Origin of the sequence: [Acidovorax] ebreus TPSY (assembly GCF_000022305.1) — a bacterium.
GTDB lineage: Bacteria > Pseudomonadota > Gammaproteobacteria > Burkholderiales > Burkholderiaceae_C > Diaphorobacter > Diaphorobacter nitroreducens.
This window is the reverse complement of sequence record NC_011992.1, coordinates 1155001-1268158: the sequence shown is the minus strand read 5'-3', so window position 1 is coordinate 1268158 and position 113158 is coordinate 1155001. Positions and strand designations below refer to the sequence as shown.

The 113158-nt window shown below is 64.0% G+C and carries 98 protein-coding genes, 8 tRNA genes, 2 rRNA genes and 9 pseudogenes (2 of these 117 running past the window's edge); 54 read left to right on the top strand and 63 right to left on the bottom strand.

Features of this window, described 5'->3' with window-relative positions; all coding sequences use genetic code 11:
* The 3 genes and pseudogenes from DTPSY_RS06040 to DTPSY_RS06030 all read left to right on the top strand — a co-directional run.
* Positions 1-177, top strand: a pseudogene (locus DTPSY_RS06040) (HAD-IC family P-type ATPase); it begins 1144 nt to the left of the window's first position.
* Positions 178-232: 55 nt separating this feature from the next.
* Positions 233-1246, top strand: a complete 1014-nt coding sequence (locus DTPSY_RS06035) for a P1 family peptidase (RefSeq protein WP_015912849.1) — start codon at positions 233-235, stop codon at positions 1244-1246.
* Positions 1247-1248: 2 nt separating this feature from the next.
* Positions 1249-2586 carry a TAXI family TRAP transporter solute-binding subunit gene (locus tag DTPSY_RS06030; RefSeq protein WP_015912848.1) on the top strand — a complete coding sequence of 446 codons (1338 nt, stop codon included), beginning with the start codon at positions 1249-1251 and terminating at the stop codon, positions 2584-2586.
* Between the two features lie 29 nt (positions 2587-2615).
* Here DTPSY_RS06030 and DTPSY_RS06025 read toward each other — a convergent pair whose 3' ends face one another.
* Complete coding sequence (locus DTPSY_RS06025) at positions 2616-4844, bottom strand: DUF1631 family protein (protein WP_015912847.1); 2229 nt, start codon at positions 4842-4844, stop codon at positions 2616-2618.
* A gap of 57 nt (positions 4845-4901) precedes the next feature.
* Positions 4902-6563, bottom strand: coding sequence for an energy-dependent translational throttle protein EttA (gene ettA / locus DTPSY_RS06020; RefSeq protein ID WP_015912846.1), 1662 nt, complete (start codon positions 6561-6563; stop codon positions 4902-4904).
* Positions 6564-6819: 256 nt separating this feature from the next.
* On the opposite strand from ettA, the gene DTPSY_RS06015 reads away from it, so the two are divergent.
* The 3 genes from DTPSY_RS06015 to DTPSY_RS06005 all read left to right on the top strand — a co-directional run bounded on the left by DTPSY_RS06015 (position 6820) and on the right by DTPSY_RS06005 (position 10800).
* Complete coding sequence (locus DTPSY_RS06015; protein ID WP_015912845.1) at positions 6820-8556, top strand: DEAD/DEAH box helicase; 1737 nt, start codon at positions 6820-6822, stop codon at positions 8554-8556.
* 136 nt (positions 8557-8692) lie between these two features.
* On the top strand, positions 8693-10513 hold the full coding sequence (locus DTPSY_RS06010) for a M14 family metallopeptidase (protein WP_015912844.1): 1821 nt from the start codon (positions 8693-8695) through the stop codon (positions 10511-10513).
* 210 nt (positions 10514-10723) lie between these two features.
* Positions 10724-10800: transfer RNA gene (locus DTPSY_RS06005), tRNA-Arg, on the top strand.
* Positions 10801-11005: 205 nt separating this feature from the next.
* Here the strand turns inward: DTPSY_RS06005 and DTPSY_RS17940 are convergent.
* From DTPSY_RS17940 to hsdR, 5 genes and pseudogenes are all read right to left on the bottom strand, one after another.
* A complete protein-coding gene (locus tag DTPSY_RS17940) occupies positions 11006-11266 on the bottom strand; it encodes an integrase core domain-containing protein (protein ID WP_238526575.1) in 261 nt (86 codons plus the stop codon).
* A 128-nt stretch (positions 11267-11394) separates the two neighbouring features.
* A complete protein-coding gene (locus DTPSY_RS18370; protein WP_015912843.1) occupies positions 11395-11814 on the bottom strand; it encodes a hypothetical protein in 420 nt (139 codons plus the stop codon).
* Positions 11815-11910: 96 nt separating this feature from the next.
* Complete coding sequence (locus DTPSY_RS18525) at positions 11911-12063, bottom strand: restriction endonuclease subunit S domain-containing protein (protein WP_187148600.1); 153 nt, start codon at positions 12061-12063, stop codon at positions 11911-11913.
* 268 nt (positions 12064-12331) lie between these two features.
* Positions 12332-13072 (bottom strand): annotated as a pseudogene (locus tag DTPSY_RS05990) (type I restriction-modification system subunit M); the annotation flags it as partial.
* 99 nt (positions 13073-13171) lie between these two features.
* Entirely contained in the window at positions 13172-15655 is a 2484-nt protein-coding gene (hsdR, locus tag DTPSY_RS05985; protein WP_015912842.1) for an EcoAI/FtnUII family type I restriction enzme subunit R, read from the bottom strand.
* A gap of 373 nt (positions 15656-16028) precedes the next feature.
* Here hsdR and DTPSY_RS17930 point away from each other — a divergent pair, with 373 nt between their 5' ends.
* From DTPSY_RS17930 to DTPSY_RS18365, 5 genes and pseudogenes are all read left to right on the top strand, one after another.
* Positions 16029-16331 carry a hypothetical protein gene (locus DTPSY_RS17930; RefSeq protein WP_088887115.1) on the top strand — a complete coding sequence of 101 codons (303 nt, stop codon included), beginning with the start codon at positions 16029-16031 and terminating at the stop codon, positions 16329-16331.
* Positions 16332-16819: 488 nt separating this feature from the next.
* On the top strand, positions 16820-17158 hold the full coding sequence (tnpA, locus tag DTPSY_RS05980; protein ID WP_015912731.1) for an IS66-like element accessory protein TnpA: 339 nt from the start codon (positions 16820-16822) through the stop codon (positions 17156-17158).
* Positions 17155-17487: an IS66 family insertion sequence element accessory protein TnpB gene (gene tnpB / locus DTPSY_RS05975; protein WP_015912732.1), complete on the top strand. Its 333-nt coding sequence runs from the start codon at positions 17155-17157 to the stop codon at positions 17485-17487. Before tnpA ends, tnpB begins: the two co-directional genes overlap by 4 nt.
* An 80-nt stretch (positions 17488-17567) precedes the next feature.
* Positions 17568-18464, top strand: a pseudogene (gene tnpC, locus DTPSY_RS05970) (IS66 family transposase); the annotation flags it as partial.
* Between the two features lie 812 nt (positions 18465-19276).
* Positions 19277-19561, top strand: coding sequence for a hypothetical protein (locus DTPSY_RS18365; RefSeq protein WP_148215361.1), 285 nt, complete (start codon positions 19277-19279; stop codon positions 19559-19561).
* Positions 19562-19768: 207 nt separating this feature from the next.
* On the opposite strand, the gene DTPSY_RS05965 is transcribed toward DTPSY_RS18365, so the two are convergent.
* The 10 genes from DTPSY_RS05965 to DTPSY_RS18520 all read right to left on the bottom strand — a co-directional run bounded on the left by DTPSY_RS05965 (position 19769) and on the right by DTPSY_RS18520 (position 27172).
* Positions 19769-19844: transfer RNA gene (locus DTPSY_RS05965), tRNA-His, on the bottom strand.
* Positions 19845-19893: 49 nt separating this feature from the next.
* Positions 19894-21816: a SurA N-terminal domain-containing protein gene (locus tag DTPSY_RS05960; protein ID WP_015912839.1), complete on the bottom strand. Its 1923-nt coding sequence runs from the start codon at positions 21814-21816 to the stop codon at positions 19894-19896.
* 59 nt (positions 21817-21875) lie between these two features.
* A tRNA-Val gene (locus DTPSY_RS05955) sits at positions 21876-21951 on the bottom strand.
* Positions 21952-21965: 14 nt separating this feature from the next.
* A complete protein-coding gene (locus DTPSY_RS17920) occupies positions 21966-22238 on the bottom strand; it encodes an HU family DNA-binding protein (RefSeq protein WP_011805814.1) in 273 nt (90 codons plus the stop codon).
* Positions 22239-22643: 405 nt separating this feature from the next.
* Positions 22644-23210, bottom strand: coding sequence for a CDP-diacylglycerol--glycerol-3-phosphate 3-phosphatidyltransferase (gene pgsA, locus DTPSY_RS05945; protein WP_015912838.1), 567 nt, complete (start codon positions 23208-23210; stop codon positions 22644-22646).
* Positions 23211-23258: 48 nt separating this feature from the next.
* Positions 23259-25232 (bottom strand): excinuclease ABC subunit UvrC, encoded by a 1974-nt coding sequence (uvrC, locus tag DTPSY_RS05940; protein WP_015912837.1) that lies wholly within the window; start codon positions 25230-25232, stop codon positions 23259-23261.
* A gap of 100 nt (positions 25233-25332) precedes the next feature.
* The gene (locus DTPSY_RS05935; RefSeq protein ID WP_015912836.1) at positions 25333-25953 is read right to left on the bottom strand and encodes a DUF6806 family protein; all 621 of its coding nucleotides are present in this window, start codon (positions 25951-25953) and stop codon (positions 25333-25335) included.
* A 12-nt stretch (positions 25954-25965) separates the two neighbouring features.
* Positions 25966-26057, bottom strand: a tRNA-Leu gene (locus DTPSY_RS05930).
* A gap of 353 nt (positions 26058-26410) precedes the next feature.
* Positions 26411-26731 (bottom strand): IS66 family transposase, encoded by a 321-nt coding sequence (locus DTPSY_RS17915; protein WP_074167576.1) that lies wholly within the window; start codon positions 26729-26731, stop codon positions 26411-26413.
* A gap of 300 nt (positions 26732-27031) precedes the next feature.
* A complete protein-coding gene (locus DTPSY_RS18520; RefSeq protein WP_153573857.1) occupies positions 27032-27172 on the bottom strand; it encodes a hypothetical protein in 141 nt (46 codons plus the stop codon).
* A 27-nt stretch (positions 27173-27199) separates the two neighbouring features.
* Here DTPSY_RS18520 and DTPSY_RS05925 point away from each other — a divergent pair, with 27 nt between their 5' ends.
* From DTPSY_RS05925 to DTPSY_RS05885, 9 genes and pseudogenes are all read left to right on the top strand, one after another.
* Positions 27200-27946 carry a hypothetical protein gene (locus DTPSY_RS05925; protein WP_003821040.1) on the top strand — a complete coding sequence of 249 codons (747 nt, stop codon included), beginning with the start codon at positions 27200-27202 and terminating at the stop codon, positions 27944-27946.
* Positions 27947-28055: 109 nt separating this feature from the next.
* Positions 28056-28670 carry a hypothetical protein gene (locus DTPSY_RS05920; protein WP_015912835.1) on the top strand — a complete coding sequence of 205 codons (615 nt, stop codon included), beginning with the start codon at positions 28056-28058 and terminating at the stop codon, positions 28668-28670.
* A 158-nt stretch (positions 28671-28828) separates the two neighbouring features.
* Entirely contained in the window at positions 28829-29428 is a 600-nt protein-coding gene (pilL2, locus tag DTPSY_RS05915) for a PFGI-1 class ICE element type IV pilus protein PilL2 (protein ID WP_003821093.1), read from the top strand.
* Positions 29425-30066, top strand: coding sequence for a hypothetical protein (locus DTPSY_RS05910; protein WP_003821094.1), 642 nt, complete (start codon positions 29425-29427; stop codon positions 30064-30066). Before pilL2 ends, DTPSY_RS05910 begins: the two co-directional genes overlap by 4 nt.
* A gap of 14 nt (positions 30067-30080) precedes the next feature.
* Positions 30081-30806, top strand: a complete 726-nt coding sequence (locus tag DTPSY_RS05905) for a TIGR03759 family integrating conjugative element protein (RefSeq protein WP_003821095.1) — start codon at positions 30081-30083, stop codon at positions 30804-30806.
* Positions 30788-31378 (top strand): transglycosylase SLT domain-containing protein, encoded by a 591-nt coding sequence (locus DTPSY_RS05900; RefSeq protein ID WP_003821096.1) that lies wholly within the window; start codon positions 30788-30790, stop codon positions 31376-31378. The genes DTPSY_RS05905 and DTPSY_RS05900 overlap by 19 nt, the downstream gene beginning before the upstream one ends.
* Positions 31375-31914, top strand: coding sequence for an integrating conjugative element protein (locus tag DTPSY_RS05895; RefSeq protein WP_003821097.1), 540 nt, complete (start codon positions 31375-31377; stop codon positions 31912-31914). Before DTPSY_RS05900 ends, DTPSY_RS05895 begins: the two co-directional genes overlap by 4 nt.
* Before the next feature lie 163 nt (positions 31915-32077).
* A pseudogene (locus DTPSY_RS05890) lies at positions 32078-32791 on the top strand (TraM recognition domain-containing protein); the annotation flags it as partial.
* Positions 32788-33549 (top strand): TIGR03747 family integrating conjugative element membrane protein, encoded by a 762-nt coding sequence (locus tag DTPSY_RS05885; protein ID WP_003821103.1) that lies wholly within the window; start codon positions 32788-32790, stop codon positions 33547-33549. The pseudogene DTPSY_RS05890 and the gene DTPSY_RS05885, both read left to right, overlap by 4 nt.
* A 46-nt stretch (positions 33550-33595) precedes the next feature.
* On the opposite strand, the gene DTPSY_RS17910 is transcribed toward DTPSY_RS05885, so the two are convergent.
* Complete coding sequence (locus DTPSY_RS17910; RefSeq protein ID WP_003821104.1) at positions 33596-34525, bottom strand: hypothetical protein; 930 nt, start codon at positions 34523-34525, stop codon at positions 33596-33598.
* Between the two features lie 208 nt (positions 34526-34733).
* Between DTPSY_RS17910 and DTPSY_RS05880 the strand changes: the two genes are divergently transcribed.
* From DTPSY_RS05880 to DTPSY_RS05835, 10 genes and pseudogenes are all read left to right on the top strand, one after another.
* Positions 34734-35114, top strand: coding sequence for an integrative conjugative element protein, RAQPRD family (locus DTPSY_RS05880; RefSeq protein ID WP_003821105.1), 381 nt, complete (start codon positions 34734-34736; stop codon positions 35112-35114).
* Positions 35111-35344, top strand: coding sequence for a TIGR03758 family integrating conjugative element protein (locus DTPSY_RS05875; protein WP_003821106.1), 234 nt, complete (start codon positions 35111-35113; stop codon positions 35342-35344). The genes DTPSY_RS05880 and DTPSY_RS05875 overlap by 4 nt, the downstream gene beginning before the upstream one ends.
* Before the next feature lie 16 nt (positions 35345-35360).
* Complete coding sequence (locus DTPSY_RS05870; RefSeq protein ID WP_003821107.1) at positions 35361-35720, top strand: TIGR03745 family integrating conjugative element membrane protein; 360 nt, start codon at positions 35361-35363, stop codon at positions 35718-35720.
* A 12-nt stretch (positions 35721-35732) separates the two neighbouring features.
* Positions 35733-36143 carry a TIGR03750 family conjugal transfer protein gene (locus DTPSY_RS05865; protein ID WP_003821108.1) on the top strand — a complete coding sequence of 137 codons (411 nt, stop codon included), beginning with the start codon at positions 35733-35735 and terminating at the stop codon, positions 36141-36143.
* On the top strand, positions 36140-36832 hold the full coding sequence (locus DTPSY_RS05860; protein ID WP_003821110.1) for a PFL_4703 family integrating conjugative element protein: 693 nt from the start codon (positions 36140-36142) through the stop codon (positions 36830-36832). Before DTPSY_RS05865 ends, DTPSY_RS05860 begins: the two co-directional genes overlap by 4 nt.
* Entirely contained in the window at positions 36829-37746 is a 918-nt protein-coding gene (locus tag DTPSY_RS05855) for a TIGR03749 family integrating conjugative element protein (RefSeq protein WP_003821112.1), read from the top strand. Before DTPSY_RS05860 ends, DTPSY_RS05855 begins: the two co-directional genes overlap by 4 nt.
* On the top strand, positions 37736-39154 hold the full coding sequence (locus DTPSY_RS05850; protein ID WP_003821113.1) for a TIGR03752 family integrating conjugative element protein: 1419 nt from the start codon (positions 37736-37738) through the stop codon (positions 39152-39154). The genes DTPSY_RS05855 and DTPSY_RS05850 overlap by 11 nt, the downstream gene beginning before the upstream one ends.
* Positions 39135-39575, top strand: a complete 441-nt coding sequence (locus tag DTPSY_RS05845) for a TIGR03751 family conjugal transfer lipoprotein (protein WP_003821115.1) — start codon at positions 39135-39137, stop codon at positions 39573-39575. Before DTPSY_RS05850 ends, DTPSY_RS05845 begins: the two co-directional genes overlap by 20 nt.
* Positions 39575-41464, top strand: a pseudogene (locus DTPSY_RS05840) (conjugative transfer ATPase); the annotation flags it as partial. The gene DTPSY_RS05845 and the pseudogene DTPSY_RS05840, both read left to right, overlap by 1 nt.
* A 298-nt stretch (positions 41465-41762) precedes the next feature.
* A complete protein-coding gene (locus DTPSY_RS05835) occupies positions 41763-42173 on the top strand; it encodes a hypothetical protein (protein WP_012614065.1) in 411 nt (136 codons plus the stop codon).
* A gap of 155 nt (positions 42174-42328) precedes the next feature.
* Here DTPSY_RS05835 and DTPSY_RS05830 read toward each other — a convergent pair whose 3' ends face one another.
* On the bottom strand, positions 42329-43024 hold the full coding sequence (locus DTPSY_RS05830; RefSeq protein WP_003821135.1) for a FadR/GntR family transcriptional regulator: 696 nt from the start codon (positions 43022-43024) through the stop codon (positions 42329-42331).
* A gap of 199 nt (positions 43025-43223) precedes the next feature.
* Between DTPSY_RS05830 and DTPSY_RS05825 the strand changes: the two genes are divergently transcribed.
* Together DTPSY_RS05825 and DTPSY_RS05820 are read left to right on the top strand one after the other, a co-directional pair.
* Positions 43224-43766, top strand: coding sequence for a nuclear transport factor 2 family protein (locus DTPSY_RS05825; RefSeq protein ID WP_015912832.1), 543 nt, complete (start codon positions 43224-43226; stop codon positions 43764-43766).
* A 181-nt stretch (positions 43767-43947) separates the two neighbouring features.
* The gene (locus tag DTPSY_RS05820; RefSeq protein WP_003821138.1) at positions 43948-44451 is read left to right on the top strand and encodes a ClbS/DfsB family four-helix bundle protein; all 504 of its coding nucleotides are present in this window, start codon (positions 43948-43950) and stop codon (positions 44449-44451) included.
* Between the two features lie 46 nt (positions 44452-44497).
* On the opposite strand, the gene DTPSY_RS05815 is transcribed toward DTPSY_RS05820, so the two are convergent.
* Complete coding sequence (locus tag DTPSY_RS05815) at positions 44498-45343, bottom strand: MFS transporter (RefSeq protein ID WP_024082530.1); 846 nt, start codon at positions 45341-45343, stop codon at positions 44498-44500.
* Positions 45344-45720: 377 nt separating this feature from the next.
* Positions 45721-47175, bottom strand: coding sequence for a mercury(II) reductase (gene merA / locus DTPSY_RS17900; RefSeq protein ID WP_003821139.1), 1455 nt, complete (start codon positions 47173-47175; stop codon positions 45721-45723).
* Between the two features lie 122 nt (positions 47176-47297).
* On the opposite strand from merA, the gene DTPSY_RS17895 reads away from it, so the two are divergent.
* Positions 47298-47870 carry a TetR/AcrR family transcriptional regulator gene (locus tag DTPSY_RS17895; RefSeq protein ID WP_017638772.1) on the top strand — a complete coding sequence of 191 codons (573 nt, stop codon included), beginning with the start codon at positions 47298-47300 and terminating at the stop codon, positions 47868-47870.
* A 163-nt stretch (positions 47871-48033) separates the two neighbouring features.
* On the opposite strand, the gene DTPSY_RS05800 is transcribed toward DTPSY_RS17895, so the two are convergent.
* The 6 genes from DTPSY_RS05800 to DTPSY_RS05775 all read right to left on the bottom strand — a co-directional run bounded on the left by DTPSY_RS05800 (position 48034) and on the right by DTPSY_RS05775 (position 58038).
* Positions 48034-49215, bottom strand: coding sequence for an MFS transporter (locus DTPSY_RS05800; protein WP_012614063.1), 1182 nt, complete (start codon positions 49213-49215; stop codon positions 48034-48036).
* A 79-nt stretch (positions 49216-49294) separates the two neighbouring features.
* The gene (locus tag DTPSY_RS05795; RefSeq protein WP_015912830.1) at positions 49295-49681 is read right to left on the bottom strand and encodes a MerR family transcriptional regulator; all 387 of its coding nucleotides are present in this window, start codon (positions 49679-49681) and stop codon (positions 49295-49297) included.
* Positions 49682-49730: 49 nt separating this feature from the next.
* Positions 49731-51236, bottom strand: a complete 1506-nt coding sequence (locus DTPSY_RS05790; protein ID WP_003821143.1) for an efflux transporter outer membrane subunit — start codon at positions 51234-51236, stop codon at positions 49731-49733.
* A gap of 20 nt (positions 51237-51256) precedes the next feature.
* Positions 51257-54433, bottom strand: coding sequence for an efflux RND transporter permease subunit (locus tag DTPSY_RS05785; protein WP_012614062.1), 3177 nt, complete (start codon positions 54431-54433; stop codon positions 51257-51259).
* Positions 54430-55710 (bottom strand): efflux RND transporter periplasmic adaptor subunit, encoded by a 1281-nt coding sequence (locus DTPSY_RS05780; protein ID WP_234493403.1) that lies wholly within the window; start codon positions 55708-55710, stop codon positions 54430-54432. Before DTPSY_RS05780 ends, DTPSY_RS05785 begins: the two co-directional genes overlap by 4 nt.
* Positions 55711-55848: 138 nt before the next feature.
* On the bottom strand, positions 55849-58038 hold the full coding sequence (locus DTPSY_RS05775; protein WP_017513344.1) for a heavy metal translocating P-type ATPase: 2190 nt from the start codon (positions 58036-58038) through the stop codon (positions 55849-55851).
* 57 nt (positions 58039-58095) lie between these two features.
* Between DTPSY_RS05775 and DTPSY_RS18810 the strand changes: the two genes are divergently transcribed.
* Positions 58096-58437, top strand: a complete 342-nt coding sequence (locus tag DTPSY_RS18810) for a hypothetical protein (RefSeq protein ID WP_041838806.1) — start codon at positions 58096-58098, stop codon at positions 58435-58437.
* Here the strand turns inward: DTPSY_RS18810 and DTPSY_RS18805 are convergent.
* The 6 genes and pseudogenes from DTPSY_RS18805 to DTPSY_RS05745 form a co-directional block, all read right to left on the bottom strand.
* A pseudogene (locus tag DTPSY_RS18805) lies at positions 58384-58497 on the bottom strand (cation transporter); the annotation flags it as partial. The gene DTPSY_RS18810 and the pseudogene DTPSY_RS18805 overlap by 54 nt on opposite strands.
* Before the next feature lie 232 nt (positions 58498-58729).
* Positions 58730-59299, bottom strand: coding sequence for a DUF4148 domain-containing protein (locus DTPSY_RS05765; protein WP_003821150.1), 570 nt, complete (start codon positions 59297-59299; stop codon positions 58730-58732).
* 229 nt (positions 59300-59528) lie between these two features.
* Positions 59529-59906, bottom strand: a complete 378-nt coding sequence (locus tag DTPSY_RS05760) for an ArsR/SmtB family transcription factor (RefSeq protein WP_003821152.1) — start codon at positions 59904-59906, stop codon at positions 59529-59531.
* A gap of 43 nt (positions 59907-59949) precedes the next feature.
* Complete coding sequence (locus tag DTPSY_RS05755; protein ID WP_003821153.1) at positions 59950-60972, bottom strand: cation diffusion facilitator family transporter; 1023 nt, start codon at positions 60970-60972, stop codon at positions 59950-59952.
* A gap of 133 nt (positions 60973-61105) precedes the next feature.
* Positions 61106-62416 (bottom strand): MFS transporter, encoded by a 1311-nt coding sequence (locus DTPSY_RS05750; RefSeq protein ID WP_003821155.1) that lies wholly within the window; start codon positions 62414-62416, stop codon positions 61106-61108.
* A 9-nt stretch (positions 62417-62425) separates the two neighbouring features.
* Positions 62426-62683 carry a metal-sensing transcriptional repressor gene (locus DTPSY_RS05745; protein ID WP_003821156.1) on the bottom strand — a complete coding sequence of 86 codons (258 nt, stop codon included), beginning with the start codon at positions 62681-62683 and terminating at the stop codon, positions 62426-62428.
* Between the two features lie 399 nt (positions 62684-63082).
* Between DTPSY_RS05745 and DTPSY_RS05740 the strand changes: the two genes are divergently transcribed.
* From DTPSY_RS05740 to lpdA, 6 genes are all read left to right on the top strand, one after another.
* Complete coding sequence (locus DTPSY_RS05740; RefSeq protein WP_223656232.1) at positions 63083-64294, top strand: TolC family protein; 1212 nt, start codon at positions 63083-63085, stop codon at positions 64292-64294.
* Positions 64295-64328: 34 nt separating this feature from the next.
* Positions 64329-64880, top strand: coding sequence for a hypothetical protein (locus DTPSY_RS05735; protein WP_015912829.1), 552 nt, complete (start codon positions 64329-64331; stop codon positions 64878-64880).
* Positions 64877-65992 carry an efflux RND transporter periplasmic adaptor subunit gene (locus DTPSY_RS05730; RefSeq protein ID WP_003821159.1) on the top strand — a complete coding sequence of 372 codons (1116 nt, stop codon included), beginning with the start codon at positions 64877-64879 and terminating at the stop codon, positions 65990-65992. Before DTPSY_RS05735 ends, DTPSY_RS05730 begins: the two co-directional genes overlap by 4 nt.
* A 13-nt stretch (positions 65993-66005) precedes the next feature.
* A complete protein-coding gene (locus DTPSY_RS05725; protein ID WP_012614056.1) occupies positions 66006-69152 on the top strand; it encodes an efflux RND transporter permease subunit in 3147 nt (1048 codons plus the stop codon).
* A 53-nt stretch (positions 69153-69205) separates the two neighbouring features.
* Complete coding sequence (locus DTPSY_RS05720; protein WP_015912828.1) at positions 69206-69604, top strand: hypothetical protein; 399 nt, start codon at positions 69206-69208, stop codon at positions 69602-69604.
* A 105-nt stretch (positions 69605-69709) separates the two neighbouring features.
* Positions 69710-71137, top strand: coding sequence for a dihydrolipoyl dehydrogenase (gene lpdA / locus DTPSY_RS05715; protein ID WP_015912827.1), 1428 nt, complete (start codon positions 69710-69712; stop codon positions 71135-71137).
* A 109-nt stretch (positions 71138-71246) separates the two neighbouring features.
* Here the strand turns inward: lpdA and DTPSY_RS05710 are convergent, their stop codons facing one another.
* Positions 71247-71603, bottom strand: coding sequence for an ArsR/SmtB family transcription factor (locus DTPSY_RS05710; RefSeq protein ID WP_015912826.1), 357 nt, complete (start codon positions 71601-71603; stop codon positions 71247-71249).
* A gap of 241 nt (positions 71604-71844) precedes the next feature.
* Here DTPSY_RS05710 and DTPSY_RS05705 point away from each other — a divergent pair, with 241 nt between their 5' ends.
* The 5 genes from DTPSY_RS05705 (at position 71845) to DTPSY_RS18795 (ending at position 76143) form a co-directional block, all read left to right on the top strand.
* Positions 71845-74334 (top strand): heavy metal translocating P-type ATPase, encoded by a 2490-nt coding sequence (locus DTPSY_RS05705; RefSeq protein WP_202944282.1) that lies wholly within the window; start codon positions 71845-71847, stop codon positions 74332-74334.
* 15 nt (positions 74335-74349) lie between these two features.
* The gene (cueR, locus tag DTPSY_RS05700) at positions 74350-74829 is read left to right on the top strand and encodes a Cu(I)-responsive transcriptional regulator (protein ID WP_012614052.1); all 480 of its coding nucleotides are present in this window, start codon (positions 74350-74352) and stop codon (positions 74827-74829) included.
* A gap of 15 nt (positions 74830-74844) precedes the next feature.
* A complete protein-coding gene (gene fdx / locus DTPSY_RS05695; protein ID WP_012614051.1) occupies positions 74845-75183 on the top strand; it encodes an ISC system 2Fe-2S type ferredoxin in 339 nt (112 codons plus the stop codon).
* Between the two features lie 223 nt (positions 75184-75406).
* Positions 75407-75679: a glutaredoxin domain-containing protein gene (locus DTPSY_RS18800; RefSeq protein WP_012614050.1), complete on the top strand. Its 273-nt coding sequence runs from the start codon at positions 75407-75409 to the stop codon at positions 75677-75679.
* Positions 75680-75774: 95 nt separating this feature from the next.
* A complete protein-coding gene (locus DTPSY_RS18795) occupies positions 75775-76143 on the top strand; it encodes a MauE/DoxX family redox-associated membrane protein (RefSeq protein ID WP_223656233.1) in 369 nt (122 codons plus the stop codon).
* A gap of 74 nt (positions 76144-76217) precedes the next feature.
* On the opposite strand, the gene DTPSY_RS05685 is transcribed toward DTPSY_RS18795, so the two are convergent.
* Together DTPSY_RS05685 and DTPSY_RS05680 are read right to left on the bottom strand one after the other, a co-directional pair.
* A complete protein-coding gene (locus DTPSY_RS05685; protein ID WP_012614049.1) occupies positions 76218-76412 on the bottom strand; it encodes a heavy-metal-associated domain-containing protein in 195 nt (64 codons plus the stop codon).
* 100 nt (positions 76413-76512) lie between these two features.
* Positions 76513-76761 (bottom strand): annotated as a pseudogene (locus tag DTPSY_RS05680) (Lrp/AsnC ligand binding domain-containing protein); the annotation flags it as partial.
* Between DTPSY_RS05680 and DTPSY_RS17890 the strand changes: the two are divergent.
* Positions 76757-77119, top strand: a pseudogene (locus DTPSY_RS17890) (VOC family protein); the annotation flags it as partial. The pseudogenes DTPSY_RS05680 and DTPSY_RS17890 overlap by 5 nt on opposite strands.
* Here the strand turns inward: DTPSY_RS17890 and DTPSY_RS05675 are convergent.
* The 11 genes and pseudogenes from DTPSY_RS05675 to DTPSY_RS05625 all read right to left on the bottom strand — a co-directional run.
* Positions 77093-77725 (bottom strand): annotated as a pseudogene (locus DTPSY_RS05675) (tyrosine-type recombinase/integrase); the annotation flags it as partial. The pseudogenes DTPSY_RS17890 and DTPSY_RS05675 sit on opposite strands and share 27 nt — an antisense overlap.
* Positions 77726-77951: 226 nt before the next feature.
* Positions 77952-78027 (bottom strand) — tRNA-Gly (locus DTPSY_RS05670).
* A 114-nt stretch (positions 78028-78141) separates the two neighbouring features.
* Positions 78142-78215 (bottom strand) — tRNA-Cys (locus DTPSY_RS05665).
* Between the two features lie 53 nt (positions 78216-78268).
* A tRNA-Gly gene (locus DTPSY_RS05660) sits at positions 78269-78344 on the bottom strand.
* Positions 78345-78441: 97 nt separating this feature from the next.
* Positions 78442-80862 carry an endopeptidase La gene (gene lon / locus DTPSY_RS05655; protein ID WP_015912824.1) on the bottom strand — a complete coding sequence of 807 codons (2421 nt, stop codon included), beginning with the start codon at positions 80860-80862 and terminating at the stop codon, positions 78442-78444.
* Between the two features lie 139 nt (positions 80863-81001).
* Positions 81002-82267 carry an ATP-dependent Clp protease ATP-binding subunit ClpX gene (gene clpX / locus DTPSY_RS05650; protein ID WP_011804642.1) on the bottom strand — a complete coding sequence of 422 codons (1266 nt, stop codon included), beginning with the start codon at positions 82265-82267 and terminating at the stop codon, positions 81002-81004.
* A 97-nt stretch (positions 82268-82364) separates the two neighbouring features.
* Entirely contained in the window at positions 82365-82973 is a 609-nt protein-coding gene (gene clpP, locus DTPSY_RS05645; RefSeq protein ID WP_015912823.1) for an ATP-dependent Clp endopeptidase proteolytic subunit ClpP, read from the bottom strand.
* 122 nt (positions 82974-83095) lie between these two features.
* Positions 83096-84406, bottom strand: a complete 1311-nt coding sequence (gene tig, locus DTPSY_RS05640; RefSeq protein ID WP_011804640.1) for a trigger factor — start codon at positions 84404-84406, stop codon at positions 83096-83098.
* A gap of 78 nt (positions 84407-84484) precedes the next feature.
* Positions 84485-84571 (bottom strand) — tRNA-Leu (locus tag DTPSY_RS05635).
* 89 nt (positions 84572-84660) lie between these two features.
* Positions 84661-87810, bottom strand: a complete 3150-nt coding sequence (locus DTPSY_RS05630) for an efflux RND transporter permease subunit (RefSeq protein ID WP_015912822.1) — start codon at positions 87808-87810, stop codon at positions 84661-84663.
* 11 nt (positions 87811-87821) lie between these two features.
* Positions 87822-89075 (bottom strand): efflux RND transporter periplasmic adaptor subunit, encoded by a 1254-nt coding sequence (locus DTPSY_RS05625; RefSeq protein WP_015912821.1) that lies wholly within the window; start codon positions 89073-89075, stop codon positions 87822-87824.
* Between the two features lie 87 nt (positions 89076-89162).
* On the opposite strand from DTPSY_RS05625, the gene hpnC reads away from it, so the two are divergent.
* Positions 89163-90053, top strand: a complete 891-nt coding sequence (gene hpnC / locus DTPSY_RS05620; RefSeq protein WP_015912820.1) for a squalene synthase HpnC — start codon at positions 89163-89165, stop codon at positions 90051-90053.
* An 85-nt stretch (positions 90054-90138) separates the two neighbouring features.
* Here hpnC and DTPSY_RS05615 read toward each other — a convergent pair whose 3' ends face one another.
* A complete protein-coding gene (locus tag DTPSY_RS05615) occupies positions 90139-91305 on the bottom strand; it encodes a glycosyltransferase (protein ID WP_015912819.1) in 1167 nt (388 codons plus the stop codon).
* Between the two features lie 5 nt (positions 91306-91310).
* Positions 91311-92201: a UDP-2,3-diacylglucosamine diphosphatase gene (locus DTPSY_RS05610; protein ID WP_015912818.1), complete on the bottom strand. Its 891-nt coding sequence runs from the start codon at positions 92199-92201 to the stop codon at positions 91311-91313.
* Between the two features lie 147 nt (positions 92202-92348).
* Between DTPSY_RS05610 and hpnD the strand changes: the two genes are divergently transcribed.
* Positions 92349-93188, top strand: a complete 840-nt coding sequence (hpnD, locus tag DTPSY_RS05605) for a presqualene diphosphate synthase HpnD (RefSeq protein WP_015912817.1) — start codon at positions 92349-92351, stop codon at positions 93186-93188.
* Positions 93185-94489, top strand: a complete 1305-nt coding sequence (hpnE, locus tag DTPSY_RS05600) for a hydroxysqualene dehydroxylase HpnE (protein WP_041838804.1) — start codon at positions 93185-93187, stop codon at positions 94487-94489. Before hpnD ends, hpnE begins: the two co-directional genes overlap by 4 nt.
* 24 nt (positions 94490-94513) lie before the next feature.
* Here the strand turns inward: hpnE and DTPSY_RS05595 are convergent, their stop codons facing one another.
* Positions 94514-95803, bottom strand: a complete 1290-nt coding sequence (locus DTPSY_RS05595) for a YihY family inner membrane protein (RefSeq protein WP_015912815.1) — start codon at positions 95801-95803, stop codon at positions 94514-94516.
* Positions 95804-95824: 21 nt separating this feature from the next.
* Here DTPSY_RS05595 and DTPSY_RS05590 point away from each other — a divergent pair, with 21 nt between their 5' ends.
* The 5 genes from DTPSY_RS05590 to xth all read left to right on the top strand — a co-directional run bounded on the left by DTPSY_RS05590 (position 95825) and on the right by xth (position 99951).
* On the top strand, positions 95825-96241 hold the full coding sequence (locus tag DTPSY_RS05590) for a DUF2069 domain-containing protein (protein ID WP_011804631.1): 417 nt from the start codon (positions 95825-95827) through the stop codon (positions 96239-96241).
* A 41-nt stretch (positions 96242-96282) separates the two neighbouring features.
* Positions 96283-97707 carry an FAD-binding oxidoreductase gene (locus DTPSY_RS05585; RefSeq protein ID WP_041838803.1) on the top strand — a complete coding sequence of 475 codons (1425 nt, stop codon included), beginning with the start codon at positions 96283-96285 and terminating at the stop codon, positions 97705-97707.
* A 52-nt stretch (positions 97708-97759) separates the two neighbouring features.
* Positions 97760-98593 (top strand): thymidylate synthase, encoded by an 834-nt coding sequence (locus DTPSY_RS05580; RefSeq protein WP_015912813.1) that lies wholly within the window; start codon positions 97760-97762, stop codon positions 98591-98593.
* Positions 98594-98609: 16 nt separating this feature from the next.
* Positions 98610-99104 (top strand): dihydrofolate reductase, encoded by a 495-nt coding sequence (locus DTPSY_RS05575; RefSeq protein ID WP_015912812.1) that lies wholly within the window; start codon positions 98610-98612, stop codon positions 99102-99104.
* 70 nt (positions 99105-99174) lie between these two features.
* Positions 99175-99951: an exodeoxyribonuclease III gene (xth, locus tag DTPSY_RS05570; protein WP_015912811.1), complete on the top strand. Its 777-nt coding sequence runs from the start codon at positions 99175-99177 to the stop codon at positions 99949-99951.
* 40 nt (positions 99952-99991) lie between these two features.
* Here the strand turns inward: xth and DTPSY_RS05565 are convergent, their stop codons facing one another.
* From DTPSY_RS05565 to DTPSY_RS05505, 13 genes are all read right to left on the bottom strand, one after another.
* On the bottom strand, positions 99992-100945 hold the full coding sequence (locus DTPSY_RS05565) for a ferritin-like domain-containing protein (protein ID WP_015912810.1): 954 nt from the start codon (positions 100943-100945) through the stop codon (positions 99992-99994).
* A gap of 181 nt (positions 100946-101126) precedes the next feature.
* Positions 101127-102662: a nitrogen regulation protein NR(I) gene (gene ntrC, locus DTPSY_RS05560; protein WP_015912809.1), complete on the bottom strand. Its 1536-nt coding sequence runs from the start codon at positions 102660-102662 to the stop codon at positions 101127-101129.
* Between the two features lie 51 nt (positions 102663-102713).
* Positions 102714-103784: a nitrogen regulation protein NR(II) gene (glnL, locus tag DTPSY_RS05555; RefSeq protein WP_047351613.1), complete on the bottom strand. Its 1071-nt coding sequence runs from the start codon at positions 103782-103784 to the stop codon at positions 102714-102716.
* 34 nt (positions 103785-103818) lie between these two features.
* A complete protein-coding gene (locus DTPSY_RS05550) occupies positions 103819-104322 on the bottom strand; it encodes a hypothetical protein (protein ID WP_015912808.1) in 504 nt (167 codons plus the stop codon).
* A 207-nt stretch (positions 104323-104529) separates the two neighbouring features.
* The gene (gene glnA / locus DTPSY_RS05545) at positions 104530-105945 is read right to left on the bottom strand and encodes a type I glutamate--ammonia ligase (protein WP_015912807.1); all 1416 of its coding nucleotides are present in this window, start codon (positions 105943-105945) and stop codon (positions 104530-104532) included.
* A 156-nt stretch (positions 105946-106101) separates the two neighbouring features.
* A complete protein-coding gene (locus tag DTPSY_RS05540) occupies positions 106102-106923 on the bottom strand; it encodes a competence/damage-inducible protein A (RefSeq protein ID WP_015912806.1) in 822 nt (273 codons plus the stop codon).
* On the bottom strand, positions 106920-107810 hold the full coding sequence (locus DTPSY_RS05535) for an EI24 domain-containing protein (RefSeq protein ID WP_238526574.1): 891 nt from the start codon (positions 107808-107810) through the stop codon (positions 106920-106922). The genes DTPSY_RS05540 and DTPSY_RS05535 overlap by 4 nt, the downstream gene beginning before the upstream one ends.
* A 27-nt stretch (positions 107811-107837) precedes the next feature.
* On the bottom strand, positions 107838-108836 hold the full coding sequence (locus DTPSY_RS05530; protein WP_015912804.1) for a sterol desaturase family protein: 999 nt from the start codon (positions 108834-108836) through the stop codon (positions 107838-107840).
* Between the two features lie 50 nt (positions 108837-108886).
* Entirely contained in the window at positions 108887-109723 is an 837-nt protein-coding gene (locus tag DTPSY_RS05525) for a polysaccharide deacetylase family protein (RefSeq protein ID WP_015912803.1), read from the bottom strand.
* Entirely contained in the window at positions 109710-110681 is a 972-nt protein-coding gene (locus DTPSY_RS05520; RefSeq protein WP_041838971.1) for a YncE family protein, read from the bottom strand. Before DTPSY_RS05520 ends, DTPSY_RS05525 begins: the two co-directional genes overlap by 14 nt.
* A 162-nt stretch (positions 110682-110843) precedes the next feature.
* Positions 110844-111581, bottom strand: a complete 738-nt coding sequence (locus DTPSY_RS05515) for a 16S rRNA pseudouridine(516) synthase (RefSeq protein WP_015912801.1) — start codon at positions 111579-111581, stop codon at positions 110844-110846.
* Between the two features lie 74 nt (positions 111582-111655).
* A 5S ribosomal RNA gene (rrf, locus tag DTPSY_RS05510) occupies positions 111656-111768 on the bottom strand.
* 120 nt (positions 111769-111888) lie between these two features.
* A 23S ribosomal RNA gene (locus DTPSY_RS05505) occupies positions 111889-113158 on the bottom strand (it continues 1606 nt past the right edge of the window).

Here is a 113158-nt window from a genome sequence, read left to right as displayed (position 1 = left end):
GCGCCAAAACCTGGGCTTTGCCTTCGTCTACAACGCGCTGGGCGTGCCGCTGGCCGCCGGGCTGCTCTACCCGTTCACGGGCTGGCTGTGTCGCCGATGATCGCGGCGCTGGCCATGAGCCTGAGTTCGGCCTCGGTGATCACGAATGCCCTACGGCTGCGCCGCGCACGGCTTTGAGAGCACGCCGCAAGACGCGGGGACAGGTGCCGGTGCGGCACCATAATCGGCGCCCATGCAAGCTTGCTCCCTGCACAGCGCCTGCGGCGCCATCACCGACGTTGCCGGCATCGAGGTCGGCCACTTCACCGACCCACGCCGCCCCACCGGCTGCAGCGTGGTGATTGCGCGCGAGGGTGCCGTGGCAGGCGTGGATGTGCGCGGCGCCGCCCCCGGCACGCGCGAGACCGACCTGCTGGCCCCGGGCAACCTGGTGGAGCAGGTGCACGCCATCATGCTGGCGGGTGGCAGCGCCTGGGGGCTGGAGGCCGCCACGGGGGCCGTGCGCTGGCTGGAGGAGCACGGCGTAGGGCTGGACGTGGGCGTGGGCCGCCTGCCACTGGTGCCAGCGGCCGTGCTGTTCGACCTGCACGTGGGCGACATGAAGGTGCGTCCCGATGCGGCGGCCGGCTATGCGGCCTGCGCTGCCGCCACACGCGAGCCGCCAGCCGAGGGCAACGTAGGCGCCGGCGCTGGCGCCGTGGTGGGCAAGATGTTCGGCCTGCAGCACGCCATGAAGGGCGGCGTGGGCACAGCCTCGGTCACCGTCGCGGGCGTCACGGTGGGTGCGCTCATTGCCTGCAACGCCGTGGGCGACGTGGTCGACCCGGACACCGGGCGCCCACTGGCGGGCGCCCGCGCTGCCGACGGGCTGACGCTGCGCGATACACGGCACGCGCTGCTGCTCGGCGAGCCCCCTCATCCCCTGCTGGCCGGCAGCAACACCACGATCGGCGTGATCGCTACCGACGCGCGGCTGACCAAGGTTCAAGCTCAGCGACTGGCCGTTGCCGGCCATGACGGCCTGGCCCGCAGCATCAACCCCGTGCACACCATGAGCGACGGAGACACGCTGTTCACGCTGTCGACCGGCCACGTGCCGCACCACCCCGGCATGATGGTGTTGGCCACGATGGCGGGCGAGGCGGTGGCCCGCGCCACCGTGCGCGCCGTGCTCGCCGCGCGCACCCTGCGCACGGCCGAGGGCCTGGCACTTCCGTGCCATGCCGATCTGTCTGCCGGGAGCTAGCCATGGGACAGATGTCACGCCGCCTGCGCACGGCGCTGCTGTCGCTGCGCGACCTGTTGGTGTCTGCCGGGCCGCTGGCGCTACTGGGCGCGGGCCTGGTGCTACTGGCCTATTGGTGGCTCAACCCCACGCCGCCGCGCACGGTGACGCTGGCCACCGGCCCCGCGCAGAGCGCCTACGAGGCCTTCGGCCAGCGCTATCGTGACGCACTGGCGGCAAGCGGGATCAACGTGGTCTTGCTGCCCAGCGATGGTTCGTCATCCAACCTGCAGTTGCTGCGCGATGGCCACGCCGACCTCGCCTTCGTGCAAGGTGGCACGGGTGAGTTGCGTCCCGAGGACAGTGATGAGCTGGTCTCGCTGGGCAGCCTCTTTGTGGAGCCCATCTGGCTGTTCTACCGCGGCGATGTGGCGCGCCGCATCCACCGATCGGCCCGGCTGGAGGGGCTGCATCAGCTGCGCGGGCTGCGCGTGAACGTCGGCTCGCCCGGCAGCGGCGTACCAACGCTCATGGAGCGCCTGCTGGACGCCAACCACATTCCGCTGGATGCCCTGACGCTCACCCGTCTGGAGCAGACGCCCGCCACGGTGGCGTTCCTGGCGGGGCGGTTGGACGCCCTGGTGTTTGCCTCCGCCCCCGAGTCATTGATGGTGCAGATGCTGCTGCAAACGCCCGGCGTGCAGCTCATGCACTTCCCGCAGAACGAGGCCTACAGCCGCCGTTTTCCGTTCCTCACGCCGGTAGTGCTGCCACGCGGCGTGGTGGACCTGGCCGCCAACGTACCCCCGCGCGACGTACGGCTGGTGGCATCCACCACATCCCTGCTGGCGCGTGAAGGCACCCACCCCGCCCTGCTGCAATTATTTGCCCAGAGCGCGCAGGGCATCCATGGCAATGCGGGCTGGTTCAACCGTGCGCGCGAATTCCCCAGCACCCGGCACGCGGAACTGCCCATTGCCAAGGAGGGCGAGCGCGCCATCAACGAGCCGGCGCCGCTGATGCAGCGCTATCTGCCATTCTGGATCGCCAACCTCGTCGAGCGCATGTGGCTGGTACTGGGTATCTTGATTGCCATCATGCTGCCGCTGTGGCGCGTGGTGCCGCCGCTGTACCAGTTCCGCGTGCGCTCGCGCGTGTTCCGCTGGTATGGGCATCTGCGCGACATCGAAGACGACATGGAACGAGGAGAGGCCACCCCCGACGCGCTGCGCGAACGGCTGGACCGCATGGAGGCGCAGGTGGAAAAAGTGAGCGTGCCACTGTCCTATGCCGACGAGCTCTACGCCCTGCGCAACCACATCCAACTGGTGCGCCGGCGCCTGCCACGCGCGGCAGGCTGAACGGCAGTCCCCGCGACCGGCGGAGCGCCCTAGCGCAGCTTGGCCGGCTTGGTGCGCACGGCGCGCAAAGCGCGGTCCACCACCGGCTGGTCGGAAATCAGGCGGAATGCCCCGTCGGAGGACAGTTTGTCGATCATGCGCCGCGTCATGGACTGCGTGCTCGCGTCGGCTCCGGTGAACAAAAAAAGCGTGTTGTGCGGGCTGCACCAGGTGAGCTGGGTTCGTACCGCACCCTGGTTGGTGATGATTTCCACCCACTGGCCGATGCGCAATGCGGGCTGAGCCACTGCTCCGGCCATCGACGGGTCCGCCGCGGCGGCCGTATCGGAAGACAGCACATCGTCAGCGCGGGTTTCAGGGCTGACCTCTTCCGCCGGCGTGTCGCCGAAGACGCTCGCCGCTGCGTAGTTCAGCGCTTCACCCTGAAGCTGCGCTAAGCGCTGCGTCACTTCGGCAATACGCTCGATCGGGTGGTCAATGCTCTCCAGCCCACGCACCAACACCGGCACCATGTCGGCAATGGCCTGGCCCAGGCGCTCCGGGTCCGAGCGCAACTGCTCGGGCTGCGCGCAGCACAGCAGCAGCGGCACCAACGCCAGGTAGCCTCCGGGATCTCCGCCGGTTTCCTGGGGCTGGCTGCTTTGCGCCTGCGCCACCACATCCGCCCACGGGCCGGTCACGAAGGCCAGCAGGTCGGCCGGTACCTTGTCCGCATCGGGCAGGCGGCGGAAGTCGGCGGCAATCTTCTCGGCCAGCAATTCCCGCTGCTCCCGCTGGAGCAGTTCGCGCTGCTGCGCTTCATGGCGTTCAAGCTGGCGACGCTCCTGCGCGGTCCAGGCCTTTTCCAGCGCCTTGAGCACTTGGGCGAACGGTGCGGCATCCCGGATCTCGATGGAAGCCAGGTGGCCTACGGCTTCGTTCACCAGCCGCATGAAGCGGCTGAAGGCGGGCCCATCCTCGGCGTTGAATGCCAGGCTGCGCTGGGTCAACTCGTCCAGCAGGCGCCGGGCGGGGTGCTGCTCATCCGTGAAGAACCGCGTGTCGTGCTGCACCAACTCCTTCAGCGCGGGCTCCAGGCTTTGCACGGCACGCTGCATGGGGGGCAGCAGCCGCGAATCCTGCGCAATGTTGTCCATCATGCGGCTCACGACCTCATGCGCCGTCCGCGTGGGGGGTGCCGCCACCGGCGCATGTGCAGAGGTGCCGTTCCAGCCCGTCACCGGGACCGCAGCCCCTCCCGACAGACGACCCACGATGCGTTCCAGCTGCGCAATGTCTTCCATTGCTTCCACCGCGGCCGGCGTGACGTACGCGTTGGCCGGAGTAGCTGCCGTATAGCCGCCGCGTGCATCGTAGGCGAAAGGGTCACCACCACCGGCCAGCATCTGGCGCAGGATACCCACCGTCAGCAGCGCTTCTTCGGCCTGCGGCGCCAAGGCCACGTTGCCCGAGGCGCCTCCCCAGCCTGCCCCGTAACCTTGGCCATAGGCGCTCGCGGCACCATATTCGCTGGCCGGCGCACCATAGGCCGAGGGCGGCGCGTAGCCCACGCCCATCTGGGAACTGTGGGCATATCCACCACCATGCCCGCTGCGCACACCCGGGGCTCCCGCCACCGCGTAGCCCACGGGCTCGACGCCATGCTCGCGCAGGCTCTGGGCGGCGCGCTTATAGGCGCTTACCAGTTGCATGCCCAGCAGTTCGCGCATCTGGCTCATCCACAGCTGCCGCACTTCCCCACTTACACCGGTATCGCTCACCACTTGCTGCAGCGCGCGGATGTAGTTCTCAGGGCGAAAAGGGTTGCTCTCGGGTTGCACGCTGTGCAGGCCCTGCGCCGAACTGACGAGCGTGTTGAGTTCCGCCAGCGTTGCCTCTGTCGCCAGAGCGGCGATCTGCTGTGCCCGCGACAGCTCCACCTGGACCAGCACGTCGGCATCGTCCATGAGGGCGAGCTCGCCCAGGTCCATTCCGCCGGGCTGCCCGGCCCTCGTCTTCGCGGCCGAGGGGCCTTCGGCAAAAATCTCCAGCAAGGCCATGGGGTAGGCCTTGGGCAACGAAGCCTCGTGCTGCTTGAGCAGGCGCAAGGCATCGCTGATCTGGGTACGCTTGTGAAGGTCGCGGGTGGAGGACTCCTGCGCCGTGAGCGCTTCGCGCGTACCAGTCACCAGCGCCTCCATCAGTGCCTCGCTGTCCCTGACGGCGTTGACAACGCAGGCGCGAAAAACCGTACGGGCGCGGGACGCGGAAAGGGACATGGTGGGGACGGACGAAGAATGGGCGGCGGTCCGCCCGATGCTACTACCTGTAAGTGCTTATTTGAGGGCCTTGTAGCGCATACGCTTCGGTTTCGCACCCTCTTCACCCAATCGTTTTTTCTTATCAGCTTCGTATTCTTGGTAATTGCCGTCAAAGAATACCCATTGGCTGTCGCCCTCGGCTGCCAGGATGTGGGTCGCGATACGGTCGAGGAACCAACGATCGTGGCTGATGACCAGCACGGTGCCAGCGTACTCCAGCAACGCGTCTTCCAGCGCACGCAGGGTTTCCACGTCCAGGTCGTTGGACGGTTCGTCCAGCAGCAGCACATTGCCGCCCTGGATCAGCGTCTTGGCCAGGTGCAGGCGGCCGCGCTCGCCCCCGGACAGGTTGCCCACCTTCTTCTGCTGGTCCTGGCCGTTGAAGTTGAAGCGCCCGGCATAGGCGCGCGACGCCATTTGGAACTTGCCCACGTTGATGATGTCCAGCCCGCCGGAGATGTCCTCCCACACGGTCTTGTCATCGGCCAGTGCGTCGCGGTGCTGATCGACAAAGGCCATCTTCACGGTCTGACCGATTTCCACGGTACCGGAATCAGGTTGCTCCTTGCCCGCGATCAGCTTGAACAGGGTCGACTTGCCGGCACCGTTCGGGCCGATGATGCCGACGATGGCGCCGGCAGGGATGTTCATGCTCAGGTTGTCGATCAGCAGGCGGTCACCAAAGGCCTTGGAGACATTCTTGAATTCGATGACCTTAGAGCCCAGGCGATCCGCTACAGGAATGAAGATTTCCTGCGTTTCGTTGCGGCGCTGGTATTCGTAATCGCTCAGCTCTTCGAAGCGGGCAATACGCGCCTTGGACTTGGCCTGGCGGCCCTTGGCGTTCTGGCGCACCCACTCCAGTTCCTTCTTCAAAGCCTTGGCGCGAGCCTCCTCGCCTTTTTGCTCGGCTTCCAGACGGTTGCCCTTCTGGATCAGCCAGTCAGAATAATTGCCCTTGTAGGGGATGCCGTGGCCTCGGTCCAGTTCCAGAATCCACTCAGCGGCGTTGTCCAGGAAGTAGCGGTCGTGGGTGATCGCCACCACGGTACCGCTGAAGCGGTGCAGGAATTGCTCCAGCCAGTCCACGGATTCGGCGTCCAAGTGGTTGGTGGGTTCGTCCAGCAGCAGCATGTCGGGCTTGGACAGCAGCAGCTTGCACAGGGCCACGCGACGCTTTTCGCCACCCGATAGCTTGCCGATCACCGCATCCCACGCCGGCAGACGCAGCGCGTCGGCCGCAATTTCCAACTGGTGTTCGGAATCGGTACCGGCCGCGGCGATGATGGCCTCCAATTCACCCTGTTCTTTGGCCAGCGCGTCAAAGTCGGCATTCTCTTCCGCGTAAGCAGCGTATACCTCTTCCAGGCGAGCTTTGGCGTTGTTCACCTCGGCCATGGCTTCTTCCACGGCCTGGCGCACGGTGTGCTCGGGATTGAGTTGGGGTTCCTGGGGCAGGTAACCGATCGACAGCCCGGGCATGGGCAGTGCCTCGCCTTCGAATTCCTTGTCCACGCCCGCCATGATCTTGAGCAGAGAGGACTTGCCGGAGCCGTTCAGGCCCAGCACGCCGATCTTGGCGCCCGGAAAGAAGCTAAGGGAAATGTCCTTCAAGATCTGCCGCTTGGGCGGCACGGTCTTGGTGACGTGGTTCATCGAGAAAACGTATTGGGCCATGGATTTATTCAGGAAACGGGCAGAAGAAGGCGCCAAAATTTTTTGCGCACAAACGCGGATTATCGGCGCATGCGACAATAGACCCCGTCTTGGGCTCCAGTTGCCCACGGCATCAGCCTAGACAAGCTGGGGACGAAGGAAGAATTTTCCGGGCTCCCACCCTTGCAATCATCTGCCTAACAAACTGGCTCGGCGGCCCGTAAAGTCGCCTGCGACAGGCCGATACCCAGCGCCCCGGATGGGCGCATCCAATTACATGACATTTGAAGAACTGAAGCTGGCGCCGGCCATTTTGCGGGCCGTGCAAGAACAAGGCTACGACAACCCGACCCCTATCCAGGCCCAGGCCATCCCGGCCGTCCTCGCTGGACACGACCTCCTCGCCGGGGCACAGACCGGCACTGGCAAGACCGCCGCGTTCACGCTGCCCATGCTGCACCGCCTGGCCGAAGGCCAAGCCCCACGCAGCCAGTTTGGCGGCAAGGGTGTGCGCGCCCTGGTGCTCACGCCCACGCGGGAGCTGGCAGCGCAGGTCGAAGAATCCGTGCGCGGCTACGGCAAATACCTGGATCTGAACTCCACCGTGATCTTCGGCGGCGTCGGTATGAACCCCCAGATCGAACGCATCAAGCGCGGCGTGGACGTGCTGGTGGCCACCCCTGGCCGCCTGCTGGACCTGCAGCAGCAAGGCTTCATGGACCTGTCCACCGTCGAGATCCTGGTGCTGGACGAAGCCGACCGCATGCTCGACATGGGCTTCATCCACGACGTGAAGAAGGTGCTGGCGCTGCTGCCCCAGTCCAAGCAAAGCCTGCTGTTCTCGGCCACGTTCAGCGACGACATCCGTGAACTGGCCAACTCACTGCTCAAGAACCCGCAGAGCATCCAGGTCACCCCGCGCAACACCACGGTGCAACGCATCAGCCAGGTGATCCACCCCGTGGGGCGCGGCAAGAAAAAGCAGGTGCTGCTGCACATCATCCAGGAACACGACTGGAGCCAGGTGCTGGTGTTCACGCGCACCAAGTTCGGCGCCAACAACGTGGCCGAGTACCTGACCAAGAACGGCGTTTCGGCCATGGCGCTGCATGGCAACAAGAGCCAGAGCGCCCGCACCCAGGCGCTGGAGGGCTTCAAGACGGGCCAGATTCGCGCCCTGGTGGCTACCGACATCGCGGCACGCGGCATCGACATCGACGACCTGCCGCACGTCGTGAACTACGAAATCCCCAACGTGCCCGAGGACTACGTGCACCGCATCGGCCGCACGGGCCGCGCCGGCCGCGAGGGCCATGCCGTGAGCCTCGTCTGCATGGACGAGGAAGGTTTCATGATGGAGATTGAGCGCTTCACCAAGCAGGAAATCCCCGTGCAGGTGATCGACGGCTTTGGTCCGGACGAGGGAGAGAAGGCCGAACCCATCGCCATGGGCCGCCAGACCATCTGGGGCGGCGCGGGCAAGCCACCCAGCCGCGAAGTCATGCAGGCAGCGGCCAAGGCGGCACGCCAGGAGATGATGGAGCGCATCCGCACCAACAAGGCGGCCACTGGCGGCCAGCGCGGTTCGCGCCAAGGCGGCGGTGGCCAGGGCGAAGGCCAGCAGCGCGCCGGGGGCCAGAACGGCAGCGGGGGCCGCGGCGGCAACGCAGGCAATGCGGGCCGTCCTGCCGGCCCACGTGATCAGCAACGTCCGCAGAACACGGCCGGTGGCCGCCGCCGCGGCGGTCCGGCTGGTGCAGGCAATGGCGGGGGTAATGGCGGAAATCGCCGTTTCGACGACAGCCAGCCTCGCAGCGAGAACGCCCACCTGGGCACGCAGCTCGGCAACATTGGCATCGGCCCACGCCATGGCAGCGGCCGTGCCAGCCAGCCGGACCCCATGCGCACCAGCGTGGACAGCATGGCGGACCGCGGGCGTCGGGGCGGCTTCGGCCGTGGCAACGGCGGCGGCGGTGGTGGCCGCGGCCCACGCGGCGGCGGCTTCGGCCGCTGAGACCTTCACGACAACAGAAAGCCCGGCACAGCCGGGCTTTTTTCCATGGCCCCTGAGCCGACCACCCCGCCGCACGCGCAGGACATCAAAGCTGCCGGGTAACATCCGCCCCAGCACCACTTCCGCCACGCCCACCATGACGCCGAAGAATCTGCTCTCCCACACATACGCGCTGCCAATCGCCGCAATCGCAGCACGGCACCGCGCTACCGCGCTGCTGGGCGCATTCCTGCTGTCCGCCTGCTCCAGCACGCCCCTGCCTCCGTGGCCCGCGCAGTCCTCCCCCCCCACGCCCACTGGTCCGCAAACGTCCCGCGCCGTACCGCCGCCGCTGGGAACAGTGCAGCGTGGCGAAGTCGTGCCCAGCCCAGTCACGGTAACGCCCGTCGCCCCGGCCACCGAGCCGGCCTCCACCGCGCTCCCCTACAGCGCGGCTGTCGCGGCACGCTTTCCCGCGCCTTCCGTGCGGTACGAAACGCCGGGGCTCGCCGAGGGGCGCCAGGCTTTCACCACCAACGCTGAACTCACCCAATGGCTGCGTAATCTGGCCACGGCGCAGCGCGGCACGACCCGTGTGCAAATGCTGGACCTGGGGGTATCGCAGCGCGGCACACCCTTGCACGGCCTGGTGCTGACCCGCGCGGCTGGCACCAACGTGGCCGCGCTGGACGCCAGCCGCCGCCCCACGGTGCTGCTGCTTGGGCAGCAACATGGCGACGAACCCGCCGGCAGCGAGGCATTGCTCGTACTGGCGCGCGAACTGGCACAAGGGCTGCTGGAGCCCATGCTGGAGCGCATCAACGTGATCGTCGTTCCCCGCGCGAATCCCGACGGAGCCGAGGCCGGCACGCGGGCCACGTCCAACGGCATCGACATGAACCGGGACCACCTGCTTTTGCAGACTCCGGAGGCCCAGGCACTCGCCAAACTGGTGCGCAACTATCGCCCGATCGCCATTTTCGATGCGCATGAATACACCGTCACCGGACGGTTCCTCGAGAAATTCCATGCCATCCAACGCTACGACGTGCTGCTGCAGCACGCAACGACGGCTAACCTGCCGGAATTCATGACCAAGGCAGCTCTGGAATGGTTCCACCACCCCATGATCAGGGCCCTGGAAGCGGAAGGCCTGAGCCAGGAGTGGTACTACACCACCTCGACCCGCGCCGAAGACCTTCGCCTGTCCATGGGAGGGACGCAACCCGATACCGGCCGCAACGTGAATGGTCTGAAGAACGCCGTCAGCATGCTCGTGGAAACGCGCGGCGTGGGCATTGGCCGCGCCCACATCCAGCGGCGCGTGCACTCGCAGGTGACGGCCCTCACCAGTGCACTGCGCAGCACCGTGGACCGCGCCGCCGACTTGGAGCAGGTGCGCTCCTATGAAGCGCGGGATATTGCTTCCCGGGCATGCCGCGGCGAGATCGTGGTGGAAGCCACGCAAACCCCCGGCCAGCGCGACCTGGTCATGCTGGACCCACAGACCGGCGCAGACCGGACCCTGCGCGTGGATTGGAATTCCTCGCTGCAACTCAAGCCTGTCAAAAAACGCCACCGCCCCTGCGGCTATTGGTTGGCAAGCGGCGCAACGGATGCAGTGGAGCGCCTGAAGCTGCTGGGCATCCAGGTGATGCACGTCGCCGAAGCGGGCTCCGTACTGGCCGACATCTATGAGGAAACCAGCCGGGAGAGCTCCGAGCGAGAGGACGTGCGCGGAGCCATCCCTGGCGCCCGCCCGATCATCCGCGCCACCGTGACCCCCATGCGCAGCGCCATCGACGTGCCGGGAGGCAGCTATTACGTGTCTCTCAACCAGCCCTTGGCCAATCTGGCCGTGGCAGCGCTGGAGCCCGATACGCAGAACAGCTATTTCGCCAACCATGTCATCGGCCAGCTCGGCGATGTGGCACGGGTCATGGCACCTCCATCGCTGGTGTTTGAGGAGATGGACTGAAGAGCACGCCAGACTGCGGCCACTCTTTAAATGATAGCTGCTTGCGCTTGCTGGATAAGCGCTAAAGGCATATTTGGCATCATACACAGCACCCGCATGCCGTCTTCTATTTCATGGGCTGCGCAGGCTGGCGCGGAAGCGCTCCGGGCGCCTGTATGATCCTGCACTCCGAGCGCGCACATCACCGCGCGCACCGCATACCTGCATCATCTGCCCGTAGCTCAACCGGATAGAGCAATTGCCTTCTAAGCAATAGGTCGGGGGTTCGAGTCCCTCCGGGCAGGCCAAAACAGACCTCCACACAATCTCACGACCTTTTAGAGCCCGCATACTTCCTAGCGTTGCGGGTTTTTATTGTCTCAAGCCGTCTCACCGCGTACCGTGACATACCAACAAAAAGTTGGTACTTTTGCCGGCATCTCCACATACCGTATTGACCCAGCAGAAACTGCACAGGTCACAGGTCACAGGTCACAGGTCACAGGTCACAGGTCATGCCGCTAATGCGAATGCCTCAGCGGGGGTTCTCATGTTCAGCGCCTGGTGCGGGCGCCGGTGGTTGTAGAAATGGATCCAGTCCCCGATCAGGCGACTGGCATGCTGCAGCGAGTCGAAGCGATGCCGATGCACGCACTTGAGCGTGCGGATCACCCGCTCGACCAGACCGTTCTGCTCAGGGCTGTGCGGCGTGATGAATTCTTGACGCAGTCCGTAGCTTCCCAGGGCCGTGAAGCTGCGGCTGGTGAAGACCAACTCATTGTCCGAACGCAGCAGGAACGGCTCGGGTACTCGGCCCAGCGTGGCGAAGCGCGCGATCAGGGCCTGCTCCAGCGCTGACTCGGCCGTCTTCGATTTCCCGCTGCGCGACAGGTGCGCAAGCTCTACTGCCCAGCCTGATCGAGAGGCTCTGCCGCAGGCGTTGCGGCCTGGGACGCAGTGACGGTGTCTGGCCGCGCCAACAAACCCTGCCCACCATGCCACATAGCCTGACGCCACGGCGAATCGTGCTGGGGAGGTGGGTTCACCAGATCGGTGGGATACCAACTGCCCCGCGTGCGCTGCAGCAGTTCCGGCACCACCGCTTGGCCTTCTTGCAGGCGCACCAGGTCAGGCGCCCTCAACTCCTTGCCCACCACCAGCACACCCGCCTGCTGCGCCACATGCACCACGGCCGCCAGGTTTTCCACACAGGGGGCATGGCCCATGGTCCATCCATCGGCCAACAGCCAGTAACGCGACCGCTCCATGCCGTCCAGCCCTTCGATGGTTTCCTCATAGACCAGACACAGTGGACCATCCACACCCGGCCCTACGGGGGTCGCGCCTGCCCCGCCACCAGTCCCAGCCCTTGCTGAGCACACCCCACAGGCCCGTGGCTTCGCCTACCCAAGACATGGTCAGGCGACCTCTTGCACCAGCGCCTCGGCCAGACGGGCCTGCACGGACTGACGTTCGGCCAGGCGCTGGCGCAGGTTGGCGCACAGGCGGCGCAGGGCGGTGACGCGGGTGACGATGCGGGATTGTTCGGCGAGTGGGGGAAGCGCAAGCACGTACCGATCAAGCGCCTGTCCAACAAAGTGCTTGATCGTGGCCCCTGTGAAGTGTTTGTCTAGGTTCCCAGCTCTTGAATCTGACTCCAAAGCAATTGCGATTAATTCAACCGCAATGCCACCTCGTGGACGGACCCGGTGCAGCGCCTTTTGAAAGTACATCTCGCGATCGGGGTCACGCCATATTGCACAGCGCCCAGGATACCCGCCTTCACAAATAAGCAAATCTCCTGGCATCAATCGATACTCAGCAAGCTCGCTGGCCTCCAGGCTGATCAATGCCGTGCAGCAGCAGGTTGGTGACGCACAGCATGTGCGGGAGCTGCTTTTTCTCGACGCCGCGAATGCTGTTTTGCAGCACGGCTTCTTGGTCGGCGTTGTGCACCTGTTTGCGCAGGTGCTCGATGGCGCAGACGAGGAAGCCGCCGGTGCCGGTGGCGGGGTCCATCACGCTTTCGCCCAGCTGGGGGTTGGTCATGTCCACCATGAATTGGGTGACGGCGCGGGGGGTGTAGAACTCGCCCGCGTTGCCTGCGCTTTGCAGGTCGCGCAGGATCTTTTCGTACAGGTCGTTGAACTGGTGGCGTTCGGCCTGGCGGTTGAAGTCGATGGCGTTGAGCTTGTTGACCACCTGACGCAGTAGGTGGCCGCTTTTCATGTAGTTGTAGGCGTCTTCAAACACGCCGCGCACCACGTAGCCGCGCGGGTTGCGTTGTGGATCGGCGCTCAGGCCCTTGAGGGCGGGGAAGAGATCCTGGTCGATGAAGTCGAGCAACTCCTTGCCGGTGATCCCTTCCGCATTGGCCGCCCAGTTGCGCCAACGCAGAGGCTCGGCGATGGGGCTTTGGTAGTCGTCGCGGGTGAGTTCGAGTTCTTCTTCCAGCGCGTCAAACACCTTGAGGAACAGCAGCCAGGTGAGCTGGCTGATGCGCTGCGCGTCGCCATCCACGCCAGAGTCCTGGCGCATGATGTCTTGGATGGATTTGATGACGGGGGTGAGGTTGGACATGGAACGCGGGATTTACGCAAAAACAGGGTCTAGCGCTTATCTATCAAGCGCCAGCAGCTATCAAATCAGGAGTATTTGGCGGTACTCAGCGGCACACCGCTAGTGGGCCGGGTGCGTAGCGTACAGCGCTTGCTCCAGCGCCTGCAGTGCGCTGAGGTATTGGGGGCGGCCACCAAAGCTGCGCACCAGCTCGACAGGGCTGCCCAGATCGGTAAAGGGCTGGAGCTTGAAGACTTCGTTGCTCTCGATGGTGGCGATGCCTTCATCGGCGTATTTGTCGAGCAGGGCGTCGAGCACCTTGCGGGCCACGGGGCCGTATTGGGTGAAGACGTTGCGCTTTTGCACGCGGCGGGCGCGTTCGCGGCGGGTGAGCGGGGGCTGGTCATAGGCCACATGCAGCAGCAGATCAAATGGGTCGAGGTCTTTACCTACCTCGTCGGCCAAGGCCTCCAGCGGCACGCCCTGCCCTTCGAGCTCTTGCAGGAGCACGGCCTTGCGGTCGGCCTGCTGCCAGGCCTGCAGGAACTGGTCGAGCGAGTCGTATTGCTTGCGCAGGTTGATGCGGGTGTAGTCGCGCAGGCTTTCGGTGATGAGCTTGCCCTGGGCGTTGAGGTACTGCACGCGCTCGCGCGCCACGGACACGGTGACGTTGTTGCCGAGGACATATTTCTTGGGGCCGGCACCCGCACCACCGCCGCCCGCGAAGGGGCCAAGAGGGTTCAGGGGGTCAAGAGGGTCCAGAGGGTTTGCCGCACCGCCGGGCGTGCCTGCGTCGCCCGGAATGTCGCCTGGCATTGCCGGTTCGGGCGGCGCCACGGGCTGCCCGCTGCCCGGCTCGTAGATTTGCACGGGCTCGCCATCAAAGTCCTTGTCGGCAAACAGTTCAGTGGCGCGCTTGAAGTCGAGGATGGTGAACCAGGTCTTGCCCAGGTCTTCGCGCAGGCGGGTGCCACGGCCGATGATCTGCTTGAACAGCGTCATGGACTTGATGGTCTGGTCCAGCACGATGAGCTTGCAGGTCTGGGCATCCACCCCGGTGCTCATGAGCTTGGAGGTGGTGGCGATCACCGGGTAGGTTTTCTCGGGGTCGATGAAGTTGTCGAGTTCCAGCTTGCCTTCGATGTTGTCGCCGGTGATCTGCACCACATATTTGGGCTGGGTGGCGCACAGGTCGGCGTTGGCGTTGCTCAGCGCTTGGCGCATGCGCGCGGCGTGGTCGATGTCTTCGCAAAAGACGATGGTTTTGGCGTAGCGGTCGGTGGCCTTGAGGTATTCGGTGATCTTGGCGGCCACCACGGCGTCGCGCTGCTCCAGCACGAGCTTGCGGTTCATGTCGGCGCCGGTGTAGATGCGGTCTTCGATGGCGTGGCCGTGTTTGTCGGTCATGCCCGCCGTGGGGCGCCAGCCAAAGGTGTCTTTGTCCAGATCGACGCGGATGACCTTGTACGGCGCCAGGTAGCCGTCTTCGATGCCTTGCTTGAGGCTGTAGGTGTAGACGGGCTCGCCGAAGTAGTCGGTGTTGGAAACGTCCTTGGTTTCTTTGGGCGTGGCGGTGAGGCCGATCTGCGTGGCGCCGGCAAAGTAGGTGAGGATGTCGCGCCAAGCGGAGTCTTCGGCTGCACTGCCCCGGTGGCATTCGTCCACCACGATCAGGTCGAAAAAGTCGGGGCTGAACTGCTTGTAGATGTTGCGCTCTTCCTCGGTGCCGGTGACGGCCTGGTACAGCGACAAGTAAATCTCGTAGCTCTTGTCCACCAGCTTGGTAGTTTTGTTGACAGCCAAGTCCACGTCTTCGACCGACACCGCGCCCTGCGCATCGACACGCTCCACGCCCTTGGCGTTGGGGCTGAGCTTGGCCATGGCGCCCTTGAAGGGGCGAAAGTCGTTGACCATGGTCTGGTCGATGAGGATGTTGCGGTCGGCCAGGAACAAGATGCGCTTCTTGGCGCCGCTCTTCCACAGGCGCCAGATGATCTGGAAGGCGGTATAGGTCTTGCCGGTGCCGGTGGCCATGACCAGCAGCACGCGGTCTTGCCCTGCGGCGATGGCTTCGACAGCGCGGTTCACGGCGTTCAGCTGGTAGTAGCGCGGGGTCTTGTTGGGGGCGTAGTCAAAGCCGGCGATGCGGCTTTCTTCGGCGGACCAGCCCTTCCAGGCGCAGTAGCGACTCCACAGCTCGGCAGGTGACGGAAATTCCTCCAGAGTCAGGTTGCGCTCCAGCACACCATCGGCCAGCGTGGCATCACGGAACACGAAGCCATCGCCATTGCTGGCGAAACTGAACGGCACGCCCAGCAGCTCGGCATATTGGATGGCCTGCCCCATGCCTGCGCCCACGGCATGCTGGTTGTCCTTGGCCTCCACCACGGCCAGGGGGATGTTGGCCTTGAAGAACAGGGCGTAGTCGGCACGCAGCACGGTGCTTTTGTCGCGCTGGGCCTGCCTGCCGCGCACCACCACACGGCCCGCGCGCAACGGGTACTCCCGGTAGATCTGGTCCATGCCGTCCCAGCCCGCCTGCTCCATGGCCGGCCGGATGAACTTTTCGCAAATGTCGCTTTCGGAGAGTTTGGTTTTATCCATTCGGCAGTTCGCACCATCCCCAGTGCATGCAAAGGCGGCGTGTGGTTGTTACCGGATACTACCGCCCCTGCCCGAGACCACCGAAAGAATCACTACCATTAAAGCCGTCTCATAGCGTGTCCTAAGCGCCACAAAGGAGACGCACCGAAAAATGATGGTACTTTTCAAAATCGAAAGTACGAAACGTAGCGCCTGTGCGGCTTTCAAGGCGTTATGTGAACTCCTCCGGGCTTCGAGTGTGCCTCCGCATCCTGGAGAAGACGTCTCTCTGCGGCCGAAGTGCCACTGTCGGGCGGAAATGCGGGACGCCGTCCGACACTCTACAGCGCGTTGCGCGCTCTATGGTCTTGTTACCCCTTCACAGGAGAAGACCATGCTCAAGCGCCTCTTTGATCCCGCTGCCATGTATGCCCGCCGTCTCGAGACCAGCCTGAATGAAGCGCGAATGGCGGCATTCGAACACGAAAACGCTGCCGAACACCATGCTGCACTGGCACGGATGTACCGGCAGCGCATTGCACGGCTGGAAGCCGAGCTGGCTCCCGCAACTGCGGGTATACCTTCGCGGTTGATCCTCGACCCTGCGGGGCCCATTCCACGTGTGACACCGCTCAAGAAGCCTCGGGAGCCCCACCAACGCATGCCAGCTTATCTGCCTCAAGGGGCGGGAGGATAGTGTGCGGTGCGACTGTGCAGAGCAACCTTTGGTACCCCCGCCCCTTCCCAGGATTCACGCCATGACGCCCCACGACCCGACAGAACACCCGCTGCACACTGTGCCAGACGACTTACCGCGCCCGCCCGGTGATCTGCCACCGGCCCCACCACCGACCTCGCCACCGCGGCAGCCCAACGAGGAAATACCAGCCAACTTACCGGGTTAAACCACCTGCAGGCTCCACTAGCTTGGTTCTTGCATAGGGTCACCGGGCAGTTCGATGGGCGGCGTATTGTCGGGCGGATCAATGGGAATAGGTCGCGGCGGCACCTCGCCGGGATTTGGCGGGACGGGCGGGACCGGTTGAGGGGCGGGGGTTGCTGGCATGGGGCATCCTTTGTGCTAGTTGTAGTGCCTTTGCACTGTAAGCGCACGGTCATCCCACCCTTGAGGGCGGCGGCGTAAGCGGCAACGATGGTGTCCACCAAACCAGATAGGTGGACACCATGACCGAAGCCCAGAACAAGACCCGTCGGCGCCACAGCGCCGAGCTCAAGCAGCAGATCCTGGCCGAGTGCGCCCAGCCCGGTGCATCGGTGGCCAGCGTGGCGCTCTCGCACGGCATCAACGCCAACGTCGTGCACAAATGGCGCCGACTGGCCCATGCCCCCAGCACAGATATGCAAGTTCCCACCTTCGTGCCGGTGACGCTGCCTGCGCCCAGCTGTGCGCCGGCCCCAGACATCCGCATCGAGTTGCGCCGTGGCGCTACCAGCATCTCGCTGACCTGGCCGGTCTGCGCGGCCGAGCACTGCGCGGCCTGGATGCGGGACCTGCTCAAGTGATCCGCATCGACGCCCTGTGGCTGGCTACCGAGCCGCTGGACATGCGTGCCGGCACAGACACCGCGCTGGCCCGTGTGGTGGCCGTCTTCGGTGCTGCGCGTCCGCATCACGCCTACCTGTTTGCCAACCGGAGAGCCAGCCGCATGAAGGTGTTGGTGCACGACGGCATTGGGGTGTGGCTGGCGGCGCGGCGCCTGAACAGCGGCAAGTTCGTCTGGCCGCGTGACGGTGCGTTGACCACCACGCTCAGCCGCTCGCAGTTCGACGCTCTGGTGCTCGGGTTGCCTTGGCAGCGCCTGGGCGATGGTGGCCTCATCACCGTGCTCTGAATCTGATCGCTGACATGCGGCCTGCCAATCGGTGCATGTGCCAATGGCGTGGCGTTACCGGCGCTGGCACAGTCATGCCCATGGTCGTAGAGCCGCAATCCCTGGATAGTCTGAGTCCCGAGCAATTGCGCTCGGCGCTGCTGTCCATGCTGCAAGCCGCTGCTGCCAAGGACCAGGAGCTTGCCTTCAAGCAGACCCTCATCGACAAGCTCACGCACGAGAACGCGCTCTTGAAGCGCATGAAGTTCGCCGCCCAATCAGAGCGCTTCAGCCCTGAGCAGAAGAGCCTGCTCGACGACGAGATCGAAGCGGACCTGGCGGCCGTGGCCAGCGAGATCGACGCGCTGGCGCAGACGCAAGCACCGGCCACCCCCGAGAAGAGACAGGCCAAGCGGATGCCCTTGCCGGCGCACCTGCCACGCCGCGAGATCCGCCACGAACCCACGTCCACCACGTGCGCGTGTGGCTGCCAGATGAAACGCGTGGGCGAGGACGTGGCCGAGAAGCTGGACTATGTGCCCGGCGTCTTCAGTGTCGAGCGCCACATCCGCGGCAAGTGGGCCTGCGCCCGGTGCGAGACCATTCAACAAGCGCCGGTCGAGGCGCACGTCATCGACAAAGGTATCCCCACCACCGGCCTGCTGGCCCAGGTGCTGGTGGGCAAGTACGCCGATCACCTGCCGCTGTACCGGCAGGAGGCGATCTTCGGCCGCGCTGGCCTGGCCATCCCTCGCTCGACCCTGGCGCAGTGGGTGGGCACCTGCGGGGTGCGGCTGCAGCCGCTGGTCGATGCCCTGAAGACCGAGATCCTCAGCCACCGGGTGCTACACGCCGATGAGACGCCGGTGGCCATGCTCAAGCCCGGCGATGGCAAGACGCACCGCGCCTACCTCTGGGCCTATGCGCCGGGGGCCTTCGAGAGCATCAAGGCTGTGGTCTACGACTTCTGCGAATCCCGCTCGGGCGAACACCAGCGCGCCGAGGTGACGCGCATCCGTGGCGAGCATTCGCACCATGTCTGCCGTGCCGCAGTCACCGAGCATGTGGCATTGGTGGCACGCATCATCAAGGCAGTCGAGGAACTGCACGCCGCGAACTGTGCCGAGCGGCAATACCGCGAAGCCATCGAGCAAGCGGGCTACAGCAGCACGCACCTGCCTTCGCTGGCATTCCTGCCGCGTGGCGTGAACTACTTTGACACCAGCAGCCCGGACGGAGGATATGCGCCCGCGTGGCTGCGCGATGCCATTGAATACACGCGCACCAATCAAACGACAACCGACGCAGCCGAGCAGGCCGGCCACGTCGCCGCACGCCGCACGCGTGATGCTGCGGTGAAGGCTTTGGCGAAACCTGCTGACGTGGGCATCCTGGCCGATTGAGGCACGGGCGCGCATCCGTAAGGCGGCACTGCCCCTGCATGGTTCGCTGTGCAGGGGCGCTAGGGGGGTACGGCAAAAAGTCTAGAGCCCCTTCGACTGGATACCGCCGGTAATCGCACGCGCAGAAAAAAGCCCCCCTGTAGAAAGAATCAGCAAATGGCCGGAATCAAAGGACGTAGCGGAGGGCCGCGCCGCAATGCGGGAGGTGCCCGTCCTGGCGCTGGGAGGCCCCCAGGCAGCCGCAATCGTCCCCGGTTGATAGATAGCCTGCCCGAGACAAACGACCCGCTGCAATGGCTCAAAAACGCCATGAATCACCCCGCCTTACCGCTGCGCCTGCGCATGGCCTGCGCCGTGGCGCTGCTGCCCTACTGCCATGCAAAAGCGAAGTGAAAGACACCGCACCAATGAATCAGACTGCACTACTTGAAGCTGTGGCCGCTGCTGCGCTGGCGTGGAATCGCGCCCGGCTGACACGTATCGAGGTGGCCCGGCGTGTGCCTGATTGGCGACACCCACAGCATGCGATGGCATCGCGGACGCTGGACAATGCCCGCAAGGCCGAGGCCCAGGCAAAGGCCCGGCTGCGCAAAGCGTGCGCTGCTGCTGACCCGGCAAGCCTGACGCTTGATGTGGAGGTGTGCGAAGTTATCGAGGCGGTGACGCTGCCGCACTGGGAAGGGGCCGGTTGAAAGTCTGCATCCCCGAAAGTGGTGACCGACGGTACAGCGCGCCAGTGCTAACCGTCCAGAAAAAAGGCAATCGAAGCCCCCGCCGTGGGCCTTTTTGTTGCTGGGGCTGGGGATGGATTACCGAAATCGTCTTACATCCGCCCTTACATCGGTCGGAAAAGAAAAAACCCCGCTACCGTATTGATAGCAGGGTTTCCTTTGTTTACTTGGGGTGGCTGATGGGACTCGAACCCACGACGACAGGAATCACAATCCTGGACTCTACCAACTGAGCTACAGCCACCGTAGCCTTGAATTATAGCCTGATAAATCTACCCTCTGAGGTAACCGGCTTAGTTTTGTAGCTCTGCCTGGGCCACCGGTCGGGGGGCCTTGATCTGGACCTTGAAACGCTGCTTGAGCAAATCGTAATACGCTAGCGCCTCGGCCGACGCCCACGATTGCAAGTATTGCTCTCGCTCCATACGCGCACGAGCGTCGTCCACACCGTCCCGGGGAACGACGCGGTTGATTTTCACCACGGCATAGCCCTGCGCACCAAGGTCCACACCTGTCCAGGCCGGGAGTTGGTCCACATTGGCACGCAAGGCGGCATCCACCACGGAACGAGGCTGATCCTGCAGCCGGTCCCGCGACACCGTCAACGCAGCAGTCAACCCGGAGGCTGCATCCGGCGCGGCCTTCCAAGCGGTCAGTTTGGCTTGGCCTTCCTGCCGCGCAAGTTCAGCGGACTTCTCGGCGATATAGATCGCGCGCACCTGGTCGCGCGCCTTGTCCAGCGGCAGCGTCATGGCGGGCTGGTATGCCGTAACGCGGCCGGCTGCCAGCACACTTGTACCGATCTCGATGGCCTCGGTATTGCGCTTGTTCTGCAGCGAGTCCGACTGGAACAGCGCCTCCAGGAAGCGTGCGTTGGCAAGCGGCCCCGCGCCACCGGCAGCCGGAGTACGGGTAACCCCGTCGGCCGTCTGAATCTTGAGCTTAAGCTTGTCGGCGACGGGTTGCAGGCTGTCCGCCTGTTCATACACACCATTGGCAAACGCCTCGGCCACTTCTGCGAACTTGCGTTGGGCCTGCTGCTGCTTGAGTTCTGCCTCGAGCGAGGGGCGCAGCTCCTCGAAACTGGGCTGGCGCGGAGTCTTGATATCGGAAAGCAGGATGATGTGGAAGCCGAAATCGGTTTCCACTACGTCGCTGATCTCCCCCTTCTTCATGGAAAAAACGGCGTCTTCAAAGGGTTTGACCATGGCTCCCCGGCCAAAAAAACCGAGGTCACCGCCGGACGGTGCTGAGCCCGGGTCCTGCGACTCCTTTTTGGCAATCTCCGCGAAGCTGCCCGGCGCTTTGCGTACCTGCGCGAGCAGTTCCTCCGCCTTGGCCTTGGCCTGGGTGCGCGCATCCGCAGGGGCGTCCTTGCTGGCGTTGATCAGTATGTGACTTGCCCGGCGCTCCTCCTTGCCCGCGAGGCGATTCAGGTTTTCCTTGTAATAGGTGCGCAGGTCATCTTCGCTGAGCGTGATTCCCGCTTTCACGGCATCAAGGTCAAGCACCACATACTCCACTGACGCTTGTTCAGCCTGCTGGAATTTCGCAGGATGGGCGGTGTAATAGGCCTCCAGGTCGGCATCCGTCACCACGACCTTGGACACAAACGCCGAAGCATTGAAACGGGCGATCTGGATTTCACGGCGCTGGAACAGTGCATCCAGTGCCAAACGTGCTTCTGCCGGGCCGCTGAACGCCGACCCCATGACACCGCCCATGACCTGGTTGACCGACAGGTCCTGGCGGATGCGTGCTTCAAGCCCCTCAGGGGTGAGTCCCTGCGCACCAGCCAGAGCGCGATAGGCTTCGGCATCCAGCGTGCCGTCAGCTCGTTTCAACGCCGCTATCTGCGGAATGCTCTGCAGCTCGCGTGCCAACCGCGCATCGCTGGTCAGCATGTGCATGTCCTGCGCCGCGACTTGCAGCACGCGGTCACGCACCAGCCGCTCCAACGTGGCATAGCGTGCCTGCGGTGAATCCAGCAGCTTGGCGTCGATACCTGGCGACTGAGCGCGGATTCGATCACTCTCCATACGGTGAGCGTTGTCCCAGTCGGCTTGGGTGATGTCCTTGCCATCGACCCGCGCTACCACCGGGCTTCCTCCGCTGAAATAGTTGCTGTCGATACCCACGAGGATGAACGACGGGATGATCAGCAAGAACAACAAGAACATGACGATCTTGGAGTGCTTGCGGATGGATTCGAACATGGTCAATCTTTCAACAGCTGCAAAAGAAAAGGCGAACTTGCGTTCGCCTTTGAATGGGGTGGTGGGTGCTAACGGGGTCGAACCGCTGACCTACGCCTTGTAAGGGCGCCGCTCTACCAACTGAGCTAAGCACCCCCCATATTTCACAATCAGTTCAAAGCATCTTTCAGTGCTTTGCCTGGACGGAACTTTGGAACTTTAGCAGCCTTGATTTTAATGGTAGCGCCCGTGCGGGGATTACGACCAGTGCGCGCAGCGCGCTTGCCGACGGCGAATGTGCCGAAACCGACGAGCGACACCGTGCCGCCTTTCTTGAGAGTCTTCTTAACCGCTTCGATCGTGGACTCCAGTGCGCGCGCAGCTGCAGCCTTGGAGATATCAGCGTTGTTGGCGATGTGCTCAATCAATTCGGTTTTATTCACAAGAAGCCTCTCGGGAAAAGAGTGGATGAATGTCTTTATGCAAATCTGGCCTCCGCGCCCCCTGCAACGGAAGCGGTCCGAAAGGCAGAGGCGGAGGGAACTGAAGCAGCGTCAGAAATTGCTGTGTCAGATTAAAGCCATCGCACTGTAGGGTGTCAATAAGACGTACCGCGTGGGCGACAGCATGGGAGCGAATTCTAGTCGTATTTGATCCCCGTCCCGGATTCGAGCACCGCTTTTGTTTCGACCTTGCGCGCTAGGCGCATTCCTTATTGACAAGCACTTTCTCCCTGCGGTGCCGAGTTGCCGCCACCAGCCTTCTCCATGTGGGCACGGATTGCCTGCTATGTTATATATAGCAATGAACCCTTTTGACACAAGGCTCTCCCAGCAGTAGCAAGAAACTTAACGGACTCTCGCACGAATTTCTGGCAGTGCTTTTTGCAGGTAATAAACCATGGACCACACCGTCAGCACTGCGGCGACCCAGATCAGCCAGGTACCCCACACACCCGTGTCAATGACGCCAAACAACTGCCCGTCATACAACAGGAAAGGAATGGCAATCATCTGCACCGTGGTCTTGAGCTTGCCGATCATGTGCACGGCCACACTCTTGCTCGCCCCGATCTGCGCCATCCATTCCCGCAAGGCACTGATAGCGATTTCGCGGCCGATGATGATGAGTGCCACGAACACATCGGCACGTTGCATATGCACGAGTACCAATAGCGACGCACATACCAAGAACTTGTCAGCCACGGGATCCAGAAACGCCCCGAACGCGGAGGTCTGGTTGAGCTTGCGTGCAAGAAACCCATCGAGCCAATCGGTGGCCGCAAAAACGATGAACATCACCGTGGCGATGAGGTTGCGCATCGCAGGGTCCAGCGGCGCATAGAACACTCCCACGATCAAGGGTATCGCGACAATGCGCGTCCAAGTCATGATGGTGGGAATAGTGAAAAACATGGGTGCCAATTGTGGCACGCGCGGCAATGCCCTGGGCCGTCAACCGGGTCAGCGCAGCGCGCGATAGATCTCTTCAGCCAAGTCGTGAGATATGCCCTCGACCGTGGCGAGGTCGTCCACGCTGGCATCTGCCACGCCGCGCACGCCCCCAAAGCGCTGAAGCAGCCTTGCCCGTTTTTTAGGCCCCACACCGGGTATATCTTCCAATCGGCTGCCGCCTACGCGTACTTTTGCACGAGCGGCGCGCATTCCGGTGATGGCGAAGCGGTGGGCCTCGTCACGGATCTGCGCCACGAGCATCAGCGCAGCCGAGTCTCGCCCCAGATAGACTTTGTCGCGTCCATCCGCAAAGACCAGTTCTTCCAGCCCCACCTTGCGGCCCTCCCCCTTTTCGACACCAACGATGCGTGAGATATCCAGGCCCAGTTCCTGGAACACATCGCGCGCCATGCTTACTTGCCCCTTGCCACCGTCCACCAGCACCAGGTCCGGCAAGCGCGGGGCATTTGTCACCTCCGCTCCCCCTGCCTCACGCTGTGCTTCGGCAACCTTGCTGTAGCGACGCATGAGTACCTGACGCATAGCTGCATAGTCATCGCCCGGGGTAATGCCCTCGATTTTGAAACGGCGGTACTCGCCACTTTGCATTTTGTGGTGATGAAAAACCACGCAAGAAGCCTGGGTCGCCTCCCCTGCAGTGTGCGAAATGTCGAAACACTCGATGGTGAGGTCATCCAAGCTCTCTGCCTCCAGATCCAGCGCTTCCGCCAGGGCACGCGTGCGCGCCCGCTGGGAACCCTCCTCCGCCAGCAACCGTGCCAACTGGATCTGTGCGTTCTGCTCCGCCATTTCCAGCCAGATTCGCCGTTGTTCACGCGGCTGGTGGACGACTGTCGCTCGCACCCCCGTCTGCTGTGCCAGCACCCAAAGCAATGCGGGGTCGACTGGCTCGCTCGTAATCAGTGTCGGTGGCAACGGTACCCCCAGGTAGTGCTGCGCAATGAACGCAGCAAGGATCTGCGCCGGCACCGACTGCTCAAGTCCGCCAGCCTCCTCTACCATCAAGTTATCCGGGGCATCCTCGCGCGTTTCCAGTTGGAAGACACCTGTCGCTTCCTCTACGTGAACCGGAAAGTAAGGCCTGTCGCCAAGGTGCCGGCCACCGCGCACCATCGCCAGGTTGACGCAGGCACGGCCGCCAGCCACTTTAACGGCGAGTATGTCCACGTCCTTGTCCGATGCCGTCTCCACCGCTTGTTGGTGCAACACACGTGCGAGTGCCGTGATCTGGTTGCGGACCTCGGCCGCCTGTTCAAACTCCAGCTTCTCGGCATACGCGAGCATGCGTTCTTCCAGCGTTTGAAGCAGTTCCTGGGTTTCACCCAGCAGCATCGCCTCCGCACTGCGCACATCTGCGGCATAGGCCGTTGGGGAAATCAAACCCACACACGGAGCGGAGCAGCGTTTGATCTGGTACAGCAAGCAGGGACGCGTGCGATTCGCAAACACCGTGTCTTCACAAGTACGCAACCGAAAAACCTTCTGCAGTAGCTGAATGCTTTCTTTGACGGCCCATGCGCCAGGGTAAGGACCGAAGTATCGGTGACGTTTATCCACTGCCCCGCGGTAATACGCCATGCGCGGGTAGCACTGCCCCGGAGCATCCCCCGTACCGTCCTTTGCCGAGACACCGGTGATCTTGAGATAAGGGTAGCTCTTGTCGTCCCGAAAAAGAATGTTGTACTTCGGGCCCAGGGACTTGATGAGATTGTTTTCCAGCAGGAGCGCCTCGGCCTCGGAGCGCACCACCGTCGTTTCCAGCCGCGCAATTCTGCCCACCATATGGCCAATGCGCGTGCCTCCGTGCTGCTTGCTGAAGTAGCTGCTGACCCGCTTTTTCAGGTTGCGCGCCTTGCCGACATATAGCAAGACATTCTGTGCATCGAAGTAGCGGTACACCCCGGGCAAAGGTGGCAGCGCCGCCACCTGTGCCAGAAGCTCATCCGAATAGGTTGTGGTCATGACGCTATTGTGGGCACGCGTCGAAAGCCTCTTCTATACCGTGCGAGGGGAGCACTGCAACTCACGCCATGGTGTCCGACACAAAGATTTGTCGAGCACGTCAGTGAAGGTGACGCGGCCGGCGTCCGCCGCCATGCCCGCTGCCACCCGGACCTCGTGGCGGTTTACCAATTTCAAGCGAACTCACCAGCGCATCAAAACGTTGAGAGAAGAGCTTGTCAATCTCTGAGACAACGCCACCGAGCTCGGAGCCGTCGAAGTGCCGCTCCATCAGATTGACCACATCTTGCACAAGAAGGTCACGTTGTACTTGCATGATGGCGGCGGGAGTGGGCCCCACAAACAGCATCACGAAATCATCACGCGCCTCTTCGTCCTCGGGTGCCTCATCCTCATCGAACTCGGCATCGTAGAACGTCACCTCGATGGCTGCGCCCTGCTCAGCCAATTCATTGAGACTCATGCACATTTCATCCAGAGACTGGCGGAAGTCTTCGTCGCCACGCACCGTCCAGCACATCTGCAGGATGTGCTCCTTGGCATCGAACTGTATGCCCGGCTCCTCCTCATAGGCGCTCGAAGCTCCATCCGCGAGAGAACGCGCACCAGCGTACTTCCACAATGGCTTGAGTGCTTCCTGAAGCTGACTGAAGTCCACATCAGCACGCAATTGCACTTGACCATGGACGTGGATTTCAAAGGGAGCGTTGTAATGTGACATAGCGAATCCAGATGGTGCCCCGAGCCGGGGTCGAACCGGCACGCCCCTTCTCAGGAAGCGGCGGATTTTAAGTCCGCAGTGTCTACCAATTTCACCATCGGGGCGCCGGTCGGTATGCAAGCCATGAAGACAGAGTAGCGGTGCCGGCATTGTTGCGCAACACCACAGACGAACCGACTTCTTGCACCAGCACTTCGACCAATAAAAAAGGGAAGCCGTAGCTTCCCTTTCAAATTTTGGAGCGGGAAACGAGACGTTTACTAAGACCGTAAGCCGTTGTTTCCCAATCACTTTCTTCGCTGGCTTGACTAGCGAAGACCTTAATTGTAGCCTCATTTTTCACCCTCGGCAACAAGTTCGTCCAGAAACTTCCAGTAAGGTCCAAGGACACCTCCTCAGCGCATCGTCCCCACACCTCGTTCATCGCCGGCTACGGTGGTCTCGAACTCACCAATGATCACCTTTCCATATGCTTGGCTAGCTGCGTCGAAAGGCATTCGAGCACGTCACGCAAGTCCGCATAGAGGTCATGCCCGTTGGGCCGAGCCGAGCGCACCAGGCTCATCACCGAAACAGCGCGCTGACCGGCACGCAAGCTACCGACGAACAACTGGTTCGCCCTTTGAAGTGCCACTGGACGAATTTGCCTCTCGACGCGGTTGTTGTCTGGCGGCAGACGCCTGTCGTCGTTAGCGCCTCCCGGCGACCAAGGTTGGACTGCATGGCTCTCGCCGTGCCTGAGCTGTTCGGCACACCGGCTCGCTGCAGAAGCGACCACCCATACCCGTCTGCGCAAGTTGCGCGGGAAGAACCCATACGCTTGTCACTGGGACTGGATGCGCGATTCTTTATCGGTATATCAGGATACCTGGGAACGCATGACAGGCTCGGGATCAGTACGCCTGCCTTGGCATCTAGAAGCCACTGCGCGCCTATTGCGCCCTGTGAAACCGCAGGGGTATCACACCATGACAAATTGCTCTTGATGAGATTGCGGTAACGCATGACGCTGCCAGTGTGAGCGCCATTCTTCGTGTTGATCAGCGACAGGACCGATCAACCTACCACTCACGGATTCTTACACATTGAGCACATGGCGGCTACCACTGACTTGAGCTACTGAAAAGTGCTCAGGGCTCATGAAGAAGCGAGACTCGGGACTCGCTTCATCCACAGACAACTGCCCGGCCATGAGGTTGGCGCCAAAGGAGTCGGCCATGTAGTTCTCCTGGAAGGAGATGGGAGCATGAACCACAATGCACCAGCATCGAAGGTGTTCTATCGTCCGATCGAAGCCTCCCTCCGGTGGGCTGGGCTTCTGCGGTTTGAGCATGTCATCCTCACTTCGGTCTCGTCGTCAAGGAACCTGCCACAGTCGTTGGATTGCCCACGTTGGGGTGAGCTGAGGCTGTATACCGAACGCATCTACGATGGCATCCTCAATGCGGAACTTCCTTTCGGGAGGAACGGCATCACGACGCACGACACCGCGCTGATCGACTCCCCTGATCTCACTGTCCGTCACGTCGATCTGAAGCGTTGGATGCGCCAGCACTACCCCGAACAGCGCCCCGGCTTTCTCTTCTCGCGCAGCGAGCGCATCGCCCATCCCTCCATCTCTCTGGAAACCGGGCAGGCCATGCTGGTCGAGCGCTTGGCCCTCAAATCTGCCCTGGAGCAGTCCAAGCGCCAACTCCGCGAGCTGCAAGACAAGCACGACGCACTGCTCAAACAGTCCAAAATCATCCCGGCCTGCGCGCAGTACCCAATCAGTGATCGGGCCGAAGCCACCTACCTGAACATCATCGGCGGCATATTGGAGCTGATGCTCGGCCAATCGCCCTCGGGCACACCGTACTCCAGCTTCAAAACGCAAGAGGCTGTCGTAAGCGCATTGGTCGCCCATCACCACGGCGTCATGGGGATCGCCGAGCGGACGTTGAACGGCAAGTTCGCCACGGCCAGACGCCGGCTGCATAGCGCCACCCTCTGAGGATTGCCAGCTTGTATGTGCAGTCGCGGAGATTGCATTTGCAATGTCTTTCCGTAGCCATGTCTATTGAATAGAGGTCACGCCAACAAACGCCACTGAGCGTTCAGGAGTGACCATCGGGGACGGCAACCTCTGTGCAGAGGACATTCCCTTGCGCCTGGCGAGCTATGGCCTGATGGCCCCCGAGGATTTCATCGACGAAATGCGCGAGCGCATGGGCATGGAAGACGACGCCCCCACGGGCCGAGCCGTCATCCCCTCGACCGAACCTGCCGACGGCGGTGAGATCGAGATGCAAGTCGCGGTCGTCTGCATCGGTGCCTCCGGTAGCCCCAACGTGCCGGTCTTCAAGGTCAGGATCACCCAGGAGGAATACGACCTGGGTATCCACTACGACAAGGCCAGGGACCTGGCCGAAGAGGCCCGGTACGAAGGGCCGTTCATCTGCTTCGACGCCGCCGAATATGGCCCCATCCTGTCGGCCGCCCGCGAACTTGGCCTCGTTCCGCAGGTCGTCGTGGTCGATATGACCGACGGCCAGATCCACTCCATCCGCTGCGACAGCGGCGAGATCAAGGTCATCTGCTACGACACCAGCGACACTGACGAGTATTCGGCGGCGGTGGCGAACCGGCCGCTCGGCGAGAACGGGCAGTTCGTGCGCTGCTGGTCGCACACCCAACTGGCACGGGTCGATCCCGGCCTGAAGCTGGCTCGGGATTGATCGGGCGAAGCCCGATGCGTTTTCACAGGCCCCTTCGGGGGCCTTTTCCTTTGGAGGGAGGCTGCCGGGAAATCGGGCGCTGCCTGGTTCGCATTGTTTGCTGCCGCTCGTGGCCCGAGCGGCGATGGTGAGGGCTCGATGTTTCAGGACGACGCGCCATGTGCCCCTCTCCACCTTGGTTTCACCATCCCGAACGCCGTCTGCTGGCGGGTTTTCTCGGCCTGCTTTGGTCGGTGCTGGCTGGCGGCTGCGCGACGACGAGCGCGCCGGTCGCGCCCGACACCATCGAGGAAGTCTCGGCCGCACCCGTACCCGAGGCGCCCGAATACATCCCCGTTGTGCGCTACGGCCGCTACACCCTCGTGGAACTGGCACCGACAGCAGCGCAGCGCGACCTGCTGTTGCAGACCATCGACGTGTCGATGCCCGAGGATGCACGCGCTACGGTCGGCGACGGGCTACGGCATGTGCTCAAGCGCAGCGGTTACGGCTTGTGCCAGACGACGCACGCGGTGATCGAGCTGTACGCACTGCCGCTGCCGGCGGCCCACCTGCACCTCGGCCCCATGACCCTGCGGGATGCGCTGCTCACCCTGGCTGGTTCGGCCTGGGAACTGCACGCGGATGACCGCGCGCGGCAAATCTGCTTCGAGCGGCCCGGCGACAGCATGACCGCCGACAACGTACCCGCGCCGCCTGCCACCGAGGCGGTGCAGACGTTCCCGCTGGCGCCCGCGGCATCGGGAGGCCAGCCATGAACGCCCCGCAGCCCGCCCATCGTTCAACGGCCGCCGTGGTGGTGCAGAGCCTGATGTGGCTCTGGCTGATCGGCCTCAGTGTCCTCGTTGCCCTCGGCTACCAGACGATGAACGACCAGGCCGACCAGGAGCGCCTCGATTCCCGCCTGCAACGCCTCGAAGCGCAGGCAACAGGCCTGGCCGAGACCGTCGAGGCCATCCAGCAGCGTCCAGCCGTCGCCACGGCGGCAGACCTCAAAGACACCCGCCAAATCCTGGAAGCACGCGCGGCCCAGGTCGAGAAATCGCTGAGCGCCTATGCCTCCGCCGACGACCTTCAGGCACTGCGCGCCGAAGTCGAGCAAATCAAGGCGCGGCAGACCGCTGCGCGCGCCGCTGCACCCGCCCAGCCGCGCACCAGGAACAAGCCCACCGCCAAGCCCGAACCGACGCCGCTCCCGTTCCGCATCGTCGGTGCCGAACTGCGTGCCGGCGAGCGCAGCGTGTCCGTCGCGCCGAGCAATGGCGACTTCACGCCCGACCAGCTTCAGGTGCTGCTACCCGGCGATGCGGTCGGCCCGTGGCGCTTGCAGGCCGTCGAGGGCAGCACTGCGGTGTTCCAGGCCGGCGACCAGACCCGCCACGTGGCGATCCCCTGAACGGAGCACACCACATGAAGCCGTCGATCATCCTTTCCGCGCTTCTGCTGGCGTCCACCCAGTTGCCCGCGTGGGCGCAGCAATCCGCCACGGCTCCCGCCCGCAATGCGCAGAGTCAGGAACGCCCGCTGGTCGCCCGCATTCTGGACGACCGGGTGGCGAGCGACTGGGGCCTTCAACCTCAGGAGTGGGCGCGCTATCGCGAACTGATGGACGGTCCACTGGGCATCTATTCGCCCAACCTGGACCCGCTGTCGGCCCTGGGCATCGAGGCGCGTACCGAAGAGGAACGGCGACGCTACGCCGAGCTGCAGGTGCAGGTCGAAGCGCGCCGCGTGGAGAAACTGCTCGCTTATCAGCGGGCCTATGACGAGGCCTGGCAGCGCCTGAACCCCGGGATGCAGCGGGTGAACCTGCCGGACGACAAGCCGGTCGCCGGGGCCACGCGCGGCTCCGGCCGCACGGCAGTGTTCGTGAAAGATAACTGCGTGGCCTGCGGCCAGCTCGTGCAGCGCCTGCAATCCTCGGGCGCCGAATTCGACCTGTACATGGTCGGCAGCCGCCAGGACGACGCGCGCATCCGCGATTGGGCCAAGCGCGCGAACGTCGATCCGGCGCGCGTGCGCAGCGGCAGCATCACGCTCAACCACGACGGCGGCCGCTGGTTGACCTTGGGGGTACCCGGCGACCTGCCGGCGGTCGTGCGCGAGGTGAACGGCCAATGGCAGCGCCAGCCATAGCCGCCCCCCTGCGCACACTGGTGCTCGCCGCTGGCCTATGCGCCTGCGTCGCCCAAGCCCAGGAGGTTCCGCCACCGGCCTACCAGCTCGCCGCGCAGCGCGCAGGCATCCCCTCGACGGTGCTCTACGCCGTGGCCTTGCAGGAGAGTGGCATCCGCCGTAACGGACGCATCGTCCCGTGGCCGTGGTCCCTCAACGTCGCCGGCCAATCACGCCGCTATGCGACCCGCGCCGATGCCTGCGCGGGTTTGCAGCAGGCGATGCGCTCCACGCCGCACACGCGCATCGACGCGGGCCTGGGCCAGATCAACCTCGGCTACCACCAGCAGCGCTACGCCAGCGCCTGCGACCTGCTCGACCCGTACCGGAATCTCGCCATCGCTGCCGAGATCCTGCGCGAGCAACACGCCCCCGGCGAGGACTGGTTGCTGGCGATGGGCCGCTACCACCGCCCCGCGGGTGGCGAGCCCGCCGCCCGCTACCGGCGCAGCGTGTCGCGCCACCTCGCCCGGGTGCAGGGCGCACGCCCAACCGCCGCGGTTCTCGCCGCACGCAAGGAGACATCCCCATGACGACATCCCATCTGGCCTTGCGTGGCCTGCTCGTACTGCTGGCGGGTCTGCCGCTGGCCTCGCTTGCCGGCGAGCCGCTGATCGTGGTCGAAGACCGCGGCGGCGCGTCGGCGCTGCCGTACTACGAAGCCCTGAACCTCCAGCCGCGCACCAACGCACCGGCCCGGCCGCCGATCCCGACGCCCCAGGTTCCCGCCACGCCGGCGGACGAGGCCGCGATGCTGCCGGTGCGCAGCGCCAAGCTCACCCCCGGCACCGTCCCGCGGCGTGTCATCGAGGCTCCGGGTCTGCGGCCTTTCGTTGTCGTCGGCGACGACGAGGCATCTCGGGCCTGGCTGCGCAGCCAGGCAGCCGCGCTGCGCGAGCGCGGCGCGGTCGGTCTGGTGGTCAACGTCGAGACCGTGCAGGGCCTGGCGCGGCTGCGCACCCTGGTGCCCGGCGTACCCCTCGCGCCCATGTCCGGCGACGACCTGGCCGAGCGCCTGGGCCTGCGGCACTACCCGGTGCTGATCACAGCCACCGGCATCGAGCAATGAAGCCATGTCGGGGAAACAGCCGGTCGAGGTACTGCTTCGCCCAGCGGTGGAGCTATACACCGTTGCCGCATGCGCGGGCGCCGCGTTTCTGTCCCTGGTGGCCCCATGGTCGCTCGCGCTGAGCCCGTCCATGGGCGTCGGCAGCGCGCTGGCGTTCGGCGCCTACGGTGGCCTGCCGGGCGCATCGGCCGGTGCGCGCGTGCCGATCAACGTCCATGCCGACGAGTTCAACGAATTGATGGGCGACGAGTTCATCCCGCTGATCAACAAGGGCGGCGGTGCCGGCCTGCAAGTCACTGCGTACACGCAGACCCTGTCGGACATCGAGGCCCGCATCGGCAACCGCGCGAAGGCAGGCCAGGTGATCGGGAATTTCAACAACCTGTTCATGCTGCGCGTGCGCGAGACCGCGACCGCCGAACTGCTGACCCGGCAATTGCCGAAGGTCGAGGTCTATACGACCACCATCGTCAGCGGCGCGACCGACAGCTCGGACATTCGCGGGGCGACGGATTTCACGTCGAACACTCAGGACCGCATCAGCATGTCCAGCGTGCCGATGATCGAGCCGTCGCACGTCGTCGGCCTGCCGAAAGGCCAGTGCTTCGCGTTGCTGCAGGGCGGCCAGCTTTGGAAAGTGCGCATGCCGCTGCCGGCGCCGGACCCGGACGAAGTGATGCCGGCAGACTTGCAGCAACTGGCCGGGTACATGCGCCAGAGCTACAGCGAAGCGACGCAGTGGTGGGAGTTCACCAGTTCCCCCGCCTTGCAGGACACGGGCCTGCCCGACGACCTGCTGGATGACGCCGCTGCGGCCGAACCTCCCGCGGTGGCCATTGCCACCGACGAGGACACCGGCAACAAGGCCTCGCCATGAAGGACGCCGCCTCGACTGCACAACGGGAGCAGAACCAGCGCCAGGGCCTGATCGTCGGCACCATCACCTTGCCGTTCCGGCTGCTCGGGGTGCTGATCGGCTCGCTGCTGTTCTCGATCGTCGTGGAGTGCGTCGGCATGCACCTGTTCTGGAAGGACCAGGGCTGGCGGCACTCGCAGCAGATGTTGCAGTACGAACTGGGGCACCTGTCCAGCCACTTCACGCGCAGCGTCGTCGTGCAGGAGCCGGGGCGCACCGCGCACGAACTGGTGGATACCGGCTACGAATGGGTATTCGTTCGCTCCGGGCTGCTGGAGCGCATGAGCCAGACCGCCGAGCGCGCCCGCGCGCCGAGCCACGGGAGGATCCAGGACGGGGGGCGCAACTTTCGCTACTACATCAGCCAGGTCTATGTCTGGACCGAGAACTACCTGATTGCCGCGGCCTTCACCACCCTCACGTTTCTGGTGCGCCTGCTGGTTCTGGTGCTCACGTTGCCGCTGATCTGCACCGCGGCGTTCGTCGGCCTGATCGACGGTCTTGTGCGGCGGGACGTGCGCCGGTTCGGCGCAGGCCGGGAATCCGGCTTCATCTACCACCGCGCGAAGGCGAGCCTGATGCCGCTGGCCGTGCTGCCGTGGGTCACGTACCTGGCCTTGCCGATCTCTGTGCATCCACTGCTGATCCTGCTGCCCAGCGCAGCCTTGCTGGGACTGGCCGTGAGCCTGACTGCGGGCAGCTTCAAAAAATACTTGTGATGACAGAGAAACCAGATCATTAGGCAACTCATTCAGTATTTCTTATTTATTGAATTTGCTGACCAAGGATTTTCTCGCGATACATATTGGCCAAATGGCGCGCCCTCATGCTCCACTGCTCTGTAATCTTTGGGAAATCTGTTGCGCCGCGCCCATCCATTCCTTGCAATGTAACGTAGCCCTGCCCATCCTGTCCGCGTACAAAAGCTATGTAGTTATATATTGAATCTCGAAATTCAGTGAGAGCATAAAAGAAGGCATCGCCAGCCGGAAGCGCACGAGATAAGTCAATGCGACCTTGGGCATATAAAAAATCATTGACACCCTTCATTCCCCATCCTACCCGATCCAACTCAATGTAAAGATTGTCCACGGCGTCATAATGCACAGATGGAATGTAACCACATGAAAAGTCCCATGTTTCGAGCCAGTCGAGAAAGTCAGACCTGAAATATGAAGGAACAATATTTTGAAGTGTGGCTATGGAATCCGCCATCTGCTGAGGCGTTAATGCGCTCCTGGCAACTTGAAATGCTGATGGGAAAATTCTCTTACAGACATCTTGTGGGATAAAACTAATATCAGAAATTTCACCCCAATAGACCACGTGAACCGGAAAAATCGATCCATCCAGCCTTTTGTGTTGAGTGCCATGGAACTGATGATGATTTATGCTGGTATGGCGATTTGCCGTTGTGAAAATCACATAACAACCAATCGGCTCAGGGAAGGAATCGGTCTTACTCAACTCAGCCGTAACGTCTGTAGAGTTTAGTTGATTAACAAATTTTGCCTGCCCAAACACTGAGTAGCCGCCAACGGCAGGAAAAATGTCAATGCCATGCTGCCTTTGCCCATTTCCGCCGTATCTTCTGAATTGCACGTCATACCTCATATTCCGCGCGACCCAGTCCCTCATGAGGTAGCAGCAAATTTCCTCAAAATCTTGATCAGTTCTAAAGGTCAGTCCTTGCATTTTTATCCTGGATCTTTGTAAGAGCGTTGATATTTTGCCACGCGGCCGGTGGAAATTCCCTTCTTGAATTCTGGCCTGACGACCACTCCCTGAGCGAACTGGACGCACGCTGCCAATCAAACCGATCAGCGCAGTTTCCTATTGTTTGCTGCCTGCAGTCACCCTGAACTCCACCATCGCACTATTCTGATCACACAGGAATGGCGCGATGTTGGCTCCGATCTGGCAGCGCGCCGCGCATCGCGGCGTGCCCATTTTTCTCGTGACGGCCCTGCTGCTGGGTCAGTCCCCGATGGCGTTGGCCGAGTCCCCCGCACAGCGCCAGGAGCTGGTCGCCGCGCTGCGCCAACTCGACGCGCTGGAGCGCACCGTCGCCGACAGCGCCGCGCGTGCCCCCATCCAGCCGGGCGAGCGCTACCACTTCGATTACCCGCGGTTGCTGGCTGACTTGGCGCGCGTGCGCGCCGGCATCCAGGCCCATCTCACACCGTCGCGTGCCCAGCCGCGCGACCCCTCCGAACTGGCCAGCGACTACCGCACCGAGCGGTCCGCTTCGCCATCGCCGACGACTACGGAAGCCAAGCCATGAACGGCGCCCAGGTCTCGGCATTTCAAGCCAACAGCGGCATCGCGCCTTCGGCGATGGCGACCGTCCTGGTCGGCGCCGTGTTCGCGGTGCTCCTCGTCTGGGGCGTCTGGGCCATCCGAACGGCCTACGTGGGGTGGTCCGAGAGCCGCCTCAACCAGCGCCAGTTCCTCGGCGTCTGCATCCGCTTCGTCGCGATGTACCTCGTCCTGAGCTTCTTCCTCCTCTCCTGACCTGAAAGGCACGACCATGCAAAACCGCATCCTCCATTCCCGCCTTGCCCAGCGCGCCGCTGTGGCACTGGGCTCCGCCGCGCTGCCCGCGCTGTCGTTCGCGCAAGGCTTGCCGCAGTTGGAAAACCCGACCCGCGGCACCGGCAACGGCATCATGGAAACGATCAGGAACTACGGCTACGACATCATCATGCTCGTAGCCCTCCTGGTCGTGGCGTCGATGTTCATCGGCGTCTGCTACCACGCCTACGGCACCTACGCGGAAATCCACACCGGCCGCAAGACCTGGGGCCAGTTTGGCCTCACCGTCGCGATCGGTGCCGTGCTGCTCGTGATCGGCATCTGGCTGCTCACCGAAGCCACCGGCATCCTGTAAGGCGAGGCCGGTATGTCCGAGCAGCAGCACGTCCGTGCGGACGGGACGGTCACGTTCCTTCCGCATCGGCTCAACCGCCACCCTGTTGTCGTGCGCGGCCTCACCGCCGACGAACTGTGGATCTGCTGCGGCCTGTCCGGCGCCGCCGGCCTGCTGGTCGGCGCGCCGCTGTCCTGGGTGTTCCGCACGATCGCCATCGCGCCGACGTTCGTCGTCCTGGGCGTGGCCCTGGGCGTCTTCATCGGCGGCGGCATCCTGCGCCGGCTCAAGCGCGGGCGCCCCGACACCTGGCTGTACCGGCAACTGCAATGGCGCATCGCCACGCGCCATCCACTGATGGCGGGATGGGTAGGCGGCCACGTGCTGATCTCGCGCTCCGGCTTCTGGTCCACCCGAAGGTCCGTTGCAAGGGGGGCACGATGAGCCGCTTCAAGAACGAGATCACCCACCTGCAGGCGCACATCAAGACGCTTCGCCTGGGTGCTGGTGCGCTGGTCATCGTCGCCCTGGTCATGGGCGGTGGCTGGTGGAGCGCGCCGCGCGACCTGACCATCCACGTCCCGCCCGACCTGCGCTCGGGCAGTACCCGCAAGTGGTGGGAAGTGCCGCCCGAATCGGTCTATGCGTTCACGTTCTACGTGTTCCAGACCCTCAACCGCTGGCCGACGAACGGCGAAGAGGACTATCCGCGCAACCTCCACACGCTCTCGCCGTACCTTACCCCGTCCTGCCAGGCCTTCCTGCGCGCGGACTACGACTACCGCCGTTCCACGGGCGAGCTGCGCCAGCGCGTGCGCGGGATTTATGAGATCCCCGGCCGCGGCTACGGCGACGACCCCACGGCGCGCGTGCGCGTGGTCTCCGACCGCGACTGGGTGGTGACGCTCGACATCACCGCCGACGAGTACTACGGCGCCGAGCAGGTCAAGCGCGCGCTCGTGCGCTACCCGGTGAAGGTCACGCGGGTGGACGTCGATCCCGCCCGCAACCCCTTCGGCCTGGCGCTGGACTGCTACGACGGCGCGCCCCAGCGCATCAGCGCACCGGAGCCGACTCGCCCGGCACCTGGCGGCCTGTCTCCGCAAGCGCCCCAAGGAGGAAACACCCCATGAAGCATCCTGTACTCGTGCTGCTGGGGCTGCTGGCCGTGGCCGCGGCACCCGTCTCCCATGCTGTGGAGATTCTGCGGTGGGAACGCATGCCGCTGGCGGTGCCGCTGAAGGTCGGCCAGGAGCGCATCGTGTTCATCGACCGGAACGTCCGCGTGGGCGTGCCCGCAGGCGTGGGCGAACGCCTGCGCGTGCAGAGCGCAGGTGGCGCGGTGTACCTGCGCGCCAGCGAGCCGATCGAGCCCACGCGGCTGCAATTGCAGGACGCCGACACGGGCGCGCTGATCCTGCTCGACATTGCGGCCGAGCCGCCCAAAGACGGCGAAGCCGAGCTGGAGCCGGTGCGCATCGTCGAGGGCAGCAGCACCCCTGCGCGCTACGGCGATCAGCCAGGCGGTGCCGATGAGGCCCCGGCACGCGCCCAGGACCAAGCAGGTACGCGGGCGACCCGGCGCGAAACCCCGGTTCCGGTCGTCCTGACGCGCTTCGCCGCGCAGAACCTCTACGCGCCGCTGCGCACTGTGGAGTCGCTGCCTGGCGTCATGCGGGTGAACCTGCGCCGTGACCTCGACCTCGGCACGCTGATGCCGACGCTGCCGGTGCGCGCGGTCGCGCTCGCGTCGTGGCGTCTGGAAGACCAGTGGGTCACGGCCGTGCGCCTGACCAACAGCAGCAGCGGCTGGGTCACGCTCGACCCGCGCGTGCTGCAAGGCGATTTCCTCACCGCCACCTTCCAGCACGAAGCGCTCGGACCGCGCGGGACGCCCGAGGACACGACCGTCCTGTACCTGGTGACGCGCGGGCACGGCCTCGCGCAATCGCTGCTGCCGGCGATCCACCGCTTCGACCCGGCCGTGCATCTGCCGCAGCGGGAAGCTGAAGCCGACGATGGCAAGGAGGCCCGCCATGCGCAGTAACGGCTTGCTCAAGTGGCTGATGATCCCGGTCGCCTTGCTGGTGCTGTTCGTTGCCATCCGGCTGTTCTCCGGTGGAAGCACGTCGGCACCGCCCGCCGCGGATGCTGGCTCCAAGCTCACGCCCGAGGAAATGAAGGCGTTGGGCATCGAAGGCGATACCCCGCGCGATACCGTGGCAACGCTCGTCGCCCAGGTGAAACAGTTGCGCACCGAGCTTCAGACCGCGCTGACCGACAACAAGTCGCAGCGCGAGGAAAACCAGCGGCTGCGCCAGCGGGAGAACTCCATTGATCAGCGCATCAATTCGGCCCTCGAATCCGAGCGCTCCAACCTGCGCCGCGACCAGGAACAGGCGGCCAGCGCGCGCCAGCAGACCGAGGGGCTGCTCGCCGACCTGCAGCGGCGCCTGGACAGCATTGGCGGGCGCGGCGGCGGTCACGCTGATCTGCCGGTGGGCCTGGGGCTGCGCGGCGGCGACGAGGCCGGCATGGAAGGCGGCATGCGCTGGGTCGAACCGGACGACGCGAAGAAGGCCGAGGGCCGCAATGGCAGTCGTGGCGCAGGCAGCGGCATGAGCTTCCCGACGAGCTTCGGCCCGGCACAAAGCACACTGGAAACCACCGCGGAAACCGTGGCGAACGCCGGCGCAGGTGCGGCAGGCGTCAAGAGCGCCAAGCCGGTCTATACCGTGCCGACCAACTCGACACTGATGGGCTCCGTGGCGATGACGGCGCTGATTGGGCGCGTGCCGATCGACGGGACGGTGAACGATCCGTACCCCTTCAAGGTGCTGGTCGGGCCGGACAATCTGACTGCCAACGGCATCGACATTCCCGACGTGGCCGGCGCGGTGTTCTCCGGAACCGCATCGGGCGACTGGACGCTCTCGTGCGTGCGCGGCCAGGTTCGCAGCATCACCTTCGTCTTCAACGACGGCACGATCCGCACGATTCCCGAAGACCGCGAAGGCAACCAGCAGAACAACCAGCAGCGCGACGGCCTGGGCTGGATCAGCGACCCGCACGGCATCCCGTGCGTCAGCGGCGAACGGCGCAGCAACGCCCAGCAGTACCTCGGGTCGCAAGCTCTGATCACCGCGGCCGGAGCCGGCGTGGCCTCGCTCATCGAGAGCGACAGCGGCCGCATGTCCTACGTCGGCTCGGACGGCGCCATCGGCACCGTGGGCATCAGCGGCAAGGAAGCAGTCGGCCAGATCCTCGCGGGCGGCGTCCGGGACATGTCGACCTGGGTCAACAAGCTCTACGGACAGGCTTTCGCCGCCGTCTATGTGCAGCCAGGCGCCAAGGTCGCCGTCCACCTCGAAAAGCCGCTGGCCATCGATCACGACCCCGAAGGCCGGCGCGTCGATCACCGTGCAGGAGAAAGCCATGCGCTCGAACTCGATTAAGGGCCTCGCGCTGGCCGCGGCCGTCGCCGTGCTCAGCGGTTGCGCCACCAGCAAGGAAGAACTGCTGACCCATAGCGACCGCACCATGATGGACATCTGGCAGCAGGAAACGGGTGGCGGCGGCAGTGGCACCGGCCAGGTCGCGCGCCGGCAGTTGCTCGACGCGCGCCAGAGCCTGCGCCGGCCGCTGACCGACGCCGATGTGCAGGCTGCGCCCGTCGAGCAGATGCGCTACACGCGCACGGCGCGCAACGAGGTTTATCGCCAGTTCCAGCGCCTGCCCAACCCCGATCTCGTCATGTATGTGTACCCGCACCTGGCGGGCACGGACCCCGTGCCGGTTCCGGGCTACACGACGGTCTTCCCCCTGTACCAGCGCGTGCAGTACGCCATGCCCGGTGAACGGCTGGAGGACTATTGATGCGCTGGGAACTTCCCTGGCCGAAGCTGGCCGCATCCGGCACCGGCGACGAAGAGAAGCCGGACGGCTGGCAGCGCCACGTCGAGGCCTTGCGCCAGGCCGGCGTCCCTGAACCCGGCGCAGCGGTCCAGGGCCGCAGGCCGGCGACGGTAGCCGACGAGCAGGCGCTGTACGACGTCGCGCCGTCGTTCGCGGAACTGCTGCCTTGGGTGGAGTTCTTGCCGCAGTCGAAGTCCATGCTGCTGGAGGATGGGCAGTCGGTCGCTGCCTTCTACGAGCTGGTGCCGCTGGGCACCGAGGGGCGGGAGCCCGGCTGGCTCGCGCATGCCCGCGATGCCTTGGAGAACGCGCTCCAGGACTCGTTCGATGAGCTGGACGAAAACCCCTGGGTACTCCAGCTCTATGCCCAGGACGAGCCCAGCTTCGACCAGTACATGCAGACCCTGCGCGACTACGTGCAGCCGCGTGCCCGCGGCACCGCTTTCACCGAGTTCTACTTGCGCTTCTTCGGCCACCACCTGCGCGCGGTCGCCAAGCCGGGCGGCCTGTTCGAGGACACGGTGGTCACGCGGCTGCGCTGGCGCGGCCAGACGCGGCGGGTGCGCATGGTGATCTATCGCCGTGCAACTGGGCAGGCAAGCCGCCGCGGCCAGACGCCCGAGCAGATGCTGAACATCGTCTGCGACCGCCTGTGCGGCGGCCTGGCGAACGCCGGCATCCAGGCACGGCGCATGGTCGCAGCCGACGTCCACGACTGGCTGCTGCGGTGGTTCAATCCGCGCCCGGCGATGCTTGGACCGAGTGCAGAGGACCGGGAGCGCTTCTACGCGCTGGCGCGCTACCCCGACAGCACCGAAGAAAGCGAGGCCGGCGAAATCGAGCTGGCGAGCGGGCGGGATTTCAGCCAGCGGCTGTTCTTCGGCCAGCCACGCTCCGACGTGGAGCACGGCACCTGGTATTTCGACGGCATGCCGCACCGCGTGCTGATCACCGACCGGCTGCGCATGCCGCCCGGCACCGGACACCTGACCGGCGAGACCCGCAAAGGGGATGCCATCAACACGCTGTTCGACCAGATGCCGGAAGACACCTTGCTGTGTCTCACGATGGTCGCCACGCCGCAGGATGTCCTGGAAGCGGATCTCAACCACCTGGCGAAGAAGGCCGTGGGCGAGACGCTGGCGTCGGAGCAGACGTTGAAGGACGTGCAGGAAGCCCGCTCCCTCATCGGCAGCGCACACAAGCTCTACCGGGGGACGCTGGCATTCTACCTGCGCGGACGCGACGAAGCGGAACTGGACCGGCGCGGCCTGGACCTGGCGAACGTGATGCTCAATGCTGGCTTGCAGCCGGTGCGCGAGGACGACGAGGTGGCGCCGCTCAACAGCTACTTGCGGTGGCTGCCATGCTGCTACAACCCCGGCCAGGATCGGCGCAAGTGGTACACCCAACTGATGTTCGCTCAGCACGCGGCGAACCTGTCGCCGGTGTGGGGCCGCGCTCAAGGTACGGGGCACCCGGGCATCACGATGTTCAACCGCGGTGGCGGGCCGATCACCTTCGACCCGCTCAGCCGCCTGGATCGGCAGATGAACGCCCATCTGTTCCTGTTCGGCCCCACCGGCTCCGGCAAGAGCGCCACGCTCAACAACCTCTTGAATCAGGTCACGGCCATCTACCGACCGCGGCTGTTCATCGTGGAGGCTGGCAACAGCTTCGGCCTGTTCAGCGACTTCGCACGCATGCTCGGGCTGACGGTAAACCGGGTCAAGCTGGCCCCAGGTTCGGGCATCAGCCTCGCGCCATTCGCAGACGCGCGTCGGCTGATCGAGACGCCCAGCGACGTGCAGACGCTCGACGCCGACGCGCTGGATGAAGACCTCCGCCCGCACTGGCCTGCATCGCTTCACCCGACGGGACGACCACCTTCTTCTGGACGGCCATCAGGCCGGCGGCGACCACGACGGCGCCCGCAATGAACAAGAGGCTGAACTTGTTGACCTTCATGAAAAAACTCCTTGAATGAGGTTGATGGGTTCACTGTAGGGCCTCCCATTGTTGGAAGGTCAAGCCCTTATTTCGCCCGTCACTTGGCGCTGCACGGCGGTGTGCCCATGCCCATTTCAGTTGCAAGTAATTCTCAACAAAGGTAGGATGTTAGGACGTTAATAGCGAGAGTCCAGGATCATGTCCCAGCAACCGAAAGTTCACGACACCAGCGATTTCCCCATCGTCCGCTTCGACGGCGCAAGCATCTACAACGGATACAGCAGCGCCTGGTGCGCGGAAATGGATGAACTCGTCGCCTGCGGAAAGCCCTTCGTGCTTATCTACGTCGCGGGAGGGCCAGAAGAGACTCTCGACGATCGCGCTCAGCGCGGCGTCTGGCTGAAGACTCACAAGGAGACGCTTGGCGGCACATTGCTCGCGCTCATCCACGTCGAACCGGATTCGGATAAGCGAGCCCAGTTGGAGGCCATGCTGCCAAAGCTCGTCCAGGCTTTCGGTACACCGCAGTCCACCCGGGCCACCCACGCCGATGCCGAGGCGCTGGCCCGGTATGTCCTGGCGGGTGGTCGCGTCGAAGATTCGATATGAACAGCACCGTCCGGTCGCTGTAGCGCACCAAGGGCCTATCCATGAGGACCGGCTACCGCGTGCTCTCCGGGAAACAACCCGCGTTCCGATCAACGGGGCCGGCGACCGGCTGCTCGATGGAAAGCGGCATTGCCAGCGCGGGAGTCGCGCTCGGATCAACCCGATTTCTCAAGTGCCGCAATCAGCGGAGCGACCACGTTCCGCACAGCCGCCGCAGCTGCTTCTCCATCCTGGCGCTCGATAGCATCCACGATCGCCTCATGGGTCGCGAGACCCGGCTCGGGCAGTTCCTTGTCCTTCAGCGCAGTCAGCGTGTTCATGCGGACCGAGTTCGCGAAGTAGCGGTACAGCTCAGCCAGCGCGCCGTTGCCGCACATCCCGGCGATCGCGCAGTGGAAAGCCGTATCGGCCTCGGCAAAGGCCGCGCTCGATGCGTGTTGCTCCTGCTCGCCGCGGGCCTTCAACAGTCGGCGCAGCAGCCCAACGTCCGCCTTGGACCGATGCACCGCGGCCAACCTGGCCGCCTCGGTTTCCAGCATGCAGCGCAACGCGAAGTGCTCTCGCAAGCCGGAACGCCCGACACGGCGCATGACCTCGGCCGGATCGATATTGGTTCGCACGTAGGTGCCATCACCCTGGCGGACTTCCAGGACCTGGCCGTGCGAGAGCACGCGAATGGCTTCCCGCACCGTGTTGCGGCCAACCTCCAGCATCTCGGCCAGTTCCTGCTCCCTGGGGATGCGCTCGCCGACCTTCCAGGCGCCTCCCTCGATCTGGCCGCGGATCAGCTCAATCGTCGAATCGACGAGCGAACGCCGCGGCGCCTGTGGGAGTGTGAAGCGGTTATTCATCGCGGTTCTCAAATGACGTAGAGACGGGAGCCCATCGGACCTCGATTGTAGCAACTCAGGCCTTATACATAGGATGATTCTATGTATTTGACAAAAGAGCAATTGCCGACGGCCTGTGCTTCGTTGCGCGCGACATGCGATTTTCCACCACGCCCGTGCGAGCGGGATTTTTTTCAACACCTTTTGGAGTATTTCGACCATGAACAACATGCAGCACGCCCTGTCATTCAGGCCCCTTCGTTCTTCAGACGGCTTGCGCTGCCGTCCGGTGCAGGCTTTGGGAGCGATATTCCTCGGGCTGGCTTCACTCGCCTATAGCGTCACGTCGCAGGCGGCAGATGAGCCAGAGAACGTGAAGGTGGTCCGGCAATACCTTGACGCCTGGAATGGCGGGCGAACCGACGCGATGGAAAAAGTGCTCGATTCCAACGTCGTCTATTTCAATACCAGCAATGAAGCGTCCCGCACTGGGCCTCAAGCCATTACCGAAGTCTCGCAGTTTCTGATGAAAATCCTGCCCGACCGAAAAATGAAAATCCGTTCGCAGCCGGTTGCCTCCGGCGATGGTGTGGCGATCGAGTGGGAATTCACCGCCACCAAGAACAGCAATGGCGGGACGTCGCCCTCCAGTTCGACCATCAGTTATTTCGGCGCGAGCTTCTTCCGTGTTTCGAACGGAAAGATTGTCTATGCCAGCGACTACTACAACCACAACACCATGCAGAAGCAGCTTCAGCAGTAACGTAAATCCGCAAACAGGAAATCACCGACATGTCCCGCTTCATCATGCACAAGCCCTCGGCGCCGCCAGCGCAGCGGTGAGGCAAGCGCTTTTCCTCAATCCAAGGTAATTGCGCTGGTGACTTGATGAATATCTGACACGCCGGTTATCGAGCCTTGTCTCGATGAAATAGAAATCCCGAATGAAACTACCAACCACGAAGCAGGAACTCCTTGACAAGGTTCGCGCCAGCCACCGAAAGCTCGGGGTAGAAGCTGCCACCATTCCCGCCAGCCACTACCGGCACACGGCCATGATCTGGCAGGAGCCGCGCCTGCATACCAACGCTGCGATGGTCCTGGTGGACGTCATCGTCTGGAACACGATGATCCTGCAGTTCGCGCATGATCGGACGCCTGGACCTTCGGCGTCCTTTTACTCGCCGAGTGCGATGGCGCAGCGGGCCGAGCGTCTTTCTGCCGGCTTCCAGCGCCGTTTCGCGGGCAGAGACCTTCGCGAGCTGGAAGCCATGCTCACGGAGGGACAGGACCGGGTGCTCGACTGCGTGGCGCACCATTCGAACGCCTCGCTTTTCGATCCCGCGTTGAGCCCGATGAAGACCCTCGGGCGCAAGATCCAGTTCTTCACCTCCACCGCCTACGACGACGCGCTGTCGAGGCTGCGCCAGTGGAAGCAGGTGCTGTAGCGGCCGAGGCGACCCACTGCGCGGAGCGCCTCTTGCACCGCTCCGATCAGACCGGAGCTGGCAGCGCCGGCTTTCGCGCGGCCTGCCACAGCAGCGGCACCAGGATCAGCGCCAGGGCCGGGAAGATCATCCAGTTGACCGCCTGCCAGCCCGAGCTGTGCAGGATCGATCCCGCGAGGAACGACACGGCCGCCGTGGCGGCGAAGACGAAGAAATCGTTCATGCCCTGCGCCTTGCTGCGCTCGGCCGGGGTGTGGCAATCGGTGACCATCGCCGTCGCGCCGATGAAGCTGAAGTTCCAGCCGATGCCCAGCAGCGCCAGCGAGCCCCAGAAGTGGGACAGGCCGAGCCCGCCCAGGGCCACCACCCCGGAGGCGGCGAGCAGCACCATGCCGACGGCGGTCACGCGCTCCTTGCCGTAGCGCACCATCAGTCGTCCTGTGAAAAAGCTCGGCCCGAACATCGCCAGCAGGTGCCACTGTATTCCTAGGGCGGCGTTGTCCACCGAATGCCCGTGGTTGACCATCGCCACCGGCGCGGCCGTCATCACGAACGCCATCACCCCATAGGACACCACGCCCGCAGCCACGGCCAGCAGATAGCGCGGCATCGCCAAGAGCTGCAGCACCGTCCGACCGCTATCGGCGACTGCTTCGGCCTGGGTCTGGCTCGGCGTGCGCAGCATCAGCAGGATCGGCAAGGCGATCAGCGGCAGCAGCGCCTGGCTGAGGAAGCTGCCAACGTAGGGCGTGCCCGCTACCGCATCGCGCGTGAAGATCACCAACTGCGGCCCGATGATGGCGCCCGCGAGACCGCCCACCATGACCCAGGAAATGGCCTTGGCCTTAAGCGCGTCCTCGGCGGTGACGGCGGCTGCGAAGCAGTAGCCCACAGCAGGAAATCGAACTATGAAACGAATAACCCCTTTCCTTCTGGTCGCAGTACTCGGGGGCACTGAAGCAGGCCAGCGTGTCTACTCATCGCGCATGAATTGCCTGACAACCTTTCAAATTTAGAGAAGATAAATTGAAGTTCTGACGGGAATTTCTCAGTAAAAGAATCCTATCTTTCTCGTCAACAGACTGAACGGCACCCCCTGAGTTTTTATGCATATATTCAAGATCGGCAAATTCTTTAATGATTCACCACAAAAAAGGCGGGAAGCCCATTGAGCGATCCCGCCATAGCAAAAAACTCAAACATGCTCACATCAGGAAACTTTACCCTGAAACGATCCCTTGAAATTTAAGCGCATAGTAATAATAAGATTTAGCCATTAGCCGAATCTTCCAAAGTTGGCGCACTGCTTGCTACGTTTTTAAGCGACTCCGCCATAGTGAAGTACGGAGACCACTGTTTTGCAAGTTGGTCAACCGTAAGTCCTGCGGAGATAATATAGGTTGCAGCTGCAATAACCTCTCCAGCAGATTCGCCTACCATATGAATACCCAGAATCCTTCCTGTCTCACGCTCGGATATCATCTTGATTATCCCTTTGTCGTGACGACTTACAATAGCACGTAGAACAAAGGAAACCGGAATTTCACGAACATCATAGGCAATTTGGGCCGCCTCAGCCTGCATAGGAGTCATGCCGACAGCAGCCATCTCGGGCGACGTGAAAATGACGCGGGGCAAGGCGGTGTAGTCTAGGGACCGAGGCTCGTTGCCCAGAGCATTGCTCGCGGCCACGGTCCCCTGCGCACTAGCGACATACACTAATTGAGCCATACCAGTGACATCGCCCGCTGCCCAGATGCGAGGATTTGAGGTTCGCAGATGTTCGTCCACAATTATTTCGCCTCGATCGCCCCTGGACACATTGACAGCATCCAAGTTGAGTCCTTCAGTTGCCGGACGGCGCCCCGTCGCTATGAGAATCTTATGGGCGAAAATTTGCTGAGTACGTCCTTCGGCGACGACAGTTGCAAGCACCCCGCTCTCGTGTGGTACGACGTTTGTCAGATTGGCGCCAGTATGGAACATGATGCCCTCCGCTGACAGCGCCTGCTCCAGTGCCGCAGAAATCGCGGGATCCTCGAACGGTGCAATTCGAGGAGCTATCTCGACCACTTCAACCTTGCTGCCCAGTCGAGCGAACAATTGACCTTGCTCCAGACCGATCGCATTGCCGCCGACGACCAGCATGGACTCAGGCACCTGCTCAAGGGACATGGCCGAGCCGGAAGTGAGAAAGTCCACCTCACTGAGGCCAGGAATGGAAGGAATGAATGGCGCTGCCCCACTGGCGATCAGTACCTGCTTGGCGTACACCAGGTTTGTGTTTCCGTCTGAGTCCGCGACGACGAGCGCTACGATATCTGGCTCATCTGACGCTACAAAGGTCGCCTTGCCGCGAAATACCGCAATACCTGCATCCTTGGGTGCTTGTACATGGAAAGACTGCCGGAAGTGCCCGATCATTTGATCTTTATCTCTGACAAGCAAAGACAAGTCGACAGGCCCGGCCGAGGTCGCTATACCTGGGAACTTCCCATGCGCAGCAGACATGCGAGCAGAAGCCGCCGCAAGCAACGTCTTTGAAGGAACGCATCCTACATTGAGACAGGTCCCTCCTGCCAACCCCTGTTCGATCATGGCGACTGTTTTGTCGAGCCTACGTGCTTCGTTCGCTGCGGCTCTAGCCGCCGAACCGGAACCTATCGTGACTAGATCATAGATGACGGAGGGCTGTTGTGCGGAAGCCGCTGTTGTCGTGTTCATAAAAGAAGCCTCAAGGAAATTGCAAAGAAAGAGACAGATCGGTCTCCTTGAGGGATTGTAGACAACCCTGTCTCCTTGTGTCAACATGTCGCGTATGAATCCTCACAACGATGAATAACATCATGGACAAAAAAGAACAGTTAGTCGCAACTGCCTTTAACCTTTTTTATAAGTACGGCATTCATGCTGTTGGCATCAATCGGGTACTTGAAGAGTCCGGCATTGCCAAGAAAACGCTATATAACCATTTCTCCAGCAAGGAAGATCTAATTGCTGCGACCGTCGAATATTGTGATCAGCAGTATTTCTCTTGGCTCGATTTGCGTTTGCACGAAGCGACGCCAGGTAGGGACGCCTTGTATGCCATGCTTGATGCTTTTGACGATCTGTTTCAGGGTCTCGATCAATCCAAGCCACTTTTCTTGGGTTGTTATTTCATTAATGTCAGCGCCGAATTCAGCAATCCGGATCATGATATACATAAGCTTTGCGCCCGAAACAAAGAGGCTATGCTGCGATGGATCACACACCACACTTCACTTGTCATAACGTCCAGAGAATCGATAGTTCAAATCTCTGAAACAATTGCTATGTTGCTTGAAGGGGCGATTATTCAGGCTCACGTTCTTGGAGATCTGCACGCTGCTCGCAAAGCCAAAGCCGTGGTTAAACTGCTTCTTGATAAATCTAACTAACTAACTAACTAACTAAATTCATCTGTCCATACAACTCTTTGACCATCAATAAAGGTGGAACGGCAAAGTAGCTTTCCGAAGTTTCAGCAGTGGAGACAAGTCGTGTAGTGCCGGAACGGGCCACTTATCGGCTTCCAGTCCTCGATCAATGCCCCAAGTCAAGTCAGTTGCAACCGTACCGCCCCTGCCACAGCAGCGGCACCAAGATCAGCGCCAAGGCCGGGAAGATCATCCAGTTGACCGCTTGCCAGCCCGAGCTGTGCAGGATCGACCCCGCGAGGAACGACACGGCCGCCGTGGCGGCGAAGACGAAGAAGTCGTTCATGCCCTGCGCCTTGCCCCGCTCGGCCGGGGTGTGGCAGTCGGTGACCATCGCCGTGGCGCCGATGAAACTCAAATTCCAGCCGATGCCCAACAGCGCCAGCGAGCCCCAGAAGTGGGACAGGCCGAGCCCGCCCAGGGCCACCACCCCGGAGGCGGCGAGCAGCACCATGCCGACGGCGGTCACGCGCTCCTTGCCGTAGCGCACCATCAGTCGCCCGGTGAAGAAGCTCGGCCCGAACATCGCCAGCAGGTGCCACTGTATTCCTAGGGCGGCGTTGTCCACCGAATGCCCGTGGTTGACCATCGCCACCGGCGCGGCCGTCATCACGAACGCCATCACCCCATAGGACACCACGCCCGCAGCCACGGCCAGCAGATAGCGCGGCATCGCCAAGAGCTGCAGCACCGTCCGACCGCTATCGGCGACTGCTTCGGCCTGGGTCTGGCTCGGCGTGCGCAGCATCAGCAGGATCGGCAAGGCGATCAGCGGCAGCAGCGCCTGGCTGAGGAAGCTGCCAACGTAGGGCGTGCCCGCTACCGCATCGCGCGTGAAGATCACCAACTGCGGCCCGATGATGGCGCCCGCGAGACCGCCCACCATGACCCAGGAAATGGCCTTGGCCTTAAGCGCGTCCTCGGCGGTGTCGGCGGCTGCGAAGCGGTAGCTCTGCACATACGCGCCGTAGAAGCCCGCCAGGAAGGTGCCGGCGCAGAAGATCCAGAACGAGGCCAGCATGATGCCCAACGCGGCGATCAGGCCCGAGGCCACGCCGAAGCCGACCCCCACCACGTATCCGTTGCGGCGGCCATGGTGCCGCATGATGAAGGCGGCAGGCAAGGTGCCGATGGCAAGACCCAGGCCGAACAGACTCACGGGCAAGGTGATCCAGGCCGAATTCTTGGCAAGCTGCTGGCCGACCAGCCCACCCAGCGACATCACGATGGGCGCGCTGGCGCCGCCGAGCGCCTGCGCGGCGGTGAGAACGCCGATGTTTCGGCGCGTGATGCTCTGGTCGGTCATGGGCGTCTTTCTTATTCGTTTGTCTGGCCGGAAATATTACACGCATGAATATATATTCAGTTATATGGACATGCGATGCTCACGAACCATCGCGAGCCGGTCCATCCTCGGAAGCCCCGGCGGAAGCAGCACCGTGCAGGGCCAATGCGAGCAGGTGCTCTTTCACCTGGATCAGTTGCTCCATGCGTTCCTCAACACAGGCGAGATGGCCTTGGACAGCCTGCCTTAGCAGCTCAGGTTCCAGGAACCCCTCATGTGCCCAACCCAGTAGGCGGCGCACGTCATCCAGGCCGATTCCCGAGGCACGGTAGTTGCGAATCAGGTGAAGCCGTTCGACATGGGCCGGGCCATAGCGCCGATAGTTGTTGCGTGACCGCTCCGGGGCTTGCAACAGGCCCTCCCGCTCGTAGAACCGAATGTTCTCCGGGGGGGTGCCCGTCAAGCGCGCAAGTTCACCGATCCTCATCCGGTTCTCCGTGCGCAACGATGGGGAACGCCGCCGTTGCGCATAGCCCTTATCCCGGCGACCGGGCGGATGGTTGCCCGGTGGCGCCCGATTGCACCGTGTGCTCAGTCCAGCCGCCACCCAGCGCCTTGTAGAGGTGGATGAGGTTGTTCAGCCGCGTCAGGCGCGTGCGCACCAGGGTCTGCTGCGCACCGTACTGTGTGCGTTGCGCATCGAGCAAGGTGAGGTTGTCGTCCACGCCTTCCTGGAAGCGTTGCTCGGCTAGTTGGTAGGCTTTCTGGCTAGCCGCTACCAGGAGCTGCTCCGAGCGGATCTGCTCATCAAGCGTGCGCTTGCCCGCCAAGCCGTCAGCCACCTCAGCAAAGGCCGCCTGGATAGACTTCTCGTAGTTGGCGATTTCGATCCTCTTTTGTACCTGTGCCACGTCCAGATTGGCTCGCAACGCGCCGCCGCGGAAGATGGGCAGCGTGATCTGCGGCAGGAAGCTCCAGGCCCGCGAGCCCGAATCGAACAGGCCGTCCAGCGAAGCGCTGGCCGTGCCCGCCGAGCCCGTGAGGCTAATCGTCGGGAAGAACGCGGCCCGCGCCGCGCCGATGTTGGCGTTGGCGCCGATCAGCATCTGCTCGGCGGCGCGGATGTCCGGCCGACGCGCGAGCAGTTCGGACGGCAGGCCGCTCGGCAGGTCGGTCGGCACGATGTCGTCCGGCAGCGCCACGGCCTCGTCAAGCTGCCGGGACAGCTCCGGCGTCAGCGGCTGGCCCAGCAGCAGCACCAGCGCGTTGCGGTCCTTGGCCGCCTGCCGCGTGTAGGCGGCGCGGTTGGCCTCGGCGGTGCGCAGCGCGATCTCCGCGCGGCGCAGGTCGAGCTGCGTGGAATTTCCCGCTTCCACCAGTTGGGTGGTCAGGTCATAGGAGCGCTTCTGTGTGGCGAGGGTGTCGCTCGTCAGGCGCAGCAGTTCCTGGTCGGCGCGCAGCGTGAGGTAGGCGCTGGCCACCTCGGACACCAGGCTCATCTGCGTGGCGATGCGGGTCTCGTCGAGGGCCAGGTAGGACGCCAGCGCCCGGTCGTTGAGGCTGCGGATGCGGCCCCACAGGTCCAGCTCCCAGGCGGCCGTCACCCCGGCCACGTCGTAGCGCCGGAGCACGTCGCTTTGCCCCGTGGTACTGAGGTCGGCCGGTACGCGCTCTGACGCGCCGCGGGCGGAAACGCCCAGGTTCGGCAGCATCTCGGCACGCTGGATACGGTACAGCGCCTGAGCCGCCTCCACGTTGAGCGCGGCTTTGTGCATGTCGCGGTTGTTCTCCAGCGAAATGCCGATCAACTGCTGCAGCAGCGGGTCGCGGAAGAAGTCCCGCCAACCGATCTCGGCCGTGATCGCGTCGTCGGGCGTCGCGGCCGCCAGTTCCACATAGGCCGCGCCCGAGGGATAGGCCGTGTCGATCGGCGCTGCGGGCCGGTCATACTTCGGTGCCATGGAGCAGCCAGCCAGCGCCGCCGCGAGGGCGAGCGGCGCCAGCGTCCTGGCGGGTCGTGTGAATGCGAAAGATGTTTTCATGTCGTATGTCCTCCTGGCCGTCATGCGTGCTGGTCGGTCATGCCGCCACGGGCATGGCGCGCTTCGCGGCGCAGCGCCAGCTTGCGCACCACAACGTAGAACACCGGCGTCAGCACCAGGCCGAATACCGTCACGCCCAGCATGCCGGCGAACACCGCGATGCCCATGGCGTGGCGCATCTCGGCGCCCGCACCGCTGGCCAGCACCAGCGGCACCACGCCAGCGATGAAGGCGAACGACGTCATCAAGATCGGGCGCAGCCGCAAGCGCGCGGCTTCGAGCACGGCTGCCAGCGGATCGGCCCCTTCGCTTTCCTTCGCGCGGGCGAACTCCACGATCAGGATCGCGTTCTTGGCAGCCAGGCCGACCAGCACCACGAAACCGATCTGCGTGAAGATGTTGTTGTCGCCCCCAGAGAGCCAGACGCCGGCGATCGCCGAGAGCAGCGCCATGGGTGCAATCAGCAGCACAGCGAACGGCAGCGACCAACTGTTGTACTGGGCCGCCAGGAACAGGAAGGCGAGCAGCACCGCCAGCGCGAAGATGTAGATCGCCGTGTTGCCAACCCGTTTTTCCTGGAAAGTCAGGTCCGTCCATTCGTAGGTCATACCGTCCGGCAGCGATTCGCTCACGATCTTCTCAATCGCGGCGGTGGCCTGGCCGGACGAGTAGCCCGGCGCTGGCCCGCCGCTGATGTCGGCCGAGGGAAAGCCGTTGTAATGCATCACCCGGTCGGGGCCGGAACTGCGCTCGATGGTCGCGATCGCGCTCAGCGGGATCATGTCGCCCGCTGCATTGCGCACCTTGAGCATGCCTATGTCCTCAGCCTGCATGCGGAACTGCGCATCGGCCTGGGCCATGACCCGGTAGGTGCGACCGAAGCGGTTGAAGTCGTTGACGTAGAGCGAGCCAAGGTTGACCTGCAGGGTGTCGAACACCTCGGTCAGCGATACGCCCTGCGACTTGGCCTTCACCCGGTCGATGTCCACCTGCAACTGCGGCGCATTGGTCTGGAAGCTGGCGAGCATGTTCGCCAGCTCGGGCGCCTGCATGGCCTTGCCCATGATCTGGCCCTGTGCCTGCGCAAGCGCCTCGGGACCCAGGCCCGCCCGGTCCTCGATCTGCAGCTTGAAGCCGCCCATCGAACCCAGGCCCGGCACCGGCGGCGGCGGGAAGATGCCAACGAAGCCGTCCGGGATCTGGCTGAACTTGCCCATGAGCTTGCCCTGGATGGCGAAGGCCGACAGCGACGGGTCCTTGCGCTCATCGAAGGGCTTGAGCATGGCGAACATCAGCGCGGTGTTCGGCTGGTTCACCGGTCCATTGACCGACAGGCCCGGGAAGGCCACCACGCTCTCGACGCCCGGCTCAGCCAGTGCGATCTTGGTCATCTCCTTGACGACCGCCTCGGTGCGATCCAGCGAGGCGCCGGTCGGAAGCTGGGCGATGCCCACGAGATAGTACTTGTCCTGGGCCGGCACGAAGCCCGCAGGCACCTTGTGGAAGCCCAGCCAGGTCAGGCCCAGGAAGCCGACGTAGAGCAGCAGCACGATGGCGCTGCCGCGCACCGCGCGGCGCACGCCCCCGACGTAGGAATTCGAGGCGCGATCGAAGAAGCGGTTGAAGCGGCGGAAGAAGCCGCCGAACACGCCGTCGATGATGCGCGTGAGACGATCGGGCTTGGCCGCGCCGTGGTGCGGCTTGAGCAGGATGGCGGCCAGCGCTGGCGACAGCGTAAGCGAGTTGATCGCCGACAGGATGGTCGAGAACGCGATGGTCAGCGCGAACTGGCGATAGAACTCGCCCTGCAGCCCCGACAGGAACGCCGAGGGGATGAAGACCGCTGCCAGCACCGAGGTGATGGCCAGGATCGGGCCAGTCACTTCATCCATCGCCTTGCGCGCCGCATCCTTGGGCGATTCGCCCAGCGCCATGTGGCGCTCCACGTTCTCCACCACCACGATGGCGTCATCCACCACGATGCCGATGGAGAGCACGAGGCCAAACAGCGACAGCGTGTTCAGCGAGAAGCCGAACATGTGCATCACCGCGAACGTGCCGACCAGCGAGACCGGCACGGCGATCAGTGGAATGATCGACGCGCGCCAAGATTGCAGGAACAGCACCACCACGATCACCACCAGGAGGATGGCCTCCAGCAGCGTGACGGCGACGGACTGGAGCGAGGCGCGCACGAAGACTGTGGGGTCGTAGGCGATCTTGTACTCGATGCCTTCGGGGAACTTGGCCTGCAGCCGCTCCATCGTCGCGCGCACCGCGCTGGACGTGTCCAGGGCATTGGAGCCGGGCGTCATCAGGATTTGCAGGCCGACCGCGTTCTCGCCGTCGAGCTGGCCGCGCATGGTGTAGTTGTCCGAGCCCAGTTCCAGGCGTGCGACGTCGCGCAGGCGGGTCACCTGGCCGTTGGCGCCGGCCTTGATCACGATGTCGCCGAACTGCTCTTCGGTGGTCAGGCGCCCCAGCGCATTGACGCTGACCTGGAAGGCGGCCGACGCATTCGGCTGCTGGCCGATCGAGCCGGCTGCGACCTGCACGTTCTGCTCGCGGATGGCGGCGACCACATCGCTGGCGGTCATGCCCCGCGATGCGACCTTCTCGGGGTCGAGCCAGACGCGCATTGCGTACTCGCCTTCACCGCCGATGATCACGTTGGCGATGCCCGGCAGGCGCGCCAGTTCGTCGCGCACGTTGAGCATCGCGTAGTTGGACACGTACAGCGGGTCGTAGCGGTCCCCCGGCGAGAGCATATGCACCACCATGAGAATATCGGGCGCGGTCTTGTCGGTGACCACGCCGATGCGCTGGACCTCGGGCGGCAACCGGGGCAGCGCGCGTGAGACGCGGTTCTGCACCTGGATCTGCGCGACGTCGGGGTCGATGTGCTGCTCGAACGAGATGGTCAGCACCATCCGCCCGTCCGTGGACATCTGGGACTGCATGTACATCATGCCTTCCACGCCGTTGACCGCCTGCTCCAGCGGCGATGCCACGGTGTCGGCGATCACCTGCGGGTTGGCGCCGGGATAGCTGGCGGTGACCTGCACCGTCGGCGGCGTGACCTGGGGGTACTCGCTCAGGGGGAGCTGGAAATAGCTGATCGCGCCCGCGATCAGCATCAGCACCGACAGGACGATGGCGAAGATCGGCCGGTTGATGAAGAAGCGGGGGAAATTCATTTGCGGGCCTCCGCCGAGCCGGCCGCGCCGTCAGCCTTGGCGGGGTCCGCGCCACCGGCCTTGGCAGGCGCCGCAGCGGGAGCCGGAGCGTTTGCCGCAGCCTTGGTCGCGCCGGTCGCGCCGGCGGCCGGTGCCGCGGGCGCCTGCATGGGCACCATGCGCGGCGTGACCGCCATGCCGGGGCGCACGAGGCCCTTGATGATGATCTTCTCACCGGCCTGCAGGCCGCCGTTGATGACGCGCAGCCCGTCCACCACCGGCCCCAGTTCGATGGGCCGGTACTGGGCCTGGTTGTTCTCGCCCACGACCAGCACGTAGTTGCGCCCTTGGTCGGTGCCCACGGCCTGATCGTCGATCAGGACGGCCTCGCGCGCCGCGCCGGTGGACAGCTTGGCCCGGGCGAACATGCCGGGTGCCATGCGCCCATCCGGGTTGGGCACAACGGCGCGCGCGCGGATCGTGCCGGTGCTTCGGTCAATGGTGTTGCCCACGAAGTCGAGCGCGCCCCTGTGCGGGAAACCCTTGTCCGTGGTCAGCCCGACCTGCACGGGCAGCGAAGCCTTGCTACCGGCGCCCGCAGCGGGCCGCGAGCGGCTGACGACGTTGAGATAGGTGGCCTCATCAATGTCGAAGTACACGTGCAACGGGTCGATGGATACGATCGTGGTCAGCAGCGTGGCCGCGCCGGCGCCGCCACCGCTGACCAAGTTGCCCTCGGTCACGAGCACGCGGTCGACGCGCCCGGCGATGGGCGCAGTGACGCGGGCGTAGGACAGGTCCAGCTGAGCCGCAGCAACGGCGGCCTTAGCCGCCTGCACCTGAGCCTGGCGCGCGTTGCGTGCGGAGGCGGCATCGTCATAGGTCTTGCGCGCGACGGCGCCGGTCGCCACCAGGCGCTCGGCGCGGTCAAAGTCGGCCTGGGCCTGGCTGGCCAGCACCTCGGCCTGACGCAGTTGCGCCACGGCCGTGTCGAGCGCAACCTGGAACGGCCTCGGGTCGATCTGGAACAGCAGTTGGCCCTTGCGCACGAGGCTACCTTCGGGAACGCTCACCGCATCGACGGCGCCGCCGACCCGCGAGCGCAGCTCGACGGTCTTGGGCGCGGCCAGGAAGCCGGTGTACTCGGCCGATGGCGCGACCGTGCGGGTAATGACCTCGGCCACGGGCACCTGCGGCGCCATCGGCGCGCCCGCCGGGGGCGCCGCGGCCTTGCCCTCGTCCTTGGCGTCGCGGGCAGCGATCGCTATCCCCCCGACGGCTGCGATGACGCCTGCCACCACAATGATTCTGATTTTTTTACGCATGGAAGTGACCCTTTCTTGGATGCAGGACTCCGGCCCTTCCGAAGCGCTCTGCAGACATTTGTGTGGAGGCTAGGCGTTACAACGACGGCAAGGTCAAGCCCTCTTGTTGCCTCAGCGGGCAGACGGCACGGACAAGGTGGTGGGACGCCCGGCGTCGTCGCCGTGGTTGGCCTCCGGCGCGCCCTTGAAGCGCAGCAGGCGCAGTGCGTTCAGCGTGACCAGGGCCGTGGCGCCGGTGTCGGCCAGCACGGCAACCCACAAGCCGGTGATACCCAACACGGTGGTGACCAGGAACAAGCCCTTGAGGCCAATGGCGAATACGACGTTTTGGTGAATGTTGGCCATCGTCGCCCGCGACAGGGCCACCAGGTGGGCCACGTCCGTGACGCGGCTCTTGAGCAGCGCGGCATCGGCGGTTTCCAGCGCCACGTCCGTGCCGCCGCCCATGGCGATACCCACGTCGGCGGTCGCCAGGGCCGGCGCGTCGTTGATGCCGTCGCCGACCATCGCCACCTTGGCATCACGCTTCATCTCGTTGACCAAGCGCAGCTTGTCCTGCGGCAGCAGCTCGGCCTCCCACTCGATGCCCAGCTTGCCGGCGATCGCCTGCGCGGTGCGGCGGTTGTCGCCGGTCAGCATGACCGAGCGCACGCCCATGGCGTTGAGCTGGGCCACGCCTTCGCGCGCGTCGCGGCGGGGCTCGTCGCGCAGGGCCAGCAGGCCCAGAACGTTCTTGCTGGCTTCGTCGAACAGGACCACCACGGTCTTGCCGCCATCCTCCAGCTTGTCGATTTCCCTGCGGTGCGCGGCTGTCAGCGTGGCCGTCTGTTCCGCATGGGCGGGCGATCCGACAGCGAGCGCACTGCCGTTCACGGTGGCGCGCACCGCCTTGCCGGCAATGGCCGATGCGCCCGTGGCCTGGGGAATCGCCACGTCCAGGCTCTTGGCATGGGCGACAATGGCCTTCGCCAAGGGATGGTTTGAGCCGGACTCGACAGCGGCGGCAAGCGCAAGGACCTGTTGATGCTTGAACAGCCCGAAGGGCAGGACCTCGGTGATGCGCGGCTTGCCCTCGGTCAGCGTGCCAGTCTTGTCGAAGGCAATGGCGCGCACGCGGCCGATGGTTTCCAACGCGTTGCCACCCTTGATCAGCAGGCCCCGTCGCGTGGCCACCGCAAGGCCCGAGGCGATGGCCGCCGGTGTGGAGAGCACCAGCGCACATGGGCAGGCAATCAACAGCAGTGCGAGGCCGCGGTACAGCCAGGTACCCCAGTCGCCACCCATGGCAAGTGGCGGAACCACCACGATCAACGCCGCGATGGCCATGACGGCAGGGGTGTAGTAGCGGCTGAACTTTTCGATGAAGCGAGCCGTGGGCGCCTTGGAGGACTGCGCCTGCTCCACCAGTTGGATGATGCGAGAAATGGTGTTGTCCGATGCCGTCTTCTCGACTTGTACTTCGAGCACGCCATCGACGTTGATGGAGCCGGCGAACACGTCGGCACCGATAGCCTTTTGACGCGGTACGGACTCGCCGGTGATAGGCGACTCGTCCAGGCTGCTTTCACCGCGGAGGATCTTGCCGTCCGCAGGCACCCGGTCACCAGGGCGCACCAGCACGCGGTCGCTCACGCGCAGGGAAGCGGCGGGCACTTCGCGCTGCCCGCCCGCGGCATCGAGCAGTACCGCCGTCTTAGGCACCAGGGAGGCCAGCGCCTTGATGCCGGCGCGCGCGCGGCCGGCGGCCACGCTTTCCAGCAGCTCGCCGATCGCGAACAGGAACACCACGGCAGCAGCTTCCTCGGCCTCGCCTATCACGAGCGCGCCCAGCGAGGCGACGACCATCAGCGTTTCGATAGAGAACGGCGAGCCTGACACAGCCAGCGCGAAGGCTTTGCGAGCGAACGGCAGCACGCCCGCGATCACCGCAGCGGCGAAGATCCATTCAGCGTAGCCAGGAACGAACTGCGCGATCGCGTAGGCCGAGCCCATCAGGCCGCCCAGGCCCAGCACGTGCTTGCCTTTCTTCGTCTGCCACCAGCGCTGATGGCGCGCCGTCGATGCTGCTGCTGGGGCCGCGGGTGCTGAGCCATCATGGCGGCGCACGTCGGAGACGCCGAAGCCCAGGCTCTTGATGGTCTTCTCGATGTGGCCGAGCTGCGTGGGGCCGCCAGACGCGAGCGTCAATTCCAGCGTTTCTGCGGTGAAGTTTATGCGGGCATCGGACACGCCATCCATGCGAGCGAGCGCCGTTTCGATCTTGCCGACGCAACTGGCGCAGTCCATGCCCTCGACGCGCATGGACACGTTGGGGGGCGTGCTGGGTGCTCCACGGGAGGCAGAGGCCGGCGCATGGTCATGCCCGCTGCAGGCCCCGTGATCGTGACCGTGGTCATGGGCATGGGCATGGCCGTGAGCATGGCCATGCCCATGGTCATCACCGCACGCTTTGCCGTGCGAATGATCGTGCCCGTGGTCGTGGGCATGCCCATGGTCATGGTGGCCGCCGCAGCCGGCGTGGTCATGCGCGTGGGCCGCATGGCACGGTGCAGGTGCTGCGGACATTTCGGACGCGGGCAGTGCCTGCACGTCGAAGCCCAGGGACCGGATTTTCTTGGCAATGTCGCGTGCAGTATTTCGGCTACTTGTGCTGCGCGTCAACGTCAGCGTCTCATTTGTAAAATTAACCTGTACATTTGATACGCCATCAATTCGACCAAGCGCTGTTTCAATCTTGCCGACGCAACTGGCGCAATCCATACCTTCGACCCGAAAGCCCAGTTGTTCGTCCTGCGCTCCTGTGCCGTCCAATGTTTCCAAAGACATATCAATCTCCTGGTTCTCTGAGTAATCGCCGTGGCAGGACGCACAAATCAGCGATCGGAATGTTATGCAAACAAATGAACACTTGTTTGTATGTTTATTCAAAAAAAAGAAAGAATCTCTTTCTGGCTGAACCATCCGACCGCTGCTTTATGCAGCTGCCATTAAGTCATTTTTTGTTGCGCAGCATCTGGTAGGTTTCAAATGCGGTGCGGTAGGCATCACTATAGGTATCAGGCGTCTGCTCACCAGCCCAGAATCCAGCCATTCCCGCAACCTGCCAATCTGCCAAATCACTCTTTACTTGAGCACGAGTCAATGCCACCGGAGCCTTGTAAGCCGCACCCAGCTTGAGCTGGAGATAGCTCTCGTAGGCTTGTTGGTAGGCTTGGGTGTGCGAAGCGGTGGTGATTCCGCGCGAGGTGAACGCGTGCATGCCGGAGATTTTCCACAGTTCCAAATCAGCCATCACTTCAGCACGAGTCTTTCCTGCTGAGGGCGCCTGATACATATCACCTTGGGTCAATTGCAAGTAGCGCTGAAAGGCAGCCTGGTATTGAGGGCTGAACGTATCCGGGCCGCTTTCGCCGCGAGACAACGCTTCCAACCCAGATTGCCTCCAAGCAGCCAGATCCTCCTGGACCTGTTGCCGTGTCATATCTGCGGCGAACGGTTGAGCGTTTACTCCAGCAGCAAAAAGTGCGGAAAGCAGAACAGCAAAGCGAATTTTCTTGGACATGGTCAATACTCCTTGACGTTAAAAATAATGGCGTGGTCCTTACGCCTTTCGGATACCCCGTAGACAAATAATAACACACATGAAGATATGTTCAAGTGTTTATTTTTAGAGTGCTTTTTGCTTGGGGTCTTCTAGGCATTCAGCAAGGCGCGCCGGTGTCTCTCTAGATTAATAGCCAAAAAAAGCCTACCCCTTGAAGGCGTAGGCCGGCGCGCACTCACATGTTCAGTCAATCGTCGTGTCTGTCCTCCGAAATGTGAACCGCCATGTCCTGGAGTACCTGGCTGACGTGCTGGTCGGCAATGCCGTAGAAGATGTGCTTGGCTTGGCGCTCGCCGCGCACGAGGCGCGCGCCGCGCAACAGGCGCAGGTGATGGCTGACCAAGGACTGCGACAGGTCTAGCGAGCCAGCAATGTCGCCCACTGCGACCGATCCGCGCATGCACTGCAACAGGATTTTCAATCGCGATTGGTCGCCCAGCAGGCGGAAGGTCTCTGCCAGAACAGCGACGTCACTTTGCGATAGTGCGAGGACATCAGTGGTCGTGCCGTGGTTAGAGGTCGAACATTGCACAATAGCGGCGCTGGTGGTTTTGCGGGATGTCATGGATTCAAACCCTCAAGTGAACTGCGAACCGTCTAGCACGGCCTCAATGCTTGTGACCGGGAGCGGAGTGGTCATGGTCATGATTGTGCTCACTGTGGTCGTGGCCGCTGTGGTCCTGACGGCCTGTCGTGGGTTGCAGGCTGCAGATGTTCTCGTCAGCCTCCGAGTTCCAGTCGATTCCGACTGTGGCGTGTTCGATGCTGAACTGCTCTCGCAGCACCGCCTCGACGCGCTTGACCACAGCTCGCGCCTCCTCGTCCACGTTGGGTCGAACGTGTAGCGTGGCCATCGTGCGACCGGAAGTGAGTTGCCACACGTGAACATGGCTGACAGCCGCCAGGCCGGGCACAGTGCTCATCAGGCCTTGTTCCACCTTTTCCGGCGAAGCGTCCTCTGGCGCACCCTCCAACAGGATATGGATCGACTTGGCCAGGAGCTTCCAGGCGCTGCGCAGAATCAACGCCGCTACTAGAACCGACAGGATGGGGTCGATCGGAGTCCAGCCGGTGAAGTAGATGACGATCGCTGCAACGATGGCGCCGACAGAGCCGAGCAGGTCACCCATCACGTGGAGGATGGCACCTTTCACATTGACGTGATCGGTTTCGCCGCGGGTCATGATCCACAGCACGAGGACGTTGATCAGTAAGCCGAGCACGGCGACGATCATCATCGGGCCGGCGAGGATGACGGGCGGCGCCTGCAGCCGCTCCCACGCCTCGTAGGCGATCCATGCGACGATCGCGAACAGGGTCACGGCGTTCAGGAAGCCGGCGATGACCTCGAAGCGCAGGTAACCGAATGTGCGTTTGCTGTCGGCTGCGCGGCGACCGAATCGGAAGGCAGCGTAAGCCAGGGCAAGTGCCACGGCGTCGGTCAGCATGTGGCCAGCATCGGCAAGTAGGGCTAGCGAGCCCGACAGCACGCCGCCGACAGCTTCCACGAGCATGAAGCCGAAGATCAGGAAGAAGGAAACCAGAACCTTGCGCTCGTTGGCGCTCGTCACTGTGGGGGTGTGGTCGTGATCATGGTCGTGACCATGGTCATGTGCATTGGATTGGGACATGGGCGCCTCTGCTGGTTGAGTGTTTGACTATGGCGAAATATAACACATGAATATGTGTTCATGTGATATATTTTCGCTCACCCTTCTCAGCCTCCGAAGCCATGCGTTGTGATGCCGCAACGAGAAAATGTGCCTATCCTTTCGGCCAGATACGGTGCAGGTCATCCAGAATCAGCTGGTGATGGTGCCTGCCTTGGTCTGCGTGTGTGCGTAAATGAGGGTGATCCGGCGGCAAGCTGGGGTGGTCATGCGCCACGTCAGAAGGGTCGCTGGCCGGCCACAGCCAGAGCGTCAGCGCCACGCCGGCCAAGCCGACCAGGGACATGACAATGAAGGTCGATGGCAAGCCCATGACCGCGCCGAAGCGGCCGGCAAGTGGGTAGCAGATGAGCCAACAGGCGTGCGACAGCGCGAAGTGTGCCGCGAAGATCGCAGGACGGTCCTCGGCATGGGCCGAGCGGCGCAGAAGACGGCCGGATGGCGTTTGCGCCACGCTGTAGCCAAAGCCGATGATCAACCACAGCGGCAGCAACAATGCATAGCTCGGCAGCAGTGCGCCGATCCCCGTGCCCACGACCAGTACGGTAGCGCCGGTGAGCATCGCGGTTCGGTCGGCCACCTTTTCCAGTAAGGATGGCAGAACGAAGGCTGCCACCATCGAACCGCCTCCGAATGCCGCCAGTGCCGACGCCACTTCGACCTCGCCTAGGCCAAAGCGCGCCTTCACGAGAACCACCGTGTTCACGATCACCATGGCGCCCGCCGCCGAGACGGCCAAGCTGATCGCCAGCAGGCCCCGCAGGCGTGGCGTAGCGAGATAGATGCGTGTGCCGCGGGTCGTGCGATCCCAAATGCCGCGGCGCGGTCCGGGAATAGTTGTGGGCAACCGCACGCTGACCACGAGCGCGGCTGAAACGAGGAAACCGAGCACTGTTCCCGCGAACAGGTTGTGAAAGCTGATGACGGTCAGCAGCGCAGCAGCCAGCATCGGGGAAATCAGGCTTTCCAGGTCATAGGCCAGCCGGGACAGCGACAGCGCCTTCGTGTAGTCCTCTTCATCGGGAAGGATGTCCGGGATAGTGGCTTGGAAAGTCGGCGTGAAGCCGGCGGATGCCGCTTGCAGGACAAAGATCAGCAGATAGATCTGCCAGACCTCGGTGACAAAGGGCAAACAGATCGCGACAACCGCTCGTACCAGGTCCAGCGCTACGAGCAATGACCGTCGCGGGAACTGGTCGGCGAAGGCCTGTGCGACTGGAGCGACTCCCACATAGGCCAGCATCTTGATAGCCAGCGCCGACCCGAGCACCGCACCTGCATCGGCCCCGGCCAGCTCGTAGGCAAGTAGGCCGAGCGCTACCGTCATCAGGCCTGTGCCGACGAGTGCGATCACCTGCGCGGTGAACAGGTGGCGGTAGGTGCGGTTCTTTAGGACGGAGAGCATCGAGAGACCTCAGAGCAGTCTGGTTAGCGCCTTCATTTCGGCTAGAACGGAGTCCTCATCATGAGATAGGCAGTGGTCGATGTGGTCATGGATCAGGACGCGCTTGGCCGCTGTGACGGCGCTCTCCACCGCAGCGAGCTGGCGAGCGATGTCCAGGCAGGTTTCTTCTCCTTCGATCATCCCGATGACGTGTCGCAGATGACCCTCGGCGCGCTTGAGCCGTTTCACGAGATCTGGGTGGCTGGTGTGCTTGTGCATCTCTTTCATGCAGCAATCATATCCCCCCCCGGGGGATATGCTCAAGGAGTCTGCATAGCTGTTTGCGCAGTGGATTAGCCCCACCTCGCCTCTCGATGTCTTGCGCCCGACGCCCTCTCTAAGGCGATTGGTGCTCAAAGGATGTAAGGTTTTCTTTCCCATTCATATGAATAGATATACAATTGTTCATATCTAAGCCAGTGAACAGTGGCTTTTCAACGACAAGCACTTGCTCGGAAAGAGAACACCCAGCCGGGGGTAAGTACTGATGCAACACCGATGGAGAATTGAATGCTTCGCAAAGACATACGCAAGGGATGGATATGGGCGGTATCCACGCTTTGGGCCGGCACCGTGCTAGCCCAGCCAGTAGCCGCCCCTCACGTCCCATCCAGACCAGACAGCCACATGGTCGCCCAATTGTGGGAGTCAGCTTGGCAGCGGCAGCCAGAAGCCGCTGGAGAAGGCGCCTGGCAGCAGGCCGCCCAAGCACGCCAAGAGACGGCCGGCAGTTGGGTGGCAGGTCCGATGGCGCTGGAAGCCTCCACCAAAACTGATCGGTTCAACAACCGCAACGGACAGCGCGAATATGAAGTCGGGGTGGCTATTCCCCTTTGGATGCCTGGTGAGCGCGCCTCGTCGGCACGCTGGGCGGACGCGGAAAGCCTCGCGCTATCCAGCCGGATGCTGGCCGCCAAGCTACGCACGGCCGGACAGGTTCGCCAGGCATGGTGGGCATGGCAGCGTGCCCAGGCCGAATTGGTGGCGGCGCAGGATCGCACCCGCAGCGCGGACGAGTTGGCGCAAGATGTGGCTCGCCGGGTTCGCGCGGGCGACCTGGCGCAAGCCGACAGAAACCAGGCCGATGGCGCCTTGGCGTCGGCTCGTAGTGCCCTGGCCATTGCTCAGGCCGAAGAAATCACGCAGCGCGAGGCGTTGTTGGCACTGACCGGCATCGAGAGTATCCCGTCGCAGGCCGATTCCGCGCAGCCGGAGCAGTCAGGTGTCCGAGTTCAACCGGCATCGGCACAGCCGTCCGGCGCGTTGTTGGGTAACCACCCTGCGCTGCTGGAACTGCAGCACAAGGCGCTGGCGGCCCGCCGCTCTGCGGAACTGGTGTCCCATCAGAAGTACGCCAACCCCGAACTGACCCTGGCGACCACGCGGGATCGGGGCGGCTACGGCGAACGCTACAACCAGACGATCACGGTGGGTGTGCGCATTCCCTTCGGTACGGGTAGCCGTCATACCGAGCAATTGTCCAGCGCCAATGCGCAGGCACTGGAGGCTGAGTCGGCACTCGCGGCCCAGCGCACCCGGCTACTCTCGGAAATTCGAACTGCCCAATCGCGCGAACTGGCAACCAGCACCCAGATGCAGGCCGCTTCGGAGCGCCAGCGACTAGCCCAACAAACGCGCACCTTCTACCAAAAGTCGTTCGCGATGGGCGAGACGGACATGCCGACACGCCTTCGCATCGAGCAGGAGGCCACCGAGGCCGAGCGCGCGGCGCTGCTCGCCAAGGTGGAGCATGCCGCGGCCATCTCGTCCCTGTTGCAGGCACAAGGCACGCTGCCGCAGCCGACCGAGACTTTCACTGACATCTCCGGCACGCGCTGATCGGCGCGCGCTCAACCATCCTGGAACCTTAGAAATGTCGCAATCCTCTTTCTGGCGTGCAGCTGCCTTGTCCAGCCTCCTGCTTGGCAGTAGCGCAACGTGGGCCGGCGACGGCCATGACCATGGCGAAGCCGCTCCTGCCCCCGCAGCGGCCGCGCTTCCGCGCTTTGCCGCAGTTTCCGATGACTTCGAACTGGTGGGTGTGCTGAACGGCCAGCGTCTCACACTCTACCTCGACCATGCTGCCGACAACCGGCCGGTGACCGATGGCGAGCTGACCCTCGAGCTGGGTGGTCAACAGGTAAAGGTCAGCTCACACGGGGTTGGAGAGTTCGAGGCCGATCTGACTGAGCCGCTATCCGATGGCGAGACCTCAATCATGGCCACTATTACTGCGCAGGGCCAATCGGACCTGTTGACGGGCGTTCTCGATGTTCATAGCGAAGACGCCGAACACGAGCATGCCGTCGCATCCGGCCGTGTGGTCGTACTAGGTGGCGGTGCCGCAGTCCTCGGCGTCGGTGTCCTAGCGTGGGCGCTGCGCAGACGTACACGCACCAACGGTGCACTGCGAGGTGCAGCATGAAGCGCAACTTCCGTTTCCTAATGACGACGGCCATGGCGGCTGCATTGGCTCTGGCTGCTCCCGCGTTCGCTCACGACGGCCATGACCACGGCGACGAAGCGCCGGCTGCGTCTTCCAATGGCCCCCAGCGCCAGCCTGATGGCAGCGTGTTTCTTCCGAAACCGTCGCAACGTCAGATCGGTGTACGCACCCAGCTGATCAAGCAGGAGCCCTTGGCCCGCAGCCATGAACTGGCTGGCAAAGTAATCATGGACCCGACGACAGGCGGCAAGGTCCAGGCAATGGTAATGGGCCGGCTGGTGCCCGGGCCGGATGGTCTGCCGCAGATCGGCCAATCCGTGCGCAAGGGCCAGGTGCTGGCTTACATCGAACCGGCCAGCGGTGTGCTGGAGCGCTCAGGCCAGATGGCCCAGGTTGCCGAGCTGCGTGCGGGCCAAGCGCTCGCGCAGAAGCGCTTGGCCCGGCTGCGCGAGCTGTCGGAGACCGTGCCCCGCAAGGAGATCGAAGCAGCCGAAAGCGAAGTGAACAGCCTGACCGAACGCGCCCGCGCCTTGAGCGGGGGCCTCGCCGGCAGGGACGTACTGAAGGCCCCAGTCAGCGGCGTCATCGCATCCAGCCCCGCAGTTGCCGGGCAGGTCGTGGATGCGCGCGAACTGGTGTTTGAGGTGGTCGATCCGACCCAACTGCGCATCGAGGCGCTTGCCTACGATCCGGCAATGGCACAGAACCTGGCCGGTGCTGCACTCGCAGTAGGCGGTCAGAAGGTGCCGCTGAGCTTCGTCGGTGCCGCCAGCAGCCTGCGCGAGCAGGCCCTGCCCATGCTGTTCAAGGGCACCAGCGAAAGCCTCTCGCGCTTGGCGGTCGGTATGCCGGTGGTGGTCTTCGTGCAAGAGGCGACGACGGTACCTGGCTACCGCGTGCCTTCCGGTGCGCTGATGAAGAACCCTGCCAACCAGAACATCGTCTGGGTCAAAGACCAGGCCGAGCGCTTCGAGCCGCGTGTCGTGAACATCACTCCTTTGGATGGTGCATCCATCGCTGTCACTTCGGGCCTGGCGGACGGCGACCGCGTGGTTGTCGAGGGCGCGTCCCTGATCAATCAAGTTCGTTGAGGGGCACCATTCCATGTTCAAGTGGCTTCTCGAAAATAGCTTACGAAACCGGCTCCTGGTCATCATCGGGGCGCTGGTGCTGATGGCGTATGGCGCGTTCACCCTGACGCGCACGCCGGTAGATGTCTTTCCCGATCTCAACAAGCCGACCGTCACTCTCATGACGGAGGCTGGCGGCATGGCTGCCGAAGAAGTCGAGCAACTCATCACGTTCCCGCTCGAAACGGCCATGAACGGCCTGCCCAGCGTCGAAAGCGTGCGCTCGGTCTCCAGCGCCGGGCTTTCCTTCATCTACGTGACATTTGACTGGAAGACCGACATCTTCCGGGCGCGCCAGATGGTCTCCGAACGCCTGACGTCCATGGAGGAAGGGCTAGCCCCGGGCGTGACGCCCACTATGGGGCCAATCAGCTCAGTGATGGGCGAGATCATGCAGATTGCAATCCCCATCGGTGCCAAGCCCTCAGGGCAGAAGAACGCAGCCCCGCCGCTGTCGGCCATGGACACTCGCGAGTACGCGGACTGGGTGCTACGCCCCCGGCTGATGGCCATACCTGGTGTTGCCCAAGTCATCCCGATCGGAGGCGAGGTCCGTCAGTTCCAGGTCCAGCCCAACACCACGCGAATGTCAGAGCTGGGCGTGACTGCGTCCGATCTGGATGCGGCTCTCAAGGGCTTCTCCGCGAACACTTCCGGCGGCTTCCTGGAGATCAATGGCCGCGAGTACCTGATCCGCAACCTGGGCCGCACGTCCCGACTCGACGACCTGCGTAACCTGCCTCTCGCGGTGCGTGCGGGCCAACCCATCCTGCTCCACCAGGTCGCCGATGTTCAGTTTGCGCCAGCCATCAAGCGCGGCGATGCGGGCTTCGAGGGCCTGCCAGCCGTGATCCTGGGCATCCAAAAGCAGCCCACGGCCGATACGATTGCACTGACCCGCTCGATCGAGTCAGCGTTGGCGGACATGAAGGGCTCACTGCCGGCTGGCATGGCCGAGCCACAGGTGACCTTCCGACAAGCCAACTTCATCGAGGCGTCCATCAGCACGCTGCAAGGCAAGCTCATCGGCGCATCGGTCTTCGTGGCGGTGATCCTGTTCTTCTTCCTGGGCACTTTGCGCCCCCTGGTGATCGCGTTGACCGCGATTCCTGCCTCGATCTTCGTGACCGGGCTGGTGTTCCACTATTTCGGCCTATCAATCAACACCATGACGCTCGGTGGGCTGGCGATCGCCATCGGCGGTCTCGTGGACGATGCTGTGGTCGATGTGGAGAACATCATGCGGCGGCTCAAGGAGGACCGCACCCGCCACCCTGAGAACCGGCTGACGCCCCTGGTCATCGTTGCCAGGGCCTCGATGGAGGTTCGCTCGGCGATTCTCTACGCCACGATGATCATTGTGCTGGTGTTCCTGCCCCTGTTCGCGCTGCCGGGGATGGAGGGGCGCTTGTTCGTGCCGCTGGGCATCGCCTTCATCGTCTCCACGCTGGCCTCGCTGCTGGTCTCTGTGACGGTCACTCCGGTGCTTTCGTACTACCTGCTGCCCAAGATGAGGACGCTGGACCATGGCGACACTCGGCTTCTAGCCTGGTTGAAGACGCGCTATCAGGGCGGCCTGCAGCGGGTCTTGCAGCGGCCGCGTGCCGCCCTTGGCATGGCCGCTGTGGCTGTCACACTGGCTGTCGCCGCGGTGCCATTCTTCCCGACCACGTTCCTGCCCCCGTTCAATGAAGGAACGTTGCTGGTGGGCCTGCGCCTGAATCCCGGTGTGACGCTGGCCGAATCTTCGGCGCTTGCCCAGCAAGCCGAGCTGCTGGTCGCGCAGGTGCCAGAGGTGCAGCACGTGGGCCGGCGCAGCGGACGGGCCGAGCTGGACGAGCATGCCGAAGGCGTGCATGTCAGCGAGCTGGACGTGGGCCTGCTGCCCGCCTCGGAGCTAAAGCGCTCCATGGAGGAGATCACCGCCGACATCCGTTCGCGTCTGGCTCACTTGCCCGGCTCCATCGGCATTGGCCAGCCGATCTCGCACCGCATCGACCACATGTTGTCGGGGGTGCGCTCGCAGATCGCCATCAAGGTGTTCGGCGAGGACCTGGACGTCCTGCGCGGGCAGGCGGATCTGCTGCGCGCCAAGCTGGCCGGAATTCCGGGGCTTGCTGACCTGGAGATCGAAAAGCAGGTCCTAGCGCCGCAGATCAAAATCCGCGTGGATTATGCGGCGGCGGGACGCTACGGCGTGGCCGCACCGCAAATTCTGTCCACGCTGCAAAGCCTGGTCGAAGGCGAAAAGATCACCGAGGTCATCGAGGGCAACCGCCGCTTCGCGCTGGTGGTTCGCCTGCCCGAGCAGGCGCGGTCGATTGAGGGCTTGAGCCGCATCCTCATCGACACGCCCATGGGTCGGGTCCCGTTGTCGCGCCTTGCCACCATCGAAGACAGCGACGGCCCCAACCAGGTCAGCCGCGACGATGGCCGTCGACGCATAGTTTTGTCGGCCAACGCTCAGGGACGGCCGCTGTCCGAAGTAGTGGCCGACATACGCAGCGTCGTCCAAGAAGTGCGCTTGCCCGAAGGCTACTTCATCACGCTGGGCGGCCAGTTCCAGGCACAAGAGGAAGCCTCGCGACTGGTGGGCCTGCTGTCCATCGTCTCCCTGACGCTCATGTTCGTGGTGTTGTACACGCGCTACAAGTCGGTCGTCCTATCAGCGCTCATCATGGTGAACATTCCATTGGCCCTGGTCGGCGCCGTGTTGGGGCTGTGGCTGTCTGGCCAGCCGTTGTCCGTGGCCGCCCTGGTCGGCTTCATCACGCTCGCGGGTATTTCTGTGCGCAACGGCATCCTGAAGGTGAGCCACTACCTCAACCTCATGCGCATGGAGGGCGAGGACTTCGACCAGAAGATGATCGTGCGTGGCTCGCTCGAACGGCTTTCCCCGGTTCTGATGACCGCGCTGGTCACGGCCTTCGCGCTGGCCCCGCTGCTGTTCGAGGCGTCCCGACCCGGTACTGAGATCCTGCACCCCGTCGCGGTGGTGATCTTCTCGGGGCTGGTCAGCTCCACGCTGCTAGACACCTTCCTTACACCCGCCATGTTCTGGCTGTTCGGCCGCAAGCCTGCCGAACGCCTGCTGGACGACCGCGACGCGGAGGCATTCTGATGCAACGCCTTCTGTCACCCGATTTCAACCACCGTAACCCTATAGGAGCTTTCATGTCTGTTCGATTTCGTTCCCTCACGGCCGGCACCGCCCTCGCCCTGGCATCCGTCACCGCCTTCGCCGCAGGCGACCATGACCACGCGCATGACCACAAGCCGCTGCATGGTGGCGTCGTGACCGAAGTCCGGGACGTGGACTACGAGTTGGTCGTTCAGCCCGCAGCAGCGCAACTCTACCTGCGCGACCACGGCAAGCAGGTCAATGTAAGCAACACCAAAGCCAAGCTCACACTGTTGACCGGCTCACAAAAGCAGGAGGTGCAACTCACGCCTGCCGCGGACGGAAGCCGCCTCGAAGGCAGCGGGACCTTCGCCGCAGCCAAGGGCACGAAGGCCGTCGTCCAAGTCGAACGTGGGGGCAATACCGCGAGCGCCCGGTTCGTTCTGCCGTAGTGTTCAACGTGATCGTCAGGGAACGAGCTGTAATCTGGCGACCACCTGACAAAAGGCGCGACATAGGCGCTCACTATTTCCTCAAAAACTTTGGAGATGTAAATCATGGAAATGCATTTCGACGTCATTGTTATCGGTGCCGGCCCAGGCGGATACATCGCGGCCATTCGCGCTGCCCAATTAGGCATGAAGGTCGCTTGTGTAGATGCCTGGAAGAACAAGGACGGAAAGCCAGCACCTGGCGGCACCTGCAACAACATCGGTTGTATCCCTTCGAAAGCGCTACTGCAGTCGTCAGAGAACTTTGAACAAGCCAAGCACCACTTTGGCACGCACGGCATCTCCACGGGTGATCTGCGCATGGATGTGACCACGATGTTGGAACGTAAGAATCAGGTCGTGAAGTCCAGCAACGAAGGCATCCTTTATCTGTTCCGCAAAAACAAGGTCCAGTTTTTCAACGGCCTGGCGTCTTTCACCAGGACTGTCGATGGTGGCTTCGAGGTGAGCGTCGCCGCCGATGAGGCTGTTACCTTGGTGGGCAAGCAGATCATCGTTGCCACAGGCTCCAACGTGCGGCCACTCCCCAACCTACCGTTCGATGAGCGGGTCGTGCTCTCCAACGACGGCGCGCTGGACATCGCGGCCGTGCCCGATCGGTTGGCCGTCATCGGTGCCGGCGTGATCGGCCTGGAGCTGGGCTCCGTTTGGCGCCGCCTGGGGGCGGATGTCACGATCCTCGAAGGCTTGCCCAGCTTCCTGCCAATCGTCGACCAAGCCATCGCCAAGGAGGCGAAGAAGGCGTTCGACAAGCAAGGCCTGAAGATCGAACTAGGTGCGAAGGTTCGCGAAGTCAATGCAACCGAGGCTGGCGTGACTATTCACTACACCGACAGCCAGGGCCAGACGCAGTCCTTGCAGGCAGACAAAGTGATCGTGGCTATCGGCCGTGTGCCCAACACCGAAGGCCTGAATCCGGCCGCCGTGGGACTCCAACTGGATGAGCGCGGCGCCGTGCTGGTGGACGATGAATGCCGCACCAGTGTGCCCGGCATCTGGGCCATCGGTGACGTGGTGCGTGGCCCGATGTTGGCGCACAAGGCGGAAGAGGAAGGTGTCGCAGTGGCCGAGCGCATTGCCGGCCAGCACGGTCACGTCGATTTCAATACGATCCCCAACGTCATCTACACCAGCCCAGAGATTGCCTGGGTAGGCCGCACCGAGCAGCAGCTCAAAGAGCAGGGCACCGCCTATCGAATCGGTTCCTTCCCGTTCATGGCCAATGGCCGCGCGCGTGCGCTGGGCGACACGCCGGGCCTCGTCAAGGTGATCGCCGATCCTGCCACTGATGAGATACTCGGCGTGCATGTGGTCGGCCCGCAGGCCAGTGAACTGGTGGCCGAGGCCGTGATCGCCATGGCGTTCAAGGCCAGCAGCGAAGACATCGCCCGCATCTGCTTTGCCCATCCGACCCTCTCCGAGACGTTCAAAGAGGCCTCGCTGGCCGTGGACAAGCGCGCGCTCAACTTCTGATTGATCGGAAGCGGCATCCAAACCACCTCACCGAACGCAGCTGCGGGCGGTGGGGCGCATATCGCCATGGAACGTAGGCCACGCCGCAACGGCATGCTATGCCCAACAGTTACTCGTCGTTGTGGTCTTCCGCGATGTGGGTGGCCATATCCAGCAGCACCTGGTTCACGTGCTTGTCCGCCACCTCATAGAAGATCTGTTTGGCTTGGCGCACGCCCTTGACCAGGCGAGCACCGCGCAGCAGCCGCAGGTGGTGGCTCACCAGCGACTGCGAGAGTTCGAGGGTTTCAGCGATGTCCCCGACCGAGGAAGAGCCTTTCATGCAGCACAGCATGATTCTCAGCCGGGACGGGTCACCCAGGAGGCGGAATGTCTCAGCCAAGATGGTCACGTCATTCTGTGACAGCGATTCCAAATCGGCGCTGGGACCCTTCGGTGGGGTACTGAATGGCTTACTTGTATTCATTTTTAAAATATTTCCTAACCTCGAATGGCTGTTTTCGCCCTTCAGAATTAACAAGGCAGCGGCCGCTTAGGCGCGCGCAGCAAAGAACCAGTGCGAGCCTGGCAGGCAAGGCCTCCGTTCCCCGTGCACCGGGTCATTTCTGAAACCTGACAGCATCCGAAAAAGCGCTTGACCTTCCCACGATGGTAAACCCTAAGCTCCCTCCATGTCGAATTTCAACTATGGGAAGCACACCATGAGCATGGCAACAACGAGTAGTGCTGGCGCCCAAGCAGCGGCAATCAGCCTGCCCATCGAGGGCATGACCTGCGCAAGCTGTGTCGGCCGAGTCGAGGCCGCCCTTGCCAAGGTCGAGGGCGTGGCAAGCGTGTCTGTCAATCTCGCCACCGAGCGAGCGGACATTCGCCTGAACCGTCCTGTCGATCGCATGGCGCTGATCCAGGCGATCGAGAAGGTAGGGTACGACGTGCCTCAGGGCACCATCGAGCTGGCGATCGGAGGCATGACCTGCGCTTCGTGCGTGGGCCGCGTCGAGAAGGCGCTCAAGGCGGTGCCGGGCGTCACTGAGGCTGTGGTCAATCTGGCGACCGAGCGCGCTACCGTGCGTGGCGTAGCATCCGTGCAGGATCTGATTGCTGCTGTCGATAAGGTCGGCTACGAGGCCAGCCCGGTCGATACAGGCATGCAGGCCGACGAGGAAGCTGCCGAGAAAAAGGACGCCGAGCGCGCCGAACTCAAGCGCGACCTGACCCTGGCCGCCGTGCTGGCGCTGCCTGTGTTCGTGCTCGAAATGGGCTCGCACATGATTCCCGGCATGCACGAGTGGGTGGCTTCCACCATTGGCATCCAGCAGAGCTGGTATCTGCAGTTCGTGCTGACCCTGCTGGTGCTCGCCATTCCGGGCTGGCGCTTCTATGAGAAGGGCTTCCCGGCGCTGTTCCGCCTGGGTCCCGACATGAACTCGCTGGTCGCGGTCGGCACGGCCGCGGCCTTCGGTTATTCGATGGTCGCCACGTTCGCGCCCAGTCTGCTGCCGGCCGGCACGGTGAACGTGTACTACGAGGCGGCAGCCGTCATCGTGGCGCTGATCCTGCTGGGCCGCTTTCTTGAGGCACGGGCCAAGGGCCGCACCTCCGAGGCCATCAAGCGCCTGATCGGCCTGCAGGCCAAGGAGGCGCACGTGCTGCGCGACGGCCGCATCGTGGACATCCCGATCAACGACGTGGCGCAGGGCGACATCGTGGAAGTGCGCCCCGGCGAGCGCGTGCCGGTCGATGGTGAAGTGACCGAGGGCCGCAGCTTCGTGGACGAGTCGATGATCACCGGCGAGCCGATTCCCGTCGAAAAGGCGGAAGGCAGCACCGTGGTCGGCGGCACCGTCAACCAGAAGGGTGCGCTGACGCTGCGTGCCACCGCCGTGGGCGGTCAGACCATGCTGGCGCAGATCATCCGCATGGTCGAGCAGGCGCAAGGTTCCAAGCTGCCGATCCAGGCCGTGGTGGACAAGGTGACGCTGTGGTTCGTGCCCGCCGTCATGCTGGCCGCGGTGCTGACCTTCCTGGTCTGGCTGGTGTTCGGCCCGTCGCCCGCGCTGTCCTTCGCGCTGGTCAATGCCGTGGCGGTGCTGATCATTGCCTGCCCTTGCGCCATGGGTTTGGCGACGCCGACCTCCATCATGGTCGGCACGGGCCGGGGCGCCGAGATGGGCGTGCTGTTCCGCAAGGGTGAAGCCCTGCAACTGCTCAAGGACGCCAAGGTGGTGGCCGTGGACAAGACCGGCACGCTGACCGAGGGCCGCCCGGTCCTGACCGACCTGGAGATTGCCGACGGCTTTGACCGCAACCAGGTGCTGGCGAAGGTCGCCGCTGTCGAATCGCGCTCGGAGCATCCGATCGCACGCGCCATCGTCGAGTCGGCCGTGGAAGGTGGCATCGCGCTGCCGACGATGACAGACTTCGATTCGGTCACGGGCATGGGCGTGCGCGCCACCGTGGACGGCGCGCGTGTCGAGGTCGGTGCCGATCGCTTCATGCGTGAGCTGGGGTTGGACGTGGGCAGCTTCGCTCGCACGGCCGAGCGCCTGGGCAACGAGGGCAAGTCACCGCTGTACGCCGCGATCGACGGCCGGCTGGCCGCCATCATCGCGGTGGCCGATCCGATCAAGTCCAGCACGCCCGCGGCCATTGCCGCGTTGCACCAGCTCGGCCTGAAGGTGGCGATGATCACCGGCGACAACGCGCGTACCGCGCAGGCCATCGCCAAGCAACTGGGCATCGACGAGGTGGTGGCCGAAGTGCTGCCCGAGGGCAAGGTCGAAGCCGTGCGCCGGCTGAAAGCCAGCCACGGCCAGATCGCCTACGTGGGCGACGGCATCAACGACGCCCCGGCGCTGGCCGAGGCCGACGTGGGCCTGGCCATCGGCACCGGCACCGACGTGGCGGTGGAGTCGGCCGACGTAGTGCTGATGTCGGGCAACCTGCAGGGCGTGCCCAACGCCATCGCGCTGTCCAAGGCGACCATCGGCAACATCCGCCAGAACCTGTTCTGGGCGTTTGGCTACAACACGGCCCTGATCCCGGTGGCCGCTGGCGTCCTGTACCCCGCATACGGTGTGCTGTTGTCGCCGATCTTCGCGGCTGGCGCGATGGCGCTGTCCAGCGTGTTCGTGCTCGGCAACGCGCTGCGCCTGCGCCGCTTCCAGCCGCCGCTGGCGGCGGATACCGCTCATTGAGAAAGGAGGAACACCATGAACATCGGTGAAGCATCCAAGGCCTCGAAGGTCTCGGCCAAAATGATCCGCTACTACGAGCAAATCGGTCTGATCCCTCCGGCTGACCGCACCGATTCGGGCTACCGCGCCTATACCCAGGACGACGTTCACCGGTTGCATTTCATCCGGCGTTCGCGCGACCTCGGCTTCTCGGTGGCCGAGATCACGGACTTGCTGGGACTGTGGAATGACAAGTCGCGCCAGAGTGCTGATGTAAAGCGTCTGGCCCAGCAACACATCGACGAGTTGGACCGGCGCATCGAGAGCATGCTGGAGATGGCCGCGACGCTCAAGGCGCTGATCCGGTGTTGCGCCGGCGACGAACGGCCCGACTGCCCGATCCTGCACACGCTGGAGCAGCCCGATATCAGTGACAACAAGCCCGAAGCGCGCACTGGCGCAGTGCCGCGCCGCGCGCGAGCCAACGCAGCAGGAAAAAAGCCGTGTGCGCACTGAGCAGCCAGGAGAGATATGCCCAAAATCACCGTCTTGCCCCATCCTGAACTGGCGCCTGAGGGAGCCGAACTGAACGTGCCAGCAGGCACTTCGATCTGCGAGGCCCTGCTGGACAACGGCATCGAGATCGAGCATGCCTGCGACATGAGCTGTGCCTGCACGACCTGTCACTGCATCGTGCGCAAGGGGTTCGATTCTCTAAACGAAGTCGAGGAATGCGAGGACGATCTGCTCGACCGGGCCTGGGGACTGGAGGCGCAGTCGCGGCTGAGCTGCCAGGCCATCGTTGCGACCGAAGACCTGACCGTCGAGATCCCCAAGTACACGATCAACCATGCCAAGGAGAACCACTAGGAGCCTGCGTGCTGCCTCAGGCGCACCGGCCTGCGGCAGGGTTGCTCTGGCAGATGGAGGACTGACGGCATTGCCGCCAGATAACCAACCCGTGGGCCAGACCAACCCGCGAGCCAGGTGTCTACACTCCCTTTGCACGGTCGTCGGTTAGGCTGGAAAGGTCATCAACGTCCTTAAATCCGTGACGGCCGGCCCATGGAAAGTCCCACAGGAGAAGTCCTGCATGTCTGCGCCCAAGCTAGCCACGCTCTACCGAATGGTCATGCCCGGCCATACCTGCCCCTACGGGCTGAAGTCGCTCGATCTGCTCAACCGCAAGGGCTACGAGGTCGAGGACAAACACTTGGCAAGCCGCGAGCAGACGGATGCGTTCAAGAAGGAGCATGGCATCGAGACCACGCCCCAGGTCTTCATAAACGGGCGGCGCGTGGGCGGCTACGACGACCTACGCAAATTCTTCGGCATGTCCGTGAAGGACAAGAACGCCGTGACCTAGACCCCTGTGATCGCGCTGTTCGCCACGGCGGCCGCAATGGCGCTGGCGGCGAGCTGGGCGGCCTTCGGCCAAGTCTAGAGCATTCAGGCGGCAGAGTGGTTCGTGGCCTTTGCCATGTGCCTCCTGGCGCTGCAGAAGCTCAAGGACGTGGACGGCTTCGCGACGACCTGCTGGCCAAGCGCTGGGTTCGGTATGCCTATTTCTACCCGTTCGCGGAGGCCATCGCAGGCGTCCAGATGGTCGCGGGCGTGGGGATGTGGGTGTCGATTCCGTTGGCGCTGTTCATCGGGACCGTCGGGGCCGTGTCGGTTTTCAAGGCGGTCTATGTCGATCGCCGGGAACTCAAGTGCGCCTGCGTGGGCGGGGACAGCAACGTGCCGCTGGGCTTCGTGTCCCTGACCGAGAACCTGATGATGGTGGCGATGGCCCTGTGGCCAAGGTCGGCCTACCTTGGGATGCACTGAGCGCCGCGCCAGGTACGGCGCAGCGCACGTGCTCGCATCGGCCGTCCTGTGTGCATGCCGGCCACGATGCGGTGTTACTGCGCGCGCGGCGGGAAGCCAGCTTCGCTCAGGGCCGCGGCGATCTGCTCTTGCGAGGCCGAGGTCTGGACCTCGACACGGCGGGTCGGCGGGTCCGTGACGATCTTGGCGTTGGGGTCGATCATTTGGATCGTTTTCGTCACAGTGCGGGCGCAGCCGCCGCAGGTCATGTCTTCGAGATGGAATTGCATGGAAAACTCCTTTCGGGTTGGGGTGTTTGAAGTGTGCTCCTTGCCACCGTTGGAAGGTCAATCGCTATTTGCATCCCCGCCACACCAACCGGCCGAATGCTCATAGGGGCAAGGCCGTGGTGCTCTTTACGCGATCCAGCACGAAGCTGGTCTTGCAGTCCTGCACGCTGGGGTGCTTGAGCAGCGTGTCGAGCACGAAGCGGGAGTAGTGAGCCATGTCCATGACGACCACCCGCAGCAGATAGTCCATGTCGCCGGTCAGCGCATGGCACTCCACAACCTCTGGCCAGTTCTGGACAGACGCGCGGAACACGTCCATGGGATTGCGCTTGTGCGAGTCGGAGTACTGGGCCGACTTCTACACGAAGTTCTTCAACTTCCAAGAGATCCGCTACTTCGACATCAACGGCGAGTACACCGGCCTAGCCTCCAAGGCGATGAGCGCGCCGGACGGCCTGATCCGCATCCCGCTGAACGAGGAAGCACGCCAGGGCGGCGGCCAGATTGAGGAATTCTTGATGCAGTTCAGCGGCGAGGGCATCCAGCACATCGCCCTGCTGTGCGACAACCTACTCGATGCGCTCGACCGCGTGCAGATGGCCGGTATCCCGCTGCTGACCGCCCCCAACGACATCTATTACGCAAACTTGGAAAAGCGCCTGCCCGGCCATGGCCAGCCCGTAGGGGTTGTGGGCCACCGGGGGCTTGGGCTCGGCCACCACGTCCAGGTCCGCGGCCGGATTGACTTCCAGCCCTTCGGCGATGACCAGGGCATAGCGGAACATCTGGTTGAACCAGGTGCGGACCTTCTCGGCGGTGGTGAACGCCTTGCGTTTCTCGATCGCCGCCACGACGCCCACGAGCTGGGGCCGTCGAATGTCGTAGATCGACATCTTCCCCAGGGTAGGCAGCACGTCCTTGTTGAAGATGCGCAGGATCTGCGAAAGCGTGCTCTGACGGCCTTCCTTGAGTTCCTTGCGGCGATGCTCGACCCAAGCATCGAAGACGTTCTTGAAGGTGTATTCGCCCGCCAGCTTGGCCGCGTGCCGGCGCTGGTCGCGTTCGATTTGGGGATCAATGCCCTTGGCGAGCAGAACCTGAGCCTTGTCCCGCTCGGCGCGGGCCTCGCGCAGACTGAGGGCGGGATAGCCACCCAGGGACATGCGCTTTTGCTTGCCCAGCCAGTAGTATCGGAAGATCCACGACTTGCCGCCTGCGGCAGAGACCATCAGGCCCAGGCAGTCGTTATCGGAGAGGGTGTAGCGCTTGCCGGTGGTTCTTGCCTGCCGGACTGTCAGATCAGAGAGTGCCATTTCGAGGCTCCTAAGTTATGACTTAGGCCTAATGCTCGTCATGGTTCCCGCTCAGCCCCAGCAACTATCCGGTAGCCGTCCCAACCGTATTCTTGTGCCTCAATTGGTCACTCAAAAACGGTAGCTGTGGGTGGATTTCCGTGGCGCTCGCTGGAATGAAAAAAGGGGCCAAAGCCCCTCTTTTCAACGACTTACAGACGTCAGTAGAAGTCTGTAGATCACTATCTGGAGCGGGAAATCGGTCTCGAACCGACGACCTCAACCTTGGCAAGGTTGCGCTCTACCAACTGAGCTATTCCCGCATTCTCCGCCACCAACTGGCACCGGAAAGATTTTGATTGTAGCATCAATTTTCCACCATTAGGCTTCCAATTGACCCTTTGAAGAAGCTTGCGCCTCCTCTACATACCACCATCTGGAGGCGCGGCCCGGAGTCGAACCGGGCTAAACGGATTTGCAATCCGGTGCATAACCGCTTTGCTACCGCGCCAGGTCTTGCGCCTTGATGAAAAGCGGAAGCATTGCCTCCTCTTTTCCTGGATATGGAGCGGGAAATCGGTCTCGAACCGACGACCTCAACCTTGGCAAGGTTGCGCTCTACCAACTGAGCTATTCCCGCATTTACCTAAGCCTCACACTGTAGCATGTTTAGCGTCGATAAGTGAAATTATAGAGTACTTTTCGCGTGCTCCAAGAATAGTGCAAAGATTTTTCCATCAATGTTTCACGGAGCCCCGCGACACATCGGCGGAGGCAGGCACCGCCACGGTTTGGGCACTGTCGTCCTCTGCCAATGCAACAGGCTTGCGCTCGAGTGCTATCTCCAGAACCTTGTCGATCCACTTCACAGCAATGATCTCCAGCCCCATCTTGACGTTCTCTGGAATTTCCTGGAGGTCTTTTACGTTTTCTTCAGGAATCAGCACCGTCTTGATCCCTCCACGCAATGCCGCTAAAAGTTTTTCCTTGAGCCCACCAATTGCTGTGACCTCTCCGCGCAGTGTGATCTCCCCCGTCATCGCAACATCTGCGCGGACCGGTATTCCGGTCAGCGCAGAAACGATCGCCGTCGTCATCGCAATGCCGGCGCTGGGACCGTCTTTAGGGGTCGCACCATCGGGCACGTGGATATGAAGATCTCGCTTCTCGAACGCCTCATCGCGAATACCAAGTAAGCGCGCACGGCTACGTACTACTGTGCGGGCCGCTTCGACCGACTCCTTCATGACATCGCCCAGCGATCCTGTGCGAAGGATGTTGCCTTTGCCGGGCATGGTCGCGACCTCGATCGTGAGCAGATCCCCGCCGACTTCGGTCCATGCCAGGCCAACCACTTGTCCCACTTGGTTCTGCTGTTCCGCGCGACCGTAGGTGTACTTGCGCACTCCCAAGTATTCAGGCAAGTCGTCCGCCGACACCTCCACGGGAGCCGTCAGCTTCTTGAGCTGGATTGCCTTGACCACTTTTCGGCAGATTTTGGAGAGTTCGCGCTCTAGCGAACGGACGCCCGCTTCACGCGTGTAGTAGCGCACGATGTCCCGTACGGCGGATTCCGTGACCTGCAACTCGGCGTCTTTCACGCCATTGTTTTGCATCTGCTTGGGCAGCAAATATTTGATGGCAATGTTGGTTTTTTCGTCCTCGGTATATCCGGAAAGACGTATCACCTCCATGCGATCAAGTAGCGCCGGCGGGATGTTCATCGAGTTGGAAGTCGCGACAAACATGACATCGGAAAGGTCGAAGTCGACCTCCACATAGTGGTCGCCGAACTTGTGGTTCTGCTCAGGATCGAGGACTTCCAATAACGCGCTCGAGGGGTCACCTCGAAAGTCCATGCCTAGTTTGTCAATTTCATCGAGCAGGAACAACGGATTGCGCGCCCCCACCTTGCCCAGGCTCTGCAACACCTTGCCTGGCATCGCCCCAATGTAGGTACGACGGTGACCCCGGATCTCTGCTTCGTCACGCATCCCCCCCAGCGCCATACGCACGTACTTGCGCCCCGTTGCCTTTGCAATGGACTGACCGAGCGAAGTCTTGCCCACACCCGGTGGGCCGACCAAGCACAGGATGGGCGCCTTCACCTTGTCCACCCGCTGCTGCACGGCGAGATATTCCAGGATCCGGTCTTTCACCTTTTCCAGGCCATAGTGGTCCTCGTTTAACACAGCCTCTGCATGGGCAAGGTCGTGCTTGACCTTGGACTTCTTGCTCCAGGGCAGTCCCGTGAGCACATCAATGTAGTTGCGAACCACAGTGGCTTCGGCAGACATAGGAGACATGAGCTTGAGCTTTTTCAGCTCGCCTTCCGCCTTCTTGCGCGCTTCGACCGGCATGCGCGCGGCCTTGATCTTTTTCTCGATCTCCTCAAGATCCGCGCCTTCTTCGCCTTCGCCCAGTTCCTTCTGGATCGCCTTGACCTGTTCGTTGAGATAGAAGTCCCGCTGGTTTTTCTCCATCTGGCGCTTCACGCGACCGCGAATGCGCTTATCCACATTGAGGATATCCACTTCGCGGTCCAACTGCTCGAACAGATTCTCCAGACGCTGCTTGACGCCTGCCAAGTCGAGAACAACCTGCTTGTTCTCCAGCTTGAGCGGCAAGTGCGCGGCAATGGTGTCAGCCAGCCGCCCCGGATCATCGATAGCCGAAATGGAAGTCAGAATCTCAGGAGGAATCTTTTTATTCAGTTTGACGTACTGATCAAACTGCTGCATTACCGCCCGGCGCAGCGCTTCAATTTCACTCGAAGCGGCGTCCTCGGCGGACGCCTGCATGGGCTCAACCGTCGCCGTGAAGTGAACGTCCGATTCATGCACCATGCGAACGTGGGCGCGCTGCTGCCCCTCCACCAGCACCTTCACCGTGCCATCGGGAAGCTTCAGCATCTGAAGGATGGTGGATATGCACCCGACTTCGAACATATCCGAAACCTGCGGTTCATCCTTGGCGGCTGCTTTTTGCGCAACCAGCATGATTCGTCGATCGGCATCCATGGCGGCTTCCAGCGCCTTGATGCTCTTGGGACGCCCCACAAACAGGGGAATCACCATATGAGGAAAAACCACCACATCGCGCAAAGGCAACAGTGGTAGATCCAGGGGCGTATCGGGCAGGGGTGTGTGTCCGGACATGGGGCAATCCTCTAGTAGTTCCATGGAATATGGTCCATGGACCACATTTTTCAACCCGGCAGCATCTGCACCCAGGTGTTAGCGACATGGCCCGCCGGGCGCATCAATCACGCGCTCTGCTCCCGGCGGCTCACGGCTTTCAGGCGGTCTTGGCGGCCTCGCGATAAACCAGCAAAGGGGCCTTGTTCTCTTCGATGGTGGCCTCGTCCACCACCACCTTTTCCACGTTGGAGACGTTGGGCAAGTCAAACATGGTGCCAATCAACGCTTGCTCAAGAATGGAGCGCAAGCCGCGGGCACCCGTCTTGCGTGCGATGGCTTTTCGCGCGATGGACTTCAACGCAGCGGGACGAATTTCCAGCTCAACGCCTTCCATCGCCAGCAACTTGCTGTACTGCTTGACCAAGGCGTTTTTGGGCTCGGTGAGAATTTGCACCAGCGCGTCCTCGCTCAGTTCGGCCAGCGCTGTGACCACGGGCATGCGACCCACCAACTCTGGAATCAGGCCGAATTTGATGAGATCCTCAGGCTCGATATCCTGAAACACCTCGGTCAAAGAACGCTGCTTTTTGCTACGCACTGCCGCGCCAAAGCCAATACCGGAAGCTTCAGTACGGTTCTCAATGACCTTTTCCAGCCCAGCAAACGCACCACCACAAATGAACAGAATGTTGGTGGTATCGATCTGCAGAAAATCCTGATTGGGATGCTTGCGTCCACCTTGTGGAGGCACGCTCGCCATGGTCCCCTCGATGAGCTTGAGCAGCGCTTGCTGCACACCTTCACCTGAGACATCCCGCGTAATACTGGGGTTGTCGGATTTGCGCGAAATTTTGTCGATTTCGTCGATGTAGACAATGCCCCGCTGGGCACGTTCCACATCGTAGTTGCAGCTTTGCAGGAGTTTCTGGACGATGTTCTCCACGTCCTCTCCAACATAGCCGGCTTCCGTCAGCGTGGTGGCGTCAGCCATCACGAAAGGCACATCGAGCTGCCGCGCCAAGGTCTGCGCAAGCAACGTCTTGCCCGACCCCGTAGGGCCGATCAACAGGATGTTGCTCTTGGACAGTTCCACCTCGTCCTTACCGGCCTTGTCCTTGTGGCGCAGACGCTTGTAATGGTTGTACACGGCGACGGCCAGCGTACGTTTGGCCTTTTCCTGGCCAATCACGTAATGATCAAGGTTGGTCTTGATTTCCGCAGGCGTAGGCAGATCTCCGCGGCCTTCGCGTCCGGCATCGCCGGTGGGCAGCTCATCACGGATGATCTCGTTGCACAGGTCAATGCACTCGTCGCAGATAAAGACCGACGGACCGGCGATCAGCTTCTTTACTTCGTGCTGGCTTTTACCGCAGAAAGAGCAGTAAAGGGTTTTTTCGCTGGAGGAGCCTTTTTTCTCGGCCATGGGGGCAATGCCTTATGACTGGGGATGTTGTCAAGATGATAACGAAATAAAAACGGCGTTTCCCACAGGGGGAAACGCCGCGCGCGCCGGCCCAAACTCAGGGGCGCTTGGCGATGACCTGGTCCACGATGCCGTAATCCTTGGCTTCGTCCGCGGTCATGAAATAGTCCCGCTCGGTATCCGCCTTCACCTTCTCAATGGGCTGTCCCGTGCGCTCCGCCAGGATGCGGTTCATCTGATCTTTGGTACGCAAAATGTCGCGGGCGTGGATCTCGATATCCGTCGCCTGTCCGCGGGCGCCGCCCAGCACCTGGTGGATCATGATCTTGGAGTTGGGCAGCGAATAGCGCTTGCCCTTGGCGCCTGCAGCCAGCAGGAAAGCCCCCATGCTCGCCGCAAAGCCGCAGCACAGCGTGGACACATCCGGCTTGATGAACTGCATGGTGTCATAGATGGCCATGCCCGCCGTCACGCTCCCCCCCGGGGAGTTGATGTAGAACGAAATATCCTTGTCCGGGTTCTCGCTCTCAAGGAACAGCAGCTGCGCAACCACCAGGTTGGCGGTCTGGTCATTGACCTCACCCACCAGGAAGATCACGCGCTCCTTCAACAGGCGCGAATAAATGTCGTAGGACCGCTCGCCGCGGCCGGACTGCTCAATGACCATGGGGATCATGCCCAGGGCTTGCGTTTCCAATGCGCTCATACGTTTCTCCAGTCAGGCGGATACTGTACCCAGAAATGAATTGGGGCTTGTGCCGCAAAGCACAAGCCCCGCCGGGTTTCGTCCTCACCCCTGGGTCAAAGCCCGGGGCAAGGGCCAGCTACTCAGGCCTGGCCCATCAGTTCATCGAAGGACACGGCCTTGTCGTTCACCTTGGCCTGGCCCAGCACGAAGTCGGTCACATTGTTCTCGATGACCACGGCTTCCACCTCAGCCAGGCGATTGCGGTCGCTGAAGTACCAGCGCACCACGTCCTCAGGCTTCTCGTAGCTGGCAGCCAGCTCGTCCACGTGGGCCTTCAGCTGCTCCGGCTTGGCCTGCAGGTTATTGGCACGCACGAGTTCGGCGACCACCAGGCCCAGGCGCACGCGGCGCTCGGCCTGAGGGCGGAACACGTCCTCGGGGATTTCGGCCTTGTCGGCGTCCTTGATGCCGCGCTGCTTGAGGTCGGCGCGTGCAGCTTCCAACAGGCGGGCAATTTCAGCTTGCACGCTGGCGTTAGGCAGATCCAGTTCCGCTTTGGACACCAGAGCGTCCATCACGGCTTGCTTGTTGCGGGCCAGCAGGCGGAATTTGACTTCGCGCTCCAGGTTCTTCTTGATGTCGGCGCGCAAGCCTTCCACCGTGCCGTCGGCAATGCCGAGCGACTTGGCCAGTTGCTCATTCACCTCGGGCAGGTGGGCCGCTTCGATCTTCTTGACGGTCACCATGAAGTCGGCCGTCTTGCCAGCCACGTCCTTGCCGTGGTAGTCCTCGGGGAAGGCCAGGGGGAAGGTCTTGCTCTCGCCCGACTTCATGCCGCGCACTGCGTCTTCGAATTCCTTGAGCATCTGGCCCTCGCCCACCAGGAACTGGAAGTCCTCGGCCTTGCCGCCCTGGAAGGGCTCGCCGTCGATCTTGCCCTCGAAATCCACCGTCACGCGATCGCCGTCTTCTGCAGCAGCGGCCAGGGCACGCTGCGCGAAGGTACGGCGCTGCTTGCGCAGGATGTCCACGGTCTTGTCGATGGCGCTGTCGGTCACTTCGGCGGAGAGCTTCTCGACTTCCGCGGTGGACAGATCGCCGATCTTGACCTCGGGGAACACCTCGAACACGGCGTCGAAAGTCACTTCGCCCTCAGGCGCGCCGTCCTTCTCCGTGATGCGCGGCTGGCCTGCCACGCGCAGGTTGGCTTCATTGGCGGCCTGTGCAAACGCCTCGCCCACCTTGTCGTTCAGCACTTCGTATTGCACCGAATAGCCGTAACGCTGAGCCACTACGCTCATGGGGACCTTGCCGGGACGGAAACCATCCATCTTCACCGTACGGGCCAGGCGCTTGAGGCGCGCGTCCACTTCGGTCTGGATCGTGGTCAGGGGCAAGCTCAGCGTGATCTTGCGCTCAAGCTTTTCAAGGGTTTCAACAGTTACGGCCATGGTTGTTCCTAGTGTCTGGATGTGGACCGTGCCGACTTGCAGTGCAAGCCTGCACCACGTTCCGCCAAAGTCTCACGTTGGTGCGCGGGGGGGGACTCGAACCCCCACACCATTGCTGGCGTCAGGACCTAAACCTGGTGCGTCTACCAATTTCGCCACCCGCGCAGTTCTGAAAGCCACCCGGATGGCAGGCACAGCAGGCCATCCCGGTGAAATAGGTCAAACAGCAGATTTTACCCTGTTGCGGCCCGCCTTTAAATGGAATCGTTTATCGGCGCTCCGGGATCGGGCCGCCGCACACGAAACCACGCGGCGTACATCGCGGGCAGTGCCAGCAGCGTGAGCACCGTGGCCACGACCAGTCCACCCATGATGGCCACGGCCATAGGCCCCCAGAACACGCTGCGCGACAGCGGGATCATGGCGAGCACCGCCGCCGCCGCCGTCAGCACGATGGGCCGCAGGCGCCACACCGCTGCCGCCACGATCGCGTCCCACGCGGGCACGCCGGCCGCACGGTTGAGCTCGATCTGGTCGATCAGGATCACCGAATTGCGCTGGATCATGCCCATGAGAGCGATGACCCCCAACAGCGCCACAAAGCCGAAGGGCCGGTTCAGCAGCAGCAGCGCCGCCGCCACCCCCGCAATCCCCAACGGGCCGGTGAGGAACACCAGCACGGAGCGGCTGAAGCTGTGCAGCTGCAGCATCAGCAGCGTGAACACGATGAACAGCATGACGGGCACGCCGGCCACGATGGAGGCCGAGCCCTTGCTGCTCTCCTCCACCGCACCCGCGACCTCGATGCGCACGCCGTTCTCACCGGCCGCCTGCCAGCGGGCCTCCAGCGCGCGCAGCTCGGGCAGCAGTTGCGCCGTGACGGTGGCGCCCTGCAGCCCCTCCACCAGGTCGCCCTGCACGGTGATGGCGTAGTTGCGGTTCCAGCGCCACATCACCCCCGGCTCCCAGGTGAACACGGGCCTGGCGATCTGCGTGAGCGGAATGGAGCGGCCCGAAGCCGTGGGCAGGTAGGCGTTGCCGATGTCGGAGATCGCCTCGCGCTCGTCCTGCGCCTGGCGCAGCACGATCTCAATGAGCTTGTCGCCCTCGCGGTACTGCCCCACCGTGGAGCCGCTGAACATGATGCGCGAAGCCTGGGCGATGGACTGGCTGGTCACTCCCAGCGCGCGCGCCTTGTCCTGGTCCACCTCCAGGCGAACCACCTTGACCGACTCGTTCCAGTTGTCGTTCACGCCGATCAGGTTGGCGTTGCCGCGCATCAGCGCCTTCACCTCGTCGGCGCGCTCGCGCAGCACGGCCGGGTCGCTGCCCACCACGCGGAACTGCACCGGGTAGGGCACGGGCGGGCCGTTGGGCAGCAGCTTCACGCGGCCGCGTGCCTCGGGGACCTCCTCGGCCAACAACCGGGGCAGGCGCAGGCGCAGCGACTCGCGCTCGGGCAGGCTCTTGGCCAGCACGATGAACTGCGATACGTTGGGCTGGGGGAACACCTGGTCCAGCGGCAGGTAAAACCGCGGGGTGCCCGAACCCACCCACGCGGCCACGCTGGCCACGCCTTCCTGCTCCATCAGCCGCTGCTCTACACGGCGCACCACGGCCTCGTTGGCTGCGAAGGAGGTGCCCTCGGGGAACCACAGGTCCACCATGATTTCCGGCCGGCTGGAGTCGGGAAAGAACTGCTGCTGCACGCGCCCCATGCCCACCAGCCCCAGCGCAAAGATGCCGATGGTGGCGGCGATGGTGATCCACCGGTGCGCCACGCACCAGTCCACCATGTGGCGGAAGCGGTGGTAGAAAGGCGTGTCGAACACCTCGGGCGGCGGCGCATCGGGCGCATGCGGCTTCACCTTCAGCAGCAGCGTGCCCAGGTAGGGCACGAAATAGACCGACACGATCCACGACAGCACCAGCGAAATCACCGTCACCGCGAAGATCGCGAAGGTGTATTCGCCCGTGACCGACTTGGCGATGCCGATGGGCAAGAAACCCGCGGCCGTGATGAGCGTGCCGGTGAGCATGGGCTTGGCCGTCACGTCATACGCAAACGTGGCCGCGCGCACCTTGTCGTAGCCCTCCTCCATCTTGCGCACCATCATCTCCACGGCAATGATGGCGTCGTCCACCAGCAGCCCCAGCGCGATGATGAGCGACCCCAGCGACACCTTGTGCAGCCCTATTCCCAAATAGTGCATGGCCAGGAAGGTCACGGCCAGCACCAGCGGGATGGTGATCGCCACCACCAGCCCCGGCCGGTAGTCCACGTGCCAGCCAAAACGCCCGCCCTTGTGCAGCCCCAGCGAGATGAAGCTCACCGCCAGCACGATCACCACGGCCTCGATCAGCACCTTGATGAACTCGCCCACCGAATCGGCCACGGCCGCCGGCTGATCCTGCACCTGGTGCAATTGCACGCCGGCCGGCAGCCGCGCCTGGATGTCGGCCGCTGCAGTGCGCAGCGCCTTGCCCAGCCGGATGATGTCGCCACCCTTGGCCATGGAGATGCCCAGGCCGATGACCTCGTGCCCCTGGAAGCGCACCTTCACCCCCGGCGGATCGACATAGCCCCTTCGCACCTCGGCGATGTCGCCCAGGCGCAGCTGGGCTCCAGAGCCGCCGCGGATCGGCATGTCACGCAGCTGCTCCACGCTGGTGAACTGCCCGCCCACGCGCACCTGCACCACGTCCTGTGGCGACTGGATCGCGCCCGCGCTCTCCACCGCATTCTGCGCACCCAGCTGCTGCAACACCGCGTTGAAGTCCAGCCCCAGCTGCGCCAGACGCTTTTGCGAGACCTCGACCCAGACGCGCTCGTCCTGCACGCCGAACTGCTCGACCTTGGCCACATCCTTCACGCGCAGCAGCTGCTGGCGCACGTCGTCGGCGAAGTCCTTCAGCTCGGCATAGCTGAAGCCCTCACCCTGCAGGGCGTAGATCACGCCGTACACGTCGCCGAACTCGTCGTTGAAGAACGGCCCCTGGATATTGCCCGGCAGCTGGTAGCGCATGTCACCCACCTTTTTGCGCACCTGGTACCAGATGTTGGCCACCTCCGCCGGCTTGGACGAGTCCTTGAGCTCGAAGATGATCTGCGACTCGCCCGGCTTGCTGTAGCTGCGGATCTTGTCGGCGTAGGGCACCTCCTGCAGGGTGCGCTCGATCTTGTCCGTCACCTGCTCGGCCACCTGCTGCGCCGTGGCGCCGGGCCAGTAGGTGCGCACCACCATGGCGCGGAAGGTGAAGGGCGGGTCTTCGTCCTGCCCCAGCTGAAAGTACGCGGCGATGCCCAGCACCATTAGCACCACCATCAGGTAGCGCGTGAGCGCGGCATGTTCCAGCGCCCAGCGCGACAGGTTAAAGCCCTGCTTGGGCTGCGTCTGCTGCATGGGGTGGCTCCTCAGCGAGCGGCAGCGGAGGCCGCTGGCGCTTCATTATTAATAGCTGGTAGCGCTTGTCCTTCGGGCGTTGGAGCCGTTTTTGGCTTGTAAACCGTCACCACCTGTCCCGGAGCCAGCACATGCACACCCGTGGCCACCACCTGCATGCCGGGGGTGAGGCCGGCGGCGATCACGGCCTCGTTGCCGTCGGCCGTGGCGATCTGCACCGGCTGCAGGCGCACGGTGCCGGTGGCACTGCCGTCCTTGGCCTCATAGACCCACACCACCGTCTGGCCGCCCTCCTGGCGCAGGGCGCTGGTGGGCAGCTTGATCGCCTGCACACCGCCCCGCGCCAGCACCTGCGGCGCCACATACACGGTGGCGCCCAGCGGCGGCACGTCCGCGCCCTCCACCGCCACTTTCACGAGGAAGGTGCGCGTCACCGGATCGGCGCTGGCCGCCACCTCGCGCACCCGGCCCTGCAGCAGCGCGTCGCCCGACCAGGCGCGCACCTGCACGGCCTGCCCTACGCGCAACTGGCCCACCTTGTCCTCCGGCACCGAGAACACCGCGTCGCGCGGGCCGTCGCGAGCAATGCGCACCACCGGCGTGCCCGCAGACACCACCTGGCCGGGCTCGGCGTCAACCGACGTCACCACCCCCGGCGCATCCGCCACCAGGCGTGTGTACTCGGTCTGGTTGCCCTGGGAAGCGAGCTGCGCGCGCGCCTGGTCCAGCGAAGCCTGCGCGGCCTTCAGCTGAGCCTGGCGGCGGTCCAGCTCCGCCCCGCTGATGAAGTTCTGCGCGCGCAGCTTGGAAAAGCGCTCGAAATCCGCCGCGGCCAAATCACGCTGCGTGGTGGCGGACGCCACCTGGGCGCGCGCGGCCTGCGCAGCCAGCTCATAGTCGCGCGGATCCAGCTGCGCCAACACCTGGCCGGCCTGCACGCGCTGGCCCAGCTCGGCCTGGCGCTGCACGATCTTGCCGGCCACGCGAAAACCCAGGCGCGACTCCACGCGCGCGCGCACCTCGCCCGCGTACTCCAGATGCATCTGCAGGGGCGCCACGCCCACGGTGAGCAGTTTCACCGCGCGCACCGGCTCTGGCGCCGGCTCGCGGCGCGAACATCCCGCCAGCGCCAAGGCAGCCACGGCCAGCACCAGTGCAGCACCCGCCACGCCGCCACGCGGCGGCCACAAAAAAACCCCGCGGCGGGGTTGCAATGAAGACGGGCCCGGCAGGCCCGCGGCGCGCTGTGCGACAGGGTGGGTCATGGAAACATCCGGTATGCCAAATTACTGACTGACTGGTTAGTAATCTATGAGAGGCCGGTCGCTCTTGTCAAGCACGACAATGGCCGCGTGAAGCATCCCGAGTCCCCCGCCCCCCTGCGCGATCCGCGCACCGCGCCCGCCGAGGCGCCGCCGGTCACGCACTACGAGAACTTTCCCGTGGCTTCGCTGCTGTGCCCGCCACGGCTGCGCCCGCCGATCGCCGCGATCTACGCGTTTGCGCGCACGGCCGACGACATTGCCGACGAGGGCACGGCCACCGCCGCCGAGCGCCTGGCCGACCTGCGTGCCTACCGCGCCGAGCTTCAATCCGTGGCGGCCGGGCACTCCCCCCAGACGCGCTGGGCCGCCGTGTTTGGGCCGCTGCAGGCGGTGTTGCGCAGCCACCAGCTGCCCGTGCCGCTGCTGGACGACCTGCTGGACGCCTTCATGCAGGACGTCACCCTGACCGAGGCCGGCGCCACCTACGCCGACCGCGCCGCGCTGCTGGACTACTGCCGCCGCTCGGCCAACCCCGTGGGGCGCCTGCTGCTGCACCTGTACGGCGTGCACGGGCAGGACGCACTGCGCGAGAGCGACGCCATCTGCACCGCGCTGCAACTCATCAACTTCTGGCAGGACCTGAGCGTGGACCTGCCCCGCGGGCGCCACTACCTCACCGATGCCGACTGCGCCGCCCATGGCGTGGCGCGCGCGGACCTCGCGGCGCAGCGCCGCTCCGCCGCCAGCGACCGGCTGGTGCTGGACTGCGCCGCCTGGGCCCGCGCTCTCATGCTCCAGGGCAGCCCCCTGGTACACCGGCTGCCCGGCCGTGTGGGGTGGGAGCTGCGCCTGGTCGTGCAGGGCGGTCTGCGCATTCTGGACAAGGTGCAGGCGCTGGATGGCGCCAGCCTGCTCACGCGGCCGCGGCTGGGCACGCTCGACTGGCCCCGCATGCTGGCGCGCGCCGCGCGCATGTAGGGGCCGCCCCACCCGCTGCAGCAGCGCGAGCGCGCGGGGGGTCAATGGCCCCCCATCACCGCATCGCGCGGCGCGCGTGCAACCCTCAGGCCACCCAGCGCCCGGCCCATTCGGCGCGGGCCTGCGCATGGCGCAGGATCTGCGCCAGCGCCTGCGGCACTTCGGCCGCCGCACGGTTGTGCATGCGCCGCGTCGCGGCCTGGTAGCGCGGCAGGTCGGCCAGCAGGGCCTGCACGCCCGATGCGATGGACCGGAAGCTCGGCAACACCAGTCCCAGGCCCTGCTCACCCACCCATTCCGTGCAGTAACGCTCCTGCGGCATGGTCCACGCATTGCGCGTGACGAGGGGCGGCAGCCCCATGTGCACCGCCTCGCTCAGGCTGCCGCTGCCCGGCTTGCCGATGAAGAAGTCCGCCAGCTGCATGACGCGCGCCATCTCGCGCGTGTATTCGAGCACCACGGTAGGCGCGTTGCGGCGCAGCGCGCGCAGATCCTGCGCCAGGGCCGCGTTGCGCCCGCAGGCCAGGATCAGCGGGGTGTCCGTCAAGCGGCGGGCTATCGTCACCATCTCTCTGGAACCCTCGGAGCCGAACAGCACCAGCCCCACGGGACGCTCGTCCAGCCCCAGCCGCGCCCGCTCGGCGGCACGATCCTGGTCCACCGGCGCATGGAACTGCGCACTCAGCACCATGCCCGAGGTCTCCCAGATGCGGTGGTGCGGAAAGTCCGCAGCGCGCGCCTGGTCCACGGCATAAGGCGAGCCACAGACCACGATCTGCTGGGTTTGCGGCTCCATCCAGAAGCTGGGCGGGCAATCGGCCAGATCGGTCATCACCGTGACGTAGGGCACGCCTGGCAGGGCCTGCTCCAGCGCGTCGGCCATGGCGCGGTTGAAGTTGGGCACCAGCGACACCACCATCGCCGGCCGGCGTGCCGCCCAGTGCCGGCGCAGCGACTGCATGATCCGCTGGTGGTTCCAGCGGATCATGCCCTGCAGCAGGCGCAATTCGTGCGTCAGCCCCAGCGTCCAGCCCCGGGCCAGGCGCTTGTTGTAGACGTCTTCCGGTTCCATGCCCGTCCACTGGCGAAAGCGCGCGTTCGGGTCCAGCACCTCGAAGAGATTGGTGCGGCACACCTGCCACGGCAGCCCGGCGCGGGCGATGGCCGCTTCCAGCGCCAGCGCGGAGGTGCGGTGTCCGCCCCCGGCATTGAAATAGATCAGCTCGACCAACGGGGCAGCTTCAGGCGCCATGGACTTCAATCGGTAGTGACAGGAATGGGTTGCGGTAGTTGTGCGCCGCTCTTGCGCTGCACGGGCATGTGCTGCGCCCAGTGCAAGATCTCCAGGCGACCATCGGCGTGCTCGGCCAGCGCGCTGAGGCTTTCCACCCAGTCGCCATCGTTGGCATACAGGATGCCGTCGATGTCGCGCAGCTCCGCATGGTGGATGTGCCCGCACACCACGCCGTGCAGGCCGCGCTTGCGCGCTTCGCGCGCCACCGCGTTCTCGAAGTCGCCCACGTAGCTCACGGCGCGCTTGACCTTGAGCTTGAGATATTTGGACAGCGACCAGTACGGCAGCCCCAGGCGCGCGCGCAGGGTGTTCAGGTGCCGGTTGAGCTTGAGCGTGAATTCGTAGAGCGAGTCGCCCACATGGGCCAGCCACTTGGCGCACTGGATCACGCCGTCGAACAGGTCGCCATGGATCACCCACAGCGCGCGGCCGTCAGCCGTCTCGTGCACCCAGTCCTCGGCGACGGCAACACCGCCGAAGTTGAGCTGCACATAACGGCGCGCAAACTCGTCATGGTTGCCGGGGATGAAGATCACGCGCGTGCCCTTGCGGGCCTTGCGCAACAGCTTCTGCACCACGTCGTTGTGCGCCTGCGGCCAGTACCACTGGCGGCGCAGTTGCCAACCGTCGATGATGTCGCCCACCAGAAACAGCGTCTCGCACTCGGTGTGCTTGAGAAAGTCCAGCAGCGCCTGCGCCTGGCAGCCGGGCGTGCCCAGGTGCAGATCGGAGATCCAGAGCGTGCGGTAGCGCAGCGGGGGGCGCGCCGGGTCGCATGCATCATCTGCCGGGTCGTCCGGCGGCCGGGCCGCGGAGGATTTCCAGGCGTTCAGGAAGGCATCGTCGCGCATCATGAACAGGCATGGTGGGCCGGCGCCACGACAGCGGCATGACATTTCCACGTCTGGCCAGTGACGTTGCGGCGGCGCAGCGCTCAGGCCCTGCGCCCCGCATGTTTCCCCCGCGAGCCCCGCCCAGGGCCATGGGAGAATCACGCCCCCATGAGTCCTGAACAGTACGTCCAGCAAAAGGCCGCCGCCTCCGGCAGCAGCTTCTACTACGCTTTCCTCTTCCTGCCGCGCGAGCGGCGTACGGCCATCACGGCCTTCTACGCCTTTTGCCGCGAGGTGGACGACGTGGTGGACGAAGTCTCCGAAGCCAGCGTGGCCCAGGCCAAACTGGCCTGGTGGCAGGGCGAGGTGGCCAAGGCCTTTGCCGGCCAGCCCAGCCACCCGGTGATGCAGGCGCTGATGCCGCATGCGGCCGCCTACGGCATCGAACAGCGCCACCTGCTGGCCGTGATCGAGGGCTGCCAGATGGACCTGGAGCAGACGCGCTACCTGGACTTCGCGGGCCTGGCGCGCTACTGCCACCTGGTGGCCGGCGTGGTGGGCGAGGTGGCGGCGCGCATCTTCGGCCAGCAAGATGAGCGCACCACGCAGTACGCGCACAAGCTGGGCCTGGCGTTCCAGCTCACCAACATCATCCGCGACGTGGGCGAGGACGCCATGCGCGGGCGCATCTACCTGCCCATTTCCGAGCTGCAGCAGTTCGATGTGAAGGCGCACGAGATCACCAAACGCGAGTATTCGGAGCGCTTCACCGCGCTGATGCGCTTTCAGGCCGAGCGCGCGCACCTCTTTTACGACCAGGCGCTGGCGCTGCTGCCCGACGTGGATCGGCGCGCGCAGAAGCCCGGCCTGATGATGGCCAGCATCTACCGCACGCTGCTGCGCGAGATCGAGGCCGACAACTTCCAGGTACTGCACCAGCGCACCAGCCTCACGCCGCTGCGCAAGTTCTGGCTGGCCTGGAAGGTGCAGGCGCTGGGGATGATGTGAAGGTTGCCATCGTCGGCGGCGGCTGGGCCGGTATGGCCGCGGCCGTGCATGCGGCCCAGGCGGGCCACGCGGTCAGCGTGTTCGAGGCCAGCCGCACCCTGGGCGGGCGCGCGCGCGCCGTGGCCGCCCAGCGCGCAGACGGCTCGCCCCTGGTGCTGGACAACGGCCAGCACATCCTCATCGGCGCCTATGCCGAATGCCTGCGCCTGATGCGCGCCGTGGGCGTCACGCCCGACTCCGCCCTGCTGCGCCTACCCCTGGCGCTGGTGTTCCCCGACGGCAGCGGCCTGGCCCTGCCCGATGCCCCGCCGCCCTGGGATGCGCTGGCCGGCATCGCCCGCGCACGCGGCTGGAGCCTGCGCGAGCGTGCGGCCCTGCTGGCGCGCGCCGCACGCTGGCGGCTGGCGGGGTTTCGGTGTGCACCGGGCACCAGCGTGGCGGACTTGTGCGCAGGCCTGCCGCAGCGGCTGGTGGACGAGTTCATCGCGCCGCTGTGCGTGTCGGCGTTGAACACGCCCGTGCAAGATTCCTGCGGCCAGGTGTTCCTGCGCGTGCTGCACGACAGCCTGTTCGCCGGCCGGGGCGGCTCCCACCTGCTGCTGCCGCGCACCGACCTGGGCGCGCTGTTCCCCGAGCCCGCCGCGCAGTGGCTGCAGCAGCGCGGCCACGCGGTGCACCGCGGCCAACGCGTGCAGGCACTCGCACGCGACGAGGCCGGCTGGCGCGTGGACGGCTGCGCGTTCGACGCCGTGCTGCTGGCCACCAGCAGCACCGAGTCCGCCCGCCTGGTGGCCGAAGCCGCCGTGCCCGCGCCCCAGCGTCCCGCCCTGCAGACCTGGGCCGCCGGTGCGCAGGCACTGCGCTTTGGCGCCATCGCCACCGTGTATGCCGAACTGCCGGGAGCGCGCACCCCGCTGCTGCCCCGCCCCATGCTGGCGCTGCGCGCGCGCGCGCAACGGCCCGCGCAGTTCGTCTTCGACCGCGCACTGCTGGGTGGCCCGGCCGGGCTGCTGGCGTTCGTGGTCAGCGCCTTCGAGGGCGAGCGCGCCGCGCTGGAGCGCGACGTGCTGGCCCAGGCGGCCGAGGACCTGGCCCTGCCCGGCCTGCGCGCGGTGCAGACGGTGGTGGAAAAGCGCGCCACCTTTGCCTGCACGCCCGCCCTGGCGCGCCCGCCGCGCGTGATTGCGCCCGGCCTGCAGGCCTGCGGCGACTACGTGGCAGGGCCCTACCCCGCCACGTTGGAGGGCGCGGTACTGCACGGCGCGGCGGCCGCGCAGGATTTAGGCCAAAGCAGCCTCTAGCGCTTACCTATCAAGCGCTAACAGCTATCGTTTAAGGAGCATCTCAGGCGGCCGCTGCGCGGATTCGCGCGGCAGCACGTCGGCCAGCGTGAGCACCTCCAGCCCCGTGTGCGCCCACAGGCGCTCCAGCGGCGGGGTGCGCGCCAGCAGCAGGCGCTGCACCAGGGGCTCCATGTGCGTGGTGGCCGGCTCGGCCAGCAGCACGTAGCGTGCGTCGGCTGCGTCGGACCCGTCGGCGGCCGTCTCGTCCACCCGCACCACCCAATCCAGCGCCGCCAGCACCGGCAGCACGGACCCCACCTGCAGCACATCCACGCGCAGCCGCTGGGCCAGCTCCAGCACGCTCAGCCCGTGGGGCGGTTGCTGGCGCGCGCGGTGCAGCTGCTGCAGCACCTCCACGGCCAGCAAGAAGGCCCAGCCCTCGCCCGTGGCGCAGCGCGCCACGCCGGCAAGCAGGCTCGGCAGATAGGCGGCCACCACCGCACCCAGCAGCACGATGACCCAGGCCACATACACCCACAGCAGCAAGATGGGCAGCGTGGCGAACGTGCCGTACAGCACCGAATAGGTGGGTACCGACGCCAGGTACAGCGACAGCACTTTCTTGGCCAGCTCGATGCCCACGGCGACGAACACTCCGCCCGCCCAGGCGTGGCGCCAGTGCACCTGGGTGTTGGGCACATAGCGGTACAGCGCCGCCATGCCGGCGGCCAGCACGAAGAACTCGATCGCATCGAACAGCAGGCGCGCTCCGCCCGGCAACGTGTCGCCGATACCGCGCGACGCGGCGCTGGCGACCGAGGTGGTCAGCGCCAGGCTGGCCGCCAGCACCAGCGGACCGAGCGTGAGCGCGGCCCAGTAGATCAGCACACGCTGGCCCAGCGGGCGCAGGCGCTGCACGCGCCAGATGTTGTTGAGCGTGCGGTCGATGGTGAGGATCAGCGCCAGCGCCGTCACCATGAGGATCGACAAGCCCGCCGCGCCCAGGCCATGCGCCTTGGCGGCGAACTGCGTGAGGTAGCCCAGCACGGGGCGCGAGATGCTGTCGGGCACCAGGCTGTCCACCAGCCAGCGCTGCAGCACGAGCTGCATCTCGGCAAACATGGGGAACACGGTGAACATGGCCAGCGCCACCGTCACGAACGGCACCAGCGCCAGCAGCGTGGTGAAAGTGAGGCTGCTGGCCGTCAGCCCCAGGCGGTCCTCGCGAAAGCGCTCGCGCAGCGTCTGCGCGGTGGTGCGCCAGGGGAAGTGGGAAAGCTCCACCAGCCACTCCTCGGCACGCACTGCAATGGACTGTAGGGACAACGACATGACCGATATGATGCCAGCCCCATGCATCGCGAAACCCTGCCCCCCGCCCCCGCCCTGCACATCGCCACCGACGTGGCGGCCACGCGCTGGCTGGCCGTGGGCAGCCTGGCGGCGCTGATCGTGCTGTGCCTGGCCTGGGAGCTGTGGCTGGCGCCGGTGCGCCCGGGCGGCTCTTGGCTGGCGCTCAAGGCCCTGCCGCTGGCGGTGCCGCTGGCCGGGCTGCTCAAGCGGCGCATGTACACCTACCGCTGGGTCAGCCTGCTGGTGTGGCTGTATTTCACCGAAGGGGTGGTGCGCGCCTGGAGCGACCCGGCGCCCGGCAACTGGCTGGCGGGCCTGGAGATCGTGCTGTGCCTGCTGCTGTTCACCGCCTGCGCGCTGCATGTGCGGCTGCGCCAGCGTGCCGCCAAGGCGGCCCGCGCCGCCGCGCCTGCATGAGCGTGCTGAGCCTTTGCCTGACATCGACTGGATTGACCGCCATGACCACTGCCCTGCTCGACACCCTGCGCCGGATCGTTGGCGCCGCCCATGTACTGACCGAGGGCGACCTTGCCGCCTATGAACAGGACTGGCGCAAGCGCTCCCATGGCAAGTCCCTGGCCGTGGTGCGCCCGGGCTCCACGGCCGAGGTGGCAGCAGTGGTGCGCGCCTGTGCCGATGCCGGCGTGGCGATCGTGCCGCAGGGCGGCAACACCGGCCTGTCGGTGGGCAGCACGCCCGACGGCAGCGGCACGCAGGTGGTGCTGAGCCTCACGCGCATGAATGCGGTGCGAGCCATCGACCGCGACAACCTCACCATGACGGTGGAGGCCGGCTGCATATTGCAGGCCCTGCAGGAGACGGCCGAGAAAGCCGATCTGCTGTTTCCGCTATCGCTTGCCGCAGAGGGCAGTTGCACCATCGGCGGCAACCTGTCCACCAATGCCGGCGGCACGCAGGTGGTGCGCTACGGCAACACGCGCGAGCTGTGCCTGGGCCTGGAGGTGGTCACGCCCCAGGGCGAGGTGTGGAACGGCCTCTCGGGCCTGCGCAAGGACAACACCGGCTACGACCTGCGCGACCTGTACATCGGCAGCGAAGGCACGCTCGGCATCATCACCGCGGCCACCATGAAGCTCTTCCCCCAGCCCGCCGCGCAGCTCACCGCCTGGGCCGCCGTGCCGTCGATGGCGGCGGCCGTGCGCCTGCTGGGCCTGTCGCACCAGCACCTGGGGGCCGGGCTCACGGGTTTCGAGGTGATGGGGCAGTTCGCGCTGTCGCTGGTCATCAAGCACATGCCGCAGCTGCGCGTGCCGTTCGCCGGGCTGGACGGCGCGCCACCCTACTACGTGCTGCTGGAAAACAGCGACAGCGAATCCGAAGAACACGCGCGCCAGCGCTTCGAGGCGCTGCTGGAGCTGGCCTTCGAGGACGGCTGCGTGCTGGACGCCGTGGTCGCCGAGAGCCTGTCGCAAGCGCATGAGCTGTGGCATATCCGCGAGAGCATTCCGCTGGCCCAGGCCGAAGAAGGCCTGAACATCAAGCACGACATCTCGATCGCCGCGTCGCGCATCCCCGCGTTCGTGGAGCACACCGATGCGCTGCTGCAGCGCGAGATTCCCGGCGTGCGCCTGGTCAACTTCGGCCACCTGGGCGACGGCAATCTGCACTACAACGTACAGGCGCCGGCGGGCGGCGATGCGCGGGAGTTCCTGCGTACGCAGGAGGACCGCGTCAACGCCCTGGTGTACGACGCGGTGGCGCAGTTCGACGGCTCGTTCTCGGCCGAGCACGGCGTGGGCGTGCTCAAGGCCGACAAGCTGGCGCAGTACAAGTCGCCCGTGGCCCTGGGGCTGATGCGCGCCATCAAGCAGGCCCTGGACCCGCAGGGCCTCATGAACCCGGGCTGCATTCTTCAAAAATGAGAGCTGTTGGCGCTTGTCTAGCAAGCGCTGGAGCCACTTTTCATTCAAGACCATGACCCCACGCCCCATCCGCCACCAATACGAAGACCTGATGCGCCATGTGTTCGAGCACGGCACGGCCAAGGGCGACCGCACGGGCACGGGCACCAGGAGCGTGTTCGGCCACCAGATGCGCTTTGACCTGGCCGAAGGCTTTCCCCTGGTGACCACCAAGAAGGTGCACCTCAAGTCCATCATCCTGGAGCTGCTGTGGTTCCTGCGCGGCGACAGCAACGTGCGCTGGCTGCAGGAGCGCGGCTGCACCATCTGGGACGAGTGGGCGCGCGACGACGGCAGCCTGGGCCCCGTGTACGGCGTGCAGTGGCGCAGCTGGCCCACGCCGGACGGCGGCCACATCGACCAGATCCAGCAGGTGATCGACACCCTCAAGACCCACCCCGACAGCCGCCGCATCATCGTGAGCGCCTGGAACGTGGCCGAGCTGGACCAGATGGCGCTCATGCCCTGCCACGCGTTCTTCCAGTTCTACGTGGCGCCATCCCAGGTGGCTGGTGAGCCGGGCAAACTAAGCTGCCAGCTCTACCAGCGCAGCGCAGACATCTTCCTGGGCGTGCCGTTCAACATCGCGTCATACGCGCTGCTCACGCACATGGTGGCGCAGCAGTGCGACCTGCAGGTGGGTGACTTCATCTGGACCGGCGGCGACTGCCATATCTACAGCAACCATTTCGAGCAGGTGCAGACCCAACTGGCGCGCCAGCCCTATGCCTACCCGACGCTGCAGATCATGCGCCGGCCCGCATCCATATTTGATTACGCCTACGAAGACTTCGAAGTGGTGGGCTACGAACACCACCCCGCCATCAAGGCGCCGGTGGCGGTCTGAGGCGGGACGGACAGCCATGCAAGTGAACCTGATCTACGCACGCGCCGCCAACGGCGTGATCGGCAAGAACGGCACCATGCCCTGGCATTTGCCCGAAGATCTGGCGCATTTCAAGGCGCTCACCCAGGGCCACCCGGTGATCATGGGCCGCAAGACCTGGGACTCGCTGCCCCCGCGCTTTCGGCCGCTGCCGGGGCGCGCCAACATCGTCGTGACGCGCCAGGCCGACTGGCAGGAAAGCGGCGCCCAGCGCGCATCCAGCCTGCCTGAGGCACTCGCCTTGGCCCAGCAGTCCGGCAGCACCACGGCATGGGTCATCGGCGGCGCGCAGATCTACGCCCAGGCCCTGCCCCTGGCCACGCGCGTCGAGGTGACCGAGATCGCGCAGGACTACGAGGGCGATGCCTACGCGCCGGCCCTGGGACCGGAATGGGTGGAAACGGCCCGCAGCAACCATGTGGGCGCGGGCGGCCTGCCCTACGCCTTCGTGACCTTCGAGCGCCGCGGCTGACGCCCCGCCTTTATCACTCTATTTTTGATAGCTGCTTGCGCTTGCTGCAAAAGCGCTGGAGGCCAAAAACATGCAAATCGCCACCTGGAACATCAATTCCCTCTCCGTGCGCCTGCCGCAGGTGTTGGCCTGGCTGGAGGCCAACCCCGTGGACGCCATTGGCCTGCAAGAGCTCAAGCTGGTGGACGAGAAATTCCCGCACGACGCCTTCGAAGCAGCGGGCTACCACGCGGTGTGCTTCGGCCAGAAGACCTATAACGGCGTGGCCATCCTCAGCCGCACGCCGCTGCGCGACGTGGTGCGCAATATCCCGGGCCATGGCGACGAGCAGGCCCGCGTCATCGCCGCTACGCTGGATACGCCTGAAGGCCCGCTGCGCCTGGTGAACTGCTACTTTGTGAATGGCCAGGCGCCAGGGACCGAGAAGTTCAGCTACAAGCTGCTGTGGCTGGAGGCGCTGCGCGACTGGCTGCGCACCGAGCTGGCCGCGCATCCGCGGCTGGTGCTGGTGGGCGACTTCAATGTGGCCCCCGAGGACCGCGACTCCTTCGATCCCGTGGGCTTGAAGGACACCATCCACCACACGGTAGAGGAGCGCCAGCACTTCCAGGACTTGCTGGGGCTCGGCCTGACCGACGCCTTCCGCCTGTTCGATCAGCCCGAGAAGAGCTACTCGTGGTGGGACTACCGCATGCTGGGGTTTCAGAAGAACCGCGGGCTGCGCATCGACCACATCCTGGTCAGCACTGCGCTGCGGCCCTCCGTGACGGCCTGCCGCATCGACCGCGCTCCGCGCAAAAATCCGCAGCCCAGCGACCACGCGCCGGTCGTGGTGTCGCTGGGCTGAGGTGGCCAACGCGGGCGACAGGCGCCCGCGCTGAAGGCCATCAGGACGCGGCCTGGTAACGGTTGCGCAGCGCGCGCACTTCGTTGTGGTTGCGCTTCACGCCCTGGGCCTGGCGCTCGACCAGGGTGCGCACGGCGGGTGGCAGTGCGTTCTCCAGCGCCTTGTTATAGCGGGCCACGGCCACGTCCTCGCCGCGCTCGCACTCTTCCAGCACGGCCTTGTCGTCATAGGTACTCAGCGCCGCCTTCACCGACACCCAACCGCGGTGCAGCGCGCCGGCCATGGTGCCGCCGCTGGAGGGCTCGCCGCCGTGGCTGCGGATCGCGCTCTCCAGCTCCGTGGCGGCGGTTGCGCATTCCTGGGCGCGGCGCTCCAGCAAGCTCTTGAGTTCGGGCGATTCCGCACGCTCGGCCGAGGTGCGAAACCCGTACTCGCCGTCGCGGCTGCATTCCAGCAAATCGTCCAGCACGTCCACTACGTCCTCGTTGTCCATCAGCGTGGCGCCTGCCGCGGTGCCCGACGCGGTCACCGTGGGGTTACGGCGCACGCGATCCCACGCGGCGCGCGCGGCGGGCTGGGCCTGCGCCCATTCCAGCGAGCTTTGGGCCCGGGCGCGGCCCCAGTCGCGCGACAGTTCGGGCTCCACCGTTTCAAAATCACCGGGGTAGCGGCTGGCGGCACTCCAGCCCATCTCATAGGCGGGGCGGTATTCTTCGTAGGCCCGGCCGGTCACGTAGTACGGTTCGCGCTGGTAGGTTTCACGCCAGTAGGCGTCCTCGGCCGTAGGGTTGACCGCCTCGGCCGCCGCCTTGCCGGCCAGACCGCCGACAACGGCTCCCGCCACACCGCCCACGGCAGCACCGATGGGGCCGCCGATAGCGCCCGTGGCGGCGCCCGCAACGGCTCCGCCCGCGGCGCCTACGCCCGTGCCGATGGGGTGGGCCCCCGGTTCGTTGGTCAGGGGGTCACGATTGGCATCCTTGAAATCCGACATGTATCGACTCCGGTTGGTTGAACAATGAATTCATTGTTGAAGCCCCCCGGGCACCATCGGGTCGGTGACGGCAGCCCCTGCCTGTAGGACTCACGCGCACGCTGTGCATGCGCGCCACAAGGTCTTATGCTATCGAATTAATAGCTACTAGCGCTTGTCCTTAAAGCGCCAGCGCCTTGTTTCACTCATCATCGTGCGCATCCAGGCCCAGTTCCTGGATCTTGCGCGTGATGGTGTTGCGGCCGATGCCCAGGCGCTGCGCCGCTTCCATGCGCCGCCCGTGCGTGGCCTGCAGCGCCGTGCGGATCAGGCGCGACTCGAAACGCCGCGTGAGCACGTCCCACACGTCGGCCTGGCCGCTGCGCAGCAGCTGCTGGGCCTCGCTCACCAGCGCGGGCTCCCAGCCCATGCCATCCAGGGCCGCAGCCTGGTCGGTGCGCGTGCCCGCCGGCGCAGGCGGCAGCGCGGGGGCCGGCACGCTCGTCGCGCCAGCGGCAACCTCGTCCGCCACGCCCTGCAACGGCGCGGCGGGATGCGGCGTGGCCTCCAGCACCTCGGGCGGCAGGTCCTGCGCCGAGATGACCTGCGCGGGCGCCATCACCGTCAGCCAGTGGCAGATGTTCTCCAGCTGGCGCACGTTGCCTGGGAAGGCAAAGCGTGTGAGCAGGGCCAGCGCCGCGTCGGAGATGCGCTTGGGCTCCACGCCCAGTTGCCGTGCGCTGCGCTGCAGGAAGTAGCGCGTCAGCATGGCCACGTCTTCGCTGCGCTCGCGCAGCGCCGGCAGGCGCAGGCGGATCACATTGAGGCGGTGGAACAGGTCCTCGCGGAAGGCCCCATCCTTCACGCGCTGCTCCAGGTTCTGGTGCGTAGCGGCGATCACGCGCACATTGGCCTTCACGGCGGCATGGCCGCCCACGCGGTAGAACTGCCCGTCCGACAGCACGCGCAGCAGGCGCGTCTGCAGGTCGAAGGGCATGTCGCCGATTTCATCGAGGAACAGCGTGCCGCCCTCGGCCTGCTCAAAGCGCCCGCGCCGCTGCGTCTGCGCGCCCGTGAAGGCGCCGCGCTCATGGCCGAAGAGCTCGCTCTCCAGCAGGTCCTTCGGGATGGCCGCAGTGTTGATGGCCACGAAGGGCCCACCCGCCACGGGCGAGTGCTTGTGCAGCGCGCGTGCCACGAGTTCCTTGCCCGAGCCGGATTCGCCCGTGATCAGCACCGTGACCACGCTCTGGCTCAGCCGGCCGATGGCGCGGAACACGTCCTGCATGGCGGGTGCCTGGCCCAGCATCTCGGGCATCGCGGTGAGCTGCTGCTCGGCAACCTCCTCGCGCTGGCTCTCCTCCACAGCGCGGCGGATCAGCTCCACCGCCTTGGGCAGGTCGAACGGCTTGGGCAGGTATTCAAAGGCGCCGCCTTGGAAGGCGGACACGGCGCTGTCCAGGTCGGAATACGCCGTCATCACGATGACCGGCAGACCGGGTTGCAGGCCGCGCACCTTCTCCAGCAGTTGCAGGCCGGAGCCGCCCGGCATGCGGATATCGCTCACCAGGACCTGCGGTCCCTGGTGGGTGGGGTCGCCCGCGGCTACGTCGGCCAGCGCGTCCAGTACATCGCGCGCCTGCGTGAAGCTGCGCGTGGGCAGGTTTTCGCGCGCCAGCGCCTTTTCGAGGACGAAGCGGATCGAGGGGTCGTCGTCTACTATCCAGATCGGCTTCATGTGTTCCAGCTCCCTTTACCTTTACCCGTTGGGGTCGTGCGTGTCAGGGACTCAAGGCAGTGGTATGAGGATGCGGAAGTCGGTGCGGCCCGGCTGGCTCTCGCACTCAATGAGCCCATGGTGTCGCTGCACAAAGGTTTGCGCCAGCGTCAAGCCCAGTCCCGATCCCCCGTCCCGCCCCGTCACCAGCGGATAGAAGATCCGCTCCTTGATGGCTTCGGGCACGCCCGGTCCGTTGTCGATGACATGCAATTCCAATGCCAGCCGGTAGCGTTGGCGCCCGAACGTGACCTGCCGCGCCACGCGCGTGCGCAGCGTGATGACCGCGTCGCCCGCGGCAATGCGCTCGTGCAACGCCTGCGCCGCGTTCTGCACGATGTTCAGCACGGCCTGGATGAGCTGCGCGCGGTCGCCGCGAAACTCAGGGATGGAGGTGTCATAGTCGCGCAGCACGGCCAGGCCCTGCGGATGCTCGACCAATACCAGGGAGCGCACGCGCTCGCAGACCTCGTGGATATTCACATCGCCGACGAGGTGCGGGTGACGGTGCGGCGCCAGCAGCCGGTCCACCAGGCTTTGCAGGCGGTCGGCCTCGTGGATGATGACCTGGGTGTACTCGGTCAGGTCGCGGCTTTCCAGCTCCATCTCCAGCAGTTGCGCCGCCCCTCGGATGCCGCCCAGCGGGTTCTTGATCTCGTGCGCCAAATTGCGGATCAGCTCCTTGTTGGCCTGCGCCTGCTCGCGCAGCCGCTCCTCGCGGTCCTGGCGCGCCTGCGCCTCCAGGGGCCACAGCTCCACGATCACGTCGCCGCTGTGCTCCACCACCGCCACGCTGGCGTGCACTGGCAAAGGCTCCTGCGGCGAGCGGCGCAGCACGGCTTCGAAGCGCAGCGCCGCGAAGTCGCGCCCGCGCGCTCCGGCCAGCGCCGTCTGCAGGATGGTCGGATCGGTGAACAGGCCGGCGAAGTCCACGCCTTCCAGCGTGCGGCGCGACAGGCCCAGGGCGTTTTCCAGCGCTGCGTTGACGAAGAGGGCCGCCCCGCCGGGGTGCAGCACGGCGATCAGCGTGGAGACGAGGTCCAGCGCCTGGTAGCGGTCCGTTGGGGTGGGCTCTTGGATGATCGCGCCTTTGTGCCGCACGCAGGGACCGCGGCGCTTACTTGTTCAGGCGCGAGAGTTCGCGCTTGATGCCGGCCACATCGGCCTCGGCCCGGGCCACGCTGGCCTTGAGCTCGGCCGTGCGCTCGATGTAGCCCTGCGGGTTGCGCAACTCCAGCGCCGTGCGCTGGGGCGAGCCGTCGTTGTACTCCTTGCGCAACTCGGCCAGGCGGGTTTCCGCCTTGCTCAGTTCAGACTCCAGGATGGCGCGCGCATCGGCGTCGCGCGCACGCTGGTCGGCCGCGCCCACGCGCGGTGCGTTCGCGGGCGAGCTGCTGGCGCTGGCACCGGAGGCGCCTGCGCTGCCGCCCGAGGAGGCCGCCGCCGGGCGCGAACCCTGCAGCACCGTCACATTGCCACCTTCCACGAGCTTGCAGCCGCGCTCCTTGGCCTGCGTGGCGTTGTTGGTGTATTCGTTGCCGCAGCGGTAAATGCGGTCCTGCGCCCAGGCGGGCTGCAGCACGGCGGCGATAACGGTCAGGGCGAACAAAGTGCTTTTCATCGAATTCCTCACATGGCATGCGTCGGGCATGCGCGGTGCCGGTGAGTATCCCCCAATCATTCCAACCCGCCAATTGCGGCGGCCCAACGCTGCGGTTTTGGTGCGACGGGATGCCGTGCCCCGTTAGCCAACGCGCGCAGCCCATCCATAGAAAAAGGCGGCCGGAGCCGCCCTGTTGACAACAGCCGGGGGCCTAAGCCCCTGCCATCACAGCGAGTAGTACATGTCGTACTCGACGGGATGCACGGCCATGCGGAAGCGCGTGACTTCCTGCATCTTCAGCTCGATGTAGGCGTCGAGCATGGAGTCGGTGAACACGCCGCCCTTGGTCAGGAACGCGCGGTCCTTGTCCAGCGCTTCCAGCGCCTGGTCCAGGCTGTGGCACACGGTGGGCACCAGCTTGTCTTCCTCCGGCGGCAGGTGGTACAGGTCCTTGGTAGCGGCTTCGCCCGGGTGGATCTTGTTTTCCACGCCGTCCAGACCCGCCATCAGCAGGGCCGCAAAGCCCAGGTAGGGGTTCATCAGCGGATCGGGGAAGCGCGCTTCCACGCGGCGGCCCTTCGGGTTGGCCACGAACGGGATGCGGATGGAGGCCGAGCGGTTCTTGGCCGAGTAGGCCAGCTTCACCGGCGCCTCGAAGTGCGGCACGAGACGCTTGTAGCTGTTGGTGCCCGGGTTCGTGATGGCGTTCAGTGCGCGGGCGTGCTTAATGATGCCGCCGATGTAGTACAGCGCGAAGTCCGACAGACCCGCATAGCCGTCGCCGGCGAACAGGTTCTTGCCGTCCTTCCAGACCGACTGGTGCACGTGCATGCCCGAGCCGTTGTCGCCGTGGTAGGGCTTGGGCATGAAGGTGGCGGTCTTGCCGTAGGCATTGGCCACGTTGTGGATCACGTACTTCTGCAGCATGGTCCAGTCGGCACGCTCCACCAGCGTGCTGAACCGGGTGCCGATCTCGTTCTGGCCGGCACCGGCCACTTCGTGGTGGAACACCTCGACCGGAATGCCCAGGGATTCAAGGATCAGGGACATCTCTGCGCGCATGTCCTGCGTGCTGTCGACCGGAGGCACGGGGAAATAGCCGCCCTTGGTGGTGGGACGGTGGCCGCGGTTGCCACCTTCGAGCTTGGAGCCGGTGTTCCAGGGGGCTTCGTACTCTTCGATCTCGTAGAAGGTGTGGTTGGGATCGGTGCTCCAGCGCACGCCGTCGAAGATGAAGAACTCGGGCTCCGGGCCGAAGTAGGCCGTGTCGCCCATGCCGGAGGCCTTCAAGTACGCCTCAGCGCGCTTGGCGATGGAGCGCGGGTCGCGGTCGTAGGCCTTGCCGTCGGCCGGCTCCACCACGTCGCACGCCATGATCATGGTGGTTTCTTCGAAGAACGGGTCGATGTTGGCGGTGTTCGGATCGGGCATGAGTAGCATGTCCGACGCCTCGATACCCTTCCAGCCGGCGACCGACGAGCCGTCGAACGCATGGCCCGAGGCGAACTTGTCTTCGTCGAAGTGCGAGATCGGCACGGTGACGTGCTGTTCCTTGCCGCGGGTATCCGTGAAGCGGAAGTCCACGAACTTGACTTCGTTTTCCTTCACCATCTTCATCACGTCTGCAACGGTCTTGGCCATCAGGGTTCTCCAGGGATAGAAGTGCTCATCAACAATGATGCGCACAGAAAAGCAGTTTGCGTGCCAGCGAATGGGGACACCCGTACGGGGCAAGCCGGGCGCAGAGCCCTGCGGCGGCGCACCAATCGCGTGCAGGATTTTAAGTGGCCCACCTTCTTACCATTTGCGCACCATTTCAGGGCCCATGGATGCACCTGTTTGGTGCAAACCTTCCTGCAGCGCCTGCCACGCGGCAGGCACCAAGGCAGCGGCCCCCTTGACGCCCAATTCCACATGGCGCCCGTGCACCGGATGGTCCACGCTCGGCAGGCTGAACACCTTGATCCCCGGGTGTCCGGCCTCGATCCGCTCCATGAGCTGGGTCAGCGCGGCTTCCATCGCGCCGTAAAGCACGACGGAGCGCTCCATCTGCGGCTGCTGGTTGAACCACGGGGCACAGTAATGCTGGAGTGCCCAGTCCACCATAGGCCAAGCCATGACCGGGAACCCCGGCACGAAATGCACCATGCCGCCCCCAGGGCCGTCACACGAGAAGCCGGGGATTTTGTTGTAAGGGTTGGGAATGATGCGCGCGCCCTCAGGAAAAACGCCCATGTTCAGCCGATGCAGATTGTCGGCGCGGTCGGGGTCGAACGCCTCGCCCTGCTCCCGTGCCACATCCTGCATGCGCTCGGTGATCAGGCGCTTGGCCTCGGGGTGCAGGACCAGCGGGCGTTGCAATGCGGCCGCCGCGCACTGGCGCGTGTGGTCGTCGGGAGTGGCACCAATGCCGCCGCAACTGAACACGATGTCCGACGAGGCAAAGGCCCGCTGCAGCGCCGCCGTGATGCGCGGACGGTCGTCGCCTACGTAGTCCGCATAGGACAGCGCAAGCCCGCGTGCCGCAAGCAGCTCGATGACCTTGGCGAGGTGCTTGTCCGCCCGCTTGCCCGAGAGGATTTCATCGCCAACGATGATGAGGCCGAAAGCCGGTGTCATGGGTTGTCCTGCAGCTGAGACGAGGATGGCAAAGAAGGCGCTGGCGTTGCGGGCGCGGCGGTTGCAGGCGTATCGCCCGGCGGGCGTTCGCCTCGCTGCTCGCGCAGCTGTTGCAGCGCGGCCAGACAGAAATGCGTGAACCACAGCGATGAGAAGGCGAACACCAGCGTGTAGATCCAGATGGCGATCGGCACTAGGACGAGGAACGCCGCTGCGAACACCACGCCCGACGCCCAGACAATGCCGGGCGCGGCCCCTAGAAATCCGCTCAGCACGCCAATGCTCAGCAGGCTGAGCTGATGGCGCTTGAAAATCTCCTGCCGCTCCGGCTTGCTCGCGTGTTCGGCCAGTGCGTCAAAGGCCATGACACGGTAGGTGAGCCATCCCCAGATGAGCGGAGGCAGGATCAACACCAGCGGCGGGACCAGCCACAGCGGCATGGACAGCACCAGCGCAATGAGCGCCGCGATGGTCGACCCCAGAGACCACAGCACGCTGGCAAGGAATGAACCGCCCCGCTTGCGCTGCAGTTGCGCAAAACGCCGCTGCGCCACCAGAGTCACGATGGCAGGGGCCATCAATACGGCCACCGCGAGCACGCAGACAATGACGATCAGTGGCGTGGCTCCCATAAGCACCAGCAGCGGCGCTAGCGCCACGGGGAGGTTATCCACGCCAAAGTTGTGCAGCCACCCCCACAGCAGGCCCAGCCAGGTGGAGCTTTCCAGCGCCGTCTGCGTCCAGGCCACGGCAGTTGTCCAGAACAGATAGCCGCCGCCCAGCGCCACCACCGTGATCAGCACCAGCGGCAGCAGCGACAGCGCAATGATGCGCGGCATCAGGCAATAGCCCACTGCGCGCCAGAAGGAATCGATGAAAAGCCCCATGCGCGCGAGCATAGCGCGATCGGCTCTCTACGCCCGCCCCACCAGCCGCAGCAGGCCGCGCCACTGCTGCGCCCAGAACCCCCGCCCGTAATCACGCACGCGGCCGTCCGCGTCCGCCTCCACCTGGTCGCGCACGCCCGTGGGCTCGTAGCGGTGCTCGAAGTTGGCCGTACCGAACAACATGTCCCACCACGGCAACAACACGCCGAAGTTGTTGCCCCCCGGCACTGCCGCATGCGGGTGCTGATGGGTTCCCTGCCCAGGTGTAGCTTCAGGGCCCAGGCCCATGGCGTGGTGCATGCGGTGGAAACGCGGGCTGACCCACAGGCGCTCGCCCACCTGGCCGAACCACAGGCGCAGGTTGGCGTGGTGCAGGTTCTCGCTGAGCTGCGTGAGGGCCACGATGGCGACAAACTGCCCCGGCGCCACACCAATGCACTGCGCGACGAACACGATGATGGCATCGCGCAGCAGATCGTCCAGCAGATGGTTGCGGTTGTCGCTCCACATCGTCATCTGTCGCTGCGAATGGTGGAGCGCATGCAGCCTCCACCACCATTCAAAGCGGTGCTGGCCGCGGTGGATCCCATAGTCCACGAAGTCGAACACCAGCAGGTACAGCAGCAGGCTCACGACGGGCAAGTCGGAGACACCCGGCCAGAGCGCATCCAGCTGCAGGGTCTTCCAGCCATGGGCGCGCAGGGCGCCAAACAGTGCATTCCACAGAGGCTCCGTGGTGAAGAACAGTGCCAGGCGAAAAAGACCCAGGCGATGGATCAGCGTGTAAAGCATGTCCACGTGCACGGCACCACGGTCGCGCAACGGCTCCACCGGGCGCCAGCGCTCCAAAGGCCCGATCACCGCGACCATCACCCCCAGTTGCAGCAGTCCCACCAGCAGCCATCCGGTGGCGGCATAACCGTCCTCCAGCACATTGGCCTGGCCCAGCATGAAGAGCGCGGGCTGTACCAGCGTCTCGAACAGCCATTGCTGCGCGGTATCGAATAAATAGGTCAGCCCTGACATGAGTCACCGTGGCGTTGCGTGGGTGCGCGGCAGCATAGCCGGGCGTTGTGTCATTTTCTCTGCGCTTGTGCTCCGTACACAGGATGCTCGCGCAGCGTGCGAAAGCACAGGCCCCGCGCCTTCAGGCCTTTGACGAGAGGTTCCAGCACAGCGGGTGCCCATGGATCCTTGCGTGACCAGATGCCCAGATGCGCCAGCAGGATGTCGCCGTCACGAACGGTGCGCAACGCACGCTCCAGCAGGGCCGTATTACTGTATTGGTCGCTGGGCAGCTCGTCCCCGAGGAATCCCGCAGCACTCCATCCCACATGCGTATAACCGCAGGATTTGGCAGCCTCCAGCAGGCGCTGAGAGGTCTTGCCACCCGGCGCGCGGAATAGCGGGAGCGGCTCCCGGCCCGTCAGGGCACGCAACCGACTCGCAGCGCCATCGATCTGTGCGCAGTATTGCGCCCCCGTCATCGTCAGGTCCTGACCTGCCTGAGGACCGGCCGATGGTCTGACCTTGAACCGCGGCTGCAGCGGCGTCCCCTGGTCGGCACGCCAGTACACATGGTGCAGCGTGTGCGATGCGAACTCGTGCCCTTCTGCAGCGCGCGCGCGCCACCAGGGCGCCCAGTAGCCATCCAGGCTGCTGCCGCCCGTCTGAGTCGGTTCGTCTGCGGCAAAGAAGGTCGCCTTGACCTGCTGGCGCTGCAGCACCTCGGCCACCAGATGCGCAACGCCCATGTGGCCAGTGTCAAAAGTCAGGTACACCGCGCCTTTGCAGTCATTTTGGCCTGTAGCGCTTGCTGGATAAGCGCAAGCAGCTATCAAAATTGAAGCACAACAAATATGCCACCTCCGCCGTGCTCCGGGGGAGCGGCCGCGTGGCTCAGCGCTTGGCATGTCGGAGTGTCCAAACGCCGTGGGGAGACTTGCCCACTTGAACGGCCCGTGCCACCTTGCGCTCCACCGTGTCGATCACGAGCATCTTGCGCGCCCAGCGGGCGCTGACGTAGAGCCAGCGACCATCCGCCGAGACATCCATGCAGTCCGGCCCGCCGGGCGCCGGATAGCCATCCACCACGCGCAGCGCCTGCATGTCGATCTTGCTGATGGTATTGGCCACTCGGTTGCTCACGAACAGATGGCGGCCGTCGCCCGCAGCGCGAAAGGCATGGGCGCCATCTCCCGTCTTGATGCGTTGCACGCTGCGCGGCTGCTCACCGGCAATATCGAAGACCTCCACGCTATCGCTGCCGGTAAGGCCGACAAAAAGATGCTTGCCGTCCGGGCTGCCGTACACATCCGCCGGCATGGCACCTGTCTTCGTACGCCACTTGATCTTTTGCGTCGATATATCGATGGCCACCAGCTCATCGCTATCCTGCATGGTCGAATACACCGTGCGGCTGCCGGCATCAATCCACAGGTGGCTTGGCGTCTTGCCAGTGGACACGCGCTGCACGAGCGTGAGCTCCTTGCCGTCCCAACGGTAGAAGTCCACATGGTTGAGGCGGTTGGCGGCCGTGACCAGCCATTTCATGTCGGGTGAAAACCGCAAGTGGTAAGGATCCACGATCCCCCGCACCGTACGCTGCACTTGCGCAGTGGCCGGGTCCACGAAGGTCAGGCTATCGCCGAGCGCGTTGGCAACAATCAGCGATTTCTCGTCAGGCGTGAGGTACAGGTGGTGCGGCTCCTTGCCAGTGGCAATACGGCCGATTTCGGTCCAGGTCGCGGGGTCGATGACGCTGATGTCCGCCTGCAGCGAATTGAGAACGAACACCGGTGGCTCACTCGCACCAGCGGATGTTCCCCACACCAGCCAAGCAGCCCACCACGCGCATGCCATGCGCCTCATCATCTGATTGACCACCCTGCTCCCCTTCCTACTGGGCACCCGCCTGCGAACATTCGGACATCACTCACAGAAGTGACTTGCAGACAACGGACGCGATGTGCGCGACGTTGACGCAATCGCCTATTGGATCGCGACGGGCGAAGACCACTTGTCTGTCTTTCGCTACCGCAGCTGGGCGAGTTCCTCTTCGCCGAGCCAACGCCACTCCCCCGGCTGCATATCCGCCGGCAATGCCAAACGGCCGATGTGCGACCGATGCAAGGCTTCCACCCGATTGCCTACCGCGGCGATCATGCGCTTCACTTGGTGGTACTTCCCTTCCGTCAGGGTCAGGTCAAGCACATGCGCGTCAACTAGCGCGCAGGCAGCCGCACGCACAGGGCGTGGATCATCATCGAGCACCACACCTGCCAGCAAGCGGTCGACCTGTTCCTTGGTCACGGGATGCTTGGCAGTCACACGGTACACCTTTGGCACATGCTTTTTGGGCGAACTCATGCGGTGGATGAATTGCCCATCGTCACTGAGTAACAGCAAACCGGTGGTGTCCTGGTCCAAGCGCCCCACGGCCTGCACACCATCCACAGCACCCTTGCTGGGCCTCTGCCTAAGCGGAGCGGGCAACAACGTGTAGATGCTGGGATAGGCCGATGGCTTCTGCGAACACTCGGTTCCTGCAGGCTTATGGAGCATGACATAGGCCTTGGGTTGGTATGGCCAATCCACTCCTTGAACGCGCAACACCAAACTTTCGACATCAATATCCTGCGTCGCGTCTTGGCAGATCGTGGGCTCTAGGGTGCCTGTCGCATGCATGGCAACTCTGCCCTGCTGAATCAAGCCGGCGCAAATGCGGCGCGTGCCGAATCCTTGCGAATAGAGAATGTCCTGAAGCTGCATGAAATACGACGTTATCGCTGCAAAGCAAAACGCCCTCCCACTGTTTTAGTGGGAGGGCGGTTTGGGCTGTAAGAGCCTGACGATGACCTACTTTCACACGGGAACCCGCACTATCATCGGCGCGAAGTCGTTTCACTGTCCTGTTCGGGATGGGAAGGAGTGGTACCAACTTGCTATGGTCATCAGGCATAAAGGGTTGCTGAGCAGAGATGACTGCACAGCGAATTCATAGAGTCTGTGAATCAGCGTGGATTTGATTGCGTACTTGGCATAACAGTCTTGAGCTGCGATTGGCAGTCAAAGTTATAGGGTCAAGCCGCACGGGCAATTAGTACTGGTTAGCTTAATGCATTGCTGCACTTCCACACCCAGCCTATCAACGTCGTGGTCTACAACGACCCTTCAGGGGGCTCAAGGCCCCGGCAGATCTCATCTTGAAACGAGTTTCCCGCTTAGATGCTTTCAGCGGTTATCTCTTCCACACTTAGCTACTCGGCAATGCCACTGGCGTGACAACCGATACACCAGAGGTGTGTCCACTCCGGTCCTCTCGTACTAGGAGCAGGCTTCCTCAAATCTGCAGCGCCCACGGAAGATAGGGACCAAACTGTCTCACGACGTTTTAAACCCAGCTCACGTACCTCTTTAAATGGCGAACAGCCATACCCTTGGGACCGACTACAGCCCCAGGATGAGATGAGCCGACATCGAGGTGCCAAACACCGCCGTCGATATGAACTCTTGGGCGGTATCAGCCTGTTATCCCCAGAGTACCTTTTATCCGTTGAGCGATGGCCCTTCCATACAGAACCACCGGATCACTATGTCCTGCTTTCGCATCTGCTCGACTTGTCAGTCTCGCAGTTAAGCACGCTTATGCCATTGCACTATCGTCACGATGTCCGACCGTAACTAGCGTACCTTCGAACTCCTCCGTTACGCTTTGGGAGGAGACCGCCCCAGTCAAACTGCCTACCATGCACTGTCCCCGATCCAGCTAATGGACCTAGGTTAGAACCTCAAACGCACCAGGGTGGTATTTCAACGTTGGCTCCATGAGATCTAGCGACCTCACTTCAAAGCCTCCCACCTATCCTACACAGATCCGTTCAAAGTCCAATACAAAGCTACAGTAAAGGTTCATGGGGTCTTTCCGTCTTTCCGCGGGGAGATTGCATCATCACAAACATTTCAACTTCGCTGAGTCTCAGGAGGAGACAGTGTGGCCATCGTTACGCCATTCGTGCAGGTCGGAACTTACCCGACAAGGAATTTCGCTACCTTAGGACCGTTATAGTTACGGCCGCCGTTTACTGGGACTTCAATCAAGAGCTTGCACCCCATCATTTAATCTTCCAGCACCGGGCAGGCGTCACACCCTATACGTCCACTTTCGTGTTTGCAGAGTGCTGTGTTTTTATTAAACAGTCGCAGCCACCGATTTTTTGCAACCGCTTTGGGCTCCCTTTGTACAAGTTCACCTACTTGCGGCATACCTTCTCCCGAAGTTACGGTATCAATTTGCCGAGTTCCTTCTCCTGAGTTCTCTCAAGCGCCTTAGAATACTCATCTCGCGC

What these genes read in the sequence shown, in the direction of transcription:
- DTPSY_RS05525 (WP_015912803.1), bottom strand. Translation starts at nt 109,723, where the DNA reads ATGCCAAGCGCTGAGCCACGCGGCCGCTCCCCCGGAGCACGGCGGAGG.
- DTPSY_RS05860 (WP_003821110.1), top strand. Translation starts at nt 36,140, where the DNA reads ATGAGCCGCTTCAAGAACGAGATCACCCACCTGCAGGCGCACATCAAG.
- pgsA (WP_015912838.1), bottom strand. Translation starts at nt 23,210, where the DNA reads ATGTTTTTCACTATTCCCACCATCATGACTTGGACGCGCATTGTCGCG.
- DTPSY_RS05585 (WP_041838803.1), top strand. Translation starts at nt 96,283, where the DNA reads ATGACCACTGCCCTGCTCGACACCCTGCGCCGGATCGTTGGCGCCGCC.
- DTPSY_RS05740 (WP_223656232.1), top strand. Translation starts at nt 63,083, where the DNA reads ATGGTCGCCCAATTGTGGGAGTCAGCTTGGCAGCGGCAGCCAGAAGCC.
- DTPSY_RS05825 (WP_015912832.1), top strand. Translation starts at nt 43,224, where the DNA reads ATGAACAACATGCAGCACGCCCTGTCATTCAGGCCCCTTCGTTCTTCA.
- DTPSY_RS05625 (WP_015912821.1), bottom strand. Translation starts at nt 89,075, where the DNA reads ATGACCCACCCTGTCGCACAGCGCGCCGCGGGCCTGCCGGGCCCGTCT.
- DTPSY_RS05565 (WP_015912810.1), bottom strand. Translation starts at nt 100,945, where the DNA reads ATGTCGGATTTCAAGGATGCCAATCGTGACCCCCTGACCAACGAACCG.
- DTPSY_RS05540 (WP_015912806.1), bottom strand. Translation starts at nt 106,923, where the DNA reads ATGACACCGGCTTTCGGCCTCATCATCGTTGGCGATGAAATCCTCTCG.
- DTPSY_RS05610 (WP_015912818.1), bottom strand. Translation starts at nt 92,201, where the DNA reads ATGATGCGCGACGATGCCTTCCTGAACGCCTGGAAATCCTCCGCGGCC.
- fdx (WP_012614051.1), top strand. Translation starts at nt 74,845, where the DNA reads ATGCCCAAAATCACCGTCTTGCCCCATCCTGAACTGGCGCCTGAGGGA.
- DTPSY_RS05925 (WP_003821040.1), top strand. Translation starts at nt 27,200, where the DNA reads ATGAACCACAATGCACCAGCATCGAAGGTGTTCTATCGTCCGATCGAA.
- hsdR (WP_015912842.1), bottom strand. Translation starts at nt 15,655, where the DNA reads ATGGATAAAACCAAACTCTCCGAAAGCGACATTTGCGAAAAGTTCATC.
- DTPSY_RS06030 (WP_015912848.1), top strand. Translation starts at nt 1,249, where the DNA reads ATGGGACAGATGTCACGCCGCCTGCGCACGGCGCTGCTGTCGCTGCGC.
- pilL2 (WP_003821093.1), top strand. Translation starts at nt 28,829, where the DNA reads ATGTGCCCCTCTCCACCTTGGTTTCACCATCCCGAACGCCGTCTGCTG.
- DTPSY_RS05875 (WP_003821106.1), top strand. Translation starts at nt 35,111, where the DNA reads ATGAACGGCGCCCAGGTCTCGGCATTTCAAGCCAACAGCGGCATCGCG.
- DTPSY_RS05935 (WP_015912836.1), bottom strand. Translation starts at nt 25,953, where the DNA reads ATGTCACATTACAACGCTCCCTTTGAAATCCACGTCCATGGTCAAGTG.
- DTPSY_RS05785 (WP_012614062.1), bottom strand. Translation starts at nt 54,433, where the DNA reads ATGAATTTCCCCCGCTTCTTCATCAACCGGCCGATCTTCGCCATCGTC.
- DTPSY_RS05960 (WP_015912839.1), bottom strand. Translation starts at nt 21,816, where the DNA reads ATGTTCGAATCCATCCGCAAGCACTCCAAGATCGTCATGTTCTTGTTG.
- DTPSY_RS05765 (WP_003821150.1), bottom strand. Translation starts at nt 59,299, where the DNA reads ATGTCCAAGAAAATTCGCTTTGCTGTTCTGCTTTCCGCACTTTTTGCT.
- DTPSY_RS05735 (WP_015912829.1), top strand. Translation starts at nt 64,329, where the DNA reads ATGTCGCAATCCTCTTTCTGGCGTGCAGCTGCCTTGTCCAGCCTCCTG.
- clpX (WP_011804642.1), bottom strand. Translation starts at nt 82,267, where the DNA reads ATGGCCGAGAAAAAAGGCTCCTCCAGCGAAAAAACCCTTTACTGCTCT.
- DTPSY_RS05550 (WP_015912808.1), bottom strand. Translation starts at nt 104,322, where the DNA reads ATGAAAAGCACTTTGTTCGCCCTGACCGTTATCGCCGCCGTGCTGCAG.
- DTPSY_RS05865 (WP_003821108.1), top strand. Translation starts at nt 35,733, where the DNA reads ATGTCCGAGCAGCAGCACGTCCGTGCGGACGGGACGGTCACGTTCCTT.
- DTPSY_RS05790 (WP_003821143.1), bottom strand. Translation starts at nt 51,236, where the DNA reads ATGAAAACATCTTTCGCATTCACACGACCCGCCAGGACGCTGGCGCCG.
- DTPSY_RS05710 (WP_015912826.1), bottom strand. Translation starts at nt 71,603, where the DNA reads ATGAATACAAGTAAGCCATTCAGTACCCCACCGAAGGGTCCCAGCGCC.
- DTPSY_RS06035 (WP_015912849.1), top strand. Translation starts at nt 233, where the DNA reads ATGCAAGCTTGCTCCCTGCACAGCGCCTGCGGCGCCATCACCGACGTT.
- DTPSY_RS05830 (WP_003821135.1), bottom strand. Translation starts at nt 43,024, where the DNA reads ATGAATAACCGCTTCACACTCCCACAGGCGCCGCGGCGTTCGCTCGTC.
- clpP (WP_015912823.1), bottom strand. Translation starts at nt 82,973, where the DNA reads ATGAGCGCATTGGAAACGCAAGCCCTGGGCATGATCCCCATGGTCATT.
- DTPSY_RS05720 (WP_015912828.1), top strand. Translation starts at nt 69,206, where the DNA reads ATGTCTGTTCGATTTCGTTCCCTCACGGCCGGCACCGCCCTCGCCCTG.
- DTPSY_RS05910 (WP_003821094.1), top strand. Translation starts at nt 29,425, where the DNA reads ATGAACGCCCCGCAGCCCGCCCATCGTTCAACGGCCGCCGTGGTGGTG.
- DTPSY_RS05835 (WP_012614065.1), top strand. Translation starts at nt 41,763, where the DNA reads ATGTCCCAGCAACCGAAAGTTCACGACACCAGCGATTTCCCCATCGTC.
- DTPSY_RS06025 (WP_015912847.1), bottom strand. Translation starts at nt 4,844, where the DNA reads ATGTCCCTTTCCGCGTCCCGCGCCCGTACGGTTTTTCGCGCCTGCGTT.
- lpdA (WP_015912827.1), top strand. Translation starts at nt 69,710, where the DNA reads ATGGAAATGCATTTCGACGTCATTGTTATCGGTGCCGGCCCAGGCGGA.
- ntrC (WP_015912809.1), bottom strand. Translation starts at nt 102,662, where the DNA reads ATGAAGCCGATCTGGATAGTAGACGACGACCCCTCGATCCGCTTCGTC.
- DTPSY_RS05705 (WP_202944282.1), top strand. Translation starts at nt 71,845, where the DNA reads ATGGCAACAACGAGTAGTGCTGGCGCCCAAGCAGCGGCAATCAGCCTG.
- DTPSY_RS05530 (WP_015912804.1), bottom strand. Translation starts at nt 108,836, where the DNA reads ATGTCAGGGCTGACCTATTTATTCGATACCGCGCAGCAATGGCTGTTC.
- glnA (WP_015912807.1), bottom strand. Translation starts at nt 105,945, where the DNA reads ATGGCCAAGACCGTTGCAGACGTGATGAAGATGGTGAAGGAAAACGAA.
- DTPSY_RS05580 (WP_015912813.1), top strand. Translation starts at nt 97,760, where the DNA reads ATGACCCCACGCCCCATCCGCCACCAATACGAAGACCTGATGCGCCAT.
- tnpA (WP_015912731.1), top strand. Translation starts at nt 16,820, where the DNA reads ATGACCGAAGCCCAGAACAAGACCCGTCGGCGCCACAGCGCCGAGCTC.
- DTPSY_RS05905 (WP_003821095.1), top strand. Translation starts at nt 30,081, where the DNA reads ATGAAGCCGTCGATCATCCTTTCCGCGCTTCTGCTGGCGTCCACCCAG.
- DTPSY_RS18365 (WP_148215361.1), top strand. Translation starts at nt 19,277, where the DNA reads ATGAATCAGACTGCACTACTTGAAGCTGTGGCCGCTGCTGCGCTGGCG.
- DTPSY_RS05535 (WP_238526574.1), bottom strand. Translation starts at nt 107,810, where the DNA reads ATGGGGCTTTTCATCGATTCCTTCTGGCGCGCAGTGGGCTATTGCCTG.
- DTPSY_RS05685 (WP_012614049.1), bottom strand. Translation starts at nt 76,412, where the DNA reads ATGCAATTCCATCTCGAAGACATGACCTGCGGCGGCTGCGCCCGCACT.
- DTPSY_RS05515 (WP_015912801.1), bottom strand. Translation starts at nt 111,581, where the DNA reads ATGCAGCTTCAGGACATTCTCTATTCGCAAGGATTCGGCACGCGCCGC.
- DTPSY_RS05795 (WP_015912830.1), bottom strand. Translation starts at nt 49,681, where the DNA reads ATGAGGATCGGTGAACTTGCGCGCTTGACGGGCACCCCCCCGGAGAAC.
- DTPSY_RS18810 (WP_041838806.1), top strand. Translation starts at nt 58,096, where the DNA reads ATGCCCGCTGCAGGCCCCGTGATCGTGACCGTGGTCATGGGCATGGGC.
- DTPSY_RS05880 (WP_003821105.1), top strand. Translation starts at nt 34,734, where the DNA reads ATGTTGGCTCCGATCTGGCAGCGCGCCGCGCATCGCGGCGTGCCCATT.
- tig (WP_011804640.1), bottom strand. Translation starts at nt 84,406, where the DNA reads ATGGCCGTAACTGTTGAAACCCTTGAAAAGCTTGAGCGCAAGATCACG.
- DTPSY_RS05850 (WP_003821113.1), top strand. Translation starts at nt 37,736, where the DNA reads ATGCGCAGTAACGGCTTGCTCAAGTGGCTGATGATCCCGGTCGCCTTG.
- DTPSY_RS17930 (WP_088887115.1), top strand. Translation starts at nt 16,029, where the DNA reads ATGCTCAAGCGCCTCTTTGATCCCGCTGCCATGTATGCCCGCCGTCTC.
- lon (WP_015912824.1), bottom strand. Translation starts at nt 80,862, where the DNA reads ATGTCCGGACACACACCCCTGCCCGATACGCCCCTGGATCTACCACTG.
- DTPSY_RS17910 (WP_003821104.1), bottom strand. Translation starts at nt 34,525, where the DNA reads ATGCAAGGACTGACCTTTAGAACTGATCAAGATTTTGAGGAAATTTGC.
- cueR (WP_012614052.1), top strand. Translation starts at nt 74,350, where the DNA reads ATGAACATCGGTGAAGCATCCAAGGCCTCGAAGGTCTCGGCCAAAATG.
- DTPSY_RS18520 (WP_153573857.1), bottom strand. Translation starts at nt 27,172, where the DNA reads ATGGCCGACTCCTTTGGCGCCAACCTCATGGCCGGGCAGTTGTCTGTG.
- DTPSY_RS06010 (WP_015912844.1), top strand. Translation starts at nt 8,693, where the DNA reads ATGACGCCGAAGAATCTGCTCTCCCACACATACGCGCTGCCAATCGCC.
- DTPSY_RS06015 (WP_015912845.1), top strand. Translation starts at nt 6,820, where the DNA reads ATGACATTTGAAGAACTGAAGCTGGCGCCGGCCATTTTGCGGGCCGTG.
- ettA (WP_015912846.1), bottom strand. Translation starts at nt 6,563, where the DNA reads ATGGCCCAATACGTTTTCTCGATGAACCACGTCACCAAGACCGTGCCG.
- DTPSY_RS05520 (WP_041838971.1), bottom strand. Translation starts at nt 110,681, where the DNA reads ATGAGGCGCATGGCATGCGCGTGGTGGGCTGCTTGGCTGGTGTGGGGA.
- DTPSY_RS05760 (WP_003821152.1), bottom strand. Translation starts at nt 59,906, where the DNA reads ATGACATCCCGCAAAACCACCAGCGCCGCTATTGTGCAATGTTCGACC.
- DTPSY_RS05900 (WP_003821096.1), top strand. Translation starts at nt 30,788, where the DNA reads ATGGCAGCGCCAGCCATAGCCGCCCCCCTGCGCACACTGGTGCTCGCC.
- DTPSY_RS05855 (WP_003821112.1), top strand. Translation starts at nt 36,829, where the DNA reads ATGAAGCATCCTGTACTCGTGCTGCTGGGGCTGCTGGCCGTGGCCGCG.
- DTPSY_RS05595 (WP_015912815.1), bottom strand. Translation starts at nt 95,803, where the DNA reads ATGTCGTTGTCCCTACAGTCCATTGCAGTGCGTGCCGAGGAGTGGCTG.
- DTPSY_RS05630 (WP_015912822.1), bottom strand. Translation starts at nt 87,810, where the DNA reads ATGCAGCAGACGCAGCCCAAGCAGGGCTTTAACCTGTCGCGCTGGGCG.
- DTPSY_RS05590 (WP_011804631.1), top strand. Translation starts at nt 95,825, where the DNA reads ATGCATCGCGAAACCCTGCCCCCCGCCCCCGCCCTGCACATCGCCACC.
- DTPSY_RS05895 (WP_003821097.1), top strand. Translation starts at nt 31,375, where the DNA reads ATGACGACATCCCATCTGGCCTTGCGTGGCCTGCTCGTACTGCTGGCG.
- DTPSY_RS05885 (WP_003821103.1), top strand. Translation starts at nt 32,788, where the DNA reads ATGAAGGACGCCGCCTCGACTGCACAACGGGAGCAGAACCAGCGCCAG.
- DTPSY_RS05800 (WP_012614063.1), bottom strand. Translation starts at nt 49,215, where the DNA reads ATGACCGACCAGAGCATCACGCGCCGAAACATCGGCGTTCTCACCGCC.
- uvrC (WP_015912837.1), bottom strand. Translation starts at nt 25,232, where the DNA reads ATGACCACAACCTATTCGGATGAGCTTCTGGCACAGGTGGCGGCGCTG.
- DTPSY_RS05820 (WP_003821138.1), top strand. Translation starts at nt 43,948, where the DNA reads ATGAAACTACCAACCACGAAGCAGGAACTCCTTGACAAGGTTCGCGCC.
- DTPSY_RS05745 (WP_003821156.1), bottom strand. Translation starts at nt 62,683, where the DNA reads ATGAAAGAGATGCACAAGCACACCAGCCACCCAGATCTCGTGAAACGG.
- DTPSY_RS05725 (WP_012614056.1), top strand. Translation starts at nt 66,006, where the DNA reads ATGTTCAAGTGGCTTCTCGAAAATAGCTTACGAAACCGGCTCCTGGTC.
- DTPSY_RS05755 (WP_003821153.1), bottom strand. Translation starts at nt 60,972, where the DNA reads ATGTCCCAATCCAATGCACATGACCATGGTCACGACCATGATCACGAC.
- DTPSY_RS17895 (WP_017638772.1), top strand. Translation starts at nt 47,298, where the DNA reads ATGGACAAAAAAGAACAGTTAGTCGCAACTGCCTTTAACCTTTTTTAT.
- DTPSY_RS05845 (WP_003821115.1), top strand. Translation starts at nt 39,135, where the DNA reads ATGCGCTCGAACTCGATTAAGGGCCTCGCGCTGGCCGCGGCCGTCGCC.
- DTPSY_RS18800 (WP_012614050.1), top strand. Translation starts at nt 75,407, where the DNA reads ATGTCTGCGCCCAAGCTAGCCACGCTCTACCGAATGGTCATGCCCGGC.
- xth (WP_015912811.1), top strand. Translation starts at nt 99,175, where the DNA reads ATGCAAATCGCCACCTGGAACATCAATTCCCTCTCCGTGCGCCTGCCG.
- DTPSY_RS05730 (WP_003821159.1), top strand. Translation starts at nt 64,877, where the DNA reads ATGAAGCGCAACTTCCGTTTCCTAATGACGACGGCCATGGCGGCTGCA.
- DTPSY_RS05775 (WP_017513344.1), bottom strand. Translation starts at nt 58,038, where the DNA reads ATGCGCGTCGAGGGCATGGACTGCGCCAGTTGCGTCGGCAAGATCGAA.
- merA (WP_003821139.1), bottom strand. Translation starts at nt 47,175, where the DNA reads ATGAACACGACAACAGCGGCTTCCGCACAACAGCCCTCCGTCATCTAT.
- DTPSY_RS05575 (WP_015912812.1), top strand. Translation starts at nt 98,610, where the DNA reads ATGCAAGTGAACCTGATCTACGCACGCGCCGCCAACGGCGTGATCGGC.
- hpnD (WP_015912817.1), top strand. Translation starts at nt 92,349, where the DNA reads ATGAGTCCTGAACAGTACGTCCAGCAAAAGGCCGCCGCCTCCGGCAGC.
- DTPSY_RS05870 (WP_003821107.1), top strand. Translation starts at nt 35,361, where the DNA reads ATGCAAAACCGCATCCTCCATTCCCGCCTTGCCCAGCGCGCCGCTGTG.
- DTPSY_RS05750 (WP_003821155.1), bottom strand. Translation starts at nt 62,416, where the DNA reads ATGCTCTCCGTCCTAAAGAACCGCACCTACCGCCACCTGTTCACCGCG.
- DTPSY_RS05615 (WP_015912819.1), bottom strand. Translation starts at nt 91,305, where the DNA reads ATGGCGCCTGAAGCTGCCCCGTTGGTCGAGCTGATCTATTTCAATGCC.